The following is a 112219-nucleotide window of genomic DNA, read 5'->3' on the forward strand; positions in this document are numbered from 1 at the left end:
CGTCATCGACGCCTGGGGAGGACGACTACGACGCGGTGATGTACTTCGAGTACGACTTGCGGATCTTGTTCACCTTGGGAAGTGCCACAGCGAGGCAGTAGCCCTGACCCGGGTTCTTCGCGAAGAAGTCCTGGTGGTAGTCCTCGGCCGGGTAGTAGACGCCGAGGGGCGAGATCTCCGTGACGATCGAGCCGTCCCACCACTCCGAGGCGCGGTCGCGGGCCGCCTCGAACAGCTCCTTCTCCTCGTCGGTGGAGTAGTACATCGCGGAGCGGTACTGCGTTCCGACGTCGTTGCCCTGGCGGTTGAGCTGACGGGGGTCGTGGAGGGTGAAGAAGACGTCGAGGATCACCTGCTCCGGGATGACGTCGGGATCGAACGTCACGGCGACGGCCTCGGCGTGGCCGGTGCGTCCCGTGCAGACGTCCTCGTAGTCGGGATCGACGGTGGATCCGCCGGTGTAGCCGGAGACGACGTCGCTCACGCCGTCGAGGACGCGGTAGACGGCGTCGAGGCACCAGAAGCATCCCCCGGCGAGTACGAATGTGCGCATGTGCGTGTGACTCACTTCCTGTCGCGGCGACGCATCCGGAGTGCCGGGCGCGTCGTCTGAGTCAACACCCTCCGGGCCCGCGGCATTCCGCGCCCGGGGGCGGCTGGCATAGAGTCCAGGAGTGAGCTACGACGCAGCCCCCGACCGCTACGACCGCATGGACTACCGACGAGTGGGACGGAGCGGGCTGAAGCTTCCCGCGCTCTCTCTCGGCCTCTGGCACAACTTCGGCTCCGACCGCCCCCTCGACACGCAGCGCGCGATCCTGCGCCGCGCGTTCGACCTGGGGATCACCCACTTCGACCTCGCGAACAACTACGGACCGCCCTACGGCGCGGCCGAGACGGCGTTCGGCCGGATCTTCGCCGAGGACTTCCGTCCCTACCGCGACGAGATCGTGATCTCCTCCAAGGCCGGGTACGACATGTGGCCGGGACCGTACGGCGACGGCGGGTCCCGCAAGTACCTCCTCTCCTCCCTCGACCAGAGCCTCGAGCGCCTCGGAGTCGACTACGTCGACGTCTTCTACTCGCACCGGCCGGACCCCGAGACGCCGATCGAGGAGACGATGGGAGCGCTCGCCTCCGCGGTCCAGCAGGGCAAGGCGCTCTACGTCGGAGTCTCGAACTACGACCCCGAGCAGACCCGCGCCGCCCAGGCCGCCCTCGCGTCCACCGGAGTGCCGCTGCTCATCCACCAGCCGCGGTACTCGATGTTCGACCGCCACATCGAGGACGGCCTCTTCCCGGTCCTCGACGAGCTGGGGACGGGCTGCATCGTGTTCTCGCCGCTCGCCCAGGGGCTGCTGACCGACCGCTACCTCGACGGGACCGTCCCGGACGGATCGCGCGCCGCGACCTCGCGCTTCCTCTCCTCCGACCGGATCGACGAGGACTACCTCGCCCGGGCGCGCGGACTGAACGCGATCGCGGAGGGACGCGGCCAGACCCTCGCGCAGCTCGCGCTGAGCTGGGTCCTGCGCGTCCCCACCGTCACGAGCGCGGTCATCGGCGCCTCGAGTGTCGCCCAGCTCGAGCAGAACGTCGCGGCACTCGACGCCGGTCCGCTGACGGAGTCGGAGACGGCGGCGATCGAGGAGTTCGCCGTGCACGGGACCGCTCTGCGCTGAGTCCGCGGAGCCGACGGGGATGTCGGTGGTCGCTCGTAGTCTGCGAGAGCACCCTGGCCGGTGGGTGCTCCCCGATCCGAGCAGGAGGAACCGATGTCCCTGTCCACTCTGCACGCGACCCGCACTCCCCCGAAGCTGACCCGGGTGAACGGGCGGCTCTGGCGCGTGAGCACCGCCTCCGGCGCGATCGTCGGCCACATCGAGCTGGTCGACGACCCGCAGGGCGAGAAGTACCGGGCCCGCCTCCTGCGCGCCGGGATGCCCGCAGGTGCGCAGCTCGGCGAGTTCTGGAGCGTCGACGACGCGATCGAGGTCTTCCGCGTCGCCTAAGGGCATCGATCGTCCGGTGGTCGGCGTGCCGATCGCCTGTCGCCGCACGCCCGGGCTAACGTTCGGCACATGCAGTGGTGGAGCGATTTCGTGCAATGGATCCAGACGGCGGACGGCTACCGGGCGGTGTTCCTGGCGGTGGTCGTCCTGCTCTCGGTGGTGATCGGAGTGGTCATCACGGCCGCCGTGTTCCGCTCCGCCATCGCGCGGCTGATCCGGCAGCAGGATCACGAGCGCAAGAACGCCGTGATCGCGACCCTGATCGACGCCGCCGTCGATGCCTCCGCGTGGAACGTGCTCAGCCAGACCGAGCGCATCCTGAGCGACCGCGCGTCCGCTCAGGCCGAGACGCACCTGCGCCTCCTGCCCGTCAAGGGCTCCGGAGTCGCGGCGAACTGGGCCGCGCACGAGCTCGCCGATCTGAAGCACTCCTCGGCGACCGGCGGCTATCAGACCCAGGCGAGCGTGGGCGAGTTCCGCGACCGCCTCGTGCTCTGGCGCGACAAGCCCGGGCGTGCCCGCAAGGCGTTCCTCGCCGACCTCGAGCGCTGGCGCTTCTCCGAGACCTCGCGTCCCGAGACGAAGGCCGTCCAGCCCGAAGGGCAGTCCGCCCGCCCGACGCCGGAGCCCGAGCGCGCGGCGACCCCCGCTCCCGTCGTGGTCGGCGCCTCGGAGGGAGCGACCGACTACCAGCGTCCGTCCTCGACGCCGACGATCGTCCTGCCGGCCGCCTCCGAGAACGATGGACACGACGAAACGCGCCAGCTTCTGGACGACGTCGACCGCCTCGACGTGCCCTCGCGCGAGCGCCCGGTCGAAGAGCTCCCGCCCGTCGAGCACGAGCAGACGACGACTTCCGCGCCGCAGACCGGGGTCGAGGGCGAGCACTCCGACGACGCCCGCACGGCGCACGCCGCCCGCCCCGTCGAGTGAGCCGAGCCCCTCATGTCGAGAAGGCCCCGACCGCTGATGCGGTCGGGGCCTTCTCGGTGGTGTAGATCACACGTCTCAGATGTGCGCGTCACGTGCACGCGCAACCCGGCCGACCAGTACGGCGAGGGGCGCCGCGATGATCGTCCACGCAACCGCGATTCCAGCGAGAAGAGCGAGGAGCAGCATGGTCGTACCTCCGTTCGTTACGTCGTTGTAATTCCGGACACCCCCAGACTAGGTGCCCAAAGGCGAGCACAGTGCTCAAAACTCGAAAACACGCCGGTGTTGCCCGGAAAAGAGCAGTGTGTTAGGCGAGAAAAGCCGACTTTGCCACCCATTCAGGGTTGGAAATCGGCGGAAAAGGAAGCACGGCTCTGCACTTCACCCCGAAGCGCGGCTGCCGGATGCGGACCGTCAGCCCTCGTCCTCGGTGAGGAGGCGCTGCGCGACGAAGACCGATCGCCTGCACAACGGCGATACCGGCGTCGACGTGCCCCCGGCAGGAATCGAACCTGCGACCAAGAGATTAGAAGGCTCCTGCTCTATCCGCTGAGCTACGGGGGCGTCCGTCGTCCAGAGTACCGGGACAGCGTCGGCGGGTCGGGAGCGACGCGGGACCGACCCGGGCGGTCAGCCCCGGACGAGCCCGACCACGCCGACGACGAGCGAGACGGCCGCCAGGAGCAGCGAGATCCCGATCAGGATCGAGTGCACCCGGAGGAAGGTCGTCGCGCGCCCGTCCGCATCGCGGGCTCGGGGGTCCTTCCGCACGCGACGGAGGAAGGGCGGCCAGACCACCGCGTTCCAGACGGCGTTGGCGATCAGCATCCAGCAGACGAGGGTCATCACGGAGAACGAGTGTACGAGGCCCGGCCGAGCCCCCCGCGGCGCGTCGGTGGCCGCGGATAGACTGCCCCGCATGAGTAGCGCCCCCGACCGTCTTGTCTGGATCGACTGCGAGATGACGGGACTCGACCTCTCGGTCGACGAGCTCGTCGAGATCGCCGTCGTGGTCACGGACTTCGATCTCGAGCCCCTCGACGAGGGCCTCTCGATCGTCATCAAGCCCGACGCGTCGGCGCTCGAGCACATGGGCGACTTCGTCCGCACGATGCACGAGACCTCGGGGCTGCTCGAGGAGATCCCCTCCGGAGTCAGCGTCGCCGAGGCCGAGTACCAGGTCCTCGAGTACGTGCTGAAGCACGTGCCGAGCGAGCAGCACGCTCCCCTCGCCGGCAACACGATCGGCACCGACCGCGCCTTCCTCGCCAAGTTCATGCCCCGCCTCGACGGGCACCTGCACTACCGCAACGTCGACGTCTCCTCCATCAAGGAGCTCGCGCGGCGCTGGTACCCGCGCATCTATTTCAACGCCCCCGCCAAGCACGGCGGGCACCGGGCCCTCGCCGACATCCTCGAGAGCATCCGCGAGCTCCGGTACTACCGCCGGGCCGCATTCGTCGCCGAGCCGGGTCCGTCGACCGCCGATGTCCAGGCCGTGTCGGCCGCCGTCGTGGACGAGTTCGCCTCGCGGATGTAGTAGTCTCGTACAGTTGCTTCGGGAGGGTCACCCTCTCGGAACACCGTCCTGGTGGGTATAGCTCAGTTGGCAGAGCGCCTGGTTGTGGTCTAGGAGGTCGCGGGTTCGAGCCCCGTTACTCACCCCAGGAGGGCCCGGAGTCGTCACGACTCCGGGCCCTTTCCCATACCGGAGGCGACGATGCTCGAACTGGACGAAGCGGCGTTCGAACGACTCGTGGTCGCCGAGCTCGATGAGCTCCCGGACGACATGGTCGACGGCCTCGACAACGTGGTGTTCGTGGTCGAGGACCGTCCCGAGGACGGCTCCCTCGATCTCCTCGGCGTCTACGACGGAGTGGCGCTGACCGAGCGCGAGCGGTACGGCTTCGGCGAGATGCCCGACCGCATCGTGGTGTTCCGCGAGCCCCACCTCGCCGCCTGCGAGACGCTCGACGAGCTGCGGGACGAGATCCACGTGACCCTCGTGCACGAGATCGCGCACTTCTACGGGATCGACGACGACCGGCTGCACGAGCTCGGCTGGGCCTGAGCCGCCGTCAGGCGCCGGTGTCGAGCACGACGTCCGCGCCCTCGCGGGGCCGCTCGCGCAGCCGGTAGCGCCGGAACTGCTCGTCCCACTCGTCCCAGTGCGACTCGAAGAGCGCTCCGTCCCGAGCGAGTGCGCGCCGGCGCCTCTCGATGTCGCCCGTCTCGATCCAGATCGTGAGATCCGCCACCGCTCGGCTCGCGGCTGTCGCGGCACCGCAGCCCTCCACGACGAGCAATGGGCAGCGCACCACGACCGGACCAGCCGACGTCCCGCTCGCCCAGTTCCAGGGCCGCCAGCGGCCGGTCCCGTGGAGGGCGTGCGGGCGCACGAGATCCCGGGCGACCTCCGTGGCCGCCCGCTCCAGGCCCGACCAGCCCGGATACAGATCGTCCATCCGCACGAGTGCGGCCTCGGGTGCGCCGGCGGCCGCGCGGACCCGGGCGAGCAGGTCCACCGCGAAGGTCGACTTGCCCGATCCGCTCGGACCGTCGACGAGCACGGTGCGAGCGCGTCGATCGACGATCCGGCGGGCCAGCGCGCGAGCGACGCGGGGAGTCAGGGGCTCAGCCACGCAGCACGAAGCTCCAGGTGCCGGCGAGCACGGCGGCGCTGACGGCGATGCCCGCGATCGCGGCTCCGCCGAGCACGAGGAGGGCGTCACCGCCGCCGAAGCGGGACACCCGCGCCCAGGTCCGCGGCATGTCCGCTCCGAACCCCTTCGCCTCCATCGCGGTCGCGAGTCGGCTCCCCCGCCGGATGGCGAGCACCAGCAGGGAGAACGTGCGACCCGCGAGGCTGCGGAGAGCCTGGACCGGGCCGCGGCCGTCGGCCACGCCGCGGGCACGCCGCGCCATGGACAGCGTCCGCCAGTCGTCGACGAGCAGGCCCACGAGACGCATGCCGGCGAGACCGCCCAGGACGAACCTCGACGGCAGGCGCAGGATCTGCGCGAGTCCGTCGGCGAGGTCCGTCGGATCGGTCGTCGCGATCAGCACGACGCTCGGGAGGCCGATGGCCAGCACGCGGAGGGTGATCGCACCCCCCAGCGCGACCGAGCCGTCGGTGACGCTGACGAAGAGGAACTCGGCGAGCACCGCCCCGCTGTCGCGTCCGTAGAGGACGGTGGTCATCCCGGCCAGCGGAGCGGCGAACAGCACGGGAGCCGTGCGGCGGAGCAGGTCGCCGAGCCTCAGCCCCGCGAACGGCAGCACGAGCAGTTCGAGGGCGAGCGCGGTCGCCGCCGAGACCGCGTCGAGGGTGAGGACCAGGACGATCGCGATCAGGAGGCTCGCGAGCAGCTTCGCCACGGGGTTCGCCCGGGCGATCCTTCCGCGGGCGGGCACGGCGTCGAGGAGGGTCATCGCCGGATCTCCTGAGCCGCGCCCAGCGGCAGGACGCCATCGGCGAGGGCGTCGACGAGGTGCTCGTCGTGCGTGACGGTGAGGATCGCGCGCCCGTCCGCCCGCAGCTCGGCCAGCAGGTCCACGACCACGTCCCAGGTGCGGCGGTCCTGGCCGAAGGTCGGCTCGTCGAGCACGACGACCGACGGCCGGCGCACCAGAGCGGAGGCGACGGCGAGGCGCCGCTTCTCCCCACCCGACAGCGTGAACGGATTGGCGTCGGCCAGCGAGGACAGCCCGAGCCGCTCGAGCATCGCGTCGGCGCGGGAGCGCTCCGCCTCGTCGCGGGCGCCGAGGTGCAGCTCCTGCCGCACGCGCGCCGTGAGGAACTGGTGCTCCGGCTCCTGGAAGACCATCGCGACCCGGTCCGCGAGCTCCCTCGAGCGCCAGCGGTGCGGATGCGGAGACGCCCCGGCCCGGACCTCGTCCGACGCGATGACCTGTCCCGCCGCCGGATCCAGGAGCCCGGCCAGGGTCAGCGCGAGCGTCGACTTGCCCGCTCCGTTGGGCCCGAGGACGGCGGTGACGCGGCCCTGCCCGATCTCGACGTCCAGTCCCTCCGCGACGCGGGGCGGGTGGCGGACTCCGAAGAGCGGTCGCGCGATGGCCAGATCCACGGTGCGCAGCGCTCGAGGGGCGGCGCCGTCCGGTCCCGGGCGGCGTGCGGGGCGCTCCCCCGGCAGCCACACGCCGGCGTCCACGAGGACCGCACGCGTCTCCTCGAGCACGGTCGACGGCGCACCGTCGGCGATCACCGCGCCGTCCGAGCCGAGCACGACGATCCGATCGACGAGATCGACCCACACGTCGACCCGGTGCTCGACGACGACGAGGGTCGCCCCGCTGCGCGCCGTGCTGCGCTGGACCGCGTCGCGCACCTCGCGGACCCCGTCGGGGTCGAGATTCGCGGTCGGCTCGTCCAGCAGCAGGAGTCGGGGACGCATCGCCAGCACACCCGCGAGCGCGAGCCTCTGCTTCTGACCGCCCGAGAGCGCCGAGGTGGACCGGTCCAGCGCGACATCCAGCCCGACGTCGTCGAGCGCCTGCCGCACCCGCTCCGGGATCTCGCCCGCCGGGACACCGAGGTTCTCGCAGGCGAAGCCCACGTCGTCGCCCACGCGGGCGAGCACCGCCTGCGTGTCCGGATCCTGGAGCACGAGGCCCGCGACTCCGCGACGACGGACCGGTGCGTCCCCGTCCAGGACGAGCTCGCCGGTCGACGCACCGTCCTCCTCGCCGCCGAGGACTCCGGCGAGAGCGTGCAGGAGAGTGCTCTTGCCCGCGCCCGAGGGGCCGAGCAGGAGCACCCGCTCCCCGGCTGCGATCTCGAGATCGAGCCCGGTGACCGCGGAACGGGAGCGCCCGGCGTGCCGCCAACTCCATCCGCGAGCGGAGACGGCCGCGCCGCTCATCGGGCGCCCGCGGCCGCTCCGTCGATCACCCGGCCCTCGCGTCCCGAGGCGAAGCGGTCGAGCGCTCCGGAGGCGGCCAGTCCGCGGACCGCGAGCCACGGGAGCAGGCCCGCGAGAAGGATGCCGGAGACGATCGAGGACACGATGTAGACCGTGGCGAAGAGCCCGTCGACTCCGACGTACCAGAGGAGCAGATCGTTGATCGCGAGCGCGAGCCCGGCCCCCGCTCCGGCGAGCAGAGCGACGATCGGGCGGCCGCTGCGGTAGAGGAACAGGGCCAGGATGAGCTCGGCTCCCAGACCCTGCACGAGCCCGGAGAGCAGGACCAGGTAGCCCCACTGGGTGCCGATGAGCGCGGAGACGACCGCGGCGAGCAGCTCGGTGTAGAGCGCTGCACCGGGCTTGCGGATGATGAGACCGCCGAGGACGCCGGCGAAGAGCCAGCCGCCGCCGAGGATCCCGCCGAGCCCGGGGAGGAACTCGAACGCGAGGCCGAGGACGTTCGTCGCCAGGCCCCAGGCCCAGAAGACGATGCCGCTCGCGACGGCGACGACGCTCGCCACGACGATGTCGACGACGCGCCAGCGCAGATCGCGGCGCGGAGCGGTGCGGGCGGAGGGGGTGGTGGTGTTCTGCACTGACGTGCCCTTTCGTGGAAGCGAATGGAGGGCACGGGTAGTAAGAGGAGATCGAAACGTTCCTTCGCTGGCATGACCCAGATCAGGTTCGACGGTCGAAGGCTGAAAGCCTTCCTCTCAGTCCGGTGCACCGGACTCCCGTGTTCGTCAGCAATCATAGACAGCATGCTGTGGTCGGTGGTCGTCGTTCTCGCCGTCCTGCTGCTCCTGCTGCTGCAGGTGCTCGTCCATCAGCGGCGACGACGCCTCCGCCGCGAGCTGCTGGCACAGGGCAGGCGGGTCCGCGGGCGCGTGATCGCGGACGACCCGGGAGCGCGGGCCGGGCGTCTGCTCGTCGCCTACCGGCTCGAGAACGGCGAGGAGCGGCGCGCTCTGAAGACGCCGCAGCGTCGAGGGGACGCGTGGATGGCGGGCGAGCCCGTCGTCGTCGTGTACGACCCGCGTCGCCCGACCGACGCGGAGCGACTCGTCGTCGGATTCGGCCGCACCAAGACGACCTGGTTCACCGCGCGCCCGATCCGGACGCGCTGAGCGCCCCTACTTCTTCAGGGCCCGCACGATGCGTGCGAGGGCCTTGCCGGTCACCCACACGAACGGGATGCCGACAGCGAGCACCGACACGATGTTGGGCTGGAAGCGCAGGCCGAGGTCGTCCTTGATGTAGGCGCCGATCGGCACGACCGCACCGCCGCCGCCACCACCGCCGCCCTCCTGACCGTCCTCGGATCCGCTGCCCCCGCCGAAGCCGAACCAGCGGAGGGCGACCGGGACCATCGTGGCGCCGTCGACGCTCACGGGCTCCCCGTAGATCGTCGCGGTACCCGCGGAGGTGACTTTGTCGGCCAGGGACACGGCGATGTTGGGCATGCCCGAACGCTACTCCGCGGCTCTCGGCGGCGACAACCGCCGCGCGGGCGCGCACAGCACTCCCCCATCCCGGTCGAGGGAGCCGATGCGATGATCGAGGATGCCTTCCCGCCCCCGCCGTCGACACCCGGTCCGCTCGACCGCGGTCGCGGTGACGAGCACGGGGCTGGCCGCGTTCCTCGCCTTCCACCGCGTGCTCCCGGAGGCGTCGGGCTGGTTGTCGGTCGTCGAGACCGCGATCCCGTGGTCCGGACTCGCGGTGCTCCTGCTCGTCGCCTCGGCCGTCGCCCTGCGCTCGCGCGGTGCCGGTGCGGCCGTGACGGTGCTCGCGATGGTCTACGGGGTGCTGGTCCTGCCCGTCGCGGTGCCTGCTGCCGCTGTACGCTCCGGTTCGTTCACGGTCGTCAGCCAGAACATCGGCGGCAGCGGCGAGGCCGGCGCCGTCGCGGCGGAGCTCGCCTCTGCCGAGCCCGACGTGATCGCGCTGCAGGAGCTGACCGCTGACGCGCGCGACGCGGTCGACGACGAGCTGTCGGAGGCCTACCCGCACTCCTACGTCGTCGGGACAGTGGGCGTCTGGAGCCGGGAGGTGCTCTCGAACGGCGAGCCGCTGGATCTGGGGCTCGGCTGGGACCGCGCGCTCGCGGTCGACATCGGCACCACGCTGGGCACGACCCGGCTCTTCGTCGTGCACCTGGCGTCGTTCCGACTGGGCGACCACGAGGAGCGCGACGCGACACTCGCCGGTCTGGCCGAGACCCTCGCGGCCGACGAGTCCGGGAGGACGCTCGTCGTGGGCGACTTCAACACGGCGACCGACGACCATCTGCTGGCCCCGGTGCTGGAGCAGGCCGGGCTCGTGCGCACCTCGGGCATCGGGTTCCCTGCCACGTGGCCGTCGCTCCTCCCGCTGGTCGGCCTCGACCACGCCCTCGCCGACGGCGTGCCCGCCGCGACCGTCGAGGTCCTGCCGCCCAACGGATCGGACCACCGGCCGGTCAGTCTGACGATCGGCTCCGCGTAGCGAGCGTGTCGCTGAGGTCGATGCCCTTCGCCGACTCCGGCGCCGAGCGCGCCAGCAGCGACGCGGGTCGGACGGCCCCGGTGCCGAAGCGCGCCGCGACCCCGTCGACGGCCAGCTCGGCGTCGCGCCAGTCGTCGGAGTCGTTCCAGAGCGAGAAGGCGACCTCGTCGCCGTCGACGAGCTGCTCGCCGCGCACGCCGATGAGGCGCACGGGTCGGCGCATCGGATTCGCTGCCTCGAGCAGCGCCGACGACGCCTCGTAGAGGACCCGCGCCACGTCCGTCGCCTCGGGCAGCGTCCGGGAGCGGGTGAGCGTGCTGAAGTCGCCGAAGCGCACCTTGACCGCCACCGTGCGGCAGCGCACTCCGCCGCGGCGCAGGCGCACCGCGACCTTGTCGCAGAGCCTCAGGAGCTCGCGACGGACCAGCTCGGGGTCGGCGACGTCGTCGGCGAAGGTGATCTCGTGGCCCGCGCTCTTCTCGACGACGCGGGTGTCGACGGGGCGCGGGTCCACTCCGTTCGACAGGGCGTGCAGGCGGCGGCCGGTCGCCTCGCCGAGCGAGGAGATCAGCACGGCCAGCGGGGTCGCGGCGACGTCGGCGACGGTGGTCAGTCCGCGGCGCAGCAGCGCCTCCTCCGTGCTCGCTCCGACGCCCCACAGCGCGCTCACGGGCAGCGGATCGAGGAACTCGCGGACGCCGTCGGACGGCACGACGAGCAGGCCGTCGGGCTTGGAGCGCCCGGAGGCGAGCTTGGCGACGAACTTCGTGCTGGCGATCCCGACGGAGCAGGTGAGGCCGAGCTCCGAGTGGACGCGCTCGCGGATCGCGTTGCCGATGGCGAAGGGCGTGCCGGACAGGCGGCGCGCTCCCGCCACGTCGAGGAACGCCTCGTCGATGCTCAGCCGCTCGACGAGCGGGGTGAAGGAGTCGAAAATCGCCATGACCCGCCGGGACGCCTCGCGGTAGCGGTCCATGTGCGGCTCGAGCACGACGGCCTGCGGGCAGCGGCGGAGCGCCACGGCCATGGGCATCGCCGAGTTGACCCCGTAGCGCCGGGCCTCGTAGGTCGCGGCGGTGACGACGGACCGGGAGCCGATGTGCCCGACGATCACCGGGCGACCGCGCAGGTCGGGCCGCTCGAGCAGCTCGACGGAGGCGAAGAACGCGTCCATGTCGATGTGCAGGATGCTGGCGCGCGGATCGTCGACGGGGTCGAGCGTGACCTGCCGGCCGCTTCCGTCCTGTTTGCTCACGTGCCGTCCTGCTCGCCCTCTGCCGATGCCGTCCTGTCATGCTCGCACGCACCTCCGACACGGCGCTCGGCGACGAGCGAGGAGGAGGCGCTCACCCGCTGCGGGAATGGCCCGGCGCCGATCCGGGTTGTCCCGAGCACCGACGACGACGCTCCGGAGAAGACATGACGCACGAGCCCGCCTCCCCCACCGCCACCGAGATGAGCCGCTGGCTCGACCTGCAGCAGCGCGCGCACGCCGCCTTCGAGAGCCGCCTGGCCGCCGTCGTGGACTGGTCGGCGCCGACCCCCGACACCGAATGGGACACCCGCGCGCTCGTGCTGCACGTCGTCCGCGAGCAGCAGCGCGCGCACACGCTGCTGTCCGGCGGAGACGAGTCCCCGATCCGCCTCGAGCCGGTCGGCAGCGACCTGCGCAGCGAGTGGAGCCGGGTCACGGCCGACACGCGTGCAGCCGCCTCCTCCGCCCGACCGGAGGCCGTCCTGCGCCTCGGTCGCGACTCCGTCACGGCGCTCGAGCTGGTCAGGGAGCAGGTGTCGGACGTCACCATCCACGCCTGGGACCTCGCCCGCGCCACCGGGACCGACGAGACGCTCGACGAGGAGCTCGTGGCGGCCGTCTGGGAGCTGTTCGCGCCGCAGGAGGAGACGCTGCGCGCGAGCGGGCTGTTCGCCGCTCCCGTCCCCGTCGGCGAGGACGCCCCGCTGCAGACGCGCCTGCTCGCCGTCACCGGGCGCGACGACCGCCTGGCAGCCTGAACGCCACTCCCATCCGCCGCAGGCAGGATGGGGCCACCGCCGCCGCGGCGGAGGAAGCACCGGGGCCCCGCGCCCCGCCGAGGAGAGGAACACGCATGACACGAGTCGCCGTCATCGGAGCCCACGGCAAGGTGGGTCAGCAGATCCTGCACCTGCTCTACGACGCCGGGCACGAGTCCGTCGGAGTGATCAGGAACCCCGAGCACGCCGAGGACATCGTGCGACTGGGCGGCGAGCCGCTCGTCCACGACCTCGAGAACTCGAGCGCCGAGGAGTTCGCGGCGCTGCTCGAGGGCGTCGACGCCCTCGTCTTCACCGCCGGCGCCGGCCCCGACTCGGGGATCGAGCGCAAGCGGACCGTCGACCTGGGCGCCTCCGTGCTCAGCCAGGAGGCCGCGGCCGCGGCCGGAATCCGCCGCTTCGTCCAGATCAGCGCGATCGGCGTCGACGAGCCGCTGGCCGAGGACACCGAGGAGGTCTGGCGCGCCTACGTCGAGGCCAAGCGCGACGCCGACACGGCGCTGAGGAAGACCGATCTCGACTGGACCATCCTGCGCCCGGGCGGGCTCACGACCGACGAGGGCACCGGCCGGGTCGAGCTGGGCGAGACCGTCGAGCGCGGCAGCATCCCCCGCGAGGACGTCGCGGCCGTGGTCGTCGCCGTGCTCGAGCAGCCCGCGTCCATCGGACGGACCTGGGAGCTCGTCTCGGGTGACGTGCCCGTCGAGGACGCGGTCGCCCGAGCCTGACGCCGGTGGCCGACGCCCGCCCGAGGGGCGGCGTCGGCCCGTGCGCCTAGAGTGGTGCGGGTGAGCAGCCCCGCGCCCCGTCCCTGGATCCGCAGCTACGCACCCGGAGTGCCGGCGGAGCTCGAGCCCCCCGAGGGCTCGCTCCTCGACATCGTGACGGAGTCGGCGGCGCAGTACCCCGAGAAGGTCGCGCTGGAGTTCTTCGGCCGTGCGACCAGCTACGCCCAGCTCGCGGATGATGTGGAGCGCGTGGCCGAGGGCCTGCGCCGACTGGGCGTCCGCGAGGGCGATCCGGTCGCCCTGATCCTGCCCAACTGCCCCCAGCACGTGGTCGCCTTCTACGCCGTCCTCCGGCTGGGAGCGGTGGTCGTCGAGCACAACCCGCTCTACACGCCGCGGGAGCTGCGGCACCAGTTCGAGGACCACGGCGCGCGCGTCGCGATCGCCTGGGATCGCATCGTGCCCCTGGTCCAGGAGCTGCCCGCCGATCTCGGGGTCGAGACCGTCGTAGCGGTCGACCTCACCAGGGCGATGCCCGCGCCGATGCGCGCGGCCCTCCGCCTGCCGATCCGCAAGGCGCGCGAATCCCGCGCCGCCCTCACCGGGCGCGTGCGCGGCGCGATCGAGTGGGACTCGCTGCTGCGTCGCCGGATCGACTCCGCTCACCCGCGTCCGACAGCCGACGACCTCGCGGTGATCCAGTACACGAGCGGGACCACCGGCACTCCCAAGGGCGCCGAACTCACGCATCGCAATCTGACGGCGAACGCCGCGCAGTCCCGCGCCTGGGTGCCGACGGTGCGCCGCGGCGACTGCGTGGTCTACGCGGTGCTGCCGATGTTCCACGCCTACGGCCTCACCCTCTGCCTCACCTTCGCGATGAGCATGGGGGCGCGGCTGGTGCTGTTCCCCAAGTTCGACCCCGACCTCGTGCTGAAGGTCGTGCGCAAGCACCCCGCGACGTTCCTGCCTGCCGTTCCTCCGATCGCCGAGCGGCTCGCCGCGCGGGCCCGCGAGAAGGGAGTCTCGCTGCAGGGCATCGAGATCGCCATCTCGGGGGCGATGCCGCTGGACCCCGCGCTCGTCGCCCGCTTCGAGCAGGAGACGGGAGGCACCCTCGTCGAGGGCTACGGCCTGTCCGAGACCTCGCCGGTCCTGATGGCGAACCCCGTCGGCCCCACGCGGCGCGCGGGCACCGTCGGCCTGCCGCTGCCCGGCACGGACGTGCGGATCGTCGAACCGGAGGACCCCTCCGTCGACGTCGCGCTCGGCGAGCAGGGCGAGCTCGTGGTGCGAGGACCGCAGGTGTTCCGCGGATACCACCGAAAGCCCCAGGAGACCGCGGACTCGTTCACGACGGACGGCTGGTTCCGCACCGGCGACATCGCCACGATGGACGGGGACGGCTTCATCAGCCTCGTCGACCGCATCAAGGAGCTCATCATCACCGGCGGCTTCAACGTCGCTCCGTCCGAGGTCGAGGAGGTCCTGCGCCGGATCCCCTCGGTCAGGGACGCGGCGGTCGTCGGCCTCCCCGACGCCCGCAGCGGCGAGATGGTCGCGGCCGCCGTCGTGCTCGAGCCCGGAGCCCATTTCGACGAGTCGGAGGCGCGCGCGCTCGTCCGCGAGGCGCTCACGCCGTACAAGGTGCCGCGGAGAATCGTCGTCATCGACGAGCTGCCGACCAACATGATCGGCAAGGTGCTGCGCCGCGAGGTGAAGGCGATGCTGCTCGACGAGAGCTGAGCGCCCCGGACAGCACGGAGCCCCCGGTCCCCGCTCGCGCGGTCCGGGGGCTCCGTCGTGCGGTCACATGTCGAAGCCGCCGCCGAAGTCGCCGCCCCCGAAGTCGCCTCCGCCGAAGTCCCCGCCTCCGCCGTAGTCGCCTCCGCCGTAGTCGCCTCCCGCGTCCGCTCCGGCGTCGCCGCCGTCGGCTCCGGCATCGCCTTCGCCGCCCTCACCGCCGGCGTACTCGCCGCCGGCGTCCGGGAGGAACGCACCGGCGATCGCCGAGCCGATGGCGAATCCGGCGATCGTGCCGAGCATCGACGACGCCAGGACTCCCCCGAAGCCCATCCCGCCCGCGCCGCCGCCGGCGAACCGCCGCTCCATGAAGCCTGGCTGACGCAGCTCGCTGCGGGTCGCGGACTGCGCGAGCGCCTGGGGGTCGTCGCTCCGAGGGGCGTCGCCGACCGGCGCGCCCTCGCTCAGCTCGCGGAAGACCTGCCGGCGCTGCTCCGGAGTCAGCTGCTCGAAAGCTTCACGGTGCACCTGCTCCAGCGCCTCGGGCGGCGCGGTGCGCAGGAGATAGCGGTACCGCTCGATCGCGATCTCGTCCTCGCTGCGGGCGGAGCGTCCGGGCGGGGTGCCGTAGGCGGGCTGCTGCCCGTCCGGCCGTCCCGAATCGCGTCGTGCGTTCTCGGCGGGCTCTTCGCGTCCCAGCAGTCGGTCCAGGAATCCCATGATCTCCTCCTCGGCGCCGCGTGGAAGCGGTCGCTCAGCGACACGGTAGGACGCTCGCACGCAGGACTCCTGAACGTGCGCTCAGAGTGCGCTCCACACGGGAGCGCGGAATCACCTCTGCTTCGGGATCACGATCCACAGAATGATGTAGGCGATGATCTGCGGTCCCGGCAGCAGGCACGAGAGCACGAAGAGCAGACGGACCAGGAACGGGCTCCAGCCGAAGCGGTGGGCGAGCGCGGCGCAGACGCCGGCGATGATCGTGCCCCGACGGGGGCGAGTGAGAGTGGCCATGGATCCACTCTGTCGCAGCACTCCTGGGAGCGGCATCCGGGGAACCCCCGAGAGTGGGGGCTGGGACCCCGAGTCGGCCTAGTCCGGGAGCGCCGCGGCCGCGGATGTCGCGAAGGCGGCGGCGCGATCGGCGGCGGCCTGCGGCCACACGACCCGGAAGCGCTCGAACACGACCTCCTCGAGCTCGGACTCCGGGTCCTCGCGAGCGAAGTAGCGCCGATGCCCGGACAGCCAGGACTCGCGGGTGCGATCGCCCTCCCCCTCGGCCCAGGCGAACGCCTCGTCGACCGAGTCGAGCGGTCCGATCCTGACGTCGTCATCGCGCAGGACGAGCCGCGGTGCGCCGGTCCCGTCGCAGACGATCCAGTGATCGCCGGCCACGGGAACCGGATCGTCGCCGACCAGGGACGCGGTCGCGGTCTTCACTCCGCGCGCGACCAGTGCGAGCAGCTCGTCGGCGAGCTCGACGGAGTCGCCGAAGGACTCGACCGGCGGCAGCGGATGCGGTCCGGAGCCCGGGTACTCGGACCAGAGCCGCCGCGCGGCGTCGAGGTCGGGCTCCGGCAGGGGCGTGCGCTGCGGGGCGTCGGGCAACACCGCGAGGATGTTCGCTCCGGCCAGAGCCGCCGGGTCCTCGGGGTGGTTGTCCGGAGTCTCGACGGAATCGAACGGCCACCGTGTCAGCAGCCAGCGACGCGCGAACGCATCGAACTCCTCCTCGGTGCGCGATCCGCGCAGCTCCGGGAGGACCCACCAGGACGCGGTCGCCGTGCGCCCCTCGCCGGGCACGACGCTCAACGCTCCTCGCACCGTGGTCCAGGAGTCGTCGACGAGGACGAACGCGTGCGCCCGGCCCGCGCGGGCAGCGCCCTCGACGAGCCGGAGGGCCTCCACATCGTCGTGCGGATCGGGCCCTCCTGGGAGGAGCGCTTCGAGCCACGCGCGGCGCTCCCCGATCGCCGCACCGAGGAGGTCGGCGTCGCTCGACATCAGGGGACGGAGGAAGTCACCACTCGGCAGGTCGAGCCGCGCGGGGACGGAGTCGTCGGGCTGGTCGCTCATCGTCTCCTCCGCTCCCCGCGCACCGGCTCAGCCGGCGGCGCGCTCCAGCACGAGCTCGCGCACACGGGCGGCGTCGGCCTGGCCCTTCATCGCCTTCATGACGGCGCCGATGACGGCACCGGCGGCCTGCACCTTGCCGTCGCGGATCTTCGCGAGAACGTCGGGCTGCGCGGCGAGGGCGGTGTCGATCGCCTCGATGAGCGCACCGTCGTCCGAGACGACCGCGAGCCCGCGGGCGTCGACGACCTCCTGCGGCGAGCCTTCGCCGGCGACGACGCCCTGCAGCACCTCGCGCGCGAGCCGGTCGGTCAGGGTGCCGCTCTCGACGAGACCGGCGAGCTCGGCGACCTGGGTCGGGGTGACCAGGGCGGCCGGGTCCTGCCCGGCCGCGTTCGCGAGTCGGGCGATCTCGCCGGTCCACCACTTGCGAGCGGCCTGCGGGGTCGCTCCGGCCGAGACCGTCTCGGTGATCTCGACCAGCAGGCCGCTGTTGGCGACGTCCTGGAACTCGAGGTCGGTGAAGCCCCAGTCGGCCTTCAGCCGCCGACGGCGGGCAGCGGGCTTCTCGGGGAGCGCGGCGCGCAGCTCCTCGATCAGCTCGGGTGCGGGCACCACCGGGAGCAGGTCGGGCTCGGGGAAGTAGCGGTAGTCGTCGGCGTCGCTCTTGGGGCGGCCGGCGGAGGTGCGGCCGGTGTCCTCGTGCCAGTGGCGCGTCTCCTGCGTGATCGTGCCGCCCGCAGCGAGGATCGCCGCCTGGCGCTGGATCTCGTAGCGCACGGCGCGCTCGACCGAGCGGAGCGAGTTGACGTTCTTGGTCTCGGTGCGGGTGCCGAGCTTCTCCTGGCCCCACGGGCGGAGGGAGACGTTGGCGTCGCAGCGGAGGTTGCCGCGCTCCATCTTCGCGTCGGAGATGCCGAGGGCGAGGACGATGTCGCGGATGGTCGCCACGTACGCCTTGGCGAACTCCGGTGCATTCTTCCCGGCTCCGAAGATCGGCTTCGTGACGATCTCGACGAGCGGGACCCCCGCGCGGTTGTAGTCGACGAGCGAGTACTCGGCGCCCTGGATGCGGCCGGTGGAGCCGCCCACGTGCGTGAGCTTGCCCGCGTCCTCCTCCATGTGCGCGCGCTCGATCGGGATGTCGACCAGGGTGCCGTCGGCCAGCTCGACCTCGACCGAGCCCTCGAAGGCGATCGGCTCGTCGAACTGCGAGATCTGGTAGTTCTTCGCGAGGTCCGGGTAGAAGTAGTTCTTCCGGGCGAAGCGGCTCGACGGCGCGATCGAGCAGCCCAGCGCGAGGCCGAGGCTGATCGAGTAGCGCACGGCCTGCTCGTTGACGACCGGGAGCGAGCCCGGCAGCCCCAGGTCGACCGGGGTGACGTTGGTGTTGGGCTCGGAGCCGAACTCGTTCGGCGCGTCCGAGAACATCTTCGTCTTGGTGTTGAGCTCGACGTGCACCTCGAAGCCGAGGACCGGCTCGAAGCGCTCGAAGACCTCGTCGTAGTCCATGAGCTCGGGGACGGACGTGTGCGCGGAGGCCATCAGACGGCACCTTCCTCGGAGGCGAACTGCTCGGCGGGAGCGAGGTCGGGGGCCTTCGCGAGGAGCGGGTGACCCCACGACTCCTCGAGCAGGGTCTCGAGCGCTCCGCCGACGGTGTAGAGGCGGACGTCCTCGCGGGCGGGAGCGAGGAACTGGATGCCGACGGGCAGCCCGTCCTCGTCGGCCAGCCCCGCGGGGACCGAGATGCCGGGGATGCCGGCGAGGTTCGCCGGGATCGTCGCGATGTCGCCGCGGTACATCGCCAGCGGGTCGTCGAGCTTCTCGCCGAGACGGTAGGCGGTGGTCGGCGCGGTCGGCGAGGCGATGACGTCGACCGAGGCGAAGGCCCGGTCGAAGTCGCGCTGCACGAGCGTGCGCACCTTCTGCGCGCTGCCGTAGTAGGCGTCGTAGTAGCCGGCCGAGAGGGCGTAGGTGCCCAGGATGATGCGGCGCTTGACCTCCGGGCCGAAGCCCTGCTCGCGCGTGGCCGCCATGACCTGCTCGACGGTGCCGCCGCCCTTCGGCGTGACCCGCAGGCCGAAGCGGACGGAGTCGAACTTGGCGAGGTTGCTGGACGCCTCGGCGGGGAGGATCAGGTAGTAGGCGGCGACCGCGTGCTCGATGCTGGGGGCGCTCACCTCGACGATCTCGGCTCCGGCGCCCTCGAGCACCGCGAGCGCCTCGTGGAAGCGCGCGAGGACGCCGGGCTGGAAGCCCTCTCCTCCGTCGAGCTCCTTGAGCACTCCGATGCGGAGGCCCTTCACGTCGGCGCGGCGGACCGCATCGGCGAAGGAGGGCCAGGTGTCGCGCAGCGACGTCGAGTCGCGCGGGTCGTGCCCGGCGATCACGTCGTGCAGCAGGGCGGAGTCGAGGACGGTCCGCGAGACGGGTCCGATCTGGTCGAGGCTCGAGGCGAGTGCGATCGCTCCGTAGCGCGAGACGCCGCCGTAGGTCGGCTTGACGCCGACGGTGCCTGTGACGTGCGCGGGCTGGCGGATCGAGCCGCCGGTGTCGGAGCCGAGGGCCAGCGGCGCCTCGTAGCTCGCGACCGCCGCGGCGGAGCCGCCGCCCGAGCCGCCGGGGATGCGGTCGAGATCCCACGGGTTGTGGGTCGGGCCGTACGCGGAGCGCTCGGTGGTCGAGCCCATCGCGAACTCGTCCATGTTGGTCTTGCCGATCGGCACGAGGCCGGCGGCGCGGACCTTCGTCATGACCGTCGCGTCGTACGGCGGACGCCAGCCCTCGAGGATCCTCGACCCGCTCGTGGTCGGCATGTCGTTCGTGACGATGACGTCCTTGACGGCCAGCGGGATCCCCGCCAGCGGGTGCAGGGACTCGCCGGCGGCGCGACGGCGGTCGATGTCGGCGGCGGTGCCGACGGCGGCCTCCTCCGCCACGTGCAGGAACGCGTGCACCGCGGAGTCGACCGACGCGATGCGGTCGAGGTGGGCGCGGGTCGCCTCCGTCGACGAGAGCGACCCGTCGACGAGCTTCTCGGAGAGCGCGGAGGCGCTCAGGCGGATGATCTCCGCTCCGTGGGCGCTCACTGCTCCTCCCCCAGGATCGCGGACACCTGGAAGCGGCTGCCGTCGTGCTCGGGGGCACCGGACAGGGCCTGCTCACGGGTGAGGGTCTCGCCGACCACGTCGGGGCGGAAGACGTTCTGGAGCGGGATGGGGTGGCTGGTCGCGGGCACGTCGGGGGTGGCGACGGCCCGGACGGCGGCCACGGAGTCGACGATCTGGCCGAGCTCCCGGGTCATGGTCTGGATCTCCTCCGGGGTGAGGTCGATCCTGGCCAGCTGGGCCAGATGGGCGACCGTCTCGGCCGTGATCTCGGACATACGTCTCCATCGGTGGTTCGTGAGGATGCGGCGTCCAGTGTACCGAGCGGCTCCGCGCCGCTCGGCCAGCCGTGGTGCGGACGCCGAGGACGGGTCAGGACTCGTCGGGGGCCTCCGCGGCGTCGGTCTCGGCCTGGCCGGATGCGGAGGACTCGGCGTCCTCCTCGGGTGGGGCGATCGCCGCGGGCCCCTCGGTGACGAGCAGGTGGAACTGCGCGGCGTCGATGATGCGGACGCCGAGCTGCTCCGCCTTGCCGAGCTTGCTGCCCGCACCGGGCCCGGCCGCCACGTAGTCGGTCTTCTTCGAGACGCTCGAGCCCGCCTTGCCGCCGGCCTGCATGATCGCCTCCAGAGCGCCCTCGCGGGAGTAGCCCTCGAGGGATCCCGTCGCGACGACGGTGAGCCCGGCGAGCACTCCTCCCGCCGCCTCGGCGGCACCGGGGCCGGGGTGTCCCGGAGTCGAGAAGCGCACCCCCGCGGCCGCCCAGCGATCGACGATCTCGCGGTGCCAGTCGACCTCGAACCAGTCGAGCAGGGCGTCGGCGATGATGCCGCCCACCCCGTCGACGGCCGCGAGTTCGTCGCGGCTGGCCGAGCGGACGGCGTCGAGCGAGCCGAAGTACCCCGCGAGCGCGCGCGCCGCGACGGGACCGACGTGCCGGATGCTCAGCGAGACGAGCAGTCGCCAGAGCTCCTTGGTCTTCGCCTTGTCGATGTTCTCGATCAGGCGAGTGGCGTTGGTGGACGGGACGGACGACTCGTCCCCCGCGAACACGCCCGCGTCGGGATCGAACGGGCCGTCCTTCGCGATCTGGCGCTTGCGCTGGAAGGGCCGGACGACCTTGGGCCGACCCGCGGCGTCGAGCTTCTCGAGACCGGTCTCGGAGTCGCGGACGACGACCTCGATCGGGAACAGATCGGCGAGGGTGAGCTCGAAGAGCCCTGCCTCGGTGCGGAGCGGAGGCTCCGCGGGGACGAGCGGCTGCGTCAGCGCGGCGGCGCTCACCTCGCCGAGCGCCTCGATGTCGAGTGCCCCGCGACCGCCGATGTGCTCGACGCGCCCGCGCACCTGCGCCGGGCACGACTCGGCGTTCGGGCAGCGCAGATCGACGTCGCCCTCCTTCGAGGGAGCGAGGGTCGTGCCGCATTCGGGGCAGGTCGTCGGCATCACGAACTCGCGCTCGCTGCCGTCGCGCAGCTCGACGACCGGGCCGAGCACCTCGGGGATCACGTCGCCGGCCTTCCGCAGCACCACGGTGTCGCCGATCAGCACGCCCTTGACCTTGACCACGTCGGCGTTGTGCAGGGTGGCCTGGCGGACCTCGGATCCGGCGACCTTCACCTTCTGCATCACGGCGAACGGAGTGGCCCGTCCGGTGCGTCCGACGCTCACGACGATGTCGAGGAGCTTCGTGTGCACCTCCTCCGGCGGGTACTTGTAGGCGATGGCCCAGCGCGGCGCGCGGCTGGTGGCACCGAGCTCGTCGTGGAGGGCGAGCTCGTCGACCTTGACGACGACTCCGTCGATCTCGTGCTCGACGGAGTGGCGCTCGCGCCCGTACTGCTCGACGAAGGCGACCACCTCGTCGACGGAGGCGGACACCCGGTTGTGCGCGCTGACCGGCAGCCCCCACGAGGCCAGCAGGCCGTACACGTCCGACTGCGAGGACACCGGCGGATCCTGCCACGCTCCGATGCCGTGCACGTAGAGCGCGAGCGACTGCACCCGGGCCTCCCCGGCGCGCAGATCGAGCCCGGACTTCTTGTCGAGCTGCTGGCGCAGCCCTCCGCTCGCGGCGTTGCGCGGGTTCGCGAAGGTCGGGAACCGGCGCAGCGCGCTGTCGCGGGCCCGCTCCTCCTCGAACGGCTTGCGGGTGGTCTCGGGACGAGCCGCCCACCGGGCGCGCGACTCCTCGACGGCCTCCTCGCGCAGCCGCTCCTGCAGAGCGTTGAGCTCGGCGAAGGCCTTCACCGGGATGAACACCTCGCCGCGCACCTCGACCAGGGCGGGGTGGCCCTCGCCGGAGAGCTGCTCGGGGATGCCGGGCAGCCGCACGGCGTTGACCGTGACGTCCTCCCCCGTCCGCCCGTCGCCGCGGGTGGCGGCGGTGACGAGACGCCCGTTCTCGTAGTGGAGGGAGATCGCGAGACCGTCGATCTTGAGCTCGGTGAGCCAGGCGATCTCGCGGCCGGCCGACGCGACGGTCTTCTCGCACCACTCGCGCAGCTCGTCGGCCGAGAACACGTTGTCGAGCGACAGCATCCGCTCGGCGTGGTCGATCGGATCGAGACCGGCCGCGACGACGCCGCCGACGGTGCGGGTCGGCGAGTCCTCGGCGGCGAGCTCGGGGTGCTCGGCCTCGAGGGCGGCCAGCTCGCGCACCAACGAGTCGTACTCGGCGTCCGAGAGGACGGAGGCGTCGGCCGCGTAGTAGTTCTCGCTCGCGGAGCGGATCCGCTCGCGCAGCTCGTCGACCCGGGCGGCGACGGTCTCGTCGGCGGCCATCAGCGGGCGCCCCCGAGGTAGGCGGCTCCGAGGTCGGCGGCTACGAGATCGGCGGCCACGGTGCGGTCGATCGTGCACTGGCCGAGGACGCGCGTGCCGAGGTAGACGACCGCGGTCTGCCCGGGGGCGACGCCGTCGAGCGGGGAGTCGGGGGTGATCACGAGCTCGACACTGCCATCGACGTCCGACACCACGGCCGAGGCCGGCACGGGATCGGCGTGCGCGCGGATCTGCACGTCGCAGCGGAAGGGCGTCGTCGCGTCCTCGGGCGCCGCTCCGGCCCACGTGAACCGGGAGCCGGCGATGCGCCCGATCCGCAGGGCGTCGCGCGGTCCGACGACGACCTCGTTGGTCTTCGGTCGCACCTCGAGCACGAAGCGGGGGCGGCCGTCCGGCGCCGGCACGCCGAGGTGCAGGCCCCGGCGCTGCCCGACCGTGTAGCCGTGGGCGCCCTCGTGCGCACCGACGACCGCCCCGTCTCGATCGACGATCGTCCCCGGCTCCGGAGCGACCCGCTCGGACAGCCAGCCGCGGGTGTCCCCGTCGGGGATGAAGCAGATGTCGTAGCTGTCGGGCTTGTTCGCGACGCTCAGGCCGCGCTCGGCGGCCTCGGCCCGCACCACGGCCTTCGACGGCGTGGTCCCGAGCGGGAACATCGAATGCGCCAGCTGATCGGTGGTCAGGACGCCGAGGACGTAGGACTGGTCCTTCGCCTCGTCGCTCGCCCGGTGCAGCTCGCGCCCGCCGTCGGGCAGGGTGACGAGGGAGGCGTAGTGGCCGGTGCAGACCGCGTCGAAGCCGAGGTCGAGCGCCTTCTCGAGCAGTGCGGCGAACTTGATCCGCTCGTTGCAGCGCATGCAGGGGTTCGGGGTGCGGCCCGCGGAGTACTCGGCCACGAAGTCGTCGACGACGTCGAGCTTGAAGCGCTCCGAGAAGTCCCACACGTAGTAGGGGATGCCGAGCACGTTCGCCGCGCGCTGCGCGTCCATCGAGTCCTCGATCGTGCAGCAGCCGCGGCTGCCCGTCCGCAGCGTGCCCGGCATCCGGCTGAGCGCGAGGTGCACGCCGACCACGTCGTGCCCCGCGTCCACCGCCCGGGCCGCGGCCACCGCCGAGTCCACTCCACCACTCATCGCCGCGAGAACCTTCACCGTCCGAGTCTACGAGCGCTCGTGCGGACGGCGCAGTCCCCGCTCAGTCGGTGGGCAGGACGGACCGGTTGGAGAGCCCGGCTCGCGCCGCGCGTGCGTAGGCCCCGGGCAACGCCGCGAGGACCGCGTCCACGTCGGAGTCGGTCGTCGTGCGGCCGAGCGTCAGGCGCAGCACTCCGCGCGCCTCGTCCTCGCTCCGGCCGAGCGCCATCACCACGTGCGAGGGCTCGGGGATGCCCGCCGTGCACGCCGACCCGGTGGAGACCGAGATCCCCGCCAGATCGAGCAGCAGCAGGAGGGAGTCGCCCTGCGCGCCGGGGAACGCGAAGTGAGCGTTGTTCGCGACGCGGCGGTCGGAGTCGACGGCGGGGCCGGTCAGCGTCGCTCCGGGGACCGCCTCGAGCACGCCGGCGACGAGCCGATCGCGCAGGGCGGCGAGACGGACGGACTCCGCCGAGAGCTCGGCGGTCGCCTCCGCGGCGGCCGCGGCGAACGCGGCGGCGCCCGCGACGTCCTGCGTCCCGGACCGGACGCCGCGCTGCTGGCCGCCGCCGTGCAGCACCGGGACGACCCGGGCGTCCCGTGCGAGGACGAGCGCGCCGGTCGCGATCGGCCCGCCCACCTTGTGGCCGGAGACGCTCACGGCTGCGAGTCCCGCTCCCCCGCCCGAGCCGGAGGTGCGGCGCACCGCCGCGATCTCGAGCGGGACGTGGCCGAACGCGGCGACGGCGTCGAGGTGCAGCGGCACGCCCGCCTCGGCGCAGACGGTCGCGAGCTCGACGACCGACGCGATGGTGCCGATCTCGTTGTTGACCCACAGCGCCGACACCAGCGCCACGGAGGCAGGATCGCGGGCGATCGCCGCGGCGAGCACCTCGGGGCGCAGCACGCCCTCGGAGTCGAGCTCGAGCCACTCGACCGCGGCGTCCTCGTGCTGTGCGAGCCACTCGACGCTGTCGATCGTCGCGTGGTGCTCTCCCCCGGGGACCAGGATCCGCCGCCGGGCCGGATCCTCGGCACGGCGCTGCCAGTAGAGGCCCTTGAGCGCGAGGTTGATCGCCTCCGTGCCGCCCGCGGTCAGGATCACCTCGACGGGCTCGCAGCCCAGCGACTCGGCGAGGATCTGGCGCGCGTCCTCGAGGCGGCGGCGCGCCTCCTGCCCGGCGCCGTGCACCGAGGAGGGGTTGCCCGGGCTCTGCGAGGCCTCGACGAAGGCGGCGAGCGCCGAGGCGCGCATCGGAGTCGTGGCCGCGTGGTCGAGGTAGATCACCGCTGTCCCCCGTCCGCGTGCGGGCGCGGAGGAGGTCTCCGGCCCTTCACTACTGTAAGTCGCATGATCTCTCGCGACCCTCTGTCCCGGCTCGGTGTGACCGTGGACGGGGAGGGCGGCGAGCTGCGGGTCTGGTCGGCGAATGCGAGCGCCATCGACCTCCTGCTGTACGACGAGAAGGACCCGGCCTGGGTCGCGCGCACGGTGCCGCTGGTCCGGGGCGAGGGCGACGTGTGGTCGGCGCGGTCGGCGCTGCTGACCCCCGGCCGCCGGTACGCGATCCGCGTCGACGGTCCGGACGGACCGCGCCACCGGTTCGATCCGCGGACGGCACTGCTCGAGCCCTACTCGAAGGGCCTGCTGCGGGTCGCCGAGAACGAGTGGCGCTCGGTCGTCGTCGACGACTCCTTCGACTGGGGCGGGTCGGCGAAGCCGGGCACGCTGTGGGACCGCACCGTCGTCTACGAGGCGCACGTGAAGGGCCTCACCAAGCTCAACACGGCGCTGCCCGTCGAGCTGCGGGGCACTTACGCGGGGCTCGCGCACGAGTCGACCGTCGCGTCGCTCCTGGACCTCGGGGTGACCGCCGTCGAGCTGCTGCCCGTGCACGCCTTCGTGTCGGAGCAGCGGCTGCTGCGCCAGGGGCTGACCAACTACTGGGGCTACAACACCCTCAACTTCTTCAGCCCGCACGCCGCCTACGCCTCCCCCGCGGCTCAGCGCGGCGGGCCGACCGCCGTGCTGCGGGAGTTCAAGGGCATGGTGAAGCTCCTGCACGAGGCCGGTCTCGAGGTGATCCTCGACGTCGTCTACAACCACACCGCCGAGGAGGGGCCGAACGGCCCGCGCTCGAGCCTGCGCGGCATCGACGACGCGAGCTGGTACCGCCAGACCGACGAGGGCCACTACGTCGACGTCACCGGCTGCGGCAACACGATCGACTTCGGACGTCCCGTCGCGCAGCGGATGGTGCTCGACTCCCTCCGGTACTGGTCGTCCGAGGTCGGCATCGACGGCTTCCGGCTCGACCTGGCCGCGACGCTCGGGCGCGACGAGAACGCCCACTTCCGCTCCGATCACCCGCTGCTCGTCGCCGCCGTCGAGGACCCGGAGCTCGCCGACGTCAAGATGATCGCCGAGCCGTGGGACGTCGGCATGGGCGGCTGGCAGACGGGTCAGTTCCCCACCGGCTGGTCGGAGTGGAACGACCGCTACCGCGACCGGGTCCGCAACTTCTGGCTGTCGGACATCGACTACGCCCGGCGCGCCGGTACGGCCCCCGTCGGCATCGGCGGCTTCGCCACCCGCCTCACCGGGTCCTCCAACACGTTCTCCACCGAGCGCGGCCCGCTCGCCTCCGTCAACTTCGTCACCGCGCACGACGGATTCACGCTCGCCGATCTCGTCTCGTACAACGTCAAGCACAACATCGGCAACGGCGAGTCGAACCGCGACGGGTCGGACAACAACCGCTCCTTCAACCACGGCTTCGAGGGGCCCACCCCGGACGAGGGCGTCACCCTCGCCCGCCGCAAGGCCATGCGCAACCTGCTCGGCACGCTCCTGCTCTCGGCCGGCGTGCCGATGATCACGGCGGGCGATGAGTTCGGGCGCAGCCAGCGCGGCAACAACAACGCCTACTGCCAGGACTCGGACCTCACCTGGCTCCGCTGGGACAGCCGGAGCGAGTGGCAGCTCGAGCTGCGCGAGCACACCCGCGCGCTGATCCGGCTCCGGCGCGAGCATCCGGCGCTGCGCCCCTCCCGCTACGGCCGGGAGGGCGAGGTGACACCGAGCGCGAGCACGATGCACTGGTTCGACGTCCACGGCCGCCGGATGTCCGAGCACGACTGGACCTCGGCCGAGAACCGGACGATGCAGTACCTCGCCACCTCCACCCCCGAGACCGAGGAGCTCGACCGCGTCCTCCTCGTGGTGCACGGGGTCGAGCACGAGACGAGCGTCGTCCTCGCCGCGAGCGAGGGCGTGACGGGCTACACCAGGCTGTGGAGCAGCGACGAGCCCGTGCCGCTCGAGCACGGCGAGTCCTTCGAGGCGGGCCAGATGATCCGCGTCGCGGGCACGTCGATGCAGCTCTTCGCGGCCCACTCGGCAGAGGTGACCCCCTCCGGAGCGGGCGACTGATGGCGAGGAGCGGCCCCGGCACCCCGGCGACCGTCGCCCTGGTCGCGGCGGGCATCCCGTTCACACCGCGCGAGTACCGGCACGATCCGGGGACGAGCGGATACGGCGCCGAGGCGGCCGAGGCGCTCGGAGTCGAGCCGGACCGCGTGTTCAAGACGCTGCTCGCCGACGTCGACGGCGAGCTCGTGGTCGGCATCGTGCCGGTCAGTGGATCGCTCGACCTCAAGGAGCTGGCGGCGGCGGTGGGCGGCAAGAAGGCCGCCATGGCCGATCCGGCGCTCGCCCAGCGGCGCACCGGCTACGTGCTCGGCGGCATCTCGCCCCTCGGGCAGAAGACGCACCACCGCACCGTGCTCGACGAGACCGCCGAGCTGTACGACACCGTCCTCGTCTCGGGCGGCCGGCGCGGCTTCGACATCGAGCTGGCCCCGGCCGACCTGATCGCCGCGACCGGGGCGATCACGGCAGCCATCGGCCGCTGACGGCTCAGCCCGCGGCCGCGACCAGCCCGAGCTCCGCCGCTCGCGCCAGCAGGGGATGCCTCGGCACCACCCGCACCGTGTAGCCGAAGGTGCCGCTGCGATCCAGCTCGACCACTCCGGCGTACGGCGTCCGCCCGACGGCATCGGCGGGGACCACGGCGCCCGCGGACTCGGCGACCTCCAAGTCCTGGCTGCGCACGTCGGTGAGCGAGCCGTCGGGTGCGGTCGTGCCGTAGACGACCTGCACCGTCACGTCCTCGGGCGCGAGCTCGCCGAGCAGTACTCCCGCGCGGACGGCCAGCCGGTCGCCCCGCTGCGGGACGGCGTCGATCCCACCCGACTCGACGGAGGCGACCGCCACCCCCGGCCAGCCGGCCCGCACGCGGCGCTTCCACGCCGACAGCTCCTTCGCCGGCTCGAAGTGGTCGACGGCGACCGCCCGGTGCGCCTCGGCGGCGGGACGGTACAGGGACTCGACGTACTGCTGCACCATCCGCTCGGCCGACAGCTCGGACGAGAGCGTGGCGAGCGTGTGCCGGATCGAGCGGACCCAGCGGCGCGGCACTCCGTCGTGGTCGCGCTCGTAGAACCGGGGCACGACCTCGCTCTCGAGCAGCTCGTAGAGGGCGTCGGCCTCGAGCGTGTCGCGCGCCTCGGGGTCGAGGGCGCGGTCGGAGGACGGGATCGCCCAGCCGTTCTCGCCGTCGAAGTACTCGTTCCACCAGCCGTCGAGGATCGACAGGTTCAGCGAGCCGTTCAGGGCCGCCTTCATCCCGGAGGTGCCGCACGCCTCGAGCGGCCGGAGGGGATTGTTCAGCCAGACGTCGGTGCCCGGGTAGAGCAGCTGGGCCATGGCGATGTCGTAGTCGGGCAGGAACACGATCCGCCGGCGAACGTCCGCCTCCTGGGCGAAGCGGACCAGGCGCTGGATGAGCCGCTTGCCCTCCTCGTCGGCCGGGTGCGACTTCCCCGCGATCACGATCTGGATCGGGTGCTGCGGGTGCGTGAGCAGGGCGCGCAGCCGCTCCGGGTCGTGCAGCATCAGCGTCAGCCGCTTGTAGGTCGGCACCCGCCGCGCGAAGCCGATGGTCAGGACGTCCGGGTCGAGCAGCTCGTCGAGCCAGCCGGGAGTGAGACCGCCGGGGTTCTGCTCGCGCCACGACCGCGCCGCGCGCACCCGGGCGTCGCGCACCAGCTGCTCCCGCAGCGTCCGCCGGGCGGCCCAGAGGTCGTAGTCGCTGAGGGCCCCCGAGGACCAGTCGGCCCGGGTGGTGTCCTCCGTGCCGAGGCGGTCCCGGGCCAGCGCCGTCAGCACCGGATCCGTCCAGGTCGGCGCGTGCACGCCGTTCGTGACCGAGCCGATCGGCACCTCCGCGGTGTCGAATCCCGGCCACAGGCCCGAGAACATGCCGCGGCTCACCTCGCCGTGCAGCTGCGAGACGCCGTTCGAGCGCTGCGCGAGGCGGAGTCCCATCACGGCCATGTTGAAGACGTGCTCGGAGCCGCCGTCGTACGACTCGGCGCCGAGCGCGAGCACGTCCTCGACCTGGACGCCCGGCAGCAGCTCGGTCGAGAAGTACTCCTCGATCAGCCCGCGGTCGAAGCGGTCGATGCCGGCGGGCACGGGGGTGTGCGTCGTGAAGACGGTGGAGGCGCGGACGACCTGCAGGGCCTCGTCGAAGGCGAGCCCCGACCCGATCAGCCCCGAGATGCGCTCGAGCCCCTGGAAGCCCGCGTGCCCCTCGTTGGTGTGGAACACCTCCGGGAGCGGCGTGCCCGACACCTCGGACCAGAGCTCGAGGGCGCGGACTCCGCCGATGCCCAGCAGCAGCTCCTGCAGCAGCCGGTCCTCGCCCCCGCCGCCGTAGAGGCGGTCGGTGACCGAGCGGAGGGAGTCCTCGTTCTCGGGGATGTCGGTGTCGAGCAGGAGGAGGGTCACCCGGCCCACCTCGGCCCGCCACACGCGCGCGTACAGGGCCCGGCCGTCCGGCAGGGCGAGCACGATCCGCGCGGCCGACCCGTCGGCGAGCCGGACGACGCGCAGCGGCAGGCCGTCCGGGTCGAGGGACGGGTACGACTCGATCTGCCAGCCGTCGGCCGAGAGGCCCTGCGAGAAGTAGCCGGACCGGTAGAAGAGACCCACGCCGGTCAGCGGGACGCCCAGGTCGGACGAGGCCTTGAGGTGGTCCCCCGCCAGGATCCCGAGGCCGCCGGAGTACTGAGGAAGGGCGGCGGCGATGCCGAACTCGGGAGAGAAGTAGGCGAGGGAGCGCGGAGCCGACTCCGGCAGCGACTGGTACCAGCGCGGCTCGGTGCGGTAGCGCTCGAGCTCCTCGCGCAGGCGCCACGCGTCCTCGACGAAGCCGCGGTCCTGGGAGAGCTCGGCGAGCCGCTCGGGGCTGACGGTGCCCAGCAGCGCCGTGGGGTCGGCTCCTCCGCGGCGCCACAGCGCGGGATCGACCCGCTCGAACAGGCGGCGGGTGGGCTCGTGCCACGCCCAGCGCAGGTTGCCGGCCAGCTCGCCGAGCGCGGAGAGCTCGGGCGGCAGGACCGAACGGACGGTGAAGCGGCGGATGGCCTTCACGGCACTCCTCGACTCTCTGCGGATCCCGGCGTGCACGGGCGCAGAGCGCCGGGGGTCGCGCGCGCTCGCACACCCTAGCGGACCTCCGCGGCGCGGGAGCGGGCGCGCCCGGGACCGTTTGCACAGGCCCGAGTGCGGGCGCAAGCGGCGTGCTGAAGCACGCCCGGGTCGCTACTGTCGTGACGTGGCTCAGACACCTTTCGGCACGTCCTCACACGGCAAAGACGCACGGCGAGCGGCCCGCGGGCGCCCCGCTCCGACCCCCGAGGCGGTGACGCCCCCCGAACCCGCGCCGGTCGCGGAACCGGCCGCACCGGCGGCGGCACCCGCCCCCGCCGGCAGCGGATACCGCACCCGAGCCGAGCGCCTCCCGATCATCGACCCGCAGCCGCGCCTCGAGGACGACCGCTGGCCGGCGAAGGCCTTCGTCGGAGAGGTGGTGCCGTTCGCGGCGACCGCGTTCCGCGAGGGCCACGACCTCATCGGCGTCGACCTGCTCCTCACCTCGCCCTCGGGCGCCGAGTCAGAGCACCGCATGAGCCTGATCGCGACCGGGACCGACCGCTACGGCCGGCTCGTCCGCCTGGACGCCGAGGGCGACTGGACCTACCGCATCCGCTCCTTCGCCGACGACTGGGCGACCTGGCTGCACACGGCCGAGATCAAGATCCCGGCCGGCCTCGACGTCGACGTCACCTTCGCGGTGGGTGCGGGACTGCTCCGCTCGGCCGCCGGCGACGAGTCGCGCTCGGGAACCGAGCGCACCCTGCTGGCCGACACGGCGGCGAGCGTCGCCGACACCGCGCTCGCTCCGGAGGCGCGCCTCGCGGCCGCCGAGGACGCCGCTGTCCACGGGGCGCTCACGGCGCGCCCGGTGATGAGCCTCTCGAGCCTCTCGGAGCCGCGCGTCGTGCACGTCGAGCGCACCCGCGCGGGCGTCGGCGCCTGGTACGAGTTCTTCCCGCGCTCCGAGGGCGCGGTGCGCAACGAGGACGGCACGGTCACGAGCGGCACCTTCCGCACTGCTGCCGACCGCCTCCCCGCCGTCGCCGCCATGGGCTTCGACGTGCTCTACCTGCCGCCGATCCACCCGATCGGCCGCACGTTCCGCAAGGGACCGAACAACACGCTGAACGCCGGCCCGGCCGACCCGGGCTCGCCGTGGGCGATCGGCGCGGCCGAGGGCGGCCACGACGCGATCCACCCCGACCTCGGCACCGTCGAGGACTTCACCGCGTTCCACGACGCCGTGAAGGAGGCGGGCCTCGAGCTCGCCCTCGACTTCGCGCTGCAGGCCTCGCCGGATCACCCGTGGGTGACGAGCCACCCGGAGTGGTTCACGACCCTCCCGGACGGCACCATCGCCTACGCCGAGAACCCGCCGAAGAAGTACCAGGACATCTACCCGATCAACTTCGACAACGACCCCCAGGGCATCCGCCAGGAGTCGCTGCGGATCCTGCGCTACTGGATCTCGCTCGGAGTCCGGATCTTCCGCGTCGACAACCCGCACACGAAGCCGCTCGACTTCTGGGAGTGGATCATCCACGAGGTCAACGCCGAGCACCCCGACGTCGTCTTCCTCGCCGAGGCGTTCACGCGCCCCGCGATCATGCGGGCGCTGGGCAAGGTGGGCTTCCAGCAGTCGTACTCGTACTTCACCTGGCGCAACACCAAGGAGGAGCTCGAGGAGTTCTTCACGAGCATCTCGCACGAGACGGCCGATTACATGCGGCCGAACCTCTTCGTGAACACGCCGGACATCCTCACCGAGTACCTGCAGTACGGCGGACCGGCGGCCTACAAGGTGCGCGCGGCCCTCGCCGCCACGGCCTCGCCGCTCTGGGGCGTCTACGCCGGCTACGAGCTCGTCGAGAACGTCGCGCGCCCGGGCGCCGAGGAGAACATCGACAACGAGAAGTTCGAGTACAAGACGCGCGACTGGGCGGCGGCGGACGCCTCCGGACGCTCGCTCGCGCCGTACATCACCCGGCTCAACGAGATCCGGAAGACGCACCCCGCACTCGCGCAGCGCCGCAACCTCCAGGTGCACCGCAGCGACGACGAGGCGATCATCGTCTACACGAAGCACCTGCAGAAGGAGTTCACGGGCACCGGCAGCGCCGACACCCTGATCGTCGTGGTCAACACGGATCCTCACTCCGCCCGCGAGACGACCGTGCATCTCGACCTGCCCGCACTGGGTCTGGAGTGGGGCGACTCGTTCCAGGTCGAGGACATGATCACCGGGGCCGTCTGGACCTGGTCGAGCGACAACTACGTGCGGCTGGACTCGTTCGTCGAGCCGGTGCACATCCTGAGCGTGAAGGCGGACGACCGATGAGCGGCACCACCCCCGGCGACGACACCGCCACCCCCGCCGAGCAGGCGGGCCTCGCCCCGCGCGTCGACACCGTCGTGACGACCGGCACGAGCTCGGCGACGACCACCGGCTCCGGGACCGACGAGGCCGCGGCTCCGTCGGGCGGCTCCTCGACCGCCTCCGACCCGGTCGTCGAGGGCTCCTCCGGCATCGAGTTCCCCGTCATCGAGGAGTGGATCCTCCAGCAGCTCGCGACCGGCAGCAACGCGCTCCCCCACCACGTGCTCGGCCAGCACGTGGTCGCTGCGCAGGGCGTCGCGGACCCCGTGACCGTGGTGCGCACCCGGCGACCCCTCGCCGAGAAGGTCGTCGCGGTGCTCTCGACCGGCGCCCGCGTCGAGCTGACCCACCTCCACGACGGCATCTGGCAGGGCTTCCACATCCTCGGCCCGCAGGCGTACACGATCGAGGCCCGCTACGGCGACGGCAGCGAGTGGACGACGGACGACCCGTACCGGTTCTCGAAGACCGTCGGCGACTTCGACCTCTACCTCATCGGCGAGGGCCGCCACGAGCGGCTGTGGGAGGCGCTCGGCGCCCGCCACCGCGAGCACGAGGGTGTCTGGGGCACCTCGTTCTCGGTCTGGGCGCCGCACGCCCAGGCGGTCCGCGTGGTCGGCGACTTCAACCAGTGGAGCGGCGAGGGCCACGCCCTCCGCAATCTCGGCGTCACCGGTGTCTGGGAGCTCTTCGTCCCCGGCCTCGAGCCCGGCGCGCCCTACAAGTTCGATCTGCTCTCGCGCGACGGCCACTGGGTCCGCAAGGCCGACCCGATGGCCCGCTCGACCGAGGTCCCGCCGGCGACCGCCTCGCGCATCGCGGTCTCGCACCACCAGTGGAGCGACGGCGACTGGATGGCGCAGCGCGCGGCGGTCGACCCGCACACGCAGGCGCTCAGCGTCTACGAGATGCACCTCGGCTCCTGGCGTCCCGGACTCGGCTACCGCGATCTGGCGGATCCGCTGATCGAGTACGTGACCGAGCTCGGCTTCACCCACGTCGAGTTCATGCCGCTCGCCGAGCACCCGTTCGGCGGCTCCTGGGGCTACCAGGTCACGGGGTACTACGCGGCGTCCAGCCGCTTCGGCACGGCCGACGACCTGAAGTACCTGATCGACCGGCTCCACCAGGCCGGCATCGGTGTCATCGTCGACTGGGTCCCCGGGCACTTCCCGAAGGACGATTTCGCGCTCGCCCGCTTCGACGGCGAGCCGCTCTACGAGCACCCGGACTGGCGCCGAGGCGAGCAGATGGACTGGGGCACCTACGTCTTCGACTTCGGTCACACGCAGGTGCGCAACTTCCTCGTCGCGAACGCGCTCTACTGGCTCGAGGAGTTCCACGTCGACGGACTCCGCGTCGACGCGGTCGCCTCGATGCTGTACCTCGACTACTCCCGCAAGGAGGGCGAGTGGCTGCCGAACGAGCACGGCGGTCGCGAGCACCTCGAGGCGATCAGCTTCCTGCAGGAGGTGAACGCGACGGCCTACAAGCTCTACCCCGGCATCATGATGATCGCCGAGGAGTCGACCAGCTGGCCGGGCGTCACGCAGCCCACCGTCTCGGGCGGGCTCGGCTTCGGGCTCAAGTGGAACATGGGCTGGATGCACGACTCGCTGAACTACATGGCGAACGATCCGCTGTGGCGCCAGTACCACCTGGGCGAGATCACCTTCTCGTTCGTCTACGCGTTCAGCGAGAACTTCGTCCTGCCGATCAGCCACGACGAGGTCGTGCACGGCAAGGGGTCGCTGATCCAGAAGATGCCCGGCGACCACTGGCAGCAGCGCGCGAACCTGCGGGCGTACCTCGCCTTCATGTGGGCGCACCCGGGCAAGCAGCTGCTCTTCATGGGGCAGGAGTTCGGCCAGTACTCCGAGTGGTCGGAGGAGCGTGGCCTGGACTGGTGGATCCTCGACCAGCCCGCGCACCGCGGTCTCTTCGATCTCGTCGGCCAGCTGAACCGCGTGTACCGCGAGACGCCGTCGCTGTGGGAGCTCGACTTCGATCAGGCGGGCTTCGAGTGGATCGACGGCGGTTCCGCCGCTCCGAACGTCATCTCGTTCCTGCGCAAGGACAAGCAGGGTCGGCCGGTCGCGGTGATCGTGAACTTCTCGGGCTCGCCCGTGCACGGCTACCGGGTCAGCCTGCCCGTCGCCGGCCGCTGGGAGGAGCTCGTCAACACCGACGCCGAGATCTACGGCGGCTCCGGTGTGGGCAACTTCGGCTCCGTCGAGGCCAAGGACGAGCCGTGGTCCGGCCGCCCCGCCTCCGCCGAGGTCGTCCTCCCCCCGCTGGCCGCTCTCTATCTGCGCCCCGCCTCCGACTGACCCTCGGCCCCCTCACCGGCCGACCACCCACAACCGTCCGCAAGACTCCTCCGCGCGCCCGCGGCGGAGTCGTTCGCAGCACGTTCACCGGCGACCAACGCTCGCGTCATGCCCGGAGCGAGCTCTGCGCAGCACGCACGCTCGAGCGAGCCGTGCGCAGCACGCTCAGTCGGAGGAGCCGTGCGCAGCACGCTCAGTCGAAGGAGCCGTGCGCAGCACGCTCAGTACGACGACACCTCTCGACCCGACCGCGCAGCGGAGCTCACCGACAACCTCCCGTGGACTGACCACGCGCCCTCTCGAAGGCGATGGGCGAGAAACGCGTGTCAGCGTTTCGAGCGAGCCGAACGCACCCCGCTCCCGGAAACGCGACCACCCACCCAGCCGACCGCGGCGGGGCGAGCGCTCGCGCTCGCCCCGCAAGAGAACTCAATACAGCAAACCGGTCAGCCGCGCCCTGGCCTTGTTCACGCGCGGGTCCGTCGTACCGACGATCTCGAACAGTTCGAGCAGTCGGGCGCGCACGGCGGCCTTCCCGTCGGCGTCGAGCCGGGGGAAGATCGACAGGAGCCGGTCGAAGGCGTCCTCGACGTGGCCGCCGGAGACGTCGAGGTCGGCGACGGCGAGCTGCGCGTCGAGGTTGGACGGTTCGGCGGCGGCGGTCGAGCGCACCTCCTCCATCGTCCTGCCCTGGAGTCGCTTGAGCAGCTTGACCTGGGCGAGGCCGGCGACGGCGAGGTCGTCGCGCGGGTTCTGCGCGATGGCGGTCTCGTACTCGGTGATCGCGGCGTCGTAGTCGCCGGCGTCGATCGCGTCGTACGCCTCCTGGTGGTGCGGGGGCAGCGGAGCTGCCTCGGGTTCGGCACCGTCCTCGGCCGCGACGCCCTCGACGGGGACCGACCCCGTCACTCCGTTCTGCGCGGCGAGCTGGAGCAGCTGCTCGAGCAGGTCGCGGAGCTGCTCCTCGGCGATCAGGCCGCTGAACAGCGGCACCGGGCGCCCGGCGATGACGGCGGCGACCGTCGGGACGGACTGCACCTGGAACGCCTGGGCGAGCTGGGGGCTCGACTCCGCGTCGACGCCGACGAGCACGAACGCTCCGGCGTACGAGACGACGACCTTCTCGAGCAGTGCGGTCATGCTCGTGCTCTGCTCGGACCAGGAGCCGCGGAGGTCCACGATCACCGGCACGCGCGACGAGAGCTGGACGACCTGGTCGAACTCGGCGTCCCCGGCGGTCAGCAGCAGCGGGTTCGCGGGGGCGGATCCGGCGGGCGCGCCTCCGGGAGCGGCGGCCGGAGCGGGCGCCTGGGGCGCGCGCCGGTTCACCAGACTCGACAGGTCGACGGCGCCGCGGAGGTTTCCGGGCAGGGGCGGGACGGCGCTCACGGCAGCTGCACCACCGAGACGAGTCCCTGGCTCCATCCGAGCATCACGATCTTCTCCTCCGATCCGACGGGCGGTACGTAGAACAACAACTGATAACCGTAGGTGGTCTCGATCCCCGTCGTCGACTTGTCGGTGCCGAGCAGGGTCTGCGAGGCACCGGAGGTCGAGACGGTCGATCCCTCCGCGGTGGGCCGGACCGTCGACACCTCGGCGATGCTCGCGGCGACGAGGGCGCCCGAGTCGTTGGTCGCCAGGGCGATCGTGGGAGACGTGCCGGCCTTGTTCGAGAACTCGATCGATGCGGTGTCGGGCAGCGCCTCCCGATCGGCGTTCTTCTTGTCGACGCCGACCTGCCCGCGGAGGGTGTCGCCGTCGGGCGAGAACAGCTCGGCGTACTGGCTGGCGTCGCCGGTGGCGAGGATGTCGGCGTATGCCGCCCCGACGGTCTCGGGAGCGAGGGTCATCAGGCGCGAGTCCGGAGCGACGATCGACGTGCCGACCGTGACGGGAGCCACGTCGGGGATCCGCGCGTTGGCCTCGAGCGAGATCGCGTAGTCGACCTTGTAGTCGACCCGCGGGCTCGCCTGGCTCATCATCAGGGCGATCGGCGCGGTCGTGGTGTCGGCGGGGTCCCCGACCACGGCCGTCACCACCCGCGGCCAGGTGTCGGTGTCCTGCGGGAGGACGACGCTGACGGGCGACGCCGGGATCGCCTGGGGCGCGTCGATCGTGCCGCCCTTGTTCACGACCTCGTAGTTCGTCGTCCGCTCGGTGAGCGCCTCGCCCTGGAAGCGCTCGGCGAGGATCGCGGCGTCGCGGGCCGCATCTGCGGCCGAGGCGGTGTCGGCGATCGACGCGACGATCGCCTCCGCCTGCTGAGTGGTGACGACCGGGGTCGGGATCTCGGCGACCGGCTCGGCACCCGCGGTGGAGGTCGCGGTGGCGGTGGGAGTCGCGGTGGCGCCGGCTGCGAGGTCGGGCCAGTAGTCGGAGCTGCAGCCTGCGAGCAGGGCGCTGGTGCCCAGGACGACGGGCAGCACGAGCAGCCCGCGGCGGCGACTCCGCGCGGGCGAGGCGACCGACGCCTGGATCCCGGCGCGGGGGCGCGGACGCCGGACCCCGCGCGGGACCTTGCCCTGCGGCCCCTTGCGACGCGGGCCGTGCTGGCGGCGCAGGTGCACGAAGGCCCAGATGTAGAGGCCGAGGCCGATCAGGAGGAAGAGCGCACCGCCGGCGAGCAGCGGGCCGGCGAGCGGAGTCGCGGTGTCGACGGGCCAGCTGACCCGGATCTCGTCCGCGGCCGGGGCGGTCCCGTCGGTCGCGATCAGGAGCGAGATGTCCTCGGGCACGTCCAGCGCGACGTCGATGCTGCCGGCGCCCTCGAGCTGCTCGAGCCACAGGTCGGCGCCCCGGGGATCCACGATCTCGGCGTCGGCCGTCAGCACGTCGGCGGCCAGGTCGATCGCCGTGCCGGTCTCGGTCGAGGCGGTGAGCTCGTCGGTCTCCGCGTCGTAGCCGATCTCGTCGTACTCCGACCCGCCGACCCAGCCGAGCACGTCGCTGGTGCGCGCGTAGGTGAGGACGAGGTCGCCCTCGCCCTCCACGGTGATCGACTGCCGACCCTCGTTCGAGGCGAGGACGCTGCCGTCGATCACGGCGTACGGCGCGTCCGACTCGAGGGCGGTGCTCGCGGTCAGGGACTCGGGCGGGGCCCACACCGTCCGCTGACCGATGCCGAGCGCTATCAGCGCGGCAGCGATGACAGTGGCGATGATGGCGAAGACGAACCGCACGAAAGTACTCCTCCTGCGTTGCCGGATCGGGGTGGCGGCCTCAGCCGGTTCGGCTGGAACGGCCGGACCGGGGCACGACGGCAACAGATAAAGACAGTCCACGATAGCCGATGCCCTCGGCGCGACCCAGGAGATCCGCCGAGAGTGCCCGCGGCGGGCGCCGCGAGCGGGTGTCGCCCCCGGGCCCGGCACGGACCGCTGACTAAACTTCCCGGAGTGCCGCGAGCGTGGCGCTGACCCTTCCGGAGGAGACGACGTGGCAAGCGACGAGGCCGAATTCACCCAGGCGTTCCGCGGGTACGACCGCGACGAGGTCGACAAGGCCATCCAGGGTCTGCGGCGCGAGCTGATCCACGCCAACACCCAGGCCGCCGAGAGCGGTCGCGAGTCCAAGCGGCTCGCCTCGCGCATCGACCAGCTGGAGAAGGAGCTGCAGCAGGTCGGCGCGCCCACCTACGCCGGCCTCGGCGCCAAGCTCGAGCACACGCTCCGGGTCGCCGAGGAGCAGTCCGAGCGCATCATCGCCCAGGCCGAGAACGACGCGTCCGCCCTGCGGCGCTCGACCCGCGACGACGGTGATCGGATCCTCCAGGAGGCGCGCGACGAGGCCGAGCGCCTGGTCACGGAGGCTCGCCGTCGCGCCGACCGCACCCGCAACGAGTCCGAGGCGCAGGCCGCCGCCACGCTCGGCAAGGCCGCCGACGACCGCGACGTGATGACCCAGGACGCCGTCCGCGAGGCCGCGGCGATCCGCGGCACGGTGGCCACCGAGGCGGCCGAGACGCGCGCGACGGCCAAGCGCGAGGCCGCAGCCATCCGCTCGGAGGCGGAGCGGGAGGCCGCCGAGATGCGCGCCGTCGCCGCCCGCGAGGTCGAGATCGCCCGCGCCGAGGCCGCCCGCCTCGCGCAGAGCACCGAGCTGCAGCGCGCCGAGGTGGCCTCCGAGGTCGCCCGCCTGCGCGCGGCGGTCGAGGCCGAGATCGCCCAGGCGCGGGCCGCCGTCGCGGCCGAGGTCGCGTCCGCCCGCGCCGCGCTCGACGCCGATGTCGCGTCGGCCCGAGCCGCGCTCGACGCCGAGATCACCACCGGCCGCGCCGATGCCGCCCGCGAGCTCGACGATCAGCGCACGCGCCTGGCGCACGACCGGGCCGAGGCCGTCGCTCTGCTGGACGCCGAGGTCGCCGGGCTCCGCAGCGCCGCCGCCGACGAGGCCGCGGCGCTCTCGCGCGAGGTCGAGCAGGCGCGGATCGACCTGACCGTCGAGCTCGCCGCCCGACGCGAGGAGGCCGACCGCGACCACCTCCTCCGTCACCAGGAGGCCGTCGCGCAGACGCAGCGCTACCTCGACGAGTCGAACCTCCAGCTCGCCGATGCGCTCCGTCGCGCGAACGACAAGCGGCTCGAGGCCGACGCGCTCCGCAGCGACGCGCTCGACGAGACGACGCGACTGCGCCGCGACGCCCAGGACGAGTCGGACCGCCTGCTCGCCGAGGCCCGCGAGCGCGCCCAGGAGATGCTCGCCGACGCCGAGAAGCGCAACCGGCAGCTCGTCGCGACGGCGGAGGGGCGTCTCGACGAGATCCGCACCGAGCGCGACGCCATCGCCGGGTACGTGAAGGGGCTCCGCGGACTGATCGGCCACATCGACGAGATCTCGCTCGACTCGGACGACGACTCGGATGAGGACTCGGTGAGCGACGAGTCCGGCAGCGGCGATTCGGGCCGTGACGACTCGCGCGGCGACGACGCGACGGAGGACGCCGCTCAGCAGGACGGGTCCGAGCCGGACGACGCCGATCGGGACGACAGCGACCGCGAGGGCACCACGGGTACTACTCGCTGACCCGCTCGAGCCCGACGTGACCGAGGGGAGTCCGCCGACGCGGGCTCCCCTCGTCCGTCCCGGACATCAGCCCGGCTCGCCGTCCCACTCCGTCGGCAGGGGCGACGACGCCGGAGCGACCACCCGCACGATCTCGTCCAGCACGCGGCGCGTCTGCGCCTCGCCGACCCAGAGGTGCTTGCCCCCGGCGACCGGCACCAGCTCGCTCTGCGGGACCGACGCGAACCGCTCAGCGGCCGCCTCCGGACGCAGATAGTCGTCGAACTCGGGGATCAGCGCGACCAGGGGCCGGCCGTCCGCCGCCCAGGCGGCCACCTCATCGGCCGTGGCGCGGTGGAGCGGTGGCGACAGGAGGATCGCCCCCTCGATCGGGTGCTCCCTCCCCCACTTCAGCGCCACCTCGGTGCCGAACGACCAGCCGACCAGCCAGGGATGCGGCAGGCCGCGCTCGGCGACCAGCTGCATCGCCGCGGCGACGTCGGCGCGCTCGCCCGTCCCTCCGTCGAAGGCGCCCTCGCTCGTGCCTCGCGGCGACGACGTGCCGCGGGTGTTGAAGCGCAGCACGGCGAGGTCGGCCAGCGCCGGGAGCCGCGCCGCGGCCTTGCGCAGGATGTGCGAGTCCATGAAGCCGCCGTGGGTGGGCAGCGGATGCAGGGTCACGAGCGTCGCGACCGGCTCGCGGTCGAGCGGCAGGGCGAGCTCGCCGACGAGCGTCAGCCCGTCCGAAGTGTGGAGCTCGATCTCCTCGCGCCGCGCGGGGAGGACGACGCCACCCCGGATCTCGTTCGTCATCGTGCTCCTTGGATGCGCCAGCAGTGGTTGTGCCAGTGACGGCGGCCGGCGAGGTCCGCCGCGTCGCCGAGGGCCCCGTCGCCGCGCCAGACGACGACGTGCGCGAGGCCGATGTCGATGGTCTGGCCGCAGCCGGGGCAGAGGTAGTTCTTCACGGCCCGGGCGGACGAGACGGGCTGCACGTTCCAGTCGCGGCCGGATCGCACCTCGGTGCGGCGCCAGCCGGCCATCATCTGCGACAGGTCGCGCGGTTCGTCGTCGCCCTCGCGCCGACTCCCCCGAGGTCGATTGCTGCGCGGCATTCCTCCAGTGTAGGAGCCACTCCGGACGCGGCGACCGTCAGTGCGAGGTGTCGTCCATCTCGAGCCGCGTCTCCTCGGCGTCGAGCATGAGCTGCGCGCGTCGCAGGATCCGTGACGAGTACAGGCCGCGGCCCCGCGCCTCGAGCAGGGCCTCCCGTTCGGCCAGCAGCACCGCACGCCGGAGGATCAGGTACTGGGCGTGAGGTCCGAGCGGAGCGTCCTCCTGGCGATCCACCTGCTCCCACGCGACCTGCGAGCGCGTCAGCGTGTCGCGACGCACGCGCTCGAGCACCCGCGGGCCGACCGCCCCCTCGGGCAGCTCGGCCACGGCCTCGGGCAGCGCCTGAATGCCGGTCGCCGCGACCTCGTCGAGGAGGGTCGCGAGCTCGCGCCGATCGGCGTCGCGGTCGCTCCCCTGGATGCCCGTCAGACGGATCAGCGCCGGCAGCGTCGCCCCCTGCAGCAGGAGCGTCACGACGGCGACCGTGAACGCGATCAGGATCAGCTGCTCGCGGTACGGCGTCTCCCCGGGAAGCGACTGGGCCGCCGCGAGCGTGACCACGCCGCGCATCCCGGACCACGAGAGGATCACTCCGCCGCGCCAGCCGAACGCCTCGCTGGTCGTCGCCGCCAGATCGGTCTCGCGCCGCTGGTAGAGGCGCTCGGCGCGCTGCTGGCGTCGTCGGAACCGGTCGTCGCTCGTCGCGCTGTTGCGCAGCCGCATCACTCCGACCGCCAGTCGGCGGTTGATCCGCTCCGCCCGCCGCCCGGAGTTCCGGAGCCAGACCAGCAGCGGCCAGACGAACAGCGTCCGCAGCACGATGAGGAGCACCACGGTCGCCAGCCCGAGCAGGACCGCTTCGACGATGCCGAGCTCCCCCGGCTCGACCTCGCCGATGATCACCCGGATCTCGGCGCCCATCAGCAGGAACACCCCGTTCTCGAGGAGGAACTGCGCGGTGCGCCAGTTCACCCGCTCGCTGATCCGCGACTGCGGACTGAGGAAGCGGGCGCTGTTGTGCCCCGTGTAGATCCCTGTGACCACGACGGCGAGGACGCCGGACGCGCCCAGCTCCTCCGCCGGGATGTAGGCCAGGAACGGCACCGCGAACGACACCGCGGTGTCGAGCACCGGGTCGCGGAGCTTCGAGCGGACGAAGACGGTGATGACGCCCATCACGAGCCCGAGTGCCACCGCCATGACGACGGAGTAGACGAACAGCACGCCGACCTCGCCGACGTCGATCGCGTCGGACGAGACGCTCGCTCCGACGACCGCCGTCGCCGCGGTGGCTGCACGCAGCAGCACGAGCGCGGACGCGTCGTTCACCAGGCTCTCGCCCTCGAGCACCGTCACGAGGCGTGGTGGCAGGCCGAGCTTCTTGCCGATCGAGGTCGCGGCGACGGCGTCCGTCGGACTGACGACGGCGCCCAGCGCGATAGCCGCGGGGAGGCCGAGATCCGGGAGGAGGAGGTAGAGGAAGACGCCGACGGCGATCGCCGTCACGAGGACCAGCAGCACCGACAGGCCGAAGATCGACCGGAGGTTCCGCCGGAAGTCGGTCAGCGGGACCTGGATCGCGGCGGAGTAGAGCAGCGGCGGCAGCACGCCCGCCAGGATCAGCTCGGGCTCGACCTCGATCTCGGGGACTCCCGGGAGATAGGAGGCGCCGATGCCGACGACCACCAGGATGAGCGGTGCGGCGATGCCGAGCCGACTCGAGAAGCGCGCGACTGTGACGACCGTGATGATCCCGGCAACCCCGAGCAGCGCGTAGTCCACGCGCTCAGGCTATCGAGAGCGGGGCCGTGAACGCGGACGGGCCCCGTCACTGTCGTGAGGGGCCCGTCGGCGGAGGGACGCGAGTCGTCAGTACCAGTTCATCGCCTCGGAGTGCGCCCAGGCACCGCACGGCGATCCGTAGCGGCCGGAGATGTAGCCGAGACCCCAGGTGATCTGAGTCGCCGGGTTGGTCTGCCAGTCCGAGCCGGCGGAGGCCATCTTGCTGCCGGGGAGCGCCTGCGGGATGCCGTAGGCACCGCTCGACTTGTTCTCGGCGAAGGTGTTCCAGCCGGACTCGCGGGTCCAGAGGAGCACGAGGCAGTCGTACTCGCTGTCGGCCCAGCCGCGGGCGACGACCATGTCGTACGCGATCGCCTTCGCGGATCCGGGATCGGGCGCGGCCGAACGAGCGACGGGAGCGGCCGAGCGCTCCGACTGCTGCTCCTCCTCCGCCTCCTCGGTCTCGGTGGGGGTCGGGGTGGGCGTGGGCGTCGGAGTCGGCTTCGCCTGCGCGTCGAAGGTGTCGCGCTGCACAGCGCGCTCGATGGGAGCGGCGACCACGAGGCGCTGAGCGGGGTCGCCGTCGAAGCGGGCCGGCGCCTGGTAGTACGGCGACGCGACCGCACCGCTGGACGGGTCGACGACCGACACCATAACGAATCCGATGGATGCCGCGAAGGCGAGCACCGCCAAGGGGAGGCGTGCTCGGGAGCGACGTGCTGGGGCCTGACGCGGAACCGGGGGCTTCACGGCCAGGGGCCGGGAGACGGGTGGCTGGGCGACGGCGTTCGATTCAAGCTGACCCACGATTACGAAAGCATAACGGACGCGGGCCCGTTCGGCCAGGAACGGCGCGGAAGGTCAGCGGACGGCCAGCATGACGTCGATGACGGTGTCGAGCACGAAGTCGACCTGCGGCTCCGAGTAGCCCCCTCGCTGAGGAGCGAAGGAGACCGTGCGGACGTCGTCGACGCTGAGGACGGAGCCGTCGCGGAAGTACCCGGAGATGCGGTCGGCGAAGGCGTCGACCTGCCGGATGTTGTAGCCGGTGGTCAGCGCGCTGAGTCGCTGGAAGCGCTCGCGCTGCGGGCGGGCCAGCCGGTTCACGACCTCCTGCGCGGTGGCGCGGGCCTCCCTGAGCCAGACGTCCTCGCCCTTCTCGGCGATCGCGTACTGACGCTCGCGACTCGCGAACGCATCCTCCAGCCGCTCGAGCGCGGCATCGACGTGCGGTGCGGAGTAGCCGCCCTTGCGGAGCGAGAACGCGGTGTGGCGGAGGTCGGCCGCGCGGAGGTCGGCCGGTCCGCCCGAGAGCTGGGCGTACGCCTCACGGGCCGAGGCGAGGAAGGAGTCGACCTCCTCGACGTCGTAGCCGGGGCGGTTGTCACGGGCGCGCGGGAAGGGAGCGGTCACCCGGACATTCTGTCAACAGCGGAGCCGAGTGCGGGCAGCGGCGCGTCGCCGAGCCCTGCCGACCCGTCAGTGAGCGAAGAGGAAGTAGAGGACGTAGGCCGCGGCCGCCGACGGGAGGATCGAATCGAGCCGGTCGAGCACGCCGCCGTGACCCGGGAGCCACGAGCTCATGTCCTTGATCCCGATGTCGCGCTTGATGAGCGACTCCGCGAGGTCGCCGAGCGTCGCGCTCAACAGCATGACCGCGCCGAACACCGCGCCGACCCACCACGGCTGGCGGAGGAGGAGGACGGCGAGGAGGACGCCCGCGACGATCCCCGCGACCGCGGCGCCGGCGAAGCCCTCCCAGGTCTTCTTCGGGCTGATCCGCGGCGCCATGGGGTGCTTGCCCCAGGTCAGGCCGGAGGCGTAGGCGCCGATGTCGACGAGGATCACGAGCACGAGGAACGAGAGCGCCCAGAGCTGTCCGCCCTCCTCGGCCACGAGGCGCACGGCGAAGGCGCCGAGGAAGGTCACGTAGGCCTGGACGAACACGCCGAGCCCCATGTCGAGGAGGAGATCGCGGCGAGTCGAGCTCGTTCGGCGCAGCAACTGCTCGCCGAGGCGCCACAGCGCGACGAACGCGGAGCCGCCGAGGACGGCGAGCCAGGCGGCGGAGATACCGCCGTAGTACGCGGCCGGCACGACGATCACCGCGGCGATGCCGGTCGGGATCCGCGGGATGTCCCGCCCGGCGTGCCGGAGGGCGTTCGAGAGCTCGAGCGCCGCGAGGACGACCAGCGCCCCCGCGAGCACCATGAACAGCTCCTTGATCAGGAGGAGGCTGACGCCCATGGCGCCGACGCCGATCACTCCGATCAGGGTGGCCGAGACGAGGTTGCGGCCGGAGCGCGCGGTCAGGCGGTCGTTCGTCGCCTCGAGCTGCGCCCTGGTCGCCTCGAGCTGGCGCTCGACGTCGGCCTTGCGCTGCTGGGCGCGCGCCACCAGGGCGTCACGGGTGACCATCCGGGAGCCCCGGGCACCCGGGACGTGCGGCTTGCGCTCCTCCCCGCGCTCGGAGCCCTCGGATTCGTCGGCCACCACTAGACCTCGAGCAGCTCGGATTCCTTGCGCTTCAGCGCCTCGTCGATGGCGTCGACGTGCTTCTTCGTGACGGCCTCGAGCTCCTTCTCGGCGCGCCCGACCTCGTCGTCGCCCAGCTCGCCCTTGAGTGCGTCGAGGTCGTCCTTGCCCTTGCGGCGGATGTTCCGGACCGCGACCTTGGCGTCCTCGGCCTTGGTCCGGACGATCTTCACGAACTCCTTGCGACGCTCGGCGGTGAGCTCGGGCAGGGTGACGCGGATGACGTTGCCGTCGTTCGACGGGTTGGCGCCCAGGTTCGGCATCTCCCGGATGGCCTGCTCGATGTCGCGCAGCGAGCCCTTGTCGTAGGGGGTCACGAGGAGGGTGCGAGCCTCCTGGTTCTGCATCGAGGCCAGCTGCGAGAGAGGCGTCGGGGTGCCGTAGTAGCTCACGAGAACCTTCTGGAACATGCCGGGGTTCGCGCGGCCGGTCCGCACGGTGGCGAAGTCCTCCTTGGCGACCTCCACGGCCTTGTCCATCTTGGTCGTCGCGTCGGCGAGTACATCCGAGATCACGGGGGCTCCTTAGAAGAGAGAAGTGGTCAGTCTAGTTCGAGACGAGAGTGCCGAGCCGGGCGCCCCGGATGGCCTTCGCGACGTTGCCGGACGGCTCCATGCCGAAGACCTGCATCGGCATCCCGTTGTCCATGCAGAGGCTGAACGCGGTCGAGTCGACGACCTTCAGGCCGCGCTGGAGCGCCTCCTGGTAGGTCAGCGTGTCGAGCTTCTTCGCGTCGGGGTTCGTGCGCGGGTCGGCGTCGTACACGCCGTCGACGCCGTTCTTCGCGACGAGCACGACATCGGCGTGCGTCTCGAGCGCGCGCTGAGCGGCGACGGTGTCGGTGGAGAAGTACGGCAGTCCCGCTCCGGCGCCGAAGATCACGACGCGCCCCTTCTCCATGTGCCGGATCGCCCGGCGGGGGATGTAGGGCTCGGCGACCTGGGTCATCGCGATGGCCGACTGGACGCGCGTCTCGGCGCCGGCCTGCTCGAGGAAGTCCTGCAGGGCGAGGGCGTTCATCACGGTGCCCAGCATGCCCATGTAGTCGGCGCGACCGCGGTCCATGCCGCGCTGCGAGAGCTCGGCGCCGCGGAAGAAGTTGCCTCCGCCGACCACGACCGAGATCTCGACCTCGGTGGCGGCGTCGGCGATCTCGCGAGCGAGTGCGCTGATCACGTCGGGATTCACCCCGAGAGTCCCGGCCCCGAACGCCTCCCCCGACAGCTTCAGAAGCACCCTGCGGCGCTTGCCCGTCGTCGTAGCATCCGTCTGCGTCATGGACGTCTTCCTCCCGTGGACCCGTACAAACCTATCCCGCGCGGAGCACGCCCCGCGACCACGCCCGGGGGCCGCCCCCGGGCAGAGCGAAGGGAGTCCGGGTCGACTGAACGACCCGGACTCCCCTGCTGCGTGTTACGCGCCGACCTTGAACCGGGCGAAGCCCGAGACGGTCAGACCCGCGTCGGCCACGACCTTGCTCACGGACAGCTTGTTGTCCTTGGCGTAGTCCTGGTCGAGCAGCGCGACCTGCTTGAAGTACGCGTTGACGCGTCCCTCGATGATCTTCGGCAGGGCGGCCTCGGGCTTGCCCTCGCCGCGGGAGATCTCCTCGACGATGCGGCGCTCGTTGTCGACCTCCGACTGCGGGACGTCCTCGCGCGAGAGGTAGGACGGGTTGGCGAACGAGATGTGCTGCGCGATCGAGCGAGCGGTCTCGGCGTCGTCTCCGGAGTAGCCCACGACCACGCCGACCTGCGGGGGCAGGTCCTTGTTGGTCTTGTGCAGGTAGATGGCGAAGTTCTCGCCCTGCACGGTGGCGATGCGGCGGAGCTCGACCTTCTCGCCGAGGATCGCGGCCTCGTCGTTGATGAGGTCGGCGACGGTCTTCTCGCCGGCGGGGGCCGCGAGGGCCTCCTCGACGGTGGTGGAGCCGGCGGCGACGACGGCGGCGAGCACCGAGTCGGCCAGGGCGATGAACTTCGTGCCCTTGGCGACGAAGTCGGTCTCGCACGCGAGCTCGATCAGGGTGGCGACGCCGCCGTTCTCAGCGGCGGCGACGAGGCCCTCGCTGGTGGAGCGGTCGGCGCGCTTCGCGTTGCCCTTGGCACCCTTGAGGCGGAGGATCTCGACCGCCTTGTCCAGGTCGCCGTCGGCCTCGACGAGCGCGTTCTTGGTGTCGACCATGCCGGTGCCGAGCTGCTCGCGCAGCGTCTTGACGTCAGCGAGGCTGAAAGTGGCCATAGTTCTGCGAACTCCTCTGTGGTTCTGGCGTCCGGTCGACCCGGTGGTTCCCGGTCGACTGCGGGACTCCAGTCTGTCTGAAGTGGTGATCGCGGTGGCGATCGGTGCCTGTCCGAGCGGAGCCGGGCGCCTGCGGTAAGCGGCGCCCGGCTCCGGCTCAGGAGGGGTGTCAGGCGGTGGCGGTCTCGTCGGCCGGAGCCTCGGTGGTCGCCTCGTCAGCGGCGGGGGCCTCGACGGGCGCCTCGTCGGCGGCGGGCGCCTCGGCCTCGGCGACGGCCTCGTCAGCCGTGGCGGCCTCGGCGTCGGCGACCTTCTCGGTCTCGGCGCCGGCCTGCGGCTCCTGGCCCTGGAGAAGCTCCTTCTCCCACTCGGCCAGCGGCTCGACGGCGGAGACGTTGCCCTCGGCCTCGGGCTTCTGGTGACGCTGGATGAGGCCCTCGGCCGCGGCGTCGGCGACGATGCGGGTGAGCAGGCTCACCGAGCGGATCGCGTCGTCGTTGCCCGGGATCGGGTACTGGACCTCGTCCGGGTCGCAGTTCGTGTCGAGGATGCCGATGACCGGGATGCCCAGCTTCTTGGCCTCGTCGATCGCGAGGTGCTCCTTCTTGGTGTCGACGACCCACAGCGCGGAGGGGGTCTTCGACAGGTTGCGGATGCCGCCGAGCGACTTGTGCAGCTTGTCGAGCTCCCGCTTCTTGATGAGGAGCTCCTTCTTGGTGAAGCCGCTCTTGGTGGTGTCGTCGAAGTCGAGCTCCTCGAGCTCCTTCATGCGCGCGAGGCGCTTGGAGACCGTCTGGAAGTTGGTGAGGAGCCCACCGAGCCAGCGCTGGTTCACGTAGGGCTGGCCGACGCGGGTCGCCTGCTCGGCGATCGCGTTCTGGGCCTGCTTCTTCGTGCCGACGAAGAGGATGGTGCCGCCGTGGGCGACCGTCTCCTTGACGAAGTCGTAGGTCTTGTCGATGTAGGCCAGCGACTGCTGGAGGTCGATGATGTAGCTGCCCGAGCGCTCGGTCAGGATGAAGCGCTTCATCTTCGGGTTCCAGCGACGGGTCTGGTGCCCGAAGTGGACGCCGCTGTCGAGCAGCTGGCGCATGGTGACGACTGCCATGAGTCGTTCTCCTTGTCTCGGGGTCCGGGCGCACGACGGCGCCGAACTCCCGTTCGGTTGTCTGCAACGGCCGGTCGGCACGTCGCCCTGGCGCCCGGCGTGCTCCCGCCTCGCCCGCGTGAGCGGAGGAGGACCGGTAGGAGCGGAGGCCGAATGGGCGCGCGTAGTCACCCCGACGAGCGAGGTGCTCCGAGCATCCTAGCACCGCGGAGGCCGCCTCCCCCGCTGGTGCGGGAGGGCGGCCTCCGGGGTGTCGAGGGGCGCTGCTAGTTGCGCGCCGACTTCATCACGGTGCGGATGTGCAGGGTGTCCATCTCCTCCAGCGACCGGCCCTTGGTCTCGGGCACGAACATGAAGACGAAGACGAACGAGATCGCGGCGAACGCGGCGTAGAGGCCGTAGGCGAGCGTCAGCGAGACGTCCTGCGACAGGATCGGGAACGTCACCGTGATGACGAAGTTGGCGATCCACTGCGCCGAGGCGGCGAGACCGAGCGCGGCGGCGCGGATCCGGTTCGGGAAGATCTCGCCGAGCAGGACCCAGACCAGCGGGCCCCAGGTCGCGCCGAAGAAGACGACGAAGGCGTTGGCCGAGACGAGGGCGATCGGGCCCCACGCGCCGGGCAGCGAGACGTCCTCGCCGTTGATGGTCGACTGGCTGAAGGCGATCGCCATCAGCGCGAGCGAGATCGCCATGCCGGCGGATCCGACCAGCAGCAGCGGCTTCCGGCCGACCTTGTCGACCAGGAAGATCGCCACGAAGGTGACGACGACGTTCACGACGGAGGTGAAGACCGAGATGGCGAACGAGTTCGACTCGTCGAAGCCGACCGCGCTCCAGAGCGAGGTTGAGTAGTAGAAGATCACGTTGATGCCGACGAACTGCTGGAACACCGAGAGCAGGATGCCGACCCAGACGACGGGCAGGAGGCCCAGTGCGGGGCCGCGCAGGCTCGAGCGCTTCGCGTTCTCGGCGTCCTCGTCGATGCGCTTCTGGATGTCGGCGAGGGCGTCGTCGACCTCCTCGCGGGGCGTGACGGTCGCGAGGACGCGGCGCGCCTCCTCCGTCTTGCCGCGGGTGGCGAGGAAGCGGGGCGACTCCGGCAGCGTGAGTGCGAGCAGGCCGTAGATCACGGCGGGGACGGCGCAGGCGATGAACATCCAGCGCCAGGCGGCGACTCCGAACCAGAACGGCTCGGCGGCGCCGTCCGCGCCGTTCGCGATGAGGGTGTCCGAGAGCAGCGCGGCGAAGATGCCGAGCGTGATGGCGAGCTGCTGCAGCGAGGCGAGGGCCCCGCGGATCGCCTTCGGGGCGATCTCGGAGATGTAGGTGGGGGCGATCACCGAGGCGATGCCGATGCCGAGGCCTCCGACGACACGCCACAGGACGAGGTCCCAGACGGCGAACGCCGCGCCGGCGCCGATGGAGGAGACGAAGAAGAGGCCGGCGCCGAGCAGCATCACCTTGATGCGGCCCCAGCGGTCGGCGAGGCGGCCCGCGAGGTACGCGCCGAGCGCGCAGCCCAGCAGCGCCGATGCGACGGCGAAGCCGATCAGCGCGGCCGAGAGGTCGAACTCGCCCTGCACCGCCCCGACCGCTCCGTTCACGACGGAGGAGTCGAAGCCGAAGAGGAAGCCGCCGACCGCGGCCGCGATGGCCAGCCCGATCACCTTCCTCCGGAGCTTGGCTGCTGAAGGGGCCGGTGTCTCGGATCGTCCCGTGGTCATGATCGTCTCCGCTCTGGCTGCCGGCCGGCGGCGCTGATGGCGCCCCGTGCCGGATTCACGCGAAGCGACGTTACTCCCGAGTGCGGATCGGGCTCGACGGGTTGCATTCGCGAGCGATCCGAGACCGTCCTCCACCGGACGGGGCTCGCGCAGCTTCTCCCCCGGTCAGCGCGGGCGGCCGCCGGACTCGGCGGTCGAGCAGCAGGGTGAGCGGATGACGACGTCGATGCTCCTGCGCCCGGGCGTGTTCCTGGCGCTCCTCTCCGGCCTCCTGGGTTCGTCTGAGGCGGTGCCGCCGGGATCGCTGTGGGTCTCACCGGTGCCCGGATTCGTCGTGGTCGAGCCCTGGCGGGCGCCCGAGCACCGGTACGCGGCGGGCCACCGGGGCATCGATCTCGAGGCGACCGCCGGAGCGCCTGTCGTGGCCGCGACCGGCGGGACGGTGTCGTTCGCCGGGCGGGTGGTGGACCGCGGGGTGGTGAGCATCGAGCACGCCGACGGGCTGGTGTCGAGCGTCGAGCCGGTCGAGGCGACCGTGTCCGCGGGTGCGTTCGTGGCTCCGGGGGACGTGATCGGGACGGTCGGCGGCGGAGGCCACTGCGACGCGCGGTGCGTGCACCTGGGCGTCCGGGAGGACGGCGAGTACGTCTCTCCGATGCGCTTCTTCGGGGGAATCCCCCGGGCTGTGCTGCTGCCTCTCGACGTCGCGTCAGGCGCGCGGGTGAGCGAGCCGGTAGGCGTCGCGGATGCGCTCGGTCGAGACGTGCGTGTAGATCTGGGTCGTCCCCAGGCTCGCGTGGCCGAGCATCTCCTGCACCGAGCGGAGGTCGGCTCCCCCGTCGAGCAGGTGGGTGGCGGCGGAGTGGCGGAGCGTGTGCGGGCCGGAGGGGCCGGAGCCGTCCTCGAGGAGGCGGGTGACGACTCCGTAGACGGTGCGGGGCGTGAGGCGCGCTCCGCGTCGGCCGAGCAGGAGGGCGTTCTGCGACTCGGGCCTCGCGAGGTGCGGACGGGCCGTGTCGAGATAGGCGACGAGCGCCTCCTTCGCCGGGACGCCGAAGGGGACGACGCGCTGCTTCGAGCCCTTGCCGGTGACGAGGACGGTGAGACGTGAGAGGTCGAGATCGCCGATGTCGATCGCGACGAGCTCCGAGACGCGGATGCCGGAGGCGTAGAGCAGCTCAATGATCGCGAGGTCGCGGACTGCGACCGGGTCGTCGGTCGCTCCGCGCGCCGTCACGGTGTCGATCACCTGCTCCGTCTGCGCCTGCGTGAGGACGCGCGGGAGGGAGCGGCCCGCTTTCGGAGTGCGGAGCCGCGCGGCGACGTCGGTGGGAGTGCGCTCGGTGCGCTGCGCCCAGGAGGAGAAGGAGCGGACCGCCGCGGTGCGACGGGCGAGCGTGGCCCGCGAGACACCGGTCTGCGTCTGCTGCCACAGCCAGTCGCGCAGGAGCTCGAGGTCGACGTCGGCGAGAGTCGCGACGCCCTTCGTCGCCGCGTGAGCCAGGAGAGTGGCGAGGTCGCCCCGGTATCCCTTGGCCGTCGCGGGTGAGAGCGAGCGCTCGTCGAGCACGTAGCGGAGGAAGTCGTCGACGGCACCGGCGAGGCTCGCGTCACGCACTTCCCCTCACGCCTCCACGGCCGGCATGCGCGACCAGAGGTCGATGCGGCCCTGCTCGTCGAGCTCCTCGAGCCGTTCGATCAGATCGGTGCCGAAACGGGTGGCGATCGGAGCGGTCGCGCTGGGCACGAGCGAGGTCGCGATGGTCTCGGGGTGCACGTGGACGAGCGAGAAGCTCTGGGCGCCGTCGATGCCGCGGAGCTCCCGCTCGGGGGCGCCGAGGTCCATCGTGTAGCTGGTGGCCCCGGCAACGAAGACGGGGACGCCGGCGAAGGTCGCGGCGGTCGGGTAGTGCAGGTGGCCGCCGAGGATCGCGCGGACGTCGGTGCCGCGGACGACCTCGTCGAGCCGCTCGATGCCGCGGAGCTCGAGCACCGTCATCGCACCGAGCGGAGTGGGGAGCGGCGGGTGGTGGAGGGCGAGGATCGTGCCGAGCGGGGCCGGAGTCGCGAGCTCGCGCTGGAGGCGCTCGAGCTGCTCGTCGGTGAGCGCGCCGTGATGGAAGCCGGGAACCGCGCTGTCGAGCGCGATGAGCCGCAGTCCGTCCAGGTCGACGACCTGGTCGATCGGCACCTCGCTGTCGTCGTGCCGCTGATCGAGGAGCACGCGTCGGAACGCCCGCCGCTCGTCGTGGTTGCCCATCACCCACACGATCGGGGCACCGAAGCGCTGGGCGAGCGGAGCGAGTGCCGCCTTCACCCGCCGGTAGGCGTCCTCCTCGCCCCGGTCGGCCACGTCACCCGTGACGACGATGGCGTCGAGTCGACCGCTGCGCTCCTCGAGCCGTGCGAGGGCCTGGTCGAGGCGCGCCACTGTGTCGACCACTCCGTAGAGCGGAGCGCCCTCGGCGAGGAAGTGCGTGTCGCTGAGGTGCGCGATCACCCGATCGGCCGCCCGGAAGTGCCCGAGCTGCGGATGCTCCGCCGTCGTCGCCTCGTCGTCCATGCCGCTCCCCTCGCTGACCTGCTTTCAGCGTAGGGCGGACGACCGACAGCGGGTGCCCGGCGAGCCGCGGGATCGAGGCGTTGCGAAGGTCTGCGAGACGGTGCGTCGCCTAAGCGCCTCGGGTCAGACGCGGGCCGCTGAGTTGGACCGCCGATGAGGCGGCACCGGGCCGAGCGTCGATTCGCTCAACGCCATCTCCCCTCGTCCCCATTCGACGAGGAAAGCGACCAGGCTATCGATCTGCTCGCGGTCGCCGTTCAGCCGACCTTCCGGCCGCGGATTGAGCAGCTCGTGCATCCAATTCTTCAGCCGAGGCCCAAAGTCCAGCCCTTCCCGGTTCGGTTCGAGCGCGAAGAGAGCAGCTGTCTTGTCGATCCGATTCCGCAGGTCTGCCCGAGCCAAACGGCGTGCCTTAGTGTCAGCGAAATTCTCTCCGTCCCCATAGGCCTGGATTCCGCTGAGCAGGTCGAAAGTGCGCTCGATCAGCGCGCGACGTCGCTCCTGAGTGACGTCGAGGACCCGAGCACGCTCCGCCTCCAGTGCTTCGCCTGTCCGCTTCTTGAAGTCGCGATCCTGAATCTTGAGCGCGACTACGACCGAGATGAGAACGCTGAGGAACGCCGCAACGAGCTCGAGCCAACTCGTCCGGTCGAGCCATTCTTGCCACCAGTTCATGAGCCGACTCTAGATCCGCTCGAGCCAGTCACTCGGCAGATCATCAGGGGCCCGCAGATGACCACCTTCCATCGTCGGTGCGCTGCACGTGGGCCTCAGCAAGGAGCGCGCCGAGGATCGCGAGCGTGTCGGAAACTCGGAGCCCGAGGTGCTGCGCGAGCGCGTCGGTGTCCTGCTGTCCGCGCTCCCGCAGTGCGGTGACGAGGCGGGAGGCCGGTCCGGGAACGAGGTCCGTCGGGACGCTCTCTCCCACGCCGAGGAGCTCGAGGACCTCCGGCGCCGAGGTGACACAGGTCGCCGCGAACTCGCGGAGGAGGCGATGGCAACCGGCGGAGGACGCGCTCGTGACGGGGCCGGGGACGGCTCCGAGGGGGCGGCCGAGAGCCGCCGCGTGGCCGGCGGTATTGAGGGATCCGGACCGGGCGCCGGCCTCGACGATGACCGTGGCGCCCGCCGAGGCAGCGATGAGCCGATTCCGCTGCAGGAACCGCCATCTCGTCGGAGTGGTACCGGGGGGCACCTCGGTGACGACCGCGCAGCCGGGGGTCGCGATGATGCGGTGCAGAAGCTCGGAGTGCGCCGTCGGGTAGAGCCGATCCGGCCCCCCGGCGAGGAAGGCGACTGTGCGCCCGCCGGAGCCGAGCACGGCGCGGTGGCCGACCGCGTCGATGCCGAAGGCGCCGCCGGAGACGACGAGGACGCCGCGATCGGCGACTCCTGCGGCGAGCTCGGCGGTGACGTGCTCGCCGTACCCGGTGGCGGCTCGAGCTCCGACGAGGGCGAGCCGGTGGGTCGGGGCGAAGGCGGAGAGGTCGCCTCGGGACCAGAGGACGAGCGGGGCGTGCGGACCCAGGTCGTCCAGTGCCTCCGGCCACCCGGGCGAGCCGGGCAGGAGCAGGTGGGCCTTGAGCTTCTGCGCGATGTCGATGCGACGCAGGACCAGCGCGCGGTCCAGGCGAGGCCGCCAGCGCTCGAGTCCCGCCGCGAGGGTGGACAGCTCGGCGGGTGTGCAGTCGGAGTCGGCGAGGACGTCGGACGCGGTCGCGGACGAGACGACGTGCCCGAGAGCGGTCGTGGCACCGACGGCGTCGATGAGCGTCGCCGCGACGGCGTCGCCCGGCTCGGTCAGGCCGCTCCATGCCGCACGCGCGAGCACGTCGGCGGCATCGGAGGCGTCCCCCTCGGCCAGGAGGGAACGGGCGGCACGGAGCTCGGAGCGATCGAACAGGTTCGCGGTCATGCCGCACCTCCTCGGAGGACGAGAGCGCGTCCGAGATGGCCGGCGGTCGGCCTCTCGACGCCGTCGAGGTCCGCGAGAGTCCACGCCAGGCGGAGTACCCGGTCGTAGCCGCGCATCGTGACGAGGCCGCGCTCCAGCGCCTTGTCGAGAGTCCGCGACTCGGTCGAGGTCGGCCGCTGATCGCCGGAGCGGAGCCAGCTGCCGGAGACCTCGGCGTTCGTCGCCCAGGGTGTGCGCCGGAGTCTCTCGCGGGCTCGGTCCCGAGCCGCGGTCACCCGCGAGCGCGCGTCCGCCGTCGTGATGCCCTGCTCCTCCCTCCGCGCGGCGAGTTGAGCGGCTCCGATGCGGCGCACTGTCAGTCGGATGTCGACCCGGTCGAGCAGCGGTCCGCTCAGGCGGGCGAGATAGCGGCGCCGCAGGGCGGGCGCGCACGTGCACGTCTCCCCCGGGATGCCGTGGCGACCGCACGGGCAGGGGTTCGCGGCGAGGACCAGCTGCACGCGCGCCGGGAACTCGGCGACCGCGTTCGCGCGGTGGATGCGGATGACGCCCGATTCCAGCGGTTGCCGGAGCGCGTCGAGCGCGACTGCGCTGAACTCGGGGGCCTCATCGAGGAAGAGGACGCCGCGGGTTGCGCGGGCGACGGCGCCGGGGCGGATGCGTCCGCTGCCGCCTCCGACGATCGCGGCGGCCGAGGCGGAGTGGTGCGGGCTCTCGAACGGCGGGCGGCGCACGAGGCTGCCATCGGTGGGCGCGCCCACGAGGGAGCGCATGCACGTGGCCTCCAGGGCGGCGTCGTCGTCGAGGTCGGGGAGGATGCCCGGGAGCCTGGTCGCGAGCATGGTCTTGCCCGCGCCGGGCGGGCCCAGGAGGAACACGTGGTGACCGCCCGCGGCCGCGGCGATCATCGCCTCCGCCGCCTCCTCGTTGCCGATCACGTCGGCGAAGTCCAGGCGCGACACCGGCCCGACCGGGACCTGACCCTGCGCGGCGGGTTCGGGCAGGACCGGGACTTCCCACTCCGCTCCGTGCCAGACGGCCGCTGCCGCGAGTGACGAGACGGCGATGATCTCGATGCCGTCGACGAGCTCGGCCTCGGCGCGGTCCTCGAGCGGCACCATGACGCGGCGACGACCTGCGCGCGCCGCGGCGAGCACCGCGGGCAGCACACCCGGAACGGAACGGAGCCTCCCGTCCAGACCGAGCTCGCCGACGTGCACCACGGATGCCACGGACTCGCCGTTCACCTCGCCCAGCGCCGCCAGCGCGGCCAGGCCGATCGCGAGATCGAACGCGGACCCGTGCTTGGGCATTGCAGCCGGTGAGAGGTTCACCGTGATCTTGTACTCCGAGATCACGCTGCCCGAGTTGATCGCCGCCGACCGCACCCGCTCCTTCGCCTGCGACAGCGCCGCATCCGGGAGCCCGATGATCCCGATCGCAGGAGTGCCGTCGGAGGAGTGCGCCTCCACTCCGACCACCGCTCCCGTGAACCCGACCAGGCCGACCGCGGACGTGCGACCCATGCCCATCACGCCACCGCCCGGAAGTGCCGCACCTGCACCGGCACCCCGTCCGGCGCGATGATCCCCACCGCATCGATCCGCAGATGCCGCGCACGCTGATCGTGCTCCCGAGCCCACGCGTACGCCAGCCGCCGCAGCCGCTGCGCCTTCGCCCGCGTGATCGCCTCGATCGGCATCCCGAACCGTGCGGAGGAGCGCGTCTTCACCTCCACCACCACCAGCGCCGCACCCTCACGCGCCACGATGTCGAGCTCACCCTCCCGCACCCGCCAGTTGCGGTCCAAGAGCTCGAAGCCCTTCGCCCTCAGATGCGCCGCAGCGATCTCCTCGCCCCGCCGACCCAACTCGTCCTTGTCCATGAAGACCTCCCGCACGCAGAGTCGCGGAGGAGAAGTGGGGGCGGGACGGCAGAGGGTGGATCTCGGGAGAGAGCGCGGAAAAAGGAGCTGTGGAGGGATCAGTTCGACGCGAGGTGGGTCTCGATACGCCGCCGGGGGCGGCTACTCGACCAGCATGAGGGAGGCGAGCGAAGCCCCCAATGAGCGCGGCGCGGAGCGCTACTCGTCGAGCGCGAGTTCCTTGGGGAGCTCGAACTCCTTGCGGGAGAGCTCCTCGACGTTGACGTCCTTGAAGGTCAGCACGCGGACCGACTTCACGAAGCGGTCGGAGCGGTAGACGTCCCAGACCCACACGTCGCGCATGGTCAGCTCGAAGTAGAAGTCGTGCTCGGTGTCGCGTCGCACGAGATCGACCTCGTTCGCGAGGTAGAAGCGGCGCTCGGTCTCGACGACGTACGAGAACTGCGAGACGACGTCGCGGTACTCCCGGTACAGTGCCAGCTCGACCTCGCGGTCGTAGTCCTCGAATTCGTCCTCATCCATCGTCCGTCAATCCTACGCGGGTGCGGGAGCGCCGGACGCCGCGGGCTCCTCGACGGCGACGGCCTCGCGCGGCTTGGACAGCCACGTGACGCGGTGCAGCGGAGACGGCCCGACGCGGTCCAGGCCCGCCCAGTGCGCGGCGCTGCCGTAGCCCTTGTTGCTGTCCCAGGCGTAGTCGGCGAACTCGTCGTGGTGGCGCACCATCTGACCGTCGCGGCCGACCTTCGCCAGCACGGAGGCGGCCGAGACGGACGCGCAGTCGCGGTCGGCCTTGATGCGGGTGACGATGGTCAGCTCGGCGGCCCACTCCCCCAGTGCCGGCGTCAGCCAGTCGTGCTTGCCGTCGAGCAGCACCACGGACGTCGCCAGGTCGACGCCCTGGTCGACGAGGCGCTCGATGCCCCGGGACGCGGCGCGGCCGAGGCCGGCGATGATGCCGGAGTCGTCGATCTCGTCGGCGGAGGACTCGCCGATCGCCCAGCCCGAGACCCACTTCACCACGCCGGGCAGCAGCGCCTCACGACGGGCCGGAGCCAGCAGCTTCGAGTCGCGCAGCCCCTCAGGGAAGCGGCCGCAGCGGCGGGCGATCGAGACGACACCGACCGAGACGGGGCCGGCGATCGCTCCGCGGCCCACCTCGTCGCAGCCGATGATGCTCTCGTAGCCCTGGCGGAAGAGGCGCCGCTCCATCGACAGCGTCGGTTCGGCGACGACCACCTAGCCCTGCCCGGCCTCGGAGGAGGACTCGGACGACTCGGACGACTCCGACGCGTCCTTCTCGACCCCGCGGAACACGGCCGGGTAGTCGTCCAGCCATGCCCACTGCTCCACCGGCCAGGTCACCAGGACCGCCCGGCCGACGACGTTGTCGATCGGGACGAAGCCGTTGCCGGGCTTGTCGGTGTTGTAGCGCGAGTCGGCCGAGTTGTAGCGGTTGTCGCCCATGACCCAGAGCGAGCCCTCGGGCACGGTCACGTCGAACGGGGTCGCCGAGACGGCCTGGACACCGTCGGGGAGCTTCACGTAGGGCTCGTCGATCGGGTTGCCGTTGACCTCGACCTGGCCGAGCGGGGTGCAGCACGTGATCCGGTCGCCGGGCAGGCCGATGACGCGCTTGATCAGGTGATCGTTGCTGTCGGGAGCGGTGAGGCCGACGATCGCGAGGGCGGAGTCGACGGCGGCCTGGAACGGCGGCACGTCCGGCTCGGTGCTCGGCGAGAGCCATCCACCTGGATCGCGGAAGACGACGACGTCACCGCGCGAGATCGGCACCAGGTCGGGGACCAGCTCGTTCACGAGGATGCGGTCGTTCTCGACGAGCGTCTGCTCCATCGAGGACGACGGGATGTAGAACGAGCGGATCAGGAACGTCTTCACGAGGAACGAGACCAGCACCGCGACGACGAAGATGATCAGGACGTCTCGGAGGAAGAGGAGCAGGCCGCGGCGCCTGCGGGGCCGCTCCGGCTCCGCGGTGTGGCGGGCGTGCTCGCCGTCGCCTTCGAGCCGGACCGGGGCCGTGCTGTCTGTCATCGCGTGCCGTCGCCCCTAGCTGTGGATCATCCGGGACCGAGCATCACCGGGCCGGGTTCACCGGCAGGACCGGCCCCCGGAAAGGGTCGAACCCCGGTCCATCATAAGTGGACCGGGGTTCGGGAAGAGTGTGCGGAGACCCGCTGGGGGTCAGCGCTTCTCCTTGATCTTGGCCTTCTTGCCGCGGAGGTTCCGCAGGTAGTAGAGCTTCGCGCGGCGCACGTCTCCGCGGGTGACGACCTCGATGTGGTCGATCACCGGGGAGTGCACCGGGAAGGTGCGCTCGACGCCGACCTGGAAGCTGACCTTGCGGACGGTGAAGGTCTCGCGGACGCCCTCGTTGGAGCGGCCGATGACGACGCCCTGGAAGACCTGGACGCGCGAGCGGGTTCCCTCGACGATGTTGACGTGGACCTTGACGGTGTCGCCCGCACGGAAGTCGGGGATGTCGGTCCGGAGTGACGCCGCATCGACGTTATCGAGGATGTGCATGTTCTATCGCTCTCCGTGCCCGCCACAGGTCGAGCACCGTTTCGTGGGTGGGAAGTCGGTGCGCGCCCCGCGTCGTAGCGGCTCCCCTGTGGCAGAGCCTGCGCGAGGCACAAGCGCTTATTCTGTCACGGCGCGCCGATCCGCGTCAAAGCGGGGTTGCGGCCCGCTCAGAGGACGATCGTCTGACCGTCCTGCGGGCGCTCCGGGTCGAAGCCCTCGCCCGTCACCGGCCGGCCGCCCTGGGCCTGCACGGTCGACGCCTCGGCGAAGGCCACCAGCGTCGCCCGCGCGTCGTGGAGGAAGCGCCAGACGGAGTGGCCGAGCGCCACGACTCCGAGCAGCACCGAGAGGAGTCCCAGAGCCCACGCACCCGGAGGGAAGAAGCCGAGGGCGATCAGCGACGCGTGCCAGGCGCCCAGAGCGGCGACGTCGCCCCACGCAGGAGTGCGCGTCGGCCGCACAGTCACCCGAAACGCCACGATGCTCGCAACGACGGCGAGGCTGAGCGCCAGAATGGGGAGGGCGATGACGAGGCCGAGAACGGTCCACCCGCTCGATCCCCCGAAGAGTCCGTACCCCAGGAGGATCCACAGGGGCAGGACGATCGCGGCCGGATACTGCCAGGAACCGAAAGCCCGTCGCGTGCGCATGCACCGACCGTACCCACCACCGCTGAGCAACGCCTCAGCGACCCCCGAGAGGATCAGGATGATCGAGCTGCGCACGCCCGCCGAGATCGAGGAGATGCGACCCGCCGGCCGCTTCGTGGCCGAGGTCCTGCAGGCCACCGTCGCCGCGGCCGGAGTGGGCGTCAACCTGCTCGAGCTCGACCGCCTCGCCCACGACATGATCCGGACGGCGGGCGCCGAGTCCTGCTACATCGACTACCACCCCTCCTTCGGCGCCAGCCCCTTCGGCAAGGTGCTCTGCACGTCCGTCAACGACGCCGTGCTGCACGGGCTGCCGTTCGACTACCGCCTGCGGGACGGCGACCTGCTGACGCTCGACTTCGCGGCGTCCGTGAACGGCTGGGTGTCCGACTCCGCCGTCAGCGTCGTGGTCGGCGCGCCGCGCGACGAGGACCTCGCCCTCATCGACACCACCACCCGCGCGCTCGAGGCCGGCATCGCCGCCGCGAAGCCGGGCGGGAAGATCGGCGACATCTCGGCCGCGATCGCCGCGGTCGCCCGCGCCGAGGGGCTGAGCATCAACACCGACTTCGGCGGCCACGGCGTCGGGCGCACGATGCACGGGGACCCGCACGTCCCGAACGACGGACGCGCCGGGCGCGGTTACCCGCTGCGGCCGGGCCTGGTCGTCGCGATCGAGCCGTGGTTCCTGCAGACGACCGACGAGATCTTCACCGACAAGGACGGTTGGACCCTCCGCAGCCGCGACGGCTCGCGCGGGGCGCACATGGAGCACACGATCGCGATCACCGAGACCGGGGCGCTGGTCCTCACCGCCCGGGACTGACGCGGAGAAGACCGCGTCGGCGACAGCGCTGGACAGCGGCACTATCGGATAGCCATACTCTCCGTATGCGCATCTCCGAGCTCGCTCGCCTCACGGGCGTCAGCGTCGCCACGATCAAGTACTACATCCGGGAGGGGATCCTCGCCACGGGCGAGTCCTCGGTGCCCCAGCGGGCGGAGTACGGCGACGCCCACGTCGCGCGGCTCCGCCTGCTCCGCGGTCTCATCGAGAGCGGAGGAGTCGGCATCGCCGGCGCGAAGCGCATCACAGCGGTCCTCGACAGCGGGGCACCCCCTGCGCACGCGTTCGAGGTGGCGCAGGACGTCGTCTCGGCGAACGCCGACTCGGAGGCCCCGGCGACGGAGGGCTCGCTGGAGCGCATCCGCTCGCTCGTCGGCCCGATGCTGTGCGAGCACCCCGCGGTCGCGACGGCGGCCCGCGCGCTGGACGCCCTGGAGGCCTCCGGCGGAGCGATGACCCCCGACTGGCTCGAGCGCTACGAGGAGGCGGCCGAGCTCGTCGCCCGCGCCGACCTCGACGAGCTCGAGGCGAGGGAGAGCGTGAGCGAGCAGGCGTCGATCGCGGCGGTCGGGACGGCTCTCGGCGACGTGGTCCTGCAGTCGCTGCGCCGAGTGGCCCAGGCCCGCGAGACGCAGCGCCGGTTCGGCCCGGCCGAGGGCGCATCGCGATGACCGCCGTGCAGGAGGCGCCGGTCTCCGAGGCCCCCGCCCGTCCGCACCGTCCCCTCCTCGCCCTCGCGATCGCGATGGCCGTCGGGGCCGCGTTCTGCGTCGTCGCGCTCCTCGTCGATCCGCGCGAGCTCGCCGGGCAGCCCGTCTGGGCGAAGCCGCTCAAGTTCTGCCTCTCGATCGCCGTCTACGCGCTGACCCTCGCGTGGCTGATCGGACTCCTCCCCCGCCGCCGCCGCCTCGGACGGATCCTCGGCACCGTCGCGGCAGCGGGCCTGGTGATCGAGATGGTCGTCATCGGCGGCGCCGCGGCCGTCGGGGCCGCGAGCCACTTCGACGTCAGCACGCCCCTGCACTCGGTGATGTGGACGACCATGGCCGTGTCGATCGTGGTCGTCTGGCTCGCCACCCTGGTCCTGGCGCTCCTCCTGGCCCGGGCCCCCCTGGGCGATGCGGCCCTGACGGTCGCCGTACGGGCAGGACTCGTGATCGGCCTGGTGGGCATGGCGCTGGCCTTCCTGATGACCGGTCCGACCGCGGACCAGATCTCGGACTACCAGGGGGTCGTCGGAGCGCACGCCGTCGGCGTGCCGGACGGCGGCACGGGCCTGCCGCTGCTCGGCTGGAGCACCACGGGCGGCGACCTCCGCATCCCGCACTTCGTCGGGATGCACGCCCTGCAGGGTCTGCCGCTGCTGGCGATCGGCCTGCGTCTGCTCGGACGACGCGTCCCGCTGCTCGCCTACTCGGCCGTGCGCGCCCGACTGCTCGTGCTCGCCTCCGTCGGGTGGGCCGGTGTCGTCGCGATCACCTGCTGGCAGGCGCTGCGCGGCCAGTCGATCGTCGCTCCGGATGCGCTCACCGCGGCCGTCGGTCTCGGCCTCGCCCTCCTCCTGCTCGGCGGCGCCGTCGCCGTGCTCACCCGACCGCGCACCCCGGAGGTCCCGCGATGAACCGACTGCTGAAGAACTGGACGCCGCTGGCGCTGGTCTACCTCGTCCTCGCGGTCCTCGGGCTCGTCGGCACCTGGACGCACAACATCCGCGCCGTGCTCGAGAGCGTCAACTTCCTCGGCGCCTGGTTCGACGGCGGGCCGGCGGTGTCGTCGCTGACGACCGATCTGCTGATCGTCGCGATCGCGGCGGTGGCCCTGATCGTCGCCGAAGGACGGCGTCTCAGGATGAAGCGGCTCTGGGTCTACGTGCTGCTCGCTCCGCTGGTCGCGCTCGCCTTCGCGTTCCCGCTGTTCCTCGCGATGCGGGAGCGGCGCCTCGCCGAGCGGCGCGCCGAGGGCAGACCCTAGGGCAGCAGCTCCGGGCGAACGCGGCGGGTGCGCTCGACGCTCTGCTCGTGGCGCCACGCGGCGATCGCTCCGTGGTTGCCGCTGAGCAGCACCGGGGGGACGTCGAGGCCGCGCCAGGACGCGGGCTTGGTGTAGCTGGGGTACTCGAGCAGACCGTCGGAGTGGCTCTCCTCGACCAGGCTCGCCGGGTTGCCGACGACGCCGGGGACGAGTCGGCCGACGGCCTCGATCATGGCCATGACGGCGACCTCGCCACCGTTCAGCACGTAATCGCCGAGGCTGATCATCCGGACGCGGGCGCGGGTCGCGGTGTGGTCGACGACGCGCTGGTCGATGCCCTCGTAGCGGCCGCAGCCGAAGACGAGCGCCTTCTCGTCGGCGAGCTGCCGAGCGGTGGCCTGCGTGAAGACCTCACCGGCCGGCGAGGGGAAGACCACGAGCGGATCCGCGTCGCCGGCGGATTCGAGGATCGTGTCGAGCGCCTCGCCCCACGGCTCCGGGCGCATGACCATGCCGGCGCCTCCGCCGTAGGGAGTGTCGTCGACAGTGCGGTGCCGGTCGTGGGTGAAGGAGCGCAGATCGTGCACGCCGAGCTCGATCAGCCCGCTCTGGCGCGCACGCCCGAGCAGGCTGATGTCGAGCACCCCGAAGAACTCCGGGAAGATCGTGACGATGTCGATCCTCACGACCGGGGGTCCTCCGCGGGGGTCGCGTCGGTCGAGTCGTCCTCGGAGGAGGGGGCGTCGGTCGCGATCGCGTCCTGATCGGCATCGCCGTCCCCGGAGTCGGTCCCGGCGATCGTCGCGAGCTCGGGATCGGACAGGTCGACGCCCGTCAGATCCACCTGCGTCGGCTCCACCTCGACGATCTCCTCGAAGAGTCCGGTCGGAGGAGTGACGGTGACGACACCGGCAACGGGGTCGATGGACGGCACGATCGCGGTGACGAACGGCACCATGACCTCGCCGGAGGGAGTCGCCACGATGAGCAGATCCTGTGCCGGGAAGTGATCGACGCGGCGGACGGTGCCGACCTCGGCTCCGTCGCGGACGACCTTCATTCCGACGAGCTGGTAGTCGTACCAGGAGTCGTCCTCGCCCGGCGTCGTGCGGACCTCCTCGTCGATCCAGAGGATCGCCTTCAGGAGCGTCTCGGCGGCGCTGCGGTCGTCGACGCCCTTGAAGAACGCGACGGGGTGGCTGTTGTACCAGCGCAGCTCGACGAGCTCGAGCTTCTTCCCGTGCCACTCGGAGGTGCGGGGCACCTGCAACGTGAACGTGGATCCGGGCGTGAAGCGCTTGTCGGGCTCGTCGGTGTAGAGCTCGAGCTTGATGGCGCCCTTGAGGCCGTGGGCCTTGGTGAGTCGGGCGACGCGGAGCTGCGTCGTGCCCGTTCCGGGGGTCGCCACCTCTACTTGTCGGTGTCGACGACGTCGACGCGGACGCGACGGCCGTCGGCGAGAGCGGCGACCAGGGTGCGGACGGCCTTGGCGGTGCGGCCGGAACGTCCGATCACGCGGCCGAGGTCCTCGGGGTGCACGCGCACCTCGAGGACCTCTCCGCGTGGGGAGCTCGTCGCCACGACACGGACCTCATCGGGGTTCTCGACGATCCCCTTGACGAGGTGTTCGACGGCAGGAGCGAGCATGGACTACGCCTCGGTGGAGGTCTCGTCGGCGGTGTCCTCGGCCGGAGCGGCCTTGGCCGGAGCCTCGGTCTTGGGCTTGAGGACGGGCTTCTTCTTGGCGTCGATGACGAAGGGCGCCTTGGGCTCCTTCACCTTGACGGTGCTGACGGCGTCGGCGTCGCCCTTGTAGCGGCCCCAGTCTCCGGTCAGCTTGAGGATCGCGGCGACCTGCTCGGTCGGCTGCGCGCCGACGCCGAGCCAGTACTGCGCACGCTCGGAGTCGACCTGGATGAACGAGGGCTCCTCGGTGGGGTGGTACTTGCCGATCTCCTCGATGACGCGGCCGTCGCGCTTGGTGCGCGAGTCGGCGACGACGATGCGGTAGTAGGGCGCTCGGATCTTGCCGAGGCGCTTCAGACGAATCTTGACAGCCACAATTCTCCTGTGTGGTCGTTGACCGATGAGGTCGATGATGGATGAACTGAGCCGTGAGCGTGGGGTGCACACCCGGCCGGAAGCTCGAGGGGGTTTCTTCGGCGGTGAGTAGAGGGTCGACCGCCTCGGACCCGACGGATCATTCTGCCAGAAAAACGCCCGGCGCGCGGGCGCGACATGCAGGTCCCGGGGCCGCGGAGCCGCGGATCGCGACCGGACGACCACCTGTGACCCCGCGCGGACAGCCCACACGTCCGCCTCCGCGAGTCGTGGGACGATGAAAGCCGTGCGTCCCGACCCGGTGGACGCCGGATCGACGGAGACGACGCCATGGAGATCAGCTTCGCCCAGTCCGACCGCTCCACGCTCGGGATCGAGTGGGAGGTCGCGATCGTCGACCGGCAGACGGGCGATCTGGCCAACGTCGCCGACGTCGTGCTCGAGGCCCTCCGCGGGGAGGACGGCGAGCCGCATCCGCGGATCACCGGCGAGCTGCTGCGCAACACCGTCGAGCTCGTCTCCGGTGTGCACACGACCGTCCGCGACGCCGTCGCCGATCTGCAGGACCAGCTGCGCCAGGTGCGCGAGATCACGGACCCCATGGGCCTGGACCTCGTCTGCTCCGGCACCCATCCCTTCGCGCAGTGGTACGACCAGAGCATCACCGACAAGGAGCGCTACCACCGGCTCATCGACCGGACCCAGTGGTGGGGCCGGAACATGATGATCTGGGGCATCCACGTGCACGTCGGCATCGAGGACCGCGACAAGGTGCTCGCGATCCTGAACTCGCTGCTCGACTACTACCCGCACCTGCAGGCTCTGTCGGCGTCGAGCCCGTTCTGGGGCGGAGTGGACACCGGGTACGCCTCGAACCGCGCCCTGATGTTCCAGCAGCTGCCGACGGCGGGCCTTCCTCCCCAGTTCGGCGCGTGGGCGAACTACGAGGAGTACGTCGACGACATGATGCGCACCGGCGTCATCGACGACCACACCGAGGTCCGCTGGGACATCCGCCCCTCGCCGCAGTGGGGCACGCTCGAGATGCGCGCGTGCGACGGCCTCTCGTCGGCGGAGGAGATCGGCGCGGTCGCCGCACTCATCCAGTGCCTCGTCGAGCACCTGTCGACGCGCCTGGACCAGGGCGAGGACCTGCCGACCATGCAGCCCTGGTACGTGCGCGAGAACAAGTGGCGCGCGGCGCGGTACGGCCTCGACGCCGAGATCATCCTGGACAGCGCGGGGGCCGAGCGCCTCGTGACCGACGACATCCGCGATCTGCTCGTGACGCTCGCGCCCGTCGCCGAGCGCCTGGACTGCACGGCCGAGCTCGCCGACGTCGAGCTGATCCTCGTCGCCGGCGCCAGCTACCAGCGGCAGCTGAAGGTCGCCGCGGCGAACGACGGCGACCTGAAGGCGGTCGTGCGGGCACTCGCCGGCGAGCTGCGCGACGGACTGCGGGATCCGCGGGCATGACCGCGACGCGGCGGCTCGTGCTGGTCGCGGCCCTCGTGCTGGGGCTGGCCGGGTGCTCGTCCGCAGCGGAGCCCGCGGCGACCGACATAGCGACCGCGACTCCGGCCCCGACCCGCGACGCCGAGGCCCCGAACCCGCTCGTCGTCGGAGGAGCGATCCCGGCCGGCGCGCGGGTCACGTTCGTCGGGGACAGCATCGTGCGCGGCTACGGACTCGACGCGGAAGCCGCCTGGCCCGTGCTCGTCGGCGACGCGTTCGGCTGGACGGTGACCAACCTCGGCTGCGACGGCGGCGGCTTCGTCAGGCCGGGGACCTGCGGGTCCCCGATCGGGGAGCGCGCCGAGGAGATCGCCGCGACCGAGCCGGACGCCGTCGTCGTCCTGGCGAGCAGCAACGACCTCGGCTCGTCCGTCGACGAGGTCGTCGCCGCGATCCCTCCGGCGGTCCAGGCGATCGCGGCGGCCGTCCCGTCCGCGCGACTGATCGCGGTCGACTCCGTCTGGGGACCCGACCCGCGGCCCGCCGACCTCGCCGCCTACGACCAGGCCCTCGTGGACGCGGTGACCGCGGCCGGCGGCGGGGCTCTCGAGTACCCCGATCCGCTCCGCGCCGACGGGCTGCTCGCCGAGGACGGCATCCACCCGACGGAGGCCGGCCAGCTCGCCCTCGCGGAGGCCTTCGCGCTGGCGGCCGAGAAGGCCGGGCTCGGGCAGAGCGTCCCGACCGATTCGGCGCCGACGGTCACGGAGTAGGGCGGGAGTCGAGCTCCCGCCCCTCCCCGATCAGCGGGTGGTGCTGTTCTTGCCGTCGCGCCAGGACAGGAGCTCGCGCACCGGCGCGAGATCGATGTCGGGCCCGGTGATGCCGAGGGTGAACAGGCGCGCGCCGAGGTCGAACTGCTGATCGGCGACCGCGAACGCGCCGTCGCCGCCCTCGGCGGGGATGTTCACACCGGTCGAGATCTCGATCGCGGAGAGATCGCGCTCCACCTTCGCGCACCAGTCGCCCAGGACTCCGAGCTTGCGCTCGAGGGTGGGGACGTCCGAGAAGCTGTGCCAGATGTCGGCGTGCTCGGCGACGATCCGCAGGGTCTTCTTCTCTCCCCCGCCGCCGATCATCACGGGGATGTCGCGGGTGGGAGCGGGGTTCAGCTTCTCCCAGCGGCTGCGGATGCGCGGCATGGCCTCGGACAGCTCGTCCAGTCGCGAGCCGGCGGTGCCGAACTCGTAGCCGTACTCCTGGTAGTCGCGCTCGAACCAGCCGGAGCCGATGCCGAAGATCAAGCGGCCCTCCGCGCCCTTCGCGCTGATGTGGTCGACCGTACGGGCCATGTCGGCCAGCAGGTCGGGGTTGCGGTAGCTGTTGCAGGTCACGAGCGGGCCGAACTCGATGCGGCTGGTCTGCTCGGCCCAGGCGGCGAGCATGCTCCAGCCCTCGAAGTGGAGGCCGTCGGGCTCGCCCGAGAGCGGGTAGAAGTGATCCCAGTTGAAGGCGATGTCGACGCCGAGGTCCTCGATCTCGGCGAGGGTGTCGCGGATGACCTCGTAGGACACGTGCTGAGGGGCGATCTGGACGCCGATGCGGACCGGGCGCGCGGTGGTGGTTGTCATGCTCTCCACGCTAGACCTCGGGAGTGACGGGGACGCGTCTTCCGTCGCGGGGAGAGGAGCGCCTCAGGCGCCCCTTCTGCTGGTCGAGTAGCGCAGGCGCCCCTTCTTGCTGGTCGAGTAGCGCCGCAGGCGCGTATCGAGACCCACCGGCTCCGGGTGACGTGGATCTCGATACGCCCGCTGCGCGGGCTACTCGATCAGCAGAGGCTCGATCCGCGAGGGAAGCCAGGCCGCTACTCGCCGGCGGGGTCGGGGGCGGTGGTCGGGGCGTCGTCGGAGGTCGAGCGGGCGAGCTTGACGGTGGTGGCGCCGGCGTCGTCGAAGAGGCGGAGGCGTCCGCCGTCGATCGCGGCCATCGACGCCTCCGAGAAGATCGTCGGCAGTGCGACTCCGTCGCACGCGATCATCGTGCTCGGCCCGGCGTCGACGCTGAGCGCTCCCTCGCCGTCGATCGACCACTCGCCCTGCACGCCGTTGCAGCCGTCCGAGCCGGTCCAGGTGCCGTCGTCGGCGATCAGGAGGAACGGCACGTCCGGGGACTCGTATGCGACTCCGGTCACCCACCGGCCGACGAGCTCCTCGGGAGCGGGAGCCGACATCGCATCCGCTCCGGACGTCTCGGCGCAGCCCGCGAGCCCGACGACGGCGACGGCCGCGAGGGCCGCTGCGGCGATCCGTCGCCCCGCCGTCATCGGCCGAGGAACTTCTGCAGCTGCTCCAGCTCCTCGGGGGTGGGCTGGGCCTGCGGGCCCGTGCCGCCGCCGAGGCCGAAGCCCGAGCCGCCGGCGTCGCCGGAACGCGGGCCGGAGGTGATCGCCGCGTTCTCGGCCGCGCGCTTCGCCGGGTTGCCCGACTTCGACGTCTTCTTCTTCTGCGGCTTCGGACGGCCCTGGTAGCCGGCTCCGGGGACGGGACCCATGCCGGGCACGTTCGGCATGCCGCCCTTGGCCACGGTCTTCATCATCTTCGCGGCCTGCTCGAAGCGCTGCACGAGCTGGTTCACGTCGGTCACGGTCATGCCCGAGCCCCGCGCGATGCGCAGGCGCCGGGAGCCGTTGAGCAGCTTCGGGTTCACGCGCTCGGCCTTGGTCATCGACTGGATGATGGCCTCGGTGCGCACGATCTCGCGCTCGTCGAACTGGTCGAGCTGCTCGCGCATGCCCTTCGCGCCCGGGAGCATGCCGATCATCTTCTTGATCGAACCCATGTTGCGCAGCTGCTGCATCTGGCCGAGGAAGTCGTCGAGCGTGAACGAGTCGCTCATGATCTTCTCGGCGACCTTGCGCGCCTCGTCCTCGTCGAACGCGGACTGCGCCTGCTCGATGAGGGTCAGCACGTCGCCGAGGTCGAGGATCCGGCTCGCCATACGGTCGGGGTGGAACTGCTCGAAGTCGTCGAGGCCCTCGCCCGTGGAGGCGAAGAGGATCGGCCGACCGGTCAGCGAGGCGACGGACAGCGCTGCTCCGCCCCGCGCGTCGCCGTCGAGCTTCGACAGCACGACTCCGGTGAAATCGACGCCCTCCTGGAAAGCCTTCGCGGTGGCGACCGCGTCCTGTCCGATCATGGCGTCGATGACGAAGAGGACCTCGTCGGGGTTCGTGACGCGGCGGATGTCGGACGCCTGCTTCATCATGTCGGCGTCGACGCCCAGGCGGCCGGCGGTGTCGATGATGACGGTGTCGTACTGCTTGTCGACGGCGAACTTGATCGCGTTCTGCGCGACCTTGACCGGATTGCCGACCCCGTTGCCGGGCTCGGGAGCGTAGACCGCGACTCCGGCCTGCTCGCCGACGACCTGCAGCTGCTGCACCGCGTTGGGGCGCTGGAGGTCGGCGGCGACGAGGAGCGGGGTGTGCCCGTCCTTGCCGAGGTACTTGCCGAGCTTGCCGGCGAGGGTCGTCTTGCCCGCACCCTGGAGGCCCGCGAGCATGATGACGGTCGGCGGGCGCTTCGCGAACTCGAGGCGGCGCGACTGCCCGCCGAGGATCGCGACGAGCTCCTCGTTGACGATCTGCACGACCTGCTGCGCCGGGTTCAGCGCCTTGTTGACCTCGTCGCCGAGGGCGCGCTCGCGCACCTTCCCGGTGAAGGCCTTGACCACGTCCAGCGCAACGTCGGCGTCGAGCAGCGCGCGCCGGATCTCGCGGACGGTGCCGTCGACGTCCGAGGCCGAGAGCTTGCCCTTCGTGCGGAGGTTCTTGAAGGTCTCGACGAGTCGATCGGAGAGGGTGCCGAAAGTAGCCATGATGCCCGGAATTCTACCGGAGCCGCGGAGTGCTCGGTTCTGCGGGGGCTCGGCTCGATTAACTGGGCTCAGTGCAGGAAAGCGTCTAGGGTGGCGACGTGATCGAGACACTTCTGGCGGGCGACTCCGCAGCTCCTCTGGACTACCGCGACGGCTGGCAGCTGCAGCGCCGCCTCCACGACGAGGTGGTCGCCGGGCGCGACGGCGTGCTGGTGCTCTGCGAGCACGCCTCCGTCTACACCGCGGGCAAGCGGACCGAGGCGCACGAGCGCCCGGTCGACGGCTCCCCCGTCGTCGACGTCGACCGCGGCGGCAGGATCACCTGGCACGGGCCCGGTCAGCTCGTCGGGTACCCGATCGTGAGGCTGCGCGAGCCGGTCGACGTGGTCGCCTACGTCCGCTCCCTCGAGGGCATGCTGATCGCCGTGCTCGCCGACCTCGGGGTCACGGGCGAGCGGATCGACGGGCGCTCGGGCGTGTGGATCCGGCGACCGCTCGGTGCGGACAAGATCGCGGCCATCGGCATCCGCGTCGCCGGCGGTGTGACGATGCACGGCTTCGCGCTCAACGTCTCGAACAGCCTCGAGCCCTACTCCAGCATCGTCGCCTGCGGCATCTCGGACGCCGGAGTGACGACGATCGAGCGCGAGACGGGCAGCGCCGTGACGATGGAGGCGGTGCGCGCCCTGGTCGATCAGCGGTTCCGCGAGTGCTCGCTCGAGTTCTCTGCGGAGCAGGCCGCGGAGGTGGCCGCATGAGCGCCGGGGCGGGCGGACGCAAGCTGCTCCGACTCGAGATCCGCAACGCCGAGACTCCGATCGAGCGCAAGCCCGACTGGATCAAGACCAAGGCGACCATGGGGCCGGAGTACCGGCAGCTGCAGTCGCTCGTGAAGAGCGAGGAGCTGCACACGGTCTGCCAGGAGGCGGGCTGCCCGAACATCTTCGAGTGCTGGGAGGACCGCGAGGCCACGTTCCTCATCGGCGGCGCCCAGTGCACGCGCCGCTGCGACTTCTGCCAGATCGACACCGGCAAGCCCGCCGACTACGACGCCGACGAGCCGCGGCGCGTGGGCGAATCGGTGGCGCGGATGAACCTCCGCTACGCCACGGTCACCGGAGTCGCGCGCGACGACCTCGCGGACGAGGGCTCCTGGCTCTACGCCGAGACCATCCGCCAGATCCACGCGCAGTCCCCCGGCACCGGCGTCGAGATCCTCGTGCCCGACTTCACCGGGCGCCCGGAGCACCTCGGCCGTGTGTTCGAGGCGCGGCCGGAGGTGTTCGCGCACAACGTCGAGACCGTCCCGCGGATCTTCAAGCGGATCCGGCCCGCGTTCCGCTACGAGCGCTCGCTCGACGTGCTCACGCAGGGGCGCGACGCGGGTCTGATCACCAAGTCGAACCTCATCCTGGGCATGGGCGAGGAGCGCGAGGAGATCTCGCAGGCGCTGCAGGACCTGCACGACGCGGGCACCGACCTGCTGACGATCACGCAGTACCTGCGGCCGACGCCGCGGCACCTGCCGGTCGATCGCTGGGTGCATCCGGAGGAGTTCGTGGCGATCAAGGAGGAGGCGGAGGACATCGGCTTCCTCGGCGTGCTCTCGGGTCCGCTCGTGCGGTCCTCCTACCGGGCGGGCCGGCTCTGGGCGCAGTCGATGGAGTCGAAGGGGCGGCCGGTGCCGGAGCACCTGCGGCACCTCGCGGATGCAGCGCTGGGGTTCTCGCAGGCGGTGTGAACTCCCGCGTCAGCTTTCTGGCATGTTCAGTTCCGCCACTGCCGCCTCGTACTCACGACGAAGCGCAGAATTTGGAATTGAATCAAGTCTCCTCACAACGCTACCCAACAGAGCCGCAGATGCCTTCGAGTCGCCTTCACCTTCCAAAGAACGCGCGAGCTCGATGGAGGTACTCACGACGCCGGTCATCTGCTCCAATTTGTTGAATCCTTCGAGCGCATCAGAAAGGTACTCGATTGATTCAGGATATTGACCTCGAAGGCGTGCTATCCGTCCGAGCGCTTGCAATCCGGCTGCCAAGCCTTCAGGATTTCCGGTTTTTTCGTTTATCTCGACACATCTAGACGCGTAGGCCTCAGCTTCTTCAAGTCGATCTTGCCGCGCAAGTACTCGTGATAGTTGAGATAGATTCATCGATGTCCCCTGCCGGTTCCCATGAGTGGAATTGACTGCGAGGGAGTCCTCATACATCTTTTCCGCTTCTGCGTACTTCTTCTGCGCTTCATAAGCCTCGCCCAACGCTGCCTCGGTCGCGGAGGTCCCACGGTAGTAGTCAATTTCCTCGAATATCGTCAAAGCCTCGAGCAGAACGTGCTCGGCCTCGGAGAAGTTGCCGAGCTGCGTGTGAATGACTCCCTGATTCCGCAGGGAATGAGCGCGACCTGCAGGATCATCGACTCGCTTTCGGATTTCTGATGATTCTGACAGCGCCTTGAGTGCATCCCCTAAGCGCTCGGGAAGACGCCGTAATGTCAGCGCGAGATTGTCTAGCAGATACGCCCTACTTACCAGCGACCCATCAGATTCAGCCGACTCGGCAATCCACCGATCTGCAACCTCAAGAGCTCGCCGAAAGTACGTTTCGCTGGCTTTCAACTGGCCATGATGCCGCTTAATCAAGCCAATGTTGGCGAGAGCTTCGACTTCACCTTCAATATCGCCAGCCTCCTGGGATTCACGAATTTGCTGCTCACTAGTGCGCTCCGACGCGCTATATCTTCCCGTCTTGCGCAGGAAGCGTGCATACTCTTTCATAGCTTCGCTGTTATAAAGCCCAGTGGTGGCGCGGGCGTACAATTCTTCTGCAAGCGTATTCTGATTGGCAGCAAAAGCTTTCTTCGCTTGATCAAGCACGCTAGCGCCATCAAGTTGCGCGCTTTGGCCATCTTCAGTCGCGCCAGGTGCCGCTACATCGACCGCGGAACCACCCGAAACAGGAAGAGCGGCCTTCGGCGGCTGTTTGCCATTACCCCACTGACGCGTCCAACGCTGAAGCTGTTTTAGTATCTCAGCTTCAAACTCGCTAATGGAGTCAAAATTAGCGTAAAGGACTCGCCTCTCTTTCTCGAGTTTCTTCTTAAAGTCAAGTACACGCTGCAACTCGCTGCCCGGATCTGAGAGTTGCCGGTCATTCACGCCCTTGAACAGAACGATAACGTCTCTCATTGGCGCATTTTCGTCCTCGAGACACTCCAGTCCGACTGTGTACTCTTCCTCCGTACCCGAAGTGAATTCACCAGCATCCACCGGCGCCATTCCCCATCGATCCCAGAAAACGACGATCAAGTAGTCCGATACTCGGATCTGCTCATTGATGATTCCTTGCGGCCGCCCTGCTCCCGCAAAGGCAAATTCTTGACCTTTTGGAAAAAAGGCAACCTCGCTCTCATGCGAGTCCGTAAAGGTAAAGCGAGTGAGGGTGTCGACGAATCGCTTACGCTCCTCGCCGAGCCCGCCGGGCGAAGCAATGAACACATTGAGCTGCTTGATGTCTCTGGCCACGGTGTCCCCTAGGTTGTATGACCTCGGACACTATTACCCGTCAAACCCGGGGTCAAGAACTACTTCCGAACGACGTCAGCCGACGAGCTGCTGGGCGAAGACGTGCGGGGTGAAGCCGGTGAGGTCGCCGATGCCCTCGCCCTGGCCGACGAGCTTGATCGGGATGCCGGTGCGCTCCTGCACAGCGAGGACGAAGCCGCCCTTCGCGGAACCGTCGAGCTTCGTGATGACGAGCCCCGTCACTCCGGCGTGCTCGATGAACGCCTCGGCCTGGCTGAGACCGTTCTGACCGGTCGTCGCGTCGAGCACGAGCAGGATCTCGGAGATCGGCGCCTGCTTCTCGATGACGCGCTTGATCTTGCCGAGCTCGTCCATCAGCCCGCCCTTCGTGTGCAGGCGGCCCGCGGTGTCGATGATGACCATCTCGATGCCGTTGTCCTTCGCGAACTGCACGGTCTGGAACGCGACGGACGCGGGATCCTGGCGCTCCTGCTGCGGGCGCACGATCTGCGCATCGGCGCGCTGGGCCCAGGTGGCGAGCTGATCGACGGCGGCCGCGCGGAACGTGTCGGCGGCTCCGACTACGACGCTGCGGTCGTAGTTGCGGAGGAACTTGGCGAACTTGCCGATGGTCGTGGTCTTGCCGACGCCGTTCACGCCGACGACGAGGATCACGGCCGGGCGCTCGCTGAGCTTGAGGGTCGTGTCGTACTTCGACAGCCGCTCCTCCATCGACTCGCGGAGCATGCGCTGGAGGTCGCGCGGATCGGTCGTGCTGTAGCGCTCGACCTTCGCACGGAGGTCCTCGACGATCTCCTCGGTGATGTCGGGGCCGAAGTCGGCGGTGATGAGCGCCGTCTCGAGGTCGTCCCACGTCTGGTCGTCGATCGTGCGCTTCTCGAACAGGCCGCGCAGTGCGCGACCGAGCGACCAGGAGGTGCGTTCAGCCATGTGCTCCAGGGTACCGGCGGGAACGGGAGCGGGGAGGCCGCCGAGGAGCCGTCCGGGTACCGCGCAGCCACTCCAGCCGTCCCTCGGCGAACTGCCTCGCGAGCCCGGGCGATCGCCGCCAGAGTCGGAGGAGCGCGAGTCGCGAGAGCAGCGACTCCTTCGCGAGCACCGCGGCTCCGGTCGACCGGCGGTACTCGAGGTCGATCCCGAAGGACCTGTCGACGGCGGCGGGGCCGATCCGCACTCCGCGGATGTCGTTCATCAGGTTCGAGCCGTGCACGACCTGGAGCCAGAGCGGCTCGGCCCGGATGCTGCGCACCGGGGCGTGGAGGCGGGAGGAGCTGTGCCGTCCGTCCTGGAGCACCGTCCGAGGTCCGAGTGCTCCCCGCGGGGGTTCGAGGAGGCTGATGAACGGGTTCGAGGCGTAGTCGTAGCGGAAGACCGCGCCGGAGCGGTCGATCTGCAGACCGCGGGTGCAGTTGAGATAGAGCCCGTCCTCCCCGACCCCCTGCACGAGCGCCGCACTCGCCTCCCGACGCACGGTCTCCACGAAGCGCCGGCCGAGGGCGTCGTCGCTGTCGAGACGGGTCGTCAGGAGTGCCGCAGCGGGGTCCACCCGCTGCACGATCTCGGCGCGCACCACCTCGGCCGAGAACGGTCCTCGGACGTACACGGCGTCGAACAGCCCGTCGGAGGACAGTTCCGCCATCTCTGACCGCAGCCAGTCGGGCGCCCGATCGTCGAGGAACACGAGCCAGGAGGAGCCCGTCGAGGTCTGGGACCGGAGGGAGGCGACCGTCGCGTCGCGGAAGAAGCCCAGCCGGTAGCGCAGCCACGCATCGTCCGGAGTCGGCTGCCCCGCCGTGAAGACGACGCTGAACCTGGTGAGGACGACGTGCTCCAGGGGGATCATCCCGCGACGGTAGCGACGCCCGGCGGCCCCGACTCCGCTGGCGCGTCGTCGTGCGCGGGGCGACGGTCAGTCGGCGGGGGCCGCGACGCGCTGGCCGACGACGGCCGAGACGCCGTCCTGGCGCATGGAGACACCGTAGAGGGCGTCGGCGATCTCCATGGTGCGCTTCTGGTGCGTGATGACGATGAGCTGGCTGGAGGTCCGCAGGTCCTGGAAGATCGACAGCAGCCGGCCGAGGTTCGCGTCGTCCAAGGCCGCCTCGACCTCGTCCATGATGTAGAACGGGCTCGGCCGCGACTTGAAGATCGCGACCATGAACGCCACCGCCGCGAGCGAGCGCTCGCCGCCCGAGAGCAGCGACAGCCGCTCGATCTTCTTGCCCGCGGGGCGCACGGCGACCTCGATCCCGGTCGTGAGCAGGCTGTCGGGGTCCGTCAGGCGGATGCTGCCCGTGCCGCCGGGGAACAGCACCGGGAACACGTCGGCGAAGGCCGCCTGCGTGTCGGCGAAGGCCGAGGCGAAGACCGTCTGCATGGTCTCGTCGAGCTCCTCGATGATGAGGAGCAGATCGCGGCGGGTGTCGGTGAGGTCGGTGAGCTGCTCGGTCAGGAACGCGTGCCGCTGCTCCAGCGCCGCGAACTCCTCGAGGGCCAGCGGATTGACGCGGCCGAGCTGCGCGAGCTGCTTCTCGGCCTTCTCGAGCCGGCGGCGCTGCTCCTCCCGCACGAAGGGGCGCGTCGGCGCGTCCTCCTCCTCGCTCGACTCGTCCGGCACGCCGACGAGCGGTCCGTATTCGGCGACGAGCACGTCCTCGACGAGTCCCAGCTCGGATCCGGCGCGCTCGAGCAGCCCGGAGAGCTGCAGGCGCTTCTCGTAGATCTGCAGCTCGAGCCCGTGCACGGTCTCGGTGACCGACTGCAGCCGCTCGCGCAGGGCCGACTCCTGGCGGCGCAGCCCCTGGAGCTCCTCGTCCTGCTGCGAGCGGGCGGCCTCGGCCTGCACGAGCTCGGCGCGCGCCTGCTGCACCGAGCGGTCGACGGAGGCGAGGACCGCGGGGATCGCGGAGGTCACGTCGGCCGCCGCGTCGTGCTGCCGTCGGCGGATGACGGCGCGGCGGGCGGCCTCGTCGGCCGCGGCGCGGTCGGCGGCGAGCTGACGCTCGAGCGACTCGCCGCGGGACTGCTCGGCGCGCACGCGCTCCTTGGCGGTCTCGACCCCGAGCCGCGCCTCGATCTCGTGCTCGCGGGCGGCGTCGACCGCCTGCTGCAGCGCGTCCCTGCCGCTCACGTCGAGGATCGGCCGCGGACGCGAGCGCGCGGTGTCGAGCTCGCTCTTCGCCGTGGTCGCCGCGCGCTCGGCGTCGCCGACGCGCTCTGCGGCGATCGCGAGCGCCTTCTGCCCGCGGCCGAATTCGGCCACTGCGGCCTCGTGCTGCGCGCGGACCCGGCCGAGGCGCTCGGTGTGCGCGGCTCGGGCGGAGTCGTGCTCGCGCAGGGCGGCGAGGGCGAGCCGCGACTGCTCCTTGGCACCCTTCAGGGCGCCGCTCTGCTCGGCGAGGTCGAAGCGGAGGCGGTCGATGCGTCCCACGATCTCCTCCAGGGCGGAGTCGGCCGCGTCGCGCTCCGAGACGAGCTCGATCCGGCTGCGCTGTCCGCCGGAGCCGCCGCTCACGACGAAGTCCGAGAGCGCGGCTCCGTCGCGGGTGACGACCGTGACCGGATGCGTGCGCCCGGCCAGGGCGGGCCAGACCGCGCGCGCGGCGGCGAGGTCGTCGACGACGACGACCTGCTCGAGCAGGGCGAGGACGGCGGGCGGACCGGTGACGAGCTCGCGGGCGCGCAGCGCCGGGTCGGGCAGGGTCAGCTCGAGCTCCGCACGCGAGGCGCTGCCCACCAGCAGCTCGACCCGCCCGAGGTCGCGGCGGACGGCCTCGTCGAGCGCGGCCTCGGCCTGCTCGGAAGTGCCGGCGAGGACGGCGTCGGCGAGGGTGCCGAGCGCGGCGGCGACCGCGGCCTCGTACCCGGGCCGCACCTGGATCCGCTCGGCGACCCGGCCCTCGATGCCGTCGAGGCGCGCGGCGAGCAGCTCGGAGGAGCCGTCCGAGACGTCGAGGGCCAGCGAGAGGGCGCTGGTGCGCGCCGCGAGACCGTCGCGCTCGCGCTCGTGGGCGTGCAGCTCCTCCCGCAGGCGCTCGATCTCGCCCTCGGCCTCGAAGACCGCGGACTGCGCCAGCTCGTAGCTCTCGTCGAGCGACCCGTCGGTGCCGCCGCCCGCCTCGCCGATCTCGTCCTCCAGTGCGTCGAGCTGACGCTCCGCGGCATCCCGGCGCTGCACGGCGGAGTCGAGGGTGTTCTGCGCGCGGAGCACCTCGCCCCGGACGGCCGCGAGTCGCGACGCCGCCGAATCGGCCTTCCCGGTGAGCTGCGAGATCTCGAGGTCGTGCCGCGAGACGAGGGCGGACTGCGCGGCGATCTCGTCGTCGAGCGCGTCGAGCACCTGCCGCGCGCGGACGGTGCCCTTCTGCGAGGCGGCCCACGCCGCCTCGGCGTCGAGCACGCCCTGCCTCAAGCGCTCGAGCTCCTCCCGCGCCTCGGCGATGTCCCGAGGGGTGACGCGGGGCTGCACCTGCGGCTGCTCCGACTCCGCGTCGAGCAGCGCCAGGCGCTGGCCGGCGAGCGCCTGCAGGTTGCGCAGCCGCTCCTGCACCGACTCCAGCTCGAACGTCGTGCGGCGCGCGTCGTCGACGGCGTCGCCCACCCGCTCGGACTCGATGCGCGCCATCCGCAGGGTCGCCTGCTCGAGCTTCTCCTGCAGCACGATGCGCTCGCCGTGCCGCTCGCTCTCGGAGCGCGCGAAGCCGTCGAGGGCGGTGCGGAGGGTCACGACGTCGTCGGCGAGCAGGCGCGCGCGGGCGTCGCGCACGACCGCGGCGATGGTCTGCGCCTGCCGGGCGACCTCGGCCTGGCGGCCGAGCGGCTTCAGCTGCCGCCGGATCTCGCCCGCGAGGTCCGACAGGCGGGTGAGGTTCGTCTGCATCGCCTCGAGCTTGCGGAGCGTCTTCTCCTTGCGGCGGCGGTGCTTGAGGATCCCGGCGGCCTCCTCGATGAAGCCGCGCCGCTCCTCCGGGGTCGCGTGCAGCACGGCGTCGAGCTGCCCCTGGCCGACGATGACGTGCATCTCCCGGCCCAGACCGGAGTCGCTCAGCAGCTCCTGCACGTCGAGCAAGCGGCACGAGCGCCCGTTGATCGCGTACTCGCTGCCGCCGTTGCGGAAGAGCGTCCGGGTGATCGTCACCTCGGTGTACTCGATCGGCAGGGCGCCGTCGGTGTTGTCGATGGTGAGCGCGACCTCGGCCCGGCCGAGCGGACCGCGGGTGGACGTCCCGGCGAAGATGACGTCCTCCATCTTGCCGCCGCGGAGCGTCTTCGCGCCCTGCTCCCCCATCACCCAGGCGAGCGCGTCGACGACGTTGCTCTTGCCCGAGCCGTTCGGACCGACGACGCACGTGACGCCCGGCTCGAAGGCGAACGTGGTCGGCTGAGCGAAGGACTTGAACCCCTTGAGGGTCAGGCTCTTCAGATGCACCCGCCGGCCTCGCTCCTGTCGGAAAACTCTCCCCACGGTACTGGACGACCAGCGCCGATCCGCGGAGGCGGGCGTTCGCCGCCGCGCGGCGTGCACACTGGGGAGGTGACTCCTCCGCTCTCCCCCGTGACGCTCCCGGTCGAACCCGGGCCCCCGCTCACCGCCGCAGAACAGGAGCGCTTCGCCCGGCAGATCCGGCTCTCCCCGATCGGGGAGCTCGGGCAGCGGCGCCTGCGGAACGCGGCGGTGCTCGTGCTCGGCGCGGGCGGCATCGGCTCGCCGGTGATCACGGCGCTCGCCGCGGCAGGAGTCGGGCGGCTCGGCGTCGTCGACGCCGATGTGGTCGAACCGTCCAACCTGTCGCGGCAGACCGCCCACGACGACTCCTCGGTCGGCCTCTCGAAGGCGGAGTCGGCGGTCGCGACCGCGCGGCGGCTCTCGCCCGGGATCGACGCCCGCGCCTACCCGGTCGCGTTCACCGCGGCCAACGCCGAGGCGCTCGTCGCCGGCTGGGACGTCGTCGTCGACGGCTTCGACACGTTCGGCTCCCGCTACCTCGCCTCCGACGCGACGACGCGCGCGGGAGTGCCGCACGTCTGGGGCTCGGCGCTCGGCTTCGACGGCCAGCTCTCCACGTTCTGGTCCCACGCTCCCGGCGGCGGAGTGACGCTGCGCGCTCTGCATCCGGAGGCCGAGGACGCCGCCGACAGCTGCGCGACGGTGGGCGTGCTCGGCTCGCTCTGCGCGACGATCGGCTCCGCCATGGCGAGCGAGGTCGTGAAGCTCGTGACGGGTGTCGGCACTCCGCTGTTCGGACGGATCGTGGTGCACGACGCGCTCGACGGGTCGTGGACGGAGCTTCCGCTCGAGCGGCGGGCGCCGGAGCCGCCGCGACCCCGCGGAGTCGCCGGGGCGGTCACCGCCGACGAACTCCGCGCCCGGCTGGCGGCGCACGAGCCGCTCACGGTCGTCGACCTGCGCGAGGACTCGGAGGACCGGTCCGTGTCGGTGCCGGGTGCCGTGCGGATGCCGATGTCGGGCTTCGACCCGGCGCTGCTGCCCGCCGGCCCGCTCGTGCTGCACTGCGCGTCGGGCGTGCGCTCGCGGATCGCGGCCGACCGGGCGGCGGCCGTCGGCATCAGCGCCGACTCGCTGGTCGGCGGGGCTGCGGCGCTGGGGGTCTGAGGCTCAGCCGCCCGCGAAGGGCGGCAGCACGTCGACCGAGGAGTTCGCGGCCAGCGGAGTCGCGCGGTCGGTCGTCGACACTCCGTCGACCAGGTAGCTGCACCGGCCGAGCACCGCGGCGGACTCCGGCGAGTCCTCGACGAGGCGCGCCTCGAGTGCTGCGACGTCGGGCAGCTCGTCGAACTCGTCCGAGGCTCGCCCGAGCGCGGCCTTCGCCGCAGCGAAGTAGCGGACCCGCACGCTCATCCGCCGATCGCGCTCATCGTGCGCTCGGGCTGCACGAACCCGATGCGGTTCATCTCGTGCCCGGCGGGCTTAGCCCACATCGCGCCGCGCCAGAGCTGGGCCACGTGGTGGTCGTCGACGCCGGCGCGCATCGGGCCGAGCAGGTCGGTCTCCTCGTTCGAGAAGAGGCAGCTGCGCACGCCGCCCTCGGCGGTCAGGCGAGTGCGGCGGCAGTCGGCGCAGAACGCCTCCGTCACGGACGCGATGATCCCGACCTGACCCAGGAGCGGACCGCCCTCGCGATCGCGCACGTCGAACAGCTCGGCGGGCGCGCCGTCGCGTGGGGCCGCGTGCGGGCTCAGCACGAAGCGCTCCGAGAGCAGCTCCCGGATCCGCGCCGCCGTGATCATCGTCTCCCGGTCCCACCCGTGGTCGGCGTCGAGGGCCATCTGCTCGATGAAGCGCAGCTGGTGGCCTCCGGCGAGCGCCCAGGCGAGCAGCTCGGGCGCCTCGTGGTCGTTGATCCCCGGGAGGAGCACCGCGTTGATCTTGGTCTGCGCAAGGCCCGCGGGGGCCAGGGCGTCGATGCCGGCGAGCACGCGGTCGAGGAACGGGCGGCGGGTCACCTTCGCGAAGGTCTCGGCGCAGATGGAGTCGAGCGAGACGTTCACGCGGTCCAGGCCCGCCTCGGCGAGCGCCGTCGCCCGGCCCGAGAGGCCGATGGCGTTGGTGGTCAGCGAGATCTCGGGGCGGGGCTCGAGGGCCGCGACGCCGCGGATGATCTCGACCAGGTCCTTGCGCAGCAGCGGCTCGCCTCCGGTGAAGCGGATCTGCCGCACGCCGAACTGCTCCACCGCGATGCGCGCAAGACGCACGATCTCATCGCGGGTCAGCAGGGCGGCGGGAGGGAGGAACGGGAGTCCCTCGGCCGGCATGCAGTAGGTGCAGCGCAGGTTGCACTTGTCGGTCAACGAGATGCGCAGGTCGTCGGCCGCACGTCCGTGGGTGTCCACGAGCAGCGGGGTCTCGGGCCGGTCGGCCGGGAGCTCCGCCCCCCGCTGGCGAGGTCGGATGCCGGGCATCCCGAGTACGGTGCTCATCCGGTCAGACTACGCGGCGGAACCGTGTGCGACCCGGCAAGATAGGGAACCCGCCCACCCCTCGTGGGGGACCCGCCGAGAGGACCCGATGACCTCGATCGACATCCACGCCGCCCGGGTGCGCGCTCTGCTGGCCCCGCTCGCGGCGCGCGGTGCCCGCGAGGCCCTGTCGCTCGACCCGAGGAGTGTGGCGGCGGATCCGGGTGCCTACGACCGGCGCGTCCTCGCCCGCACCGTGCACTCGCCGCTGGACCTCCCCCGCTTCGACAACTCGCAGATGGACGGCTACGCCGTGCGGGCGGCGGACCTGGACGAGGCGTCCGCCGGCGCCCCGGTCGTGCTGCCGGTCGCCGCGCCGGTCCCCGCCGGCGAGAGCGCGCCGCGGCACTCGCCGGGCACCGCCGTGCCGATCATGACCGGCTCGCCCCTCCCGGTGGGCGCCGACGCCGTCGTGCCGATCGAGCGGGTCGACCCGCCGCGCTTCCCCGGCGCGTCGGCGACCGGCGCCCGCGTCGCGTTCGCGGCCCCCGTCACTCCGACGACCTTCGTGCGCGCGCGGGGCAGCGACTCCGCGGCGGGCTCCGTCGCGCTGGCGGCCGGCACCGTGCTCCGCGCCGCGCACTACGGTCTGCTCGCCTCGCTCGGTCTCGTCGAGGTCGAGGTGCTGCCCAGGATCCGGGTGCTGATCGTGCCGACCGGCAACGAGATCCGCCCCGCGGGGACCGAGCTCGAGGCCGCCCAGATCTACGACGCGAACGGCGCGCTGCTCGCCGAGGCGGTCCGCGAGGCGGGCGCGCTGCCCGTCGTGGCTCCCTGCGACAGCGACCGCGCCGAGGACCTGCTGGCGATCCTCCGCTCGCGGGCGGGCGACGCCGACCTGGCGATCACGGTCGGCGGAGTGAGTGCCGGCGCCTACGAGGTGGTGCGCGACGCTCTCGGTCCCGCGGGTTCCGAGTTCGGGCACGTCGCCATGCAGCCGGGCGGCCCGCAGGGCCTGGGCCTGGTCGCGGTGTCGCCGGACGCGCACCTGCCGATCGTCTCGCTCCCCGGCAACCCGGTGAGCGCCCTCGTCTCGTTCGAGGTGTTCCTGCGCCCGGTCCTCCGCTCGCTGGCGGGCCGCTCGCCGGCCGAGCGGCCGCGGCTCCGGGCCCGGCTCGGCACCGCGCTCGACTCGCCCGCCCACCTGCACCAGATCCGGCGGGGAGCCCTCGACGACGAGGGCCTCGTGCACCCCGTCGGCGGGCCGAGCTCCCACCTGCTCGCGTCCTACGCGCGCTCGAACGTCCTCATCCACGTCCCGGTCGGGACCGAGCACGCCGCGACCGGCGACACGGTCGAGATCTGGAGGATCGATGACTGAGAACCTGACCCACGTCCGAGGCGACGGGGCCGTGCACATGGTCGACGTCGGAGCGAAGGACGTCACCTCGCGCACCGCCGTCGCCGAGGGCGTCGTCGTCACGACCCCCGAGGTGGTGCGTCTGCTGGAGCAGGGCGAGCTGCCCAAGGGCGAGGCGCTCGGGGTCGCCCGCATCGCCGGGATCATGGGGGCCAAGGCCACCTCGACCCTGATCCCGCTCTGCCACCCGCTCGCGCTCGACGGGGTCGACATCGATCTCGAGACGCTCGAGGACCGGGTGCGGATCGAGGCGCGGGTGCGCACGAGCGGGCGCACGGGTGTCGAGATGGAGGCGCTCACCGCCGTCAGCGTCGCGGCGCTGACCGTCTACGACATGATCAAGGCCGTCGACCGCGGCGCCGTCATCACCGGCATCCAGGTGCTGGCGAAGGACGGCGGGAGGAGCGGATCGTGGAGCAGGGAGTGACACGCCGCGCCGTCGCGGTCGTGGCCTCCACCCGCGCCGCGTCCGGAGTGTACGAGGACCGCACGGGCCCGGCGCTGCTGGCCTGGTTCGAGAGCCGCGGCTGGAGCGGCGAGGTGGTCGTGGTGGCCGACGGAGACGCGGTGGGCGAGGCGATCGGCGACGCGCTCACCTCCGGCGCCGACGTGATCGTGACGACGGGAGGCACCGGCGTGGCGCCGAGCGACGTCACTCCGGAGCAGACCGCACCGCTGCTCGAGCGGACCCTGCCGGGACTCGCCGAGGCGATCCGCGCCCGCGGAGCGGCCAAGGTGCCGACCGCGGTGCTGAGCCGTGGCACGGCGGGGGTCGCCGGTCGCAGCGTCGTGGTGAACCTGCCCGGCTCGCCGGGCGGCGTCCGAGACGGCATCGACGTCCTCGACCCGGTGATCGGGCATCTCCTCGACCAGCTGGGAGGCGGCGACCATGTCCGATGACGGCGTCGCCCTCGCCCGCATCGCCCGCGAGGCGATCACGGTCGACGAGTGCGAGCAGGCGGTCGACTCCCCCGCCCACGGCGCGGTCGTGACCTTCGCGGGCGTCGTCCGCGATCACGACGAGGGACGCGGAGTGCTCCGGCTGGCCTACGAGGCGCACCCGGACGCGCCCGCCGCACTGGCCGACTCCGCCCGCCGCATCGCCGAGCGCTTCCCCGAGGTGCGCGTGGCCGCCGTGCACCGGGTCGGCGACCTGGTCGTCGGCGATCTCGCGCTCGCCTGCGCGGTCGCCTCCGCGCACCGCGCCGCCGCCTTCGAGGCCTGCGCGGCGCTCGTCGACGACATCAAGGCGTCCGTGCCGATCTGGAAGGAGCAGTCGTTCGTCGACGGCAGCTCCGAGTGGGTGGCGTCGCTGGGCTGAGCCTCTGGCGGATCCGCCAGGGTGCGGCTCCGGACGCCGGTGGAGCGCCGAGCGCGGGTAACACGGGTGTCACACGCGTGCTGTTCACTGGAGGAGCGCGCACCCCGCGGGCACCGGCGAGAGGCGGAGCATGGACCTCAGCACGATCCAGCGCGTGCGCGTGGTGCGCGAGCGCGGCGAGCTGGCCGCGATGGGGCCGCGCACGGCGGTCATCGGAGGCGGCTCCTGGGTCTTCTCGCTCCCCCACGACCACCTCGACGAGCTGCTCGACCTGCAGGGCTTCGGCTGGGAGCCGCTGCGCTCGAGCGCGGACGGCCTCTCGGTCGCCGCGACGTGCACCTTCGCCGAGCTCGCGGCGATGCCGGACACGGGCCGCGCGGCGCACCGCCTCTTCTTCCAGTGCTGCACGGCGCTGCTCGGCTCGTTCAAGATCTGGAACGTCGCGACCGTCGGCGGCAACATCGCGAACGCACTGCCGGCCGGGCCCATGATCAGCCTCGCGGCCGCGCTCGACGCCTGTGCGCTCGTCTGGCGGGCCGACGGCTCCGACGACCTCGTGCCGGTGGCCGAGCTCGTCACCGGGAACATGACGACGCTGCTCGAGCACGGCGACGTGATCCGATCGATCGAGTTCCCGGCGCACGCTCTGGACGCCCGTACCGCCTACCGCAAGATCGCGCTGTCGCCGCTGGGCCGATCCGGAGCGGTCGTCATCGGCCGGCTCGACCGCGACGGCGCGTTCGTGCTCGCGGTGACGGCCGCGACGATCCGGCCCGAGGTGCTGAGCTTCCCCCGGGCGCCGTCCGCCCCCGAGCTGGCCGCGGCGATCGACGGGATCGGCACCTGGTTCACCGACCCGCACGGAGCCGCGGACTGGCGGCACGCGGTCGTCGGCGTCCTCGCGGAGGAGATCCGCGAGGAGCTCGCCCGCACCGAGCCCGACGGAGGCGTCGCATGAGATTCACCGTGAACGGCGAGCAGATCGACGCGACGCCGCGCCCCGGTCAGGTCCTGCGGACCCTGCTGCGCGACCACGAGCACTTCGAGGTGAAGAAGGGCTGCGACGCCGGCGACTGCGGCGCCTGCTCGGTGCTCGTCGATGGGACCCCCTTCCACTCCTGCCTCTACCCCGCCCACCGCGTCGAGGGGCGCTCGGTCACGACCGCCGCCGGGCTGGGCACCCCGGAGGAGCCGGGCCCGGTGCAGCAGGCGTTCGTCGATTCCGGCGCGTTCCAGTGCGGCTTCTGCACCGCGGGCATGGTCGTCACGGCCACCGCGATCCAGGGCGCCGACCCCGTCGACGTGCCGCGACTGATGAAGGGCAACCTCTGCCGCTGCACGGGGTACCGGGCGATCGGCGAAGCGATCGCGAGCTGCGATCACGAGCATCCGACCGGGCTCACCCCCGTGCGCCGCACCGGCAGGCCCACCGCCGACGAGTCGCGGGTCGGCCGCTCGCTCGGCGCCCCCGCGGGCCGGCGCATCGTCTCGGGACAGGAGCCGTACACGCTCGACGTCGCCGTCCCGGGGCTCCTGCACCTGAAGGTCCTGCAGAGCCCGCACGCCCACGCGCGGATCGTGTCGATGGACACCCGCGCCGCGCGGGAGCTGCCCGGCGTGGTCGCCGTGCTGACCGCCGACGACGTGCCCGACGTGCTCTACTCCACCGCCCGGCACGAGTCGCGTCTCGACGATCCCGACGACACCCGGATGCTCGACACCGTCGTGCGGTTCCGCGGGCAGCGGGTGGCCGTGGTCGTCGCCGAGTCGGTAGCGCAGGCCGAGATCGCCTGCCGCGCGATCGAGGTCGAGTACGAGGTGCTGCCGGCCGTCTTCGACCCGGAGGAGGCCCGCGCACCCGGCGCGCCCCTCCTGCACGGCGAGAAGGACCCGATCGCCTCGCGCATCGCGAAGCCGGAGTCGAACGTCGTCGCTGAGCTGCACGGCGAGTACGGCGACGTCGAGGCGGGCTTCGCCGAGGCGGACGTCGTCGTCGGCGGCACCTGGACGACCTCCCGCGTCGCGCACACCGCGCTCGAGACGCACGGCACCATCGGCTGGCTCGAGGGCGACGAGCTGGTGCTGCGCACCTCGACGCAGGTCCCGTTCCTCGTCCGCGACGAGATCGCGCGCCTGTTCGACCGCGATCCCTCCAGCGTCCGGGTCTTCACGGCGCGCGTCGGCGGGGGCTTCGGCGGCAAGCAGGAGATCCTCACAGAGGACGTCGTCGCCCTCGCGGTCCTCGCGACCGGGCGCCCGGTGCAGTTCGAGTTCACCCGCTCCGACGAGTTCACCATGGCGCCGTGCCGGCACCCCATGCGGGTCGGCGTGCGCCTCGGCGCGCGACGCGACGGCCGGTTGACCGCCCTGAGCGTCGACGTGCTCTCCGACACCGGCGCCTACGGCAACCACGGTCCCGGAGTGATGTTCCACGGCACCTCGGAGTCGGTCGCCGTGTACAACGCGCCGAGCAAGCGGGTGGACGCGCAGGCCGTCTACACGAACAACATCCCGTCGGGCGCCTTCCGCGGCTACGGCCTGGGCCAGGTGATCTTCGGCATCGAATCCGCGATGGACGAGCTCGCCCGCGAGCTCGGTATCGACCCGTTCGAGCTGCGGCGGATCAACGCGGTGCGCCCCGGCGATCCGCTCGTCGTGACGCACGTCGAGGGCGACGACATCGGCTTCGCCTCGTACGGGCTCGACCAGTGCCTGGATCTGACCGAGCAGGCGCTCGCGCGCGGGAACGGCGTCGCGGCGCCGACGGGTGAGGACTGGCGAGTCGGCGAGGGGATGGCCGTCGCGATGATCGCGACGATCCCTCCGCGCGGCCACTTCTCGGAGGCGACGGTCACCGTCGACGCCGACGGGATCCTGACGGTCGGCGTCGGCACGTCCGAGTTCGGCAACGGCACGACGACGGTGCACACCCAGCTCGTCGCGAGCGCGTTCGGCGCCTCGGCCGATCGCGTGCGCATCCGGCAGTCGGACACGGCCGCCGCGCGCTACGACACCGGCGCCTTCGGGAGCGCGGGCACGGTGGTGGCGGGCAAGGCCGTCTACGCGGCCGCCGTGCGGCTGCTCGCCGACCTGCGCTCGCTCGCCAAGCGGATCACGGGGCACGACGACTTCGAGCCCGACGACTCCGGGCTCCTCGCGCCCGACGGCACGCGGGTGACGTTCGACGAGCTGGTGCGCGCCGCCGGCGGTCCGGTCACCGCGACCGGCACCGAGGACGGCGCGAAGCGCTCGCTCGCCTTCAACGTGCACGGCTTCCGCGTCGCAGTGCACGCGCCCACCGGAGAGGTGCGCATCCTGCAGTCCGTGCAGGCGGCCGACGCCGGCTACGTGCTGAACCCCGACCAGTGCCGCGGCCAGGTCGAGGGCGGCTCGGCGCAGGCGATCGGCTCGGCGCTCTACGAGGAGGTGATCCTCGACGGCGAAGGCACGGTGACGACGGCGATCCTGCGGAACTACCACATCCCGCAGATGGCGGACGTGCCCGTGACCGAGGTCTTCTTCGCCGACACGGCGGACGACCTCGGGCCGTTCGGGGCGAAGTCGATGAGCGAGGCGCCGTACAACCCGGTGGCTCCTGCACTCGCGAACGCGATGCGCGACGCGGTCGGCGTGCGTCCGTTCGCGCTGCCGGTGTCGCGCGACCGCGTCTGGCGGATGCTGCACCCGGATGCGGCGCCGATCCGCACGGTGGACGCGCAGGCCCCGCAGGGCTGAGCCCGCCCCCGCGGAGGCGGCGTAGCGAGACCCACCGCTCCCAGACGACGTGGATCTCGATACGCCCGCTCCGCGGGCTACTCGATCAGCGAGGAGCGGGCAGCCGCTGCGTGACTTGATCAGTCGGACGCGCGGTCAGACGCGGGCTGCGAGGTCCGCGCTCGCGCGGGCGACCTCGCGGGCGATCGCGTCCTCGTCGGCGTTCACGAGTCGGCCCGCAGAGACCGTCGGGCGGCCGTTGACCAGCAGGAGCGACAGCGGCGGCTGCGAGCCGAGGGCGAGGGCGGCGACCGGGTCCGCGATGCCCGCGTGCTCGATCCCGTCGACCTTCCAGAGCGCGAGATCGCCGAGCTTGCCGACCTCGATCGAGCCGATCTCGTCCTGCCGGCCGAGGACCCGCGCTCCTCCGATCGTGGCGATCGAGAGCGCCTGACGGGCGCTCATCCGGTCGGCCCCCGCGCGCAGCCGGTTCATCAGCACGGCCTCGCGGATCTCGATGCCCAGCTGCCCCGACTCGTTCGAGGCGGCTCCGTCGACCCCGAGCCCGACCGGCACCCCGGCCGCCAGCAGCTGCGGCACCGGGGCGATGCCCGCGGCGAGTCGGCCGTTCGACGACGGGCAGTGCGCCACTCCGGTGCCGGTCGCGGCGAACTTCGCGATGGCGTCGTCGTCGAGGTGCACGCAGTGCGCCATCCACACGTCGTCGCCGAGCCAGCCGAGCGACTCGAGGTAGTCGGTGGGAGACATCCCGAACGCCTCGCGGGTGTAGGCGTCCTCCTCGATCGTCTCGGAGCCGTGGGTGTGCAGCCGGACGCCCAGCTGCCGGGCGAGCACGGCCGACTCGCGCAGCAGATCCGGAGTGACCGAGAACGGCGAGCACGGCGCGATCGCGACGCGCACCATGGAGTCGAACGAGGCGTCGTGGTAGCGCTCGACCGCCGCCCCGCTCGCCTCGAGCGCCGCCGCGGTCGTCTCGACGGCGAAGTCCGGCGGCAGCCCGCCCTGCGACTCGCCGAGGTCCATCGACCCGCGGGTCGCGTGCAGCCGCACTCCGAGGGTCGACGCCGCGTCGACGATGCCGCCGACGATGTCACCCGAGCCGCGGGGGAAGACGTAGTGGTGATCGCCGACCGTCGTGCAGCCGGAGCGGGCGAGCACGCCCATCGCGCCGAGCGAGGCCGACCGGGTGAGGTCCGCGTCGATCCGGGACCAGGCCGGGTAGAGCGCCACGAGCCAGTCGAAGAGGATCGAGTCCTGCGCCCAGCCGCGGGTCAGCCACTGGTACAGGTGGTGGTGCGTGTTGATCAGTCCGGGGGTCAGCAGGTGGCCGCGTCCGTCCACGCGGGTGATCGCCATCGCCTCCTGCGCGGGGAGCCCGGTCGGCGCGCGGCCCTCGACGGCCCACGCGGGAGCCTCCCCGGCGCCGACGGCGACGATCCGCGAGTCGTCGACCACGACGTGGCCGCTCGGATGCTCGGTGCCCGCGGCGTCGACGGTCGCGACGTGGGCTCCGGTGATGATGTGGCGCTGCATCCTCCGAGCATGGCAGCGGAGTGTTTCGCGGCGGTTTCCCGCGGTCGGAGGACCGGTCAGGCGGTCGCGGCGTGGATCGGACCGGCGCCGGCGCGCAGCGGCGCCCCCGACGCCCCCGTCCGCGTCGCCAGCACCTCGGCCAGGATCGACACCGCGGTCTCCTCCGGTGTCGAAGCGCCGATGTCGAGGCCGATCGGCGAGTGCAGCCGGGCGAGCGCCTCTTCGGCCACCCCCGCCTCGCGGAGGAGGGCCAGCCGCCGCTCGTGGGTCCGACGGGACCCCATCGCGCCCACGTAGCCCACGGGCAGCGTCAGGGCGAGCTCGAGCAGAGGGATGTCGAACTTCTCGTCGTGGGTGAGCACCGCGACGACCGTCCGCTCGTCCACCGTCGTCTGCGCGAGGTAGTCGGAGGGCCACTCCACGACGACCTCATCGGCGGCGGGGAAGCGCTCGGCCGTCGCGAACACCGGGCGGGCGTCGCACACGGTGACGCGGTAGCCGAGCAGCGATCCCGCGGCGCACAGGGCGGCCGAGAAGTCGACGGCGCCGAAGACGAGCAGGCGCGGCTTCTCGGCGCTGACGACGAAGGTGACCTCGAGCTCTCGACCCCGGCAGTCGATCTCGATCGTGGCCGAGCGGCCGGAGTGGAGCCGCGCCTCACGCTCGGCGAGGATCCGGCGCACCGTGGCGTCGTCGAGGGAGGGGCCGACCACGTCCTGCGCGCGGGTGGCGCCGGTCAGCACCAGGCCGACGAGCTCCTCCGGCCCGCCGACGATCATCGCCAGAGCGGCGGGGCGGCCGGCACGGGCGGCCCGCAGCTCGGCGAGCACGGCCCCGGAGCCGGCGTCGATCGCGTGGCCGAAGACCCGCAGCTGCCCGCCGCAGGAGAGGCCGGCCGAGAACGCGGCCTCGTCGTCGAAGCCGAAGTGGTCGGCCGCCCAGGCGCCCGTGCCGAGCACCTCCTGCGCGAGCGCGTAGGCCTGCGCCTCGACGCAGCCGCCCGAGATCGAGCCGATCGCGGCTCCGCTCCCGTCGACCGCCATCGACGAGCCGAGGGCGCGCGGAGCCGAGCCGAACACGTGGGTGACGGTCACCACCGCGAGCCGCTCGCCCGCGTCGACGCGCTGCAGGATCGGGACGGCGAGCTCGAGCATGGCGGCCTCCTCGGGCGGCGGGTGGGAGGCGGCGCTGCCGGGGCGCGGGGTCGGCCGGGAGGGCTCGTCCGCACGAAACATGCCGAGTATAAGGTCGATCCATGCCTTCGGACTCCCCCTCCCTCGACCTCGTGATCCGCTCCTCCGCCGTTCTGACGGAGCACGGGTTCCAGCCCGCCAGCGTGGCCGTGGCCGAGGGGCTGATCGTGGCGGTGAGCGCGATCGACGCCCCGTGGGAGGCGCGCGAGGTCGTCGAGCTGCCCGCCGGGCAGGTGCTGATCCCGGGGATCGTCGATACGCACGTGCACGTGAACGAGCCGGGCCGCACCGAGTGGGAGGGGTTCGCGTCCGCCACCCGCGCCGCCGCCGCCGGGGGCGTCACCACGCTCCTCGACATGCCGCTCAACTCGATCCCGCCGACGACCACCGTCGCCGGCCTCGAGGCCAAGCGCGCCGCGGCCGGTCCGCAGGCGCTGGTCGACGTGGGCTTCTGGGGCGGGGCGGTCCCCGGCAACCTCGGCTCCCTCCGCGAGCTGCACGACGCCGGTGTCTTCGGCTTCAAGTGCTTCCTGTCGCCCAGCGGTGTGGACGAGTTCCCGCACCTCTCGACCGATCAGCTCTTCGAGGCGATGCACGAGATCGCCGCGTTCGACGGACTGCTGATCGTGCACGCCGAGGACCCGGACGAGCTCGACGCGCACACGAACGACGGAGGCACCTCCTACGACGCGTTCGTCGCCTCCCGACCCGACGCCTCCGAGAGCAGCGCGATCCTGCACGTGATCGAGGCGGTCCGCGAGACCGGCGGGCGCGCGCACATCCTGCACCTCTCCTCCGCGAAGGCCCTGCCGCTGCTGCGCGAGGCGAAGGCGGAGGGGCTGCGCATCACCGCGGAGACCTGCCCGCACTACCTGACCTTCGACGCCGAGACGATCCCCGACGGCGGCACGCAGTACAAGTGCTGCCCGCCCATCCGGGACGAGCGCAACCGCGAACTGCTCTGGAAGGGCCTGCTCGACGGCACGATCGACATCATCGCCTCCGACCACTCCCCCGCCACGAAGGAGCTGAAGTTCGCGCACGACGGCGATTTCGGCCTCGCCTGGGGCGGCATCTCGGGCCTCGAGCTCAGCTTCCGCGCCGTCTGGACCGGGGCCCGCGAGCGAGGGATCCCGCTCGAGCAGGTCGTCGCGTGGATGTCGACGGGAACGGCGGCGTTCGCGGGCCTGGGCCAGAAGGGCCTGCTGCGGGCGGGCGCCGACGCCGATCTGGTGGCGTTCGATCCGGAGGCGCAGTCGAGCGTCGACGTCGAGGCCCTCGCGCACAAGAACAAGGTGTCGGCCTACGACGGACGGACGGTGCGCGGAGCCGTCACCGGGACCTGGGTCGGCGGTCGGCGGATCGACGCGGCTACGGAGGCACCGGTCGGCCGTCTGCTCGACCGCCCCTGATCACCGTGTTCCGGTCGCGTTTCGGGCGTGTGAACGCCCGCGGGTCCGGGGCAGGATCCGGGCGGATCGCACAAGACTGGGCCGCGAGGAGCGCGTGATGCTGAACGCTCGGACGAAGCGGCAGCCGGCTCCGGAGCGGCATCCTGGCAGACGGGCACCCGCCGCCGCCCACCCTCGAACGCGAACAGGAGCGGACATGTCGATCATCCTCGGAGACCACCAGTACGGGAAGGCCGAGAACCGCGTCGTCAGGATCTACCGCGACTCCCCGCGTCACGAGATCCACGACGTCAACGTCTCGACCGCGCTGCGCGGAGACTTCGAGGCCGCGCACCTCGAGGGCGACCAGTCCGCGGTGCTGCCCACCGACACGCAGAAGCAGACCGCCTACTCCTTCGCCAAGGAGAAGGGGCTGCGCTCGATCGAGGCCTACGGTCTCGAGCTCGCCCGGCACTTCGTCGACGGCTACGCGCCCGTCCACGGCGCGCGCGTCGAGATCGAGGAGTTCGCGTGGGAGCGCGTGCTCGTCGACGGGCAGGAGCACGACCACACCTGGGTCAGGAAGGGTCAGGAGGTGCGCACCGCCTCGGTGACCGTCGAGGGCGTCGGCGAGGACCAGCGGATCTGGATCACCGGCGGCTTCAAGGACCTCACGATCCTCAAGTCGACGGGGTCGGAGTTCCACGGGTTCCTGACCGACCCGTACACGGTGCTGCAGCCGACGAACGACCGGGTGATGGCCACGTCACTGGTGGCGAAGTGGCGCTTCGCGCTCACTCCGGACGAGCTCGCCGCGATGGACTGGGAGGCGGTCTACTCCGGCGTGAAGGCCCTGATGATCAGCCGCTTCGCCACCGTGCACTCGCTGGCGCTGCAGCAGACCCTGTTCGAGATGGGCAAGGCGGTGCTGGAGGAGTTCCCGCAGATCGTCGAGATGCGCCTGTCGGCCCCGAACAAGCACCACTTCGTCTACGACCTCTCGCCGTTCGGAGTGACGAACGACAACGAGGTCTTCCACGCCGACGACCGCCCGTACGGGCTCATCCAGGCGAGCGTCGTGCGCGACGACGCGCCGGACGCCGGACCGGCCTGGTACGCCTACACGGGACTGGTGTGACCGCCGCCGTCCACCGCGGGCACCTCCTGCACCTCGCCGGCCGGCCCGCGCTCGAGCAGGCGCGCGCGTCCCTCGTGTCGATCCCGGACGGCGCGCTCGTCGTGGACGACGCGGGCGTCATCGCCTGGACCGGCCGCTACGCCGACCTGCCCGACGCGTACCGAGCCCTGCCGGTGACGGGCGACTCCTCCGCGATCCTCGTGCCCGGCTTCGTCGACGCGCACGTGCACTTCCCGCAGACCTACTCGCTCGACGGCTACGGCGGCGGGCAGCTGCTCGAGTGGCTCGACGGCACGATCTTCCCGGCGGAGGCGCGGCTCGCCGATCAGGCGTTCGCCGCCCGCATCGCCCGCGACTTCACCCGACGCCGGATCGCCGCCGGCACGACCGCGGCGATGGTCTTCGGATCCGCGTTCCCGCACGCGCAGGACGCCCTGTTCGAGCGCAGCCGCGACGCGGGCCTGCGCCTGGTCTCGGGACGGGGCGTGCAGACCGTCGGGCCCGACTCCGCGGCGCCGCTGCTCACCGGCGAGGCAGAGGCGATCGACCTGGTCGCCGACGAGATCGAGCGCTGGCACGCCGTCGACACCGGCGATCCCGCGACGGCGCTGCTGCAGGTCGCGATCGTGCCGCGGTTCTCCCTCTCCGTCACTCCGACGACCCTCGGCGCCCTCGGCGACCTGTACGACGACGTGCGCGTCCGCGGGGTGTACGTGCACACGCACCTGAACGAGAACGACCGACCGGGCGACGGCGAGATCGCCGCGGTGCTCGCCTCGTTCGGCACCCGCAGCTACCTCGACACCTACGACGGGCTGTTCTTCCCGGGCTCCGAGCGCGGCGGCTCGTCGCTGCTGGGTCGGCGCACGATCCTCGCGCACGCGGTGCACTGCCAGGACGCGGAGCTGCACCGGATGGCCGAGACGGGCACCTCGATCGCGCACTGCCCGACGTCGCAGCAGTTCCTCGGCTCGGGCACGATGCCCTGGCGGCGCACCGTCGCGAGCGGAGTGACGGTGGCGCTCGGGAGCGACGTGGGGGCCGGTGACGAGTGGCTCCTGCCGCGCGTCGCGAACGATGCGTTCAAGGTGCACCTGTCCGAGCCCGGCGACGCGTCGGTGGCGCTGCACCCGGCCGAGCTGCTGTTCTCGGCGACCCTCGCGGGTGCCCGAGCGCTCGACATGGAGGACCGCTTCGGCAACCTCGACGTCGGCAAGGACGCCGACTTCCTCCGGATCGAGCCGGCGCGCTGGGAGCCGCTGGCGGACGTGCTCGCGCACGGGATCCGGGCGGACGACGAGGAGACGGGGACGGCGCAGCTGCTCTTCGCGCTGCTGATGGGGATCCGCGAGCCGGCGATCGCGGCGGTGCACGTGCAGGGTCGCGAGGTACACGTTCGGGAGTAGCGCGGGCGCGCTCCGCGGCGTCCGTAGGGTCCGCAGGCATCCGCACGATCTGCAGGCATCCGCACCATCTGCAGGCATCCGCGCGATCTGCAGGTCTTCTGCGCGGGAAGGCCCCTTCCTCCGCATCACGGCATCGGGCGACCCGCGGATCCCCTGCGAATCGCACACAGCGGGCACCCGCAGCCGCGCCCTCAGCGCAGCTGCAGCGCCAGGAACAGGTCCGCCCGGTCCGACGTGTTCGACAGGTCCCGCTGAGTCAGCTCCTCGACCCGCGCGATCCGGTAGCGCACCGTGTTCAGGTGCAGGTGCGTCTGCTCCGCCGTCCGCACCCACGACCCGCCCGACTCCAGGAACGCCGCCAGGGTCGCGACGAGCGCGGAGTTGTAGCGCGCGTCGTGCTCGATCAGGCGGCCCAGCACGAGCTCCACGAACACGGTGCGCAGGTGGTCCGGCACCGCGGTCAGGAGCTGCACCGCCGAGGTCACCTCACCCGCGTCGTTGATCCGCACCCGCGACCCGTCACCGGGGACGCCCGGCAGCAGCATCCCGTAGCGCGCCGACCGCAGCGCTCCGCCCAGTGCCGCGAGCGAGGTCGCCGCACTCGTGCCGACCCGCAGGACCTGGCCGTCGAGCCCCGGTCCCACGCGCCGCAGGGCGGCGGTCACGACGGCCAGCGGATCCGCTCCGGTCGGGATCGCGTCGGTCGCGTCGACCGGCAGCACCGCCACCACGCGCCCCTCCGCGTCGCGGCCCACGACCGCCCGACCCAGGTGCGAGGCGGCGTCGGTCAGCAGCCGGCGGGCGAGATCCGCGGAGGAGTCGTCGTCGAAGCCCGCGGCGATCACGGCGCAGCGCCCGACCCCACCGAGCCCCAGTTGACGGAGGTAGACGGCCGTCTCGGGCTGCTCGCTGTCCTCCTCGACGAGCTCGAGCAGCCGGTCGGCGAGCGCGGTGTCGGCGAGCGTCTCGGCGTCGCGCTGCAGCCGGTAGAGCCCCACCACTCCGGTGAGCTCGGTGACGGCGTCGAGCAGGGACGGGTGCCAGCCGTTCCAGTCGCCGGCGACCACGACGAACCAGGCCGTGGCGCGGTGCTCGTCGGCGCCGGTGACGGCGAAGACCGACAGGGTTCCGCCGTGCGCGTCCGGCACCGTGACCGGGTTCTGCCGCGCGGTCAGTCCGGCGTGGACCACGCGCTCGATCTCGGTCAGCCCGAGCGGCTCGGCGGCGGCGGCCGCGCGCCCGGTCCCGGTGAGGACGCGGACCGGCCGGCCGAGCTCGCTGGACGTCCGCGCGATCAGCTCGTCGAGCAGCTGCCCGCGGTAGACGTCGGTCAGCAGCTGGCGCTGGCGGGCGAGCCCCGCCGTGAGCCGGGCCACCCGGTCCCCCGCCAGGGCGTTCGAGAGGTGCGCCGTGATCGACGCGAACGAGACGTCCGCCGGCACCGCGAAGAGCGCGACTTCGTGCGCGCGGCACGCCTCGATCACGTCGTCGGGCACGAAGCCGTAGAGGCCCTCGCCCGCGAGCAGCGCCACCGCCCCGGAGGCGGCGACCGCCGAGACGAACGCGTCACTGTCCTCGGGGGTGCGGCGCCACATCATGCCGGTCAGCACGAGCTGGTCGCGGGCGAGGTAGCGGCGCGGGTCGAGCAGGTCGGTGGTGAAGGTCCAGTTCACGGGCCGCGCGAGCGCCTCGGGGGTCGTGTACACGGCCCGGATCCGCAGCTGCGGAGCGTCGAGGACGTCCTGGAGCTGCACGCTCAGCTCCCCCGGTACGTCGAGTAGGCGAACGGGCTGAGCAGCAGCGGCACGTGGTAGTGCGCGCCCTCGTCGGCGAGCCGGAACGCGATGACGACCTCGGGGTAGAACGACTCGGCGTCGCCGAAGTAGGCGGCGGTGTCGAAGACGACGCGGTAGACACCGGCGGGCAGCGACTCCGGGCCGAACGCGCTGACGCGCCCGTCGGCGTCGGTGCGCGCCTCGGCGAGACGCTCCCAGCCGGAGTCGGCGCGCGCCTCGAGCACGACGGGCACCCCCTCGGCCGGTCGGCCTCGCACGGCGTCGAGCACGTGGGTCGTGACGTGGCTGGCGTGCGCGCTCATCGGGCGGCCTCCTCGACGACGGCCCCCGACTCGGAGCCGAGGGCGCGCACGCGCAGCACCGTGATCTCGCGGAGCTGATCGGCGACGATCGCCCGCTCGACGGCGTCGTCGAGAGTGAGACGCCGTTCGAGCTCGGCGACGATCTCGGCGCGCGAGCGCCCGGCCGCGCGGATCAGGAACACCCGGTCGAACCGCTCCTCGTAGGCGCGGTTGCCGGCGATCAGGCGCTCGGCGAGGTCCTCATCGCTCGACGCGCTCGCGGCCTGCTCGGCGGCCGAGAAGGCGGAGGCGCGTCCCGAGGCGGCGTGCCGCTCGCCGATCCGCGGGTGGTCGGCGAGGGCGGCGTCGATCTCGTCCGTCGTCAGCGTGCGCGCGACGCGGTCAGCTGCCTCGGCGAGCTCCTCCGTCGAGGCGTAGGGCGCTCCGTGGGCGACCTCGTCGGCCCAGCGGGGCACGGCGAGGCAGGCGAGCAGGGCGTCCCGGAGCGGGGCGGGGGCGGGAGTGGTCATGGTCTCTCCTCGTCGGGCGGCGGGGTGGGGCACGATGGTGGGATGGATGCGGCCGTCGTCACCGGGATCGTCCTCGCGGCGGGCGCAGGGCGTCGCGCGGGCGGCCCGAAGGCTCTGCGGCGGGATGCGGACGGCACTCCGTGGGTCGAGCTCGCCGTGCAGCGGCTGCGGGCGATCGGCTGCGGCCGGGTGCTGGTGGTCCTGGGGGCCGGAGCCGACGACGCGCGCCGTCTCGTCCCTCCGCAGACCGGGATCGTGGTCGCCGAGGACTGGGCCGACGGGATGTCCGCGTCGTTGCGCGCGGGACTCGCGGCCGCGACCGGCGAGGCCGCCCTGGTGACGCTCGTGGACCTGCCGGAGGAGCCCGCCGCGGTCGGCGCGCGCGTCCTCGCGGCGGCTCCCCCGGGTCCGGAGGCCCTCGCTCGAGCCGTGCACGACGGCCGGCCCGGTCATCCGGTGCTGATCGGCCGCGCGCACTGGGCGGCGATCCGCGCGGAGGTCCAAGGCGACTCCGGCGCACGCGACCACCTCGAGGAGCACGGGGCGCTGGCCGTCGAGTGCGGCGACCTCGCCGACGGCCGCGATCACGACGGCCCCGCCTGAGCGAGGGCGTCGCGCAGGGCGCGCCAGGCCAGCGTGGCGCAGACCGAGCGCACCGGATTCGCGGCCACCGCGAGCAGGGCCGCCTCGTCGCCGAGCACCGGATCCGCGACCCGCAGGCTCATCGAGGTCAGGAGCGCGCCGACGCGACCGGCCAGCGCCTCCGCTCCGAGACCGTCGAGCTCGTCGACGAGCATCGACGCGGAGCCCTGCGACAGCTCGCAGCCCCGCCCCGTCCAGCGGAGCGACAGACCGCCGTCGACGCGGACGACGCGCAGCGCGAGCCGGTCGCCGCAGGTCGGCGTGAGCAGCTCGACGCGTCCGAGCACGTCCTCGGACGCGTCCTCGGCGACCCGCCCCACCGGGTGCCGGGCGTGCAGCCGGATCAGATCGGCGGCCTCGACCGCGTTCACGCCCGGTCCTCGATCTCGGACAGCTCCGCGTAGACGGTGCTGATCCCGGCGATCCGCTCGCGGGCGTCCCGCGGACGCGCCCCGAGCACCCCCGAGGCGAGTAGTGCGACGGCGCTCATCGCCGCGGCGTAGCTGTCGAACGCCGAGTCGCTGTCGACGGGGCACTCGAGCCAGACCGCCGCCCGGTCGGCGAACCGGCGGGCCTGGGCGTCGGCGAGCAGCACGACCGGCACCCCGCGCGCGGCGAGCACGTCGAGGAGCGCGGCGAAGGAGGAGGGGCGCCGGCGGAAGCCGACCAGCACGACGACGTCCTCGGCGCCGAGCCCCACGACCTCCTCGCCGAGCGACTGACCGGGCTGCGGCGCCACTCGGACGCGGGCGCGGGCCTGGGCGAGCTGCTGGCGCAGGTGCAGCGCCACCGGGTAGCTGTTGCGCATCCCGACGACCACGATCTCGCGGGCGTCCGAGACGAGGCGCACGGCGGCGTCCAGCCGTCCGTCGCCGAGCGCCGCGGCGAGCCGCTGCAGATTGGCGCGCTCGCTCTCGAGGTGCGCGGCGATCGGGTCGCCGGCGGTCGAGGCGGGGCCGACCGGGACTCCCGAGCTGCGCAGCGCGCGGGCGTGCTCGCGCACCTCCTGCGAGTTCGAGAACCCGAGGCGCCGGAACAGCCGCGACACCGTGGCCTTGGACACTCCGCTGTGCTGCGCGAGCTCGGTCGCCGTGTAGATCGCCAGGTCGCCGAGGTGGTCGAGGATGAAGTCGGCCGCCCGCTGCTCCTGCCGCGAGAGCGAAGCGTAGCCCGCGTCGATGCGGTGCCCGATGCTGGGCGGCGCCTCGGCGTCGGAGGGGGCGGCCCCGGTCACGCGCGCGACCTCGCGAAGGCGTGCACCGCCGCCTCGAAGGCGTCCAGTGCCACGGCCACGTCGGCCTCGGTGACGTTCTCCTCCGGGTGGTGGCTGACGCCTCCCTCGCAGCGGAGGAAGAGCATCGCGTACTCAGTGAGCTCGGCGATCGCCATCGCGTCGTGACCGGCCTTCGAGAAGAGCACCATCGGCTCCTCGTCGCCGGTCGCGCGGATGCCCTCGCGGATCACGTCCTGCAGCCGATCGGAGGCGACGACAGCGGGGGCGCCGTGCGTCTCCTCGACGGTCAGAGAGAGGCGTCGGCGGCGCGCCGTCTCGGACATCGCGTGCTGGATCTCGTCCCAGACGCGGTCGCGCACGTCGTCGAACTCGGCGCGCAGATCGAGGCTGAACTCGACCCTCCCCGGGATCACGTTGACCGCGCCGGGGAACGCCTCGAGGCGCCCGACCGTCGCGATGCAGCCGTTGTCGCGGGCGATCCGCTCGACCGCGAGCACCGCCTCCGCTGCCCCCGTGAGCGCGTCGCGGCGGCGGTCGAACGGCACTCCGCCCGCGTGACCGGCCTTGCCGGTGAGCGTGAGGGCGAACCGCCGGGCGCCGGCGATGGAGGAGACGACGCCGAGGGCGCGGTCGGCCTCCTCGAGGTACGGGCCCTGCTCGATGTGCGCCTCGAGGTAGCCGAGCAGGTCGTCGGCCGCCCGGGCGGCGGTCGAGATGCGGGAGGGGTCGAGCCCGAACTCGTGGAACGCCTCGACGAGCGTGGTGCCCTGCGCGTCCTCGAGCTCCCACCAGTGCTCGTCCCAGGTGCCGGCGACGGCGCGCGATCCGAGCAGTGCGGTGCCGAAGCGGGTGCCCTCCTCGTCGCCGAACGCCACGACCTCGATCGCGAACGGCAGGCGGACGCCGGCGGCGTTCAGCCGCGAGACGACTCCGATCGCGAGCATCACGCCCAGGATCCCGTCGTAGCGTCCCGCGTCGATCACCGTGTCGAGGTGGGACCCGAGCATCAGCGCGGGCTGCCCGGCGCTCGCGCCCTCGTAGCGGCCGCACTGGTTGCCGGCGGCGTCCTGCCACGTGCGCATGCCCGCCTCCTCCATCCAGGCGGCCGCCATCGCGTTGACACGGGCGTGCTCCGGAGAGAGGTAGACGCGCTCGATCGCCCCGCGCGTGCTCGAGACCGCCGCGAGCAGATCGCAGCGCTCCATGATCAGGGCGGCGTCGACGGCGCTCACGCCGCGCTCCCGTAGACGCCGTAGGCGCCGTCCACCCCGCCGCCCGGAGAGACGGAGGCGCCCGCGCGTCGCAGGACCGCCTCGAGCGCGGCGAGCGTGGTCAGGACCGTGTCGGTGCGGGCGTTGTAGCCCATGGTGCCGATGCGCCACACCTTGCCGTGGAGCGGCCCGAACGACGTGCCGATCTCGATGCCGAAGTCCTCGAGCATCGCGCCGCGCACCGCGTCGCCGTTCACGCCGTCCGGGATCCGGACCGCGACGACGTTGCTCATCTTGTGCGCGACGTCGCCGAAGACCTCGAGCCCGAGGCCCTGCACGCCGGCGAGCATCGCCGCTCCGTGCAGCCGGTGCCGGGCGATCGTGTTCTCGAGGCCCTCCTCGACGATGATCCGGGCGCACTCGCGCGCGCCGTAGAGCATCGTGGTCGCCTCGGTGTGGTGGTTCAGCCGGCGCGGACCCCAGTAGTCGAAGACCATGCCGAGGTCGAAGTAGTTGGAGCGGACGGGGTGCGCGCTGACCGCGTCGCCCTCGTCGCGGATTCCCGCCTCGATGCTCTTGCGCGACTCGATCACGGCGACGGCCCGCTCCGAGAAGGTCACGGGCGCCGAGCCGGAGGGGCCGCCGAGGCACTTCTGCAGCCCCGCCGAGACGGCGTCGAGCCCCAGCTCGTCGGCGCCGAACGGGTTGCCGGCGAGGGACGCGGTGACGTCGGTGTAGAAGAGCACGCCGTGCTTCTCGCAGATCGCGCCGAGCTCCTCGAGCGGCTGCGCCATCGTCGTGGAGGTGTCTCCGTGCACGACCGCGAGCACCTTCGGGCGGACCCTCTCGATCGCCTCGGCGATCACCGACACGGGGAACACCTGCCCCCACTCCGCCTCGATCACGTGCACCTCGGCGCCGCAGCGCTCGGCGATCTCGCGGAGGAGGTGGCCGAACCTGCCGAAGACCGGCACGAGCACGCGGTCGCCCGGCTCGAGCATCGAGACGAGGGCGGCCTCGATGCCCGCGCGGCTGGTGCCGTCGACGAGCATCGTCTTCTCGTTCTCCGTGACGAAGACGCGGCGGTAGAGCTCCTGCGTCTCGGTCATGTAGGCGGTCATGGAGGGGTCGTACTGGCCGACCAGCTGCGCCGACATGGCGCGCAGCACGCGGGGGTCCGCGTTGATCGGACCGGGGCCCATCAGGAGCCGCGGGGGCGGGTCGATCGGCAGGAACGTCGAGATCGCGGGCGCGGTCGGAATGGGAACCACCTCTTCACGGACGGGGAACGCAGGCGGAAGACCTGTTTCAATCGGTCATTCTACGGAACAGACGTTTCACCCGTGTTTCGGGGAGCCGAACGCGGCCGCCCTCTCGAGGAGGGCGAGGTCCGCGCCACGCGGGCCGACCAGGCACAGTCCCACCGGAGCGCCGGCGACCGAGAGCAGCGGCGCCGACAGAGCCGGGTAGCCGCCGATCCCCGCGACGCAGGTCATGCTCAGCGTCGCCGTGCGCACCGCGTCGATTCGCTCCGCCGAGGCGTCCAGCGGTGGGGCGGGCGAGGAGGCGGACGGGAGGAGCAGCACCCGGTCACCGAGAGCCGAGTCGAGGGCGGAGCGGTAGCCGTCGAGGCGCTCGCGCGCGGCGGCGACCGTCGCCTCGTCCAGCCGGGACGCCGCATCGAAGCGCCCCTGCACGTCCGGAGCTAGAGCACCGGGATGCGCCGAGACCCACTCGCCGTCGGCTGCCCACGCCTCCGCCGCCTGCACGGTGCGGAAGTCGGCGAACATCTCGGCCATGGGCGGCAGAACGACGCTCTCGGGCTCCTCGAGCGCCCCGTCGGCGACCAGCACCTCGATGCGGCGCGCGAACGCCTCCTGCACCGCCGGGTCGGCCGCCGCGAGCAGACCCGGCGCCGTGACGACTCCGCGGCCCGGAGCGTGCTGCTCGGCTCGCGCCAGCCCGACCCGCGCGACGCGCTGCAGAGTCAGGACGTCCCGCGTCAGCCAGCCGACGGTGTCGAAGCTCGGCGCCAGCGGCAGCAGCCCCGCCACGGGCACGGCGCCGTGCGTCGTCCGCAGTCCCCAGAGCCCCTGGTACGAGGCGGGCACGCGGATCGAGCCCGCCGTGTCGGTCGCGAGCCCGACGGAGGCCTGGCCGAGCGAGACGGCGGTCGCCGGTCCGCTCGAGGAGCCGCCGGGGATCGCGTCCGGCACGGCCGGATTCGGCGGCGTCCCGTAGCCGGAGTTGCGACCCGCGATGCTGTACGCGAACTCGTCCGTCTGCGCGAGACCGCGGACGGCCGCCCCCGCCTCGAGCAGGTCCGCCACGGCCGGAGCCGTCCCGGTCTCGATGGCGGCCTCGGCGAGGCGCGCGGGCACGCCGGCGCCGATCCGCTGCCCCTCGATCGCGAAGAGGTCCTTGACCGCGATCTCGAGCCCGTCCAGCTCGCCCGAGCCGGTCGGAGGCACCAGCGGCGCGCCGACGACCCGCCACACCCGCGCATCCAGGGCCGGCGCGGGCGCCTGTACCTGCGCGGCGCGCACCCGCCAGACGCCCTCGTCGAGCGACCACAGCTGCGTGACGAGACCGCGCCCGCCGCGGGACGGCGTGTTCACTGTGACGACCAGCGCGGTGCCGGCGTCCACCGCCCGCACGTGCAGCTCGGCCAGGCCGCGCGGAGGAGTCCCGCCGCGCCGTCCGCGGAAGCCGGTGATCGCGTCGTGGCCGACCAGCAGCCCCGACGCGTCGCCCCGGAGCGTCGTCGGCGCGCGGACGAACGCGTCCGCCAGCGCCGGCACGTCGTCGGCCGCGAGCGCTGCCTCGTAGGCGAGGACCGCGTCGACGAGGCCGTCCGGCAGCTCGCCCTCGAGCGAGGTCACGCGCGGGTCAGACATCGAAGTCCGCCGTCCGCACGCGGGCGTGCACGCCCTTCACGAGGTCGACGACCTGCGAGATGTTGAAGTCGGTCGCGGCGCTGAGATACGCGTAGGCGAGGCTCGCGTCCATCCCGTAGCGCGCCTGCAGCAGCGCGATGGCCGCGCGCACGCAGTTCTGCACGGCGATGTCGAGGTCGGCGTCCATCCCGGTGGGCACCAGGAACTCGCTCGTCTCGCCCAGCGGCCCGACGAGCTCGCCGAACGCCTCGAGCGCGTCGGCGCGCCGCACCACCTCGAACCGGACCCGGACGCGGAGACTCGCCTCCATCGCCGTCAGCGCGACCTCGCCGTCGCCCTGCGCGAAGTGCGGGTCGCCGACGTACGCGAGCGCCTCCGGCACCTGCACCGGCAGGTAGAGGCTCGTCCCTGCGGTGAGCAGCGAGATGTCGATGTTGCCGCCGTGCGGGCCGGGCGGCACGGAGTGGGGGCGCTCGTCGCCCGCGACCGCGACGCCCATGATCCCGAGGAACGGGTGCAGCTCGAAGCGCGCCGAGCGCTCGCCTCCCGGTACCAGCGGCAGCACTCCGCGGCGGACGCCGTCCGCTGCGTCCTCGACGTGCGCGAAGGCGCTGAAGGGCCCCGCCGCGAGCGGGTACTCCCCCGGCAGCGCGCCGCGCCCGTGCCGGTTCGAGATCACTCCGTACGGCACCCGCGGCTCGGCCTCGAGGAGGGTCATCCGCAGCAGGTCGCCGGGCCGCGCGCCCCGGACGGCGATGGGACCCGTGACGACGTGCGGACCGTCGGCGTCGACGTCGCGGAACGGACCGGAGGCGGCGAGCTCGATCGCGTCGCGCAGCACCCCCTCGGGAGCGACGCCGTGCCGACCGAAGAACGCGACCGGATCGCGGCCTTGATCCTCCAGCACGCCCTCGTGGCTGAGGGTGTCGATGACGACCTCGGTACCGGAGTCGATGCTCAGCACCGCGCGGTCGCTCGCGCAGGGCAGCCGCCCCCAGAGCACCGCGTCGGGACTCGCGGGCAGGTACTCCACGCCCTCCGGGATCGACTCACCGGGCTGCACCGCCCACTCCGCCAACCGCATGCGCCGCCCGCCTTCCCGCGCGGGAGCCTCCCGCGACCGTCCGACAGTACCGAAGCCGTGTTTCGTCTCTTCGCGCGCATCCGTGGCAGGATCGGCGGAGCTCAGCCCCTGCTCCACCCCGCGAGACGGCACTCCCGCACGAGACACGCCGGTGCGAGCGTGCCGACGTGGCGTCTCGCGGGCGCCTCCCCCTCCCTCCGACGACAGGACCCCCGTGTTCCGACGCCTGCGCACGCGCACCGACAACGTCCACCTCGGCCTCATGCTCGCCTTGACCTTCTCGACCGGCATCATCGACGCCGTCGGCTACCTCGGCCTCGACCGCGTCTTCACCGGCAACATGACCGGCAACGTCGTGATCCTCGGCATGGCCCTCGCGGGAGCCGACGACCTGCCCGTCGTCGGCCCGATCATCGCGCTCGTCGGCTTCATGCTCGGCGCCGCGCTCGGCGGCCGCGTGCTGCGCCCCGTGAAGACGGGCTGGACCACCCGCTCCACCTGGCTCTTCACCGTCGTCGGACTGCTGATGGCCGTCCTCGCGATCGTCCTCGGCGTCGTCCCCGAGCACCCGGAGCCGCTCGCGCTCACCGTCACCGGGATCCTCGGCCTCGCCATGGGTCTGCAGGCGGCGACCGCCCGCCACATCGCCGTGAAGGACGTCACCACCGTCGTCGTCACGTCGACCATCACCGGCCTCGCCGCGGACTCGTGGCTCGGCAGCGGCAAGGGCCAGCCCTGGTTCCGCCGCCTCGCGGCCGTCGTGCTGATCGGAGCCGGTGCCGGAGTCGGTGCCCTCGCCCTGAACGTCGGCCTCTGGCTCGGCCTCGCGATCGCGGCCGCGGTCACCCTGATCGCCTCGCTCTTCGGCCACCTCGTCGCGCACGTGAAGCACGCTCCGGCGCCCGAGAAGGCCGCGGCCTGACACTCCCCGCACAAGCTCAGCTCAGAGAGGGGTCTGTCGGCTGTCAGGGCCTGTGCCCCTCTCGCAGCAGACGTTCCGCTCCTACGCCACCCGCGGCAGCAGCTGGCAGTGCGGGCACAGGTGCGAGGAGCGGTTCATGAACGGCACCCGCACGATCGCCTCGCCGCAGCGCGGGCACGGCTTCCCGGTCTGCCCGTAGGCGTTCAGGCTGTGCGAGAAGTACCCCGACGCCCCGTTCACGTTCACGTACTGCGCGTCGAAGCTCGTGCCGCCCTCGGCCAGCGCGCGCTCGAGCACAGAGCGCACCTCCGCGAACAACCGGCGGATGCGCGGCTCGCTCAGCGATGCGCTCGAGCGCTCCGGATGCAGCTCCGCCGCCCACAGCGACTCGTCCGCGTAGATGTTGCCGATGCCGCTGACGAGGGTCTGATCGAGCAGCGCCCGCTTGATCCCGCTGTTCCGGCGCCCGAGCGCCGTCACGATGGCGGGCAGGTCGAAGAAGGGGTCGAGCGGATCACGCGCGATGTGCGCCACCTGCGAGGGGACGCGCGCGGCCCAGTCGCCGAGGGGCCCGTCGCCCGAGTAGCCGCCCGGAGCCCCGTCCGGTGTGGGCTCGAGCGTGTCGATCGCCATCGAGCCGAAGATCCGCTGATCCACGAAGTGGAGCGCGAGCTCCCCGTGCTCGGGGTGTTCGATCCCGATCCGGATGCGCGTCAGCCTGGCGGGCGGCGCGTCCGCGGCGCGCAGCAGCACCTGCCCGCTCATCCCGAGGTGCACCAGCAGCGCCTCGTCGCGGCCCGCGGGCATCCAGAGGAACTTCCCGCGGCGCACGGCGCCCGCGAGCCGGCGCCCGACCAGCAGCCGCTCGAACGTGCCGTGCGGATGCACGTGCCGCTTCAGCGAACGCTCGTCGACGATCTCGATACCGGTCACGAGCGATCCCGTGACGGCCGGGGCGAGGCCGGCGCGCACCACCTCGACCTCGGGCAGCTCGGGCACGTCAGGCTCCGGAGGCGGGCGGCAGCGCGGCCAGGCGCGTCCAGGCGTCCAGCGCCGCGGCCATCTCGGCCGCCTTCTTGCTGGTCCCCTCACCGCGGGCGGTCACCAGACCACCGACGATCACCGTCGCCACGAAGACCTTGTTGTGGTCGGGGCCGGTCGCGGCGATCTCGTAGCGGGGAGCGGGAGCGCCGTGCTCGGCGGCCGCCTCCTGCAGGCTCGTCTTCGGATCCATCGAGACGCCGAAGCGGCCCGGGTCGGCACGCAGTGGAGCGATGAGGCGCAGCACGAGGTCGCGCGCGGCATCGGGGCCGGTGCCGAGGTAGACGGCTCCGATGATCGCCTCGACCGTGTCGGCGAGGATCGACGCCTTCTCGCGACCGCCGGTCAGCTCCTCGCCGCGGCCGAGCCGGAGGAACTCGCCCAGGCCGATGCCGCGGGCGATCTCGGCCAGCGCGACCGTCGACACGAGGCTCGCGCGGCGCTTGGCCAAGTCGCCCTCGCTCAGGGCGGGGTACTCGGTGTAGAGCATGACGGTCACGGCCTGCCCGAGGATCGAGTCGCCGAGGAACTCGAGGCGCTCGTTGTGCGGGATGCCGCCGTGCTCGAAAGCGAACGACCGGTGCGTCAGGGCGAGCTCGAAGAGCTCACCGTCGAGGCTCACGCCGAGCGTGGCCTCCAGACGCGACCGGTCGTCGCTGGAGGGTGATGCGGAGGTCTGGTTCACCATGGACCACTCGACGTCCGTCGCGGAGCGACGGGCCGCCGGAGGAGTCGGATCAGACGTCGGCGACCTTGCGGCCCTTGTACTCGAGGAACAGCGCGGTGCCCGCGGAGTCCTCGACGACCTTGGCGCGGTGCGGGAGGCTGTAGACGACCTTGCCGTTCTCGACGGTCTTGACCAGGGTGGGGACCTCGGCCTTCCACTGCGAACGACGGGCGTGGGTGTTCGCGCGGGACTTCTTCCTCTTGGGAACAGCCATGATTCTCTCTTCTCTACGTGTGTCCCGAGTCGGGGCTAGTCGGTTTCGGTGCCGGCCTGACGGCCTGCACCGCTGTCTGCGGAAGCTCCGGGCGCTGCGGCCCCACCGTTCCCCGTCTCGCTCAACCCGGCGAGCGCGGCCCACCTGGGGTCGTGCGGCGCATCCGGTTCGCGCTCGGAGGAATCGGCCAGCCGCTCCCCCGTGACGGGGTCGAGGCCCGGACAATCCGGCCGGCAGACCGGCTGGAACGGCAGCGACAAAACCACCGCATCCCTGACCAGAGGTTCAAGATCCACGTGGTCGTCGTGAACCTCATAGTCGAAAGCTTCGTCAGAAGAGTACGCGAAAAGTTCCTGGAACTCGACATCGACAGGCAGGGAGATGTCGGTGAGGCACCGGCTGCACTCGCCGACGGCCTCCGCCGACACCTCGACGCTGGCCAGGATCCCCTCGTGCACCGACTCCACGCGCACGTCGACGTCGATCGGCGCGCCCTGTCGGACCGCCACGATCCCCTCGCCGTACTGCTCGGGAGCGTCGATGTCGAGACGGTGCTCGCGCATCTCCCCCGGACGGCCGATGAGATCGCGCACGTGCACGGTGAACGGCGTCTTTCGGAAAGTAGTCACGAGGGTCCATCTTACGCGCGACGGCGCTGCGCGGGCAGGAGAGCGGCAAGACAGCGGCAAGCCGGGGCCGTCACGACGACGGGCCGGAGCCGTCGCGGACGACGACCCCGGCCCGGTGAGCACGGATCAGGCGCCGCCCTCCTGCAGGGTCACCTCGATCGGCTCGAAGTCGGCGCCGCTCGTGTCGACGCCCTCCTCCTCGAGCTCGGCCAGCGCCTTCTCGACGTACTCGTTCGAGTACGCCGTCTCCGGCGGGTCGTCGCTGATGATCGTCGCGCCGGTCTCGTTCTGCGTCTCCTTGGCGATGTCGACCGTCTGCTGCCAGGCGGCCTCGTCGATCATGCCGATGCCTCCGGTGGAGGGCCAGATCAGCTTGTTGACCTCGTTGGTCATCCAGAGCTGGTGGCTCGTGCCGAGCGTCGAGCCGGCGGCGGTGACGATGTCGGCCGCCTCCTCCGGGTTGTCCTTCGCGTAGATCCAGCCCTTGATCGAGGCCTTCACGAACGCGACGGTCTGCTCCGCGTACGCGTCGTCGCTCTCGAGCTTCTCGGCGTCGGCCCAGATCGCGTCCTGCAGCATCGCCGTGCCGACGTCGTTCCAGCTGATCACGTTCAGGTCGTCGGGCGTGTACAGCTCCCCCGTCTCCGGGTTCACGCTCTCGAGCACCTGCGCGTACTCGTTGTAGGTCATCGCCTGCGCCGCATCGATGTCGCCGGCGAGGAACCCGTTCATGTCGAACTGCTGCTGCACGAGCGAGATGTCCTCGAGCGACACGCCGTCCTGCTGCATGCCGGCGAAGAGCTCCCACTCGTTGCCGTAGCCCCAGCTGCCGACCGTCTTGCCGGACAGATCGGCGGGCGAGGTGATGCCCTTGTCCTTGAACGAGATCTGCGTGGTGGCGCTCCGCTCGAAGATCTGCGCGACATCGGTGATCGCCGCGCCCTGCTCGATCGACCCGAGCACCTTCGGCACCCACGAGATCGCGTAGTCCGCGTCTCCGGAGGCGAGGACGTCCTGCGGCACGATGTCGCCGCCGCCCTCGGCGATGGTGACGTCCAGACCCTCGTCCTCGTAGTAGCCCTGGTCGAGGGCGGCGTAGTACCCGGCGAACTGGGCCTGGGCGACCCACTGCAGTTGCAGGGTGACCGGCGCGAGGTCGCCCGAGCCGCCGCCCGAGCCGCCGTCGTCGGTTCCGGATGCGCTGCATCCGGTGAGCGCGAGACCGACGGCGGCGAGCCCCGCCGTCGTGGTCGTCGCGATGCGCGTGCGTCTGTTCACTGTTCCTCCAGATGGTGTGGTGCAGGACGTGCCCGTGCGGGCGGTGCTGTGGAGCGACGTGCCGTGGTGCGGATGGAGCGCCGGGCGGACCCGGGTGGAACGGTGGAGCACCGGGCGGGCCCGGGAGCGGCTGGGATCAGCGCGCGCGACTGCGCCGGAGCGCGAAGGCCTCGAGCCCCGCGGTGGCGCAGTAGAACAGGAGGCCGACGAGCACGGCGCCGAGCACGTAGGCGTAGGCGAGCGCGTAGTCGCTGCCCGAGGCCGCCGTCGTGATCGACTTGCCGAGCCCGCCGACCGGTCCGCCGAAGTACTCGGCGACCAGCGCCGAGATGACGGCGAGCGAGGAGGCGATGCGCAGTCCCGTGAAGAAGAACGGCACGGCGGCGGGGAGCGTGACGGCGAGCGTGCTCTGCCACGGAGTCGCGGCGTACGCCCGCATCAGATCGCGGTGCACCGGAGTCGCCTGCCGCAGCCCCCGCAGGGTGTTCACGTAGACCGGCACGAAGACGGCGAGTGCCGCGACGAGCTGCCGCGCCGTCTCGACGCTCGCGCCGAACATCGTGTAGAGCACCGGCGCCAGCGCCACGATCGGCACCACGGCGGCCGCCGCGACGATCGGAGCGACGAGGCCGTCGAAGACCCGCAGAAGCGCCGACAGGCTCGCGACGACCACCGCGACCACCGCTCCGACGACGAGGCCGATCAGCGCGTTCCCTCCGGTGACGCGGCTCCCGGACGTCACCGAGCCGAGGTTCTGCGCGAACTCCGCACCGATCGACACCGGCGACGGCAGCACGAACGGCTTCACGTCGAACGCCGTGACGCCCACCTGCCACAGGATCAGGGCCGCGAGCCCGAGCAGCAGCGGCGCGAGGACGGTGCGCGCGAGCGCCGGAGTCGTCATCGGTTCTCCACCCCGCGCGGCAGCGCCGCGGCCTCGCCGTGCAGGAGCTCGCGCACGGCGCTGACATCGCGGAAGAACGACTCGACCTCGCGCACGCCCTCGTCGCGCGAGGCGGCGTCGGGCAGGCGCACCGGGAGCACGTCGCGGATCCGCCCCGGGCGGGGCGACATGACGACGACGCGGTCCGAGAGGAACACCGCCTCCGGGATCGAGTGGGTGACGAAGACGACGGCCGCTCCGGTCTCGGTGCGGATCCGCAGCAGCTCCGTCTGCATCCGCTCGCGCGTCATCTCGTCCAGCGCTCCGAAGGGCTCGTCCATCAGGAGCAGCCGCGGGCTCTCGGCGAGCGCACGCGCGATGGCGACGCGCTGCTGCATGCCTCCCGAGAGCTGGTCGGGGTAGGAGTCGGCGAAGTCGCCGAGCCCGACCAGCGCGAGGAGTTCGTCGACCCGCGAGCGCCGGGCCGAGGCTCCGACGCCGTGCAGCTCGAGCGGCAGGGCGATGTTCGCGCGGATGCTGCGCCACGGCAGCAGCCCGGCCTGCTGGAACGCGATGCCGTAGTCCTGGTCGAGCCGCGCGCGCCGTGCGGTCTTGCCGAAGACGGAGATCGCTCCCGACGTGGGCTCGTCGAGGTCCGCGATCAGTCGCAGCAGGGTCGACTTGCCGCAGCCGGAGGGTCCGATCAGCGAGACGAACTCCCCCGCCGCGATCTCGAGCGACACGTCCTGGAGCGCGACGACGCTCGCGCCCTTCTTCGTGCTGAACGTCTTGGTGACGGCGTCGACGACGACGGCGGACTCGGCAGCGCTCATGCGGGCTGCTCCCCTCTGCGGAACGGACGGAGGACGACCCCGATCAGCGCGACGGCGCCGGCGGCCGCGAGGCCGACGAGCACCGCGCCCAGGATCGGCGCCCAGGGCTTGGCGGGGTCTCCGCCGGCGGCGGAGGCGAACTCGATGATCATGCGGCCGATGCCGCCGCGCAGGCCGATCGAGACCTCGGCGACCACGGTCCCGATGACGGCGCTGACCGCTCCGAGGCGCAGGGCGGGGAGCAGGAACGGCACGCTCGCCGGCAGGCGCAGCCGCACGAGCGTCTTCCACCAGCCCACCCCGTAGACGTGCATCAGCTCGACCTGATGGGCGGCCGGCGAGCCGAGGCCGCGCAGCGCGCCGATCGACACGGGGAAGAAGGCGAGGTAGGAGGCGATCAGCGCCACCGACATCCAGTTCTCCCAGGTGAACGCGCCGAACTCGAGCTGCGAGCCCCAGCGGCGCACCAGCGGCGCGATGGCGATGAGCGGCACCGTCTGGCTGAGCACGATCCAGGGCAGCACCGCCGACTCCGCGGTGCGGAACCGCTGCATGAGCAGCGCGAGCAGCATCCCGACGACGACCCCGACGACCCAGCCGACGGCCGCGATCCCGAGCGAGAAGGCGCTCGCCTGCAGCACAGCGAGCCAGAGCGCCGGAGCGCCGCGGGCTCCGGTCACCGGCTCGACGAGTCGCGCCGCGATCTCCCAGAGGTGCGGCATCGCGATCGCGCTGGTGCGCGGCAGCACCGTGACGCCTCCGACGACCACACCGGTCTCGGGGCCGAGCGCCTTGTACGCCTCCCAGACCAGAGCGAGCAGGAGCAGGCCGGCCGCGCCGAGCAGGATCCCGCGCGCCGCGGCCGGACCCCTCATGCCTTGGCCGTGATGTGCGGGCCGAGAGCCGGGATCACGCGCTCGCCGTAGACGCGCAGCGTCTCCTCCTTGTTGTCGTGCTGGAGG

At 72.0% G+C, this 112219-nt stretch carries 110 protein-coding genes, 2 tRNA genes, 1 pseudogene and 1 riboswitch (1 of these 114 running past the window's edge); of the genes and pseudogenes, 37 read left to right on the forward strand and 76 right to left on the reverse strand.

All coding sequences use genetic code 11. From position 1 onward, the window contains the following. Window positions 1-25 precede the first annotated feature (25 nt). Window positions 26-553: a peptide-methionine (S)-S-oxide reductase MsrA gene (msrA, locus tag ASF48_RS13205; protein WP_055792452.1), complete on the reverse strand. Its 528-nt coding sequence runs from the start codon at window positions 551-553 to the stop codon at window positions 26-28. Between the two features lie 121 nt (window positions 554-674). Here msrA and ASF48_RS13210 point away from each other — a divergent pair, with 121 nt between their 5' ends. From ASF48_RS13210 to ASF48_RS13220, 3 genes are all read left to right on the forward strand, one after another. Beyond that, a complete protein-coding gene (locus ASF48_RS13210) occupies window positions 675-1682 on the forward strand; it encodes an aldo/keto reductase (RefSeq protein ID WP_055792455.1) in 1008 nt (335 codons plus the stop codon). A gap of 93 nt (window positions 1683-1775) precedes the next feature. Beyond that, complete coding sequence (locus tag ASF48_RS13215) at window positions 1776-2012, forward strand: hypothetical protein (RefSeq protein WP_055792458.1); 237 nt, start codon at window positions 1776-1778, stop codon at window positions 2010-2012. Window positions 2013-2081: 69 nt separating this feature from the next. Next, window positions 2082-2945 carry a hypothetical protein gene (locus ASF48_RS13220; RefSeq protein WP_055792460.1) on the forward strand — a complete coding sequence of 288 codons (864 nt, stop codon included), beginning with the start codon at window positions 2082-2084 and terminating at the stop codon, window positions 2943-2945. Between the two features lie 491 nt (window positions 2946-3436). On the opposite strand, the gene ASF48_RS13225 is transcribed toward ASF48_RS13220, so the two are convergent. Beyond that, window positions 3437-3509: transfer RNA gene (locus ASF48_RS13225), tRNA-Arg, on the reverse strand. Between the two features lie 66 nt (window positions 3510-3575). After that, window positions 3576-3791 (reverse strand): SCO4848 family membrane protein, encoded by a 216-nt coding sequence (locus tag ASF48_RS13230; protein ID WP_442965581.1) that lies wholly within the window; start codon window positions 3789-3791, stop codon window positions 3576-3578. 73 nt (window positions 3792-3864) lie between these two features. On the opposite strand from ASF48_RS13230, the gene orn reads away from it, so the two are divergent. From orn to ASF48_RS13245, 3 genes are all read left to right on the forward strand, one after another. Further along, window positions 3865-4485 carry an oligoribonuclease gene (gene orn, locus ASF48_RS13235; RefSeq protein WP_055792465.1) on the forward strand — a complete coding sequence of 207 codons (621 nt, stop codon included), beginning with the start codon at window positions 3865-3867 and terminating at the stop codon, window positions 4483-4485. A 51-nt stretch (window positions 4486-4536) separates the two neighbouring features. Continuing rightward, window positions 4537-4612: transfer RNA gene (locus ASF48_RS13240), tRNA-His, on the forward strand. 53 nt (window positions 4613-4665) lie between these two features. After that, window positions 4666-5016 (forward strand): metallopeptidase family protein, encoded by a 351-nt coding sequence (locus ASF48_RS13245; RefSeq protein WP_055792468.1) that lies wholly within the window; start codon window positions 4666-4668, stop codon window positions 5014-5016. Between the two features lie 7 nt (window positions 5017-5023). Here ASF48_RS13245 and ASF48_RS13250 read toward each other — a convergent pair whose 3' ends face one another. From ASF48_RS13250 to ASF48_RS13265, 4 genes are read right to left on the reverse strand one after another with little or no spacing between them, the layout of a single operon-like run. Next, window positions 5024-5587, reverse strand: coding sequence for a hypothetical protein (locus tag ASF48_RS13250; RefSeq protein WP_157603167.1), 564 nt, complete (start codon window positions 5585-5587; stop codon window positions 5024-5026). Next, window positions 5580-6377, reverse strand: a complete 798-nt coding sequence (locus tag ASF48_RS13255; RefSeq protein WP_055792470.1) for an energy-coupling factor transporter transmembrane component T family protein — start codon at window positions 6375-6377, stop codon at window positions 5580-5582. Before ASF48_RS13255 ends, ASF48_RS13250 begins: the two co-directional genes overlap by 8 nt. Then, window positions 6374-7828, reverse strand: a complete 1455-nt coding sequence (locus tag ASF48_RS13260; protein ID WP_082481463.1) for an ABC transporter ATP-binding protein — start codon at window positions 7826-7828, stop codon at window positions 6374-6376. The genes ASF48_RS13255 and ASF48_RS13260 overlap by 4 nt, the downstream gene beginning before the upstream one ends. Then, window positions 7825-8466, reverse strand: coding sequence for an ECF transporter S component (locus ASF48_RS13265; protein ID WP_055792473.1), 642 nt, complete (start codon window positions 8464-8466; stop codon window positions 7825-7827). The genes ASF48_RS13260 and ASF48_RS13265 overlap by 4 nt, the downstream gene beginning before the upstream one ends. Window positions 8467-8508: 42 nt before the next feature. Beyond that, window positions 8509-8617: riboswitch (TPP riboswitch) on the reverse strand. Between the two features lie 14 nt (window positions 8618-8631). Here ASF48_RS13265 and ASF48_RS13270 point away from each other — a divergent pair. Beyond that, complete coding sequence (locus tag ASF48_RS13270) at window positions 8632-8997, forward strand: DUF3592 domain-containing protein (protein ID WP_055792475.1); 366 nt, start codon at window positions 8632-8634, stop codon at window positions 8995-8997. A gap of 6 nt (window positions 8998-9003) precedes the next feature. On the opposite strand, the gene ASF48_RS13275 is transcribed toward ASF48_RS13270, so the two are convergent. Further along, on the reverse strand, window positions 9004-9333 hold the full coding sequence (locus tag ASF48_RS13275) for a hypothetical protein (RefSeq protein WP_055792478.1): 330 nt from the start codon (window positions 9331-9333) through the stop codon (window positions 9004-9006). 100 nt (window positions 9334-9433) lie between these two features. On the opposite strand from ASF48_RS13275, the gene ASF48_RS13280 reads away from it, so the two are divergent. Beyond that, complete coding sequence (locus ASF48_RS13280; RefSeq protein WP_082481465.1) at window positions 9434-10357, forward strand: endonuclease/exonuclease/phosphatase family protein; 924 nt, start codon at window positions 9434-9436, stop codon at window positions 10355-10357. Here ASF48_RS13280 and dinB read toward each other — a convergent pair. Then, a complete protein-coding gene (dinB, locus tag ASF48_RS13285; RefSeq protein WP_055792483.1) occupies window positions 10332-11612 on the reverse strand; it encodes a DNA polymerase IV in 1281 nt (426 codons plus the stop codon). The two genes, ASF48_RS13280 and dinB, sit on opposite strands and share 26 nt — an antisense overlap. A 164-nt stretch (window positions 11613-11776) precedes the next feature. Between dinB and ASF48_RS13290 the strand changes: the two genes are divergently transcribed. The 3 genes from ASF48_RS13290 (at window position 11777) to ASF48_RS13300 (ending at window position 14865) form a co-directional block, all read left to right on the forward strand. Further along, the gene (locus tag ASF48_RS13290; RefSeq protein ID WP_200931014.1) at window positions 11777-12370 is read left to right on the forward strand and encodes a TIGR03086 family metal-binding protein; all 594 of its coding nucleotides are present in this window, start codon (window positions 11777-11779) and stop codon (window positions 12368-12370) included. Window positions 12371-12465: 95 nt separating this feature from the next. Continuing rightward, complete coding sequence (locus ASF48_RS13295) at window positions 12466-13119, forward strand: SDR family oxidoreductase (protein ID WP_055792487.1); 654 nt, start codon at window positions 12466-12468, stop codon at window positions 13117-13119. 60 nt (window positions 13120-13179) lie between these two features. Continuing rightward, the gene (locus ASF48_RS13300) at window positions 13180-14865 is read left to right on the forward strand and encodes a long-chain-fatty-acid--CoA ligase (RefSeq protein ID WP_082481514.1); all 1686 of its coding nucleotides are present in this window, start codon (window positions 13180-13182) and stop codon (window positions 14863-14865) included. A gap of 63 nt (window positions 14866-14928) precedes the next feature. Here ASF48_RS13300 and ASF48_RS13305 read toward each other — a convergent pair whose 3' ends face one another. From ASF48_RS13305 to ASF48_RS13345, 9 genes are all read right to left on the reverse strand, one after another. After that, a complete protein-coding gene (locus ASF48_RS13305) occupies window positions 14929-15582 on the reverse strand; it encodes a hypothetical protein (RefSeq protein ID WP_055792493.1) in 654 nt (217 codons plus the stop codon). 111 nt (window positions 15583-15693) lie between these two features. Beyond that, window positions 15694-15876 (reverse strand): PspC domain-containing protein, encoded by a 183-nt coding sequence (locus ASF48_RS13310; protein ID WP_055792497.1) that lies wholly within the window; start codon window positions 15874-15876, stop codon window positions 15694-15696. A gap of 78 nt (window positions 15877-15954) precedes the next feature. Beyond that, entirely contained in the window at window positions 15955-16938 is a 984-nt protein-coding gene (locus ASF48_RS19065; RefSeq protein WP_235577252.1) for an ASCH domain-containing protein, read from the reverse strand. A gap of 27 nt (window positions 16939-16965) precedes the next feature. After that, window positions 16966-18480, reverse strand: coding sequence for an Asp-tRNA(Asn)/Glu-tRNA(Gln) amidotransferase subunit GatB (gene gatB, locus ASF48_RS13320; RefSeq protein WP_055792500.1), 1515 nt, complete (start codon window positions 18478-18480; stop codon window positions 16966-16968). Further along, window positions 18480-20027 (reverse strand): Asp-tRNA(Asn)/Glu-tRNA(Gln) amidotransferase subunit GatA, encoded by a 1548-nt coding sequence (gene gatA, locus ASF48_RS13325; protein WP_055792502.1) that lies wholly within the window; start codon window positions 20025-20027, stop codon window positions 18480-18482. Before gatA ends, gatB begins: the two co-directional genes overlap by 1 nt. Next, window positions 20024-20323 carry an Asp-tRNA(Asn)/Glu-tRNA(Gln) amidotransferase subunit GatC gene (gene gatC, locus ASF48_RS13330; RefSeq protein WP_055792505.1) on the reverse strand — a complete coding sequence of 100 codons (300 nt, stop codon included), beginning with the start codon at window positions 20321-20323 and terminating at the stop codon, window positions 20024-20026. Before gatC ends, gatA begins: the two co-directional genes overlap by 4 nt. 94 nt (window positions 20324-20417) lie before the next feature. Beyond that, window positions 20418-22829, reverse strand: coding sequence for an NAD-dependent DNA ligase LigA (ligA, locus tag ASF48_RS13335; protein ID WP_055792508.1), 2412 nt, complete (start codon window positions 22827-22829; stop codon window positions 20418-20420). Further along, the gene (gene mnmA, locus ASF48_RS13340; RefSeq protein WP_230671098.1) at window positions 22829-23980 is read right to left on the reverse strand and encodes a tRNA 2-thiouridine(34) synthase MnmA; all 1152 of its coding nucleotides are present in this window, start codon (window positions 23978-23980) and stop codon (window positions 22829-22831) included. Before mnmA ends, ligA begins: the two co-directional genes overlap by 1 nt. 43 nt (window positions 23981-24023) lie before the next feature. Continuing rightward, window positions 24024-25217: a cysteine desulfurase family protein gene (locus ASF48_RS13345; protein ID WP_055793179.1), complete on the reverse strand. Its 1194-nt coding sequence runs from the start codon at window positions 25215-25217 to the stop codon at window positions 24024-24026. A gap of 96 nt (window positions 25218-25313) precedes the next feature. On the opposite strand from ASF48_RS13345, the gene glgX reads away from it, so the two are divergent. Together glgX and ybaK are read left to right on the forward strand one after the other, a co-directional pair. After that, the gene (glgX, locus tag ASF48_RS13350; protein WP_055792511.1) at window positions 25314-27395 is read left to right on the forward strand and encodes a glycogen debranching protein GlgX; all 2082 of its coding nucleotides are present in this window, start codon (window positions 25314-25316) and stop codon (window positions 27393-27395) included. Further along, window positions 27395-27877, forward strand: coding sequence for a Cys-tRNA(Pro) deacylase (ybaK, locus tag ASF48_RS13355; protein ID WP_055792513.1), 483 nt, complete (start codon window positions 27395-27397; stop codon window positions 27875-27877). Before glgX ends, ybaK begins: the two co-directional genes overlap by 1 nt. A gap of 4 nt (window positions 27878-27881) precedes the next feature. Here ybaK and glgP read toward each other — a convergent pair whose 3' ends face one another. After that, on the reverse strand, window positions 27882-30461 hold the full coding sequence (glgP, locus tag ASF48_RS13360; RefSeq protein WP_055792517.1) for an alpha-glucan family phosphorylase: 2580 nt from the start codon (window positions 30459-30461) through the stop codon (window positions 27882-27884). 271 nt (window positions 30462-30732) lie between these two features. Between glgP and ASF48_RS13365 the strand changes: the two genes are divergently transcribed. After that, the gene (locus ASF48_RS13365; protein ID WP_442965578.1) at window positions 30733-32805 is read left to right on the forward strand and encodes an alpha-1,4-glucan--maltose-1-phosphate maltosyltransferase; all 2073 of its coding nucleotides are present in this window, start codon (window positions 30733-30735) and stop codon (window positions 32803-32805) included. Then, window positions 32802-35174, forward strand: coding sequence for a 1,4-alpha-glucan branching protein GlgB (gene glgB / locus ASF48_RS13370; RefSeq protein ID WP_082481467.1), 2373 nt, complete (start codon window positions 32802-32804; stop codon window positions 35172-35174). The genes ASF48_RS13365 and glgB overlap by 4 nt, the downstream gene beginning before the upstream one ends. A 429-nt stretch (window positions 35175-35603) precedes the next feature. Here the strand turns inward: glgB and ASF48_RS13375 are convergent, their stop codons facing one another. Continuing rightward, window positions 35604-36563 (reverse strand): tetratricopeptide repeat protein, encoded by a 960-nt coding sequence (locus ASF48_RS13375; RefSeq protein WP_055792520.1) that lies wholly within the window; start codon window positions 36561-36563, stop codon window positions 35604-35606. Continuing rightward, the gene (locus ASF48_RS13380) at window positions 36560-38356 is read right to left on the reverse strand and encodes a hypothetical protein (RefSeq protein WP_055792523.1); all 1797 of its coding nucleotides are present in this window, start codon (window positions 38354-38356) and stop codon (window positions 36560-36562) included. The genes ASF48_RS13375 and ASF48_RS13380 overlap by 4 nt, the downstream gene beginning before the upstream one ends. A gap of 256 nt (window positions 38357-38612) precedes the next feature. On the opposite strand from ASF48_RS13380, the gene ASF48_RS13385 reads away from it, so the two are divergent. Then, on the forward strand, window positions 38613-40199 hold the full coding sequence (locus ASF48_RS13385; protein ID WP_055792526.1) for a DivIVA domain-containing protein: 1587 nt from the start codon (window positions 38613-38615) through the stop codon (window positions 40197-40199). Between the two features lie 66 nt (window positions 40200-40265). Here the strand turns inward: ASF48_RS13385 and ASF48_RS13390 are convergent, their stop codons facing one another. From ASF48_RS13390 to ASF48_RS13440, 11 genes are all read right to left on the reverse strand, one after another. Continuing rightward, the gene (locus ASF48_RS13390) at window positions 40266-40991 is read right to left on the reverse strand and encodes an alpha/beta hydrolase (RefSeq protein WP_055792529.1); all 726 of its coding nucleotides are present in this window, start codon (window positions 40989-40991) and stop codon (window positions 40266-40268) included. After that, complete coding sequence (locus ASF48_RS13395; protein WP_055792532.1) at window positions 40988-41293, reverse strand: hypothetical protein; 306 nt, start codon at window positions 41291-41293, stop codon at window positions 40988-40990. The genes ASF48_RS13390 and ASF48_RS13395 overlap by 4 nt, the downstream gene beginning before the upstream one ends. A gap of 37 nt (window positions 41294-41330) precedes the next feature. Then, on the reverse strand, window positions 41331-43076 hold the full coding sequence (locus tag ASF48_RS13400) for a cation:proton antiporter (protein WP_055792535.1): 1746 nt from the start codon (window positions 43074-43076) through the stop codon (window positions 41331-41333). 87 nt (window positions 43077-43163) lie between these two features. Next, complete coding sequence (locus tag ASF48_RS13405) at window positions 43164-43730, reverse strand: lytic transglycosylase domain-containing protein (protein ID WP_055792538.1); 567 nt, start codon at window positions 43728-43730, stop codon at window positions 43164-43166. 207 nt (window positions 43731-43937) lie between these two features. Then, window positions 43938-44489 carry a DivIVA domain-containing protein gene (locus tag ASF48_RS13410; protein WP_055792541.1) on the reverse strand — a complete coding sequence of 184 codons (552 nt, stop codon included), beginning with the start codon at window positions 44487-44489 and terminating at the stop codon, window positions 43938-43940. 66 nt (window positions 44490-44555) lie between these two features. Beyond that, window positions 44556-45569, reverse strand: a complete 1014-nt coding sequence (locus ASF48_RS13415; RefSeq protein ID WP_235577253.1) for a phosphatidate cytidylyltransferase — start codon at window positions 45567-45569, stop codon at window positions 44556-44558. A 2-nt stretch (window positions 45570-45571) separates the two neighbouring features. Next, the gene (gene frr, locus ASF48_RS13420; protein ID WP_055792544.1) at window positions 45572-46126 is read right to left on the reverse strand and encodes a ribosome recycling factor; all 555 of its coding nucleotides are present in this window, start codon (window positions 46124-46126) and stop codon (window positions 45572-45574) included. 31 nt (window positions 46127-46157) lie between these two features. Further along, on the reverse strand, window positions 46158-46889 hold the full coding sequence (gene pyrH / locus ASF48_RS13425; RefSeq protein WP_055792548.1) for a UMP kinase: 732 nt from the start codon (window positions 46887-46889) through the stop codon (window positions 46158-46160). A 135-nt stretch (window positions 46890-47024) separates the two neighbouring features. Next, entirely contained in the window at window positions 47025-47852 is an 828-nt protein-coding gene (gene tsf, locus ASF48_RS13430; protein ID WP_055792551.1) for a translation elongation factor Ts, read from the reverse strand. Window positions 47853-48021: 169 nt separating this feature from the next. After that, window positions 48022-48960, reverse strand: a complete 939-nt coding sequence (gene rpsB, locus ASF48_RS13435) for a 30S ribosomal protein S2 (protein WP_055792555.1) — start codon at window positions 48958-48960, stop codon at window positions 48022-48024. 266 nt (window positions 48961-49226) lie between these two features. Further along, window positions 49227-50687 carry a sugar porter family MFS transporter gene (locus ASF48_RS13440; protein WP_055792557.1) on the reverse strand — a complete coding sequence of 487 codons (1461 nt, stop codon included), beginning with the start codon at window positions 50685-50687 and terminating at the stop codon, window positions 49227-49229. Between the two features lie 226 nt (window positions 50688-50913). Between ASF48_RS13440 and ASF48_RS20135 the strand changes: the two are divergent. Further along, a pseudogene (locus tag ASF48_RS20135) lies at window positions 50914-51330 on the forward strand (murein hydrolase activator EnvC family protein); the annotation flags it as partial. 66 nt (window positions 51331-51396) lie between these two features. Here ASF48_RS20135 and ASF48_RS13445 read toward each other — a convergent pair. The 11 genes from ASF48_RS13445 to ASF48_RS13495 all read right to left on the reverse strand — a co-directional run bounded on the left by ASF48_RS13445 (window position 51397) and on the right by ASF48_RS13495 (window position 60247). Continuing rightward, on the reverse strand, window positions 51397-52305 hold the full coding sequence (locus tag ASF48_RS13445; RefSeq protein ID WP_055792560.1) for a tyrosine recombinase XerC: 909 nt from the start codon (window positions 52303-52305) through the stop codon (window positions 51397-51399). A gap of 6 nt (window positions 52306-52311) precedes the next feature. After that, window positions 52312-53250 carry a phosphodiesterase gene (locus ASF48_RS13450; RefSeq protein WP_055792561.1) on the reverse strand — a complete coding sequence of 313 codons (939 nt, stop codon included), beginning with the start codon at window positions 53248-53250 and terminating at the stop codon, window positions 52312-52314. 123 nt (window positions 53251-53373) lie between these two features. After that, window positions 53374-53925, reverse strand: a complete 552-nt coding sequence (locus ASF48_RS13455) for a hypothetical protein (protein ID WP_055792564.1) — start codon at window positions 53923-53925, stop codon at window positions 53374-53376. A gap of 43 nt (window positions 53926-53968) precedes the next feature. Further along, a complete protein-coding gene (dprA, locus tag ASF48_RS13460) occupies window positions 53969-55165 on the reverse strand; it encodes a DNA-processing protein DprA (RefSeq protein WP_055792567.1) in 1197 nt (398 codons plus the stop codon). After that, window positions 55162-56697 carry a YifB family Mg chelatase-like AAA ATPase gene (locus tag ASF48_RS13465; protein ID WP_055792569.1) on the reverse strand — a complete coding sequence of 512 codons (1536 nt, stop codon included), beginning with the start codon at window positions 56695-56697 and terminating at the stop codon, window positions 55162-55164. Before ASF48_RS13465 ends, dprA begins: the two co-directional genes overlap by 4 nt. Further along, window positions 56697-57050 (reverse strand): YraN family protein, encoded by a 354-nt coding sequence (locus tag ASF48_RS13470; protein WP_055792574.1) that lies wholly within the window; start codon window positions 57048-57050, stop codon window positions 56697-56699. Before ASF48_RS13470 ends, ASF48_RS13465 begins: the two co-directional genes overlap by 1 nt. Window positions 57051-57248: 198 nt before the next feature. Next, window positions 57249-57572: a DUF2469 domain-containing protein gene (locus ASF48_RS13475; protein WP_055792576.1), complete on the reverse strand. Its 324-nt coding sequence runs from the start codon at window positions 57570-57572 to the stop codon at window positions 57249-57251. Between the two features lie 12 nt (window positions 57573-57584). Next, window positions 57585-58289, reverse strand: coding sequence for a ribonuclease HII (locus tag ASF48_RS13480; RefSeq protein ID WP_082481471.1), 705 nt, complete (start codon window positions 58287-58289; stop codon window positions 57585-57587). Next, window positions 58290-59105 (reverse strand): signal peptidase I, encoded by an 816-nt coding sequence (gene lepB, locus ASF48_RS13485; protein ID WP_055792579.1) that lies wholly within the window; start codon window positions 59103-59105, stop codon window positions 58290-58292. A gap of 150 nt (window positions 59106-59255) precedes the next feature. Beyond that, the gene (gene rplS / locus ASF48_RS13490; protein WP_055792582.1) at window positions 59256-59597 is read right to left on the reverse strand and encodes a 50S ribosomal protein L19; all 342 of its coding nucleotides are present in this window, start codon (window positions 59595-59597) and stop codon (window positions 59256-59258) included. A gap of 167 nt (window positions 59598-59764) precedes the next feature. Then, complete coding sequence (locus tag ASF48_RS13495; RefSeq protein WP_107575080.1) at window positions 59765-60247, reverse strand: MFS transporter permease; 483 nt, start codon at window positions 60245-60247, stop codon at window positions 59765-59767. A gap of 58 nt (window positions 60248-60305) precedes the next feature. Between ASF48_RS13495 and map the strand changes: the two genes are divergently transcribed. The 4 genes from map to ASF48_RS13515 all read left to right on the forward strand — a co-directional run bounded on the left by map (window position 60306) and on the right by ASF48_RS13515 (window position 63065). Further along, entirely contained in the window at window positions 60306-61073 is a 768-nt protein-coding gene (gene map / locus ASF48_RS13500) for a type I methionyl aminopeptidase (protein WP_055792588.1), read from the forward strand. 65 nt (window positions 61074-61138) lie between these two features. Further along, window positions 61139-61765 carry a MerR family transcriptional regulator gene (locus ASF48_RS13505; protein ID WP_055792590.1) on the forward strand — a complete coding sequence of 209 codons (627 nt, stop codon included), beginning with the start codon at window positions 61139-61141 and terminating at the stop codon, window positions 61763-61765. Then, window positions 61762-62715, forward strand: a complete 954-nt coding sequence (locus tag ASF48_RS13510; protein WP_055792594.1) for a hypothetical protein — start codon at window positions 61762-61764, stop codon at window positions 62713-62715. The genes ASF48_RS13505 and ASF48_RS13510 overlap by 4 nt, the downstream gene beginning before the upstream one ends. Next, window positions 62712-63065: a DUF2834 domain-containing protein gene (locus ASF48_RS13515; RefSeq protein WP_055792597.1), complete on the forward strand. Its 354-nt coding sequence runs from the start codon at window positions 62712-62714 to the stop codon at window positions 63063-63065. Before ASF48_RS13510 ends, ASF48_RS13515 begins: the two co-directional genes overlap by 4 nt. Here the strand turns inward: ASF48_RS13515 and trmD are convergent. From trmD to rpsP, 4 genes are read right to left on the reverse strand one after another with little or no spacing between them, the layout of a single operon-like run. Further along, window positions 63062-63751, reverse strand: a complete 690-nt coding sequence (gene trmD / locus ASF48_RS13520) for a tRNA (guanosine(37)-N1)-methyltransferase TrmD (protein WP_055792599.1) — start codon at window positions 63749-63751, stop codon at window positions 63062-63064. The two genes, ASF48_RS13515 and trmD, sit on opposite strands and share 4 nt — an antisense overlap. Continuing rightward, a complete protein-coding gene (gene rimM / locus ASF48_RS13525) occupies window positions 63748-64473 on the reverse strand; it encodes a ribosome maturation factor RimM (protein ID WP_055792602.1) in 726 nt (241 codons plus the stop codon). Before rimM ends, trmD begins: the two co-directional genes overlap by 4 nt. 2 nt (window positions 64474-64475) lie before the next feature. After that, the gene (locus ASF48_RS13530; RefSeq protein WP_055792605.1) at window positions 64476-64712 is read right to left on the reverse strand and encodes an RNA-binding protein; all 237 of its coding nucleotides are present in this window, start codon (window positions 64710-64712) and stop codon (window positions 64476-64478) included. Window positions 64713-64715: 3 nt separating this feature from the next. Continuing rightward, on the reverse strand, window positions 64716-65126 hold the full coding sequence (gene rpsP / locus ASF48_RS13535) for a 30S ribosomal protein S16 (protein WP_055792609.1): 411 nt from the start codon (window positions 65124-65126) through the stop codon (window positions 64716-64718). Window positions 65127-65456: 330 nt separating this feature from the next. Here rpsP and ASF48_RS13540 point away from each other — a divergent pair, with 330 nt between their 5' ends. Both ASF48_RS13540 and ASF48_RS13545 read left to right on the forward strand, forming a co-directional pair. Further along, window positions 65457-66602 (forward strand): glutamate--cysteine ligase, encoded by a 1146-nt coding sequence (locus ASF48_RS13540; protein ID WP_055792612.1) that lies wholly within the window; start codon window positions 65457-65459, stop codon window positions 66600-66602. Next, window positions 66599-67354 carry an SGNH/GDSL hydrolase family protein gene (locus ASF48_RS13545; RefSeq protein ID WP_055792615.1) on the forward strand — a complete coding sequence of 252 codons (756 nt, stop codon included), beginning with the start codon at window positions 66599-66601 and terminating at the stop codon, window positions 67352-67354. The genes ASF48_RS13540 and ASF48_RS13545 overlap by 4 nt, the downstream gene beginning before the upstream one ends. Before the next feature lie 30 nt (window positions 67355-67384). Here the strand turns inward: ASF48_RS13545 and ASF48_RS13550 are convergent, their stop codons facing one another. From ASF48_RS13550 to ffh, 3 genes are all read right to left on the reverse strand, one after another. Further along, window positions 67385-68212, reverse strand: coding sequence for an LLM class F420-dependent oxidoreductase (locus ASF48_RS13550; protein WP_055792618.1), 828 nt, complete (start codon window positions 68210-68212; stop codon window positions 67385-67387). A gap of 233 nt (window positions 68213-68445) precedes the next feature. Then, window positions 68446-68904, reverse strand: coding sequence for an META domain-containing protein (locus tag ASF48_RS13555; protein WP_055792621.1), 459 nt, complete (start codon window positions 68902-68904; stop codon window positions 68446-68448). Further along, complete coding sequence (gene ffh, locus ASF48_RS13560) at window positions 68901-70457, reverse strand: signal recognition particle protein (protein WP_055792623.1); 1557 nt, start codon at window positions 70455-70457, stop codon at window positions 68901-68903. The genes ASF48_RS13555 and ffh overlap by 4 nt, the downstream gene beginning before the upstream one ends. A gap of 98 nt (window positions 70458-70555) precedes the next feature. Between ffh and lipB the strand changes: the two genes are divergently transcribed. Together lipB and lipA are read left to right on the forward strand one after the other, a co-directional pair. After that, window positions 70556-71215, forward strand: coding sequence for a lipoyl(octanoyl) transferase LipB (gene lipB / locus ASF48_RS13565; protein ID WP_055792627.1), 660 nt, complete (start codon window positions 70556-70558; stop codon window positions 71213-71215). Beyond that, a complete protein-coding gene (gene lipA, locus ASF48_RS13570; protein ID WP_055792630.1) occupies window positions 71212-72198 on the forward strand; it encodes a lipoyl synthase in 987 nt (328 codons plus the stop codon). The genes lipB and lipA overlap by 4 nt, the downstream gene beginning before the upstream one ends. Before the next feature lie 9 nt (window positions 72199-72207). On the opposite strand, the gene ASF48_RS19075 is transcribed toward lipA, so the two are convergent. From ASF48_RS19075 to smc, 4 genes are all read right to left on the reverse strand, one after another. After that, window positions 72208-73980 (reverse strand): tetratricopeptide repeat protein, encoded by a 1773-nt coding sequence (locus ASF48_RS19075; protein ID WP_082481473.1) that lies wholly within the window; start codon window positions 73978-73980, stop codon window positions 72208-72210. Between the two features lie 75 nt (window positions 73981-74055). Further along, entirely contained in the window at window positions 74056-74931 is an 876-nt protein-coding gene (ftsY, locus tag ASF48_RS13575; RefSeq protein ID WP_055792633.1) for a signal recognition particle-docking protein FtsY, read from the reverse strand. Next, complete coding sequence (locus tag ASF48_RS13580) at window positions 74924-75844, reverse strand: glycosyltransferase (protein ID WP_055792636.1); 921 nt, start codon at window positions 75842-75844, stop codon at window positions 74924-74926. Before ASF48_RS13580 ends, ftsY begins: the two co-directional genes overlap by 8 nt. 66 nt (window positions 75845-75910) lie before the next feature. Continuing rightward, window positions 75911-79429 carry a chromosome segregation protein SMC gene (gene smc / locus ASF48_RS13585; RefSeq protein WP_055792639.1) on the reverse strand — a complete coding sequence of 1173 codons (3519 nt, stop codon included), beginning with the start codon at window positions 79427-79429 and terminating at the stop codon, window positions 75911-75913. A gap of 105 nt (window positions 79430-79534) precedes the next feature. Here smc and ASF48_RS13590 point away from each other — a divergent pair, with 105 nt between their 5' ends. Further along, window positions 79535-80614, forward strand: a complete 1080-nt coding sequence (locus ASF48_RS13590) for a ThiF family adenylyltransferase (protein ID WP_230671168.1) — start codon at window positions 79535-79537, stop codon at window positions 80612-80614. Between the two features lie 3 nt (window positions 80615-80617). Here ASF48_RS13590 and ASF48_RS13595 read toward each other — a convergent pair whose 3' ends face one another. Both ASF48_RS13595 and moaA read right to left on the reverse strand, forming a co-directional pair. After that, window positions 80618-80860, reverse strand: coding sequence for a MoaD/ThiS family protein (locus ASF48_RS13595; RefSeq protein ID WP_055792644.1), 243 nt, complete (start codon window positions 80858-80860; stop codon window positions 80618-80620). Continuing rightward, entirely contained in the window at window positions 80857-81939 is a 1083-nt protein-coding gene (moaA, locus tag ASF48_RS13600) for a GTP 3',8-cyclase MoaA (protein WP_082481478.1), read from the reverse strand. Before moaA ends, ASF48_RS13595 begins: the two co-directional genes overlap by 4 nt. A gap of 88 nt (window positions 81940-82027) precedes the next feature. Here moaA and ASF48_RS13605 point away from each other — a divergent pair, with 88 nt between their 5' ends. From ASF48_RS13605 to ASF48_RS13630, 6 genes are all read left to right on the forward strand, one after another. Continuing rightward, window positions 82028-83299, forward strand: a complete 1272-nt coding sequence (locus ASF48_RS13605) for a molybdopterin molybdotransferase MoeA (protein WP_055792650.1) — start codon at window positions 82028-82030, stop codon at window positions 83297-83299. After that, window positions 83292-83765, forward strand: coding sequence for a cyclic pyranopterin monophosphate synthase MoaC (moaC, locus tag ASF48_RS13610; RefSeq protein ID WP_055792652.1), 474 nt, complete (start codon window positions 83292-83294; stop codon window positions 83763-83765). The genes ASF48_RS13605 and moaC overlap by 8 nt, the downstream gene beginning before the upstream one ends. Continuing rightward, entirely contained in the window at window positions 83762-84238 is a 477-nt protein-coding gene (locus ASF48_RS13615; RefSeq protein WP_055793191.1) for a MogA/MoaB family molybdenum cofactor biosynthesis protein, read from the forward strand. The genes moaC and ASF48_RS13615 overlap by 4 nt, the downstream gene beginning before the upstream one ends. Next, window positions 84228-84659, forward strand: coding sequence for a molybdenum cofactor biosynthesis protein MoaE (locus ASF48_RS13620; RefSeq protein ID WP_055792655.1), 432 nt, complete (start codon window positions 84228-84230; stop codon window positions 84657-84659). The genes ASF48_RS13615 and ASF48_RS13620 overlap by 11 nt, the downstream gene beginning before the upstream one ends. Window positions 84660-84789: 130 nt before the next feature. Then, a complete protein-coding gene (locus ASF48_RS13625; protein WP_055792657.1) occupies window positions 84790-85617 on the forward strand; it encodes an FAD binding domain-containing protein in 828 nt (275 codons plus the stop codon). Next, a complete protein-coding gene (locus ASF48_RS13630; RefSeq protein WP_055792661.1) occupies window positions 85614-88394 on the forward strand; it encodes a molybdopterin-dependent oxidoreductase in 2781 nt (926 codons plus the stop codon). Before ASF48_RS13625 ends, ASF48_RS13630 begins: the two co-directional genes overlap by 4 nt. Window positions 88395-88529: 135 nt before the next feature. On the opposite strand, the gene ASF48_RS13635 is transcribed toward ASF48_RS13630, so the two are convergent. Next, the gene (locus tag ASF48_RS13635) at window positions 88530-89927 is read right to left on the reverse strand and encodes an 8-oxoguanine deaminase (RefSeq protein WP_055792664.1); all 1398 of its coding nucleotides are present in this window, start codon (window positions 89925-89927) and stop codon (window positions 88530-88532) included. A 56-nt stretch (window positions 89928-89983) separates the two neighbouring features. Beyond that, window positions 89984-91162 carry an XdhC family protein gene (locus tag ASF48_RS13640; RefSeq protein ID WP_235577254.1) on the reverse strand — a complete coding sequence of 393 codons (1179 nt, stop codon included), beginning with the start codon at window positions 91160-91162 and terminating at the stop codon, window positions 89984-89986. A gap of 20 nt (window positions 91163-91182) precedes the next feature. Here ASF48_RS13640 and allB point away from each other — a divergent pair, with 20 nt between their 5' ends. The 3 genes from allB to ASF48_RS13655 all read left to right on the forward strand — a co-directional run bounded on the left by allB (window position 91183) and on the right by ASF48_RS13655 (window position 95055). Next, complete coding sequence (allB, locus tag ASF48_RS13645) at window positions 91183-92532, forward strand: allantoinase AllB (RefSeq protein ID WP_055792670.1); 1350 nt, start codon at window positions 91183-91185, stop codon at window positions 92530-92532. Window positions 92533-92728: 196 nt separating this feature from the next. Continuing rightward, window positions 92729-93649, forward strand: a complete 921-nt coding sequence (gene pucL / locus ASF48_RS13650) for a factor-independent urate hydroxylase (protein ID WP_055792674.1) — start codon at window positions 92729-92731, stop codon at window positions 93647-93649. Then, entirely contained in the window at window positions 93646-95055 is a 1410-nt protein-coding gene (locus tag ASF48_RS13655; protein WP_055792676.1) for an amidohydrolase family protein, read from the forward strand. Before pucL ends, ASF48_RS13655 begins: the two co-directional genes overlap by 4 nt. A gap of 191 nt (window positions 95056-95246) precedes the next feature. Here ASF48_RS13655 and ASF48_RS13660 read toward each other — a convergent pair whose 3' ends face one another. Genes ASF48_RS13660 through uraD form a run of 3 tightly spaced genes read right to left on the reverse strand, consistent with a single transcriptional unit; the run spans window position 95247 to window position 97662 of the window. Further along, window positions 95247-96809 carry a helix-turn-helix domain-containing protein gene (locus ASF48_RS13660; protein ID WP_055792679.1) on the reverse strand — a complete coding sequence of 521 codons (1563 nt, stop codon included), beginning with the start codon at window positions 96807-96809 and terminating at the stop codon, window positions 95247-95249. Window positions 96810-96811: 2 nt separating this feature from the next. After that, window positions 96812-97153 carry a hydroxyisourate hydrolase gene (gene uraH, locus ASF48_RS13665; RefSeq protein WP_055792682.1) on the reverse strand — a complete coding sequence of 114 codons (342 nt, stop codon included), beginning with the start codon at window positions 97151-97153 and terminating at the stop codon, window positions 96812-96814. Continuing rightward, window positions 97150-97662 carry a 2-oxo-4-hydroxy-4-carboxy-5-ureidoimidazoline decarboxylase gene (gene uraD, locus ASF48_RS13670; protein ID WP_055792685.1) on the reverse strand — a complete coding sequence of 171 codons (513 nt, stop codon included), beginning with the start codon at window positions 97660-97662 and terminating at the stop codon, window positions 97150-97152. The genes uraH and uraD overlap by 4 nt, the downstream gene beginning before the upstream one ends. A gap of 42 nt (window positions 97663-97704) precedes the next feature. Between uraD and ASF48_RS13675 the strand changes: the two genes are divergently transcribed. After that, a complete protein-coding gene (locus tag ASF48_RS13675) occupies window positions 97705-98265 on the forward strand; it encodes a nucleotidyltransferase family protein (protein WP_055792688.1) in 561 nt (186 codons plus the stop codon). Here the strand turns inward: ASF48_RS13675 and ASF48_RS13680 are convergent. The 6 genes from ASF48_RS13680 to ASF48_RS13705 all read right to left on the reverse strand — a co-directional run bounded on the left by ASF48_RS13680 (window position 98247) and on the right by ASF48_RS13705 (window position 104730). After that, entirely contained in the window at window positions 98247-98675 is a 429-nt protein-coding gene (locus tag ASF48_RS13680; RefSeq protein ID WP_055792691.1) for an iron-sulfur cluster assembly scaffold protein, read from the reverse strand. The two genes, ASF48_RS13675 and ASF48_RS13680, sit on opposite strands and share 19 nt — an antisense overlap. Then, a complete protein-coding gene (locus ASF48_RS13685) occupies window positions 98672-99538 on the reverse strand; it encodes a MurR/RpiR family transcriptional regulator (protein ID WP_055792693.1) in 867 nt (288 codons plus the stop codon). The genes ASF48_RS13680 and ASF48_RS13685 overlap by 4 nt, the downstream gene beginning before the upstream one ends. Then, window positions 99535-100770 (reverse strand): allantoate amidohydrolase, encoded by a 1236-nt coding sequence (locus tag ASF48_RS13690; protein WP_055792696.1) that lies wholly within the window; start codon window positions 100768-100770, stop codon window positions 99535-99537. The genes ASF48_RS13685 and ASF48_RS13690 overlap by 4 nt, the downstream gene beginning before the upstream one ends. Next, the gene (locus tag ASF48_RS13695) at window positions 100767-101951 is read right to left on the reverse strand and encodes a pyridoxal-phosphate-dependent aminotransferase family protein (RefSeq protein ID WP_082481525.1); all 1185 of its coding nucleotides are present in this window, start codon (window positions 101949-101951) and stop codon (window positions 100767-100769) included. The genes ASF48_RS13690 and ASF48_RS13695 overlap by 4 nt, the downstream gene beginning before the upstream one ends. Before the next feature lie 135 nt (window positions 101952-102086). After that, window positions 102087-103646, reverse strand: a complete 1560-nt coding sequence (locus ASF48_RS13700; protein WP_055792699.1) for an AtzH-like domain-containing protein — start codon at window positions 103644-103646, stop codon at window positions 102087-102089. Continuing rightward, the gene (locus ASF48_RS13705; protein ID WP_055792702.1) at window positions 103639-104730 is read right to left on the reverse strand and encodes an acetamidase/formamidase family protein; all 1092 of its coding nucleotides are present in this window, start codon (window positions 104728-104730) and stop codon (window positions 103639-103641) included. The genes ASF48_RS13700 and ASF48_RS13705 overlap by 8 nt, the downstream gene beginning before the upstream one ends. 214 nt (window positions 104731-104944) lie before the next feature. On the opposite strand from ASF48_RS13705, the gene ASF48_RS13710 reads away from it, so the two are divergent. Further along, complete coding sequence (locus ASF48_RS13710) at window positions 104945-105652, forward strand: YoaK family protein (RefSeq protein WP_327205444.1); 708 nt, start codon at window positions 104945-104947, stop codon at window positions 105650-105652. Window positions 105653-105733: 81 nt separating this feature from the next. Here the strand turns inward: ASF48_RS13710 and mutM are convergent, their stop codons facing one another. From mutM to ASF48_RS13755, 9 genes are all read right to left on the reverse strand, one after another. Beyond that, window positions 105734-106651 (reverse strand): bifunctional DNA-formamidopyrimidine glycosylase/DNA-(apurinic or apyrimidinic site) lyase, encoded by a 918-nt coding sequence (gene mutM / locus ASF48_RS13715; RefSeq protein WP_055792705.1) that lies wholly within the window; start codon window positions 106649-106651, stop codon window positions 105734-105736. A gap of 1 nt (window position 106652) precedes the next feature. After that, window positions 106653-107381: a ribonuclease III gene (rnc, locus tag ASF48_RS13720; RefSeq protein ID WP_055792708.1), complete on the reverse strand. Its 729-nt coding sequence runs from the start codon at window positions 107379-107381 to the stop codon at window positions 106653-106655. A gap of 49 nt (window positions 107382-107430) precedes the next feature. Next, window positions 107431-107634, reverse strand: a complete 204-nt coding sequence (gene rpmF / locus ASF48_RS13725) for a 50S ribosomal protein L32 (protein ID WP_055792711.1) — start codon at window positions 107632-107634, stop codon at window positions 107431-107433. A 35-nt stretch (window positions 107635-107669) separates the two neighbouring features. Continuing rightward, entirely contained in the window at window positions 107670-108263 is a 594-nt protein-coding gene (locus tag ASF48_RS13730) for a YceD family protein (RefSeq protein ID WP_235577255.1), read from the reverse strand. A 126-nt stretch (window positions 108264-108389) separates the two neighbouring features. Next, complete coding sequence (locus ASF48_RS13735) at window positions 108390-109541, reverse strand: ABC transporter substrate-binding protein (protein ID WP_230671198.1); 1152 nt, start codon at window positions 109539-109541, stop codon at window positions 108390-108392. A 136-nt stretch (window positions 109542-109677) separates the two neighbouring features. Further along, complete coding sequence (locus ASF48_RS13740; RefSeq protein ID WP_055792714.1) at window positions 109678-110445, reverse strand: ABC transporter permease; 768 nt, start codon at window positions 110443-110445, stop codon at window positions 109678-109680. Continuing rightward, entirely contained in the window at window positions 110442-111257 is an 816-nt protein-coding gene (locus ASF48_RS13745; RefSeq protein ID WP_055792717.1) for an ABC transporter ATP-binding protein, read from the reverse strand. Before ASF48_RS13745 ends, ASF48_RS13740 begins: the two co-directional genes overlap by 4 nt. Next, window positions 111254-112132, reverse strand: a complete 879-nt coding sequence (locus tag ASF48_RS13750) for an ABC transporter permease (protein WP_055792719.1) — start codon at window positions 112130-112132, stop codon at window positions 111254-111256. The genes ASF48_RS13745 and ASF48_RS13750 overlap by 4 nt, the downstream gene beginning before the upstream one ends. After that, window positions 112129-112219 carry the end of a TIGR03842 family LLM class F420-dependent oxidoreductase gene (locus ASF48_RS13755; protein ID WP_055792722.1) on the reverse strand. 926 nt of this gene lie beyond the right edge of the window, so the window shows 91 of its 1017 coding nt (coding positions 927-1017); its start codon lies beyond the right edge, outside the window; the stop codon is at window positions 112129-112131. Before ASF48_RS13755 ends, ASF48_RS13750 begins: the two co-directional genes overlap by 4 nt.

The organism is Rathayibacter sp. Leaf299 (assembly GCF_001423055.1).
Classification (GTDB): Bacteria; Actinomycetota; Actinomycetes; order Actinomycetales; family Microbacteriaceae; genus Rathayibacter; species Rathayibacter caricis.

Excerpts from the sequence above, each read along its gene's own strand:
- ASF48_RS13530 (WP_055792605.1), bottom strand. The coding sequence starts at position 64,712 with ATGCTCGCTCCTGCCGTCGAACACCTCGTCAAGGGGATCGTCGAGAAC.
- msrA (WP_055792452.1), bottom strand. The coding sequence starts at position 553 with ATGCGCACATTCGTACTCGCCGGGGGATGCTTCTGGTGCCTCGACGCC.
- ASF48_RS13705 (WP_055792702.1), bottom strand. The coding sequence starts at position 104,730 with ATGCGGTTGGCGGAGTGGGCGGTGCAGCCCGGTGAGTCGATCCCGGAG.
- ASF48_RS13305 (WP_055792493.1), bottom strand. The coding sequence starts at position 15,582 with ATGGGATTCCTGGACCGACTGCTGGGACGCGAAGAGCCCGCCGAGAAC.
- map (WP_055792588.1), top strand. The coding sequence starts at position 60,306 with ATGATCGAGCTGCGCACGCCCGCCGAGATCGAGGAGATGCGACCCGCC.
- rpmF (WP_055792711.1), bottom strand. The coding sequence starts at position 107,634 with ATGGCTGTTCCCAAGAGGAAGAAGTCCCGCGCGAACACCCACGCCCGT.
- ASF48_RS13545 (WP_055792615.1), top strand. The coding sequence starts at position 66,599 with ATGACCGCGACGCGGCGGCTCGTGCTGGTCGCGGCCCTCGTGCTGGGG.
- allB (WP_055792670.1), top strand. The coding sequence starts at position 91,183 with ATGCCTTCGGACTCCCCCTCCCTCGACCTCGTGATCCGCTCCTCCGCC.
- ASF48_RS13275 (WP_055792478.1), bottom strand. The coding sequence starts at position 9,333 with ATGCCCAACATCGCCGTGTCCCTGGCCGACAAAGTCACCTCCGCGGGT.
- ASF48_RS13620 (WP_055792655.1), top strand. The coding sequence starts at position 84,228 with ATGTCCGATGACGGCGTCGCCCTCGCCCGCATCGCCCGCGAGGCGATC.
- ASF48_RS13555 (WP_055792621.1), bottom strand. The coding sequence starts at position 68,904 with ATGACGGCGGGGCGACGGATCGCCGCAGCGGCCCTCGCGGCCGTCGCC.
- ftsY (WP_055792633.1), bottom strand. The coding sequence starts at position 74,931 with ATGGCTGAACGCACCTCCTGGTCGCTCGGTCGCGCACTGCGCGGCCTG.
- ASF48_RS13230 (WP_442965581.1), bottom strand. The coding sequence starts at position 3,791 with ATGACCCTCGTCTGCTGGATGCTGATCGCCAACGCCGTCTGGAACGCG.
- ASF48_RS13700 (WP_055792699.1), bottom strand. The coding sequence starts at position 103,646 with ATGTCTGACCCGCGCGTGACCTCGCTCGAGGGCGAGCTGCCGGACGGC.
- ASF48_RS13440 (WP_055792557.1), bottom strand. The coding sequence starts at position 50,687 with ATGACCACGGGACGATCCGAGACACCGGCCCCTTCAGCAGCCAAGCTC.
- ASF48_RS19065 (WP_235577252.1), bottom strand. The coding sequence starts at position 16,938 with ATGAGCGACCAGCCCGACGACTCCGTCCCCGCGCGGCTCGACCTGCCG.
- pucL (WP_055792674.1), top strand. The coding sequence starts at position 92,729 with ATGTCGATCATCCTCGGAGACCACCAGTACGGGAAGGCCGAGAACCGC.
- ASF48_RS13510 (WP_055792594.1), top strand. The coding sequence starts at position 61,762 with ATGACCGCCGTGCAGGAGGCGCCGGTCTCCGAGGCCCCCGCCCGTCCG.
- rnc (WP_055792708.1), bottom strand. The coding sequence starts at position 107,381 with ATGGTGAACCAGACCTCCGCATCACCCTCCAGCGACGACCGGTCGCGT.
- ASF48_RS13695 (WP_082481525.1), bottom strand. The coding sequence starts at position 101,951 with ATGGGCCCCGGTCCGATCAACGCGGACCCCCGCGTGCTGCGCGCCATG.
- moaC (WP_055792652.1), top strand. The coding sequence starts at position 83,292 with ATGACTGAGAACCTGACCCACGTCCGAGGCGACGGGGCCGTGCACATG.
- rplS (WP_055792582.1), bottom strand. The coding sequence starts at position 59,597 with ATGCACATCCTCGATAACGTCGATGCGGCGTCACTCCGGACCGACATC.
- ASF48_RS13630 (WP_055792661.1), top strand. The coding sequence starts at position 85,614 with ATGAGATTCACCGTGAACGGCGAGCAGATCGACGCGACGCCGCGCCCC.
- ASF48_RS13470 (WP_055792574.1), bottom strand. The coding sequence starts at position 57,050 with ATGGACAAGGACGAGTTGGGTCGGCGGGGCGAGGAGATCGCTGCGGCG.
- ASF48_RS13605 (WP_055792650.1), top strand. The coding sequence starts at position 82,028 with ATGACCTCGATCGACATCCACGCCGCCCGGGTGCGCGCTCTGCTGGCC.
- ASF48_RS13260 (WP_082481463.1), bottom strand. The coding sequence starts at position 7,828 with ATGAGCGGCGCGGCCGTCTCCGCTCGCGGATGGAGTTGGCGGCACGCC.
- ybaK (WP_055792513.1), top strand. The coding sequence starts at position 27,395 with ATGGCGAGGAGCGGCCCCGGCACCCCGGCGACCGTCGCCCTGGTCGCG.
- ffh (WP_055792623.1), bottom strand. The coding sequence starts at position 70,457 with ATGGCTACTTTCGGCACCCTCTCCGATCGACTCGTCGAGACCTTCAAG.
- ASF48_RS13245 (WP_055792468.1), top strand. The coding sequence starts at position 4,666 with ATGCTCGAACTGGACGAAGCGGCGTTCGAACGACTCGTGGTCGCCGAG.
- rpsB (WP_055792555.1), bottom strand. The coding sequence starts at position 48,960 with ATGGCAGTCGTCACCATGCGCCAGCTGCTCGACAGCGGCGTCCACTTC.
- ASF48_RS13220 (WP_055792460.1), top strand. The coding sequence starts at position 2,082 with ATGCAGTGGTGGAGCGATTTCGTGCAATGGATCCAGACGGCGGACGGC.
- ASF48_RS13595 (WP_055792644.1), bottom strand. The coding sequence starts at position 80,860 with ATGAGCGTGCGGGTCCGCTACTTCGCTGCGGCGAAGGCCGCGCTCGGG.
- gatC (WP_055792505.1), bottom strand. The coding sequence starts at position 20,323 with ATGTCCGAGATCACGGCCGAGACGGTCGCCCATCTGGCCCAGCTGGCC.
- ASF48_RS13310 (WP_055792497.1), bottom strand. The coding sequence starts at position 15,876 with ATGGCCACTCTCACTCGCCCCCGTCGGGGCACGATCATCGCCGGCGTC.
- ASF48_RS13270 (WP_055792475.1), top strand. The coding sequence starts at position 8,632 with ATGCTGTGGTCGGTGGTCGTCGTTCTCGCCGTCCTGCTGCTCCTGCTG.
- moaA (WP_082481478.1), bottom strand. The coding sequence starts at position 81,939 with ATGAGCACCGTACTCGGGATGCCCGGCATCCGACCTCGCCAGCGGGGG.
- ASF48_RS13740 (WP_055792714.1), bottom strand. The coding sequence starts at position 110,445 with ATGACGACTCCGGCGCTCGCGCGCACCGTCCTCGCGCCGCTGCTGCTC.
- glgB (WP_082481467.1), top strand. The coding sequence starts at position 32,802 with ATGAGCGGCACCACCCCCGGCGACGACACCGCCACCCCCGCCGAGCAG.
- ASF48_RS13515 (WP_055792597.1), top strand. The coding sequence starts at position 62,712 with ATGAACCGACTGCTGAAGAACTGGACGCCGCTGGCGCTGGTCTACCTC.
- ligA (WP_055792508.1), bottom strand. The coding sequence starts at position 22,829 with ATGGCCGCCGACGAGACCGTCGCCGCCCGGGTCGACGAGCTGCGCGAG.
- uraD (WP_055792685.1), bottom strand. The coding sequence starts at position 97,662 with ATGACCACTCCCGCCCCCGCCCCGCTCCGGGACGCCCTGCTCGCCTGC.
- gatB (WP_055792500.1), bottom strand. The coding sequence starts at position 18,480 with ATGGCCTCCGCGCACACGTCCGTCCCCGAGCTCATGGACTACGACGAG.
- lepB (WP_055792579.1), bottom strand. The coding sequence starts at position 59,105 with ATGACAGACAGCACGGCCCCGGTCCGGCTCGAAGGCGACGGCGAGCAC.
- dprA (WP_055792567.1), bottom strand. The coding sequence starts at position 55,165 with ATGACCGCGAACCTGTTCGATCGCTCCGAGCTCCGTGCCGCCCGTTCC.
- ASF48_RS13495 (WP_107575080.1), bottom strand. The coding sequence starts at position 60,247 with ATGCGCACGCGACGGGCTTTCGGTTCCTGGCAGTATCCGGCCGCGATC.
- ASF48_RS13550 (WP_055792618.1), bottom strand. The coding sequence starts at position 68,212 with ATGACAACCACCACCGCGCGCCCGGTCCGCATCGGCGTCCAGATCGCC.
- pyrH (WP_055792548.1), bottom strand. The coding sequence starts at position 46,889 with ATGACGCAGACGGATGCTACGACGACGGGCAAGCGCCGCAGGGTGCTT.
- ASF48_RS13475 (WP_055792576.1), bottom strand. The coding sequence starts at position 57,572 with ATGGATGAGGACGAATTCGAGGACTACGACCGCGAGGTCGAGCTGGCA.
- ASF48_RS13455 (WP_055792564.1), bottom strand. The coding sequence starts at position 53,925 with ATGAACTGGTGGCAAGAATGGCTCGACCGGACGAGTTGGCTCGAGCTC.
- ASF48_RS13295 (WP_055792487.1), top strand. The coding sequence starts at position 12,466 with ATGACACGAGTCGCCGTCATCGGAGCCCACGGCAAGGTGGGTCAGCAG.
- glgX (WP_055792511.1), top strand. The coding sequence starts at position 25,314 with ATGATCTCTCGCGACCCTCTGTCCCGGCTCGGTGTGACCGTGGACGGG.
- ASF48_RS13345 (WP_055793179.1), bottom strand. The coding sequence starts at position 25,217 with ATGCGCGCCTCGGCGCTCGCCGCCTTCGTCGAGGCCTCGCAGAGCCCG.
- ASF48_RS13540 (WP_055792612.1), top strand. The coding sequence starts at position 65,457 with ATGGAGATCAGCTTCGCCCAGTCCGACCGCTCCACGCTCGGGATCGAG.
- ASF48_RS13255 (WP_055792470.1), bottom strand. The coding sequence starts at position 6,377 with ATGACCCTCCTCGACGCCGTGCCCGCCCGCGGAAGGATCGCCCGGGCG.
- ASF48_RS13390 (WP_055792529.1), bottom strand. The coding sequence starts at position 40,991 with ATGACGAACGAGATCCGGGGTGGCGTCGTCCTCCCCGCGCGGCGCGAG.
- ASF48_RS13450 (WP_055792561.1), bottom strand. The coding sequence starts at position 53,250 with ATGGACGACGAGGCGACGACGGCGGAGCATCCGCAGCTCGGGCACTTC.
- uraH (WP_055792682.1), bottom strand. The coding sequence starts at position 97,153 with ATGAGCGCGCACGCCAGCCACGTCACGACCCACGTGCTCGACGCCGTG.
- ASF48_RS13280 (WP_082481465.1), top strand. The coding sequence starts at position 9,434 with ATGCCTTCCCGCCCCCGCCGTCGACACCCGGTCCGCTCGACCGCGGTC.
- tsf (WP_055792551.1), bottom strand. The coding sequence starts at position 47,852 with ATGGCCACTTTCAGCCTCGCTGACGTCAAGACGCTGCGCGAGCAGCTC.
- ASF48_RS13290 (WP_200931014.1), top strand. The coding sequence starts at position 11,777 with ATGACGCACGAGCCCGCCTCCCCCACCGCCACCGAGATGAGCCGCTGG.
- ASF48_RS13745 (WP_055792717.1), bottom strand. The coding sequence starts at position 111,257 with ATGAGCGCTGCCGAGTCCGCCGTCGTCGTCGACGCCGTCACCAAGACG.
- lipA (WP_055792630.1), top strand. The coding sequence starts at position 71,212 with ATGAGCGCCGGGGCGGGCGGACGCAAGCTGCTCCGACTCGAGATCCGC.
- ASF48_RS13215 (WP_055792458.1), top strand. The coding sequence starts at position 1,776 with ATGTCCCTGTCCACTCTGCACGCGACCCGCACTCCCCCGAAGCTGACC.
- ASF48_RS13625 (WP_055792657.1), top strand. The coding sequence starts at position 84,790 with ATGGACCTCAGCACGATCCAGCGCGTGCGCGTGGTGCGCGAGCGCGGC.
- ASF48_RS13675 (WP_055792688.1), top strand. The coding sequence starts at position 97,705 with ATGGATGCGGCCGTCGTCACCGGGATCGTCCTCGCGGCGGGCGCAGGG.
- ASF48_RS13505 (WP_055792590.1), top strand. The coding sequence starts at position 61,139 with ATGCGCATCTCCGAGCTCGCTCGCCTCACGGGCGTCAGCGTCGCCACG.
- ASF48_RS13635 (WP_055792664.1), bottom strand. The coding sequence starts at position 89,927 with ATGCAGCGCCACATCATCACCGGAGCCCACGTCGCGACCGTCGACGCC.
- ASF48_RS13465 (WP_055792569.1), bottom strand. The coding sequence starts at position 56,697 with ATGGGCATGGGTCGCACGTCCGCGGTCGGCCTGGTCGGGTTCACGGGA.
- ASF48_RS13395 (WP_055792532.1), bottom strand. The coding sequence starts at position 41,293 with ATGCCGCGCAGCAATCGACCTCGGGGGAGTCGGCGCGAGGGCGACGAC.
- ASF48_RS13580 (WP_055792636.1), bottom strand. The coding sequence starts at position 75,844 with ATGATCCCCCTGGAGCACGTCGTCCTCACCAGGTTCAGCGTCGTCTTC.
- ASF48_RS13750 (WP_055792719.1), bottom strand. The coding sequence starts at position 112,132 with ATGAGGGGTCCGGCCGCGGCGCGCGGGATCCTGCTCGGCGCGGCCGGC.
- ASF48_RS13405 (WP_055792538.1), bottom strand. The coding sequence starts at position 43,730 with ATGGTGTCGGTCGTCGACCCGTCCAGCGGTGCGGTCGCGTCGCCGTAC.
- orn (WP_055792465.1), top strand. The coding sequence starts at position 3,865 with ATGAGTAGCGCCCCCGACCGTCTTGTCTGGATCGACTGCGAGATGACG.
- ASF48_RS13640 (WP_235577254.1), bottom strand. The coding sequence starts at position 91,162 with ATGTTTCGTGCGGACGAGCCCTCCCGGCCGACCCCGCGCCCCGGCAGC.